93 protein-coding genes, 7 tRNA genes and 1 pseudogene (2 of these 101 running past the window's edge) are annotated in these 115,343 nt (G+C 59.5%); 25 read left to right on the top strand and 76 right to left on the bottom strand.

Annotated elements, in window-relative coordinates; genetic code table 11:
• The 6 genes from EL191_RS10225 to EL191_RS10200 form a co-directional block, all read right to left on the bottom strand.
• A protein-coding gene (locus EL191_RS10225; RefSeq protein WP_013715145.1) for an RNA polymerase sigma factor crosses the window boundary here: on the bottom strand, positions 1–13 show its 5' end (the start). 560 nt of this gene lie to the left of the window's left edge; the window shows 13 of its 573 coding nt (coding positions 1–13); its start codon is at positions 11–13; its stop codon lies beyond the left edge, outside the window.
• Positions 10–1,710 carry a vWA domain-containing protein gene (locus tag EL191_RS10220; RefSeq protein ID WP_041978595.1) on the bottom strand — a complete coding sequence of 567 codons (1,701 nt, stop codon included), beginning with the start codon at positions 1,708–1,710 and terminating at the stop codon, positions 10–12. The genes EL191_RS10225 and EL191_RS10220 overlap by 4 nt, the downstream gene beginning before the upstream one ends.
• An 85-nt stretch (positions 1,711–1,795) precedes the next feature.
• On the bottom strand, positions 1,796–3,241 hold the full coding sequence (locus EL191_RS10215; RefSeq protein WP_013715143.1) for an aminotransferase-like domain-containing protein: 1,446 nt from the start codon (positions 3,239–3,241) through the stop codon (positions 1,796–1,798).
• Positions 3,242–3,422: 181 nt separating this feature from the next.
• Positions 3,423–4,235, bottom strand: a complete 813-nt coding sequence (locus tag EL191_RS10210; protein ID WP_026042260.1) for an OmpA family protein — start codon at positions 4,233–4,235, stop codon at positions 3,423–3,425.
• Positions 4,235–4,585, bottom strand: coding sequence for a DUF4398 domain-containing protein (locus tag EL191_RS10205; RefSeq protein WP_013715141.1), 351 nt, complete (start codon positions 4,583–4,585; stop codon positions 4,235–4,237). Before EL191_RS10205 ends, EL191_RS10210 begins: the two co-directional genes overlap by 1 nt.
• 9 nt (positions 4,586–4,594) lie before the next feature.
• On the bottom strand, positions 4,595–5,428 hold the full coding sequence (locus tag EL191_RS10200; protein WP_041978593.1) for a substrate-binding periplasmic protein: 834 nt from the start codon (positions 5,426–5,428) through the stop codon (positions 4,595–4,597).
• 111 nt (positions 5,429–5,539) lie between these two features.
• Between EL191_RS10200 and EL191_RS10195 the strand changes: the two genes are divergently transcribed.
• Entirely contained in the window at positions 5,540–6,481 is a 942-nt protein-coding gene (locus EL191_RS10195) for an alpha/beta fold hydrolase (RefSeq protein WP_041978590.1), read from the top strand.
• Positions 6,482–6,548: 67 nt separating this feature from the next.
• Here EL191_RS10195 and EL191_RS10190 read toward each other — a convergent pair whose 3' ends face one another.
• Together EL191_RS10190 and EL191_RS10185 are read right to left on the bottom strand one after the other, a co-directional pair.
• Positions 6,549–7,478: an electron transfer flavoprotein subunit alpha/FixB family protein gene (locus EL191_RS10190; protein WP_013715138.1), complete on the bottom strand. Its 930-nt coding sequence runs from the start codon at positions 7,476–7,478 to the stop codon at positions 6,549–6,551.
• The gene (locus tag EL191_RS10185) at positions 7,479–8,228 is read right to left on the bottom strand and encodes an electron transfer flavoprotein subunit beta/FixA family protein (protein ID WP_013715137.1); all 750 of its coding nucleotides are present in this window, start codon (positions 8,226–8,228) and stop codon (positions 7,479–7,481) included. It lies immediately after the preceding gene.
• A gap of 325 nt (positions 8,229–8,553) precedes the next feature.
• Here EL191_RS10185 and EL191_RS10180 point away from each other — a divergent pair, with 325 nt between their 5' ends.
• On the top strand, positions 8,554–10,218 hold the full coding sequence (locus EL191_RS10180) for an electron transfer flavoprotein-ubiquinone oxidoreductase (RefSeq protein WP_013715136.1): 1,665 nt from the start codon (positions 8,554–8,556) through the stop codon (positions 10,216–10,218).
• A 123-nt stretch (positions 10,219–10,341) separates the two neighbouring features.
• On the opposite strand, the gene EL191_RS10175 is transcribed toward EL191_RS10180, so the two are convergent.
• The 15 genes and pseudogenes from EL191_RS10175 to leuC all read right to left on the bottom strand — a co-directional run bounded on the left by EL191_RS10175 (position 10,342) and on the right by leuC (position 27,641).
• Positions 10,342–11,118 carry an SDR family oxidoreductase gene (locus tag EL191_RS10175; RefSeq protein WP_017363957.1) on the bottom strand — a complete coding sequence of 259 codons (777 nt, stop codon included), beginning with the start codon at positions 11,116–11,118 and terminating at the stop codon, positions 10,342–10,344.
• Positions 11,118–12,329, bottom strand: coding sequence for an O-succinylhomoserine sulfhydrylase (locus EL191_RS10170; RefSeq protein WP_013715134.1), 1,212 nt, complete (start codon positions 12,327–12,329; stop codon positions 11,118–11,120). The genes EL191_RS10175 and EL191_RS10170 overlap by 1 nt, the downstream gene beginning before the upstream one ends.
• A 73-nt stretch (positions 12,330–12,402) precedes the next feature.
• Entirely contained in the window at positions 12,403–13,911 is a 1,509-nt protein-coding gene (gene purF, locus EL191_RS10165) for an amidophosphoribosyltransferase (RefSeq protein ID WP_013715133.1), read from the bottom strand.
• A gap of 75 nt (positions 13,912–13,986) precedes the next feature.
• Positions 13,987–14,508 (bottom strand): CvpA family protein, encoded by a 522-nt coding sequence (locus tag EL191_RS10160; protein WP_013715132.1) that lies wholly within the window; start codon positions 14,506–14,508, stop codon positions 13,987–13,989.
• Between the two features lie 85 nt (positions 14,509–14,593).
• Positions 14,594–15,211: an SPOR domain-containing protein gene (locus tag EL191_RS10155; RefSeq protein WP_041978588.1), complete on the bottom strand. Its 618-nt coding sequence runs from the start codon at positions 15,209–15,211 to the stop codon at positions 14,594–14,596.
• Between the two features lie 15 nt (positions 15,212–15,226).
• A complete protein-coding gene (gene folC / locus EL191_RS10150) occupies positions 15,227–16,504 on the bottom strand; it encodes a bifunctional tetrahydrofolate synthase/dihydrofolate synthase (RefSeq protein WP_041978586.1) in 1,278 nt (425 codons plus the stop codon).
• Positions 16,501–17,385, bottom strand: a complete 885-nt coding sequence (gene accD / locus EL191_RS10145; protein ID WP_013715129.1) for an acetyl-CoA carboxylase, carboxyltransferase subunit beta — start codon at positions 17,383–17,385, stop codon at positions 16,501–16,503. Before accD ends, folC begins: the two co-directional genes overlap by 4 nt.
• A gap of 122 nt (positions 17,386–17,507) precedes the next feature.
• A complete protein-coding gene (locus tag EL191_RS10140) occupies positions 17,508–18,158 on the bottom strand; it encodes a phosphoribosylanthranilate isomerase (protein ID WP_041978584.1) in 651 nt (216 codons plus the stop codon).
• A gap of 46 nt (positions 18,159–18,204) precedes the next feature.
• A complete protein-coding gene (truA, locus tag EL191_RS10135) occupies positions 18,205–19,068 on the bottom strand; it encodes a tRNA pseudouridine(38-40) synthase TruA (RefSeq protein WP_013715127.1) in 864 nt (287 codons plus the stop codon).
• Positions 19,069–19,076: 8 nt separating this feature from the next.
• Positions 19,077–21,912 (bottom strand): annotated as a pseudogene (locus tag EL191_RS10130) (FimV/HubP family polar landmark protein).
• 155 nt (positions 21,913–22,067) lie between these two features.
• Positions 22,068–23,078: an aspartate-semialdehyde dehydrogenase gene (locus tag EL191_RS10125; RefSeq protein ID WP_041978580.1), complete on the bottom strand. Its 1,011-nt coding sequence runs from the start codon at positions 23,076–23,078 to the stop codon at positions 22,068–22,070.
• Positions 23,079–23,220: 142 nt separating this feature from the next.
• A complete protein-coding gene (gene asd, locus EL191_RS10120) occupies positions 23,221–24,333 on the bottom strand; it encodes an aspartate-semialdehyde dehydrogenase (RefSeq protein ID WP_041978577.1) in 1,113 nt (370 codons plus the stop codon).
• A 56-nt stretch (positions 24,334–24,389) separates the two neighbouring features.
• Positions 24,390–25,472: a 3-isopropylmalate dehydrogenase gene (leuB, locus tag EL191_RS10115; RefSeq protein WP_041978574.1), complete on the bottom strand. Its 1,083-nt coding sequence runs from the start codon at positions 25,470–25,472 to the stop codon at positions 24,390–24,392.
• Positions 25,473–25,554: 82 nt separating this feature from the next.
• A complete protein-coding gene (gene leuD, locus EL191_RS10110; RefSeq protein WP_013715122.1) occupies positions 25,555–26,202 on the bottom strand; it encodes a 3-isopropylmalate dehydratase small subunit in 648 nt (215 codons plus the stop codon).
• Between the two features lie 11 nt (positions 26,203–26,213).
• On the bottom strand, positions 26,214–27,641 hold the full coding sequence (gene leuC, locus EL191_RS10105) for a 3-isopropylmalate dehydratase large subunit (protein ID WP_041978572.1): 1,428 nt from the start codon (positions 27,639–27,641) through the stop codon (positions 26,214–26,216).
• A gap of 222 nt (positions 27,642–27,863) precedes the next feature.
• Here leuC and EL191_RS10100 point away from each other — a divergent pair, with 222 nt between their 5' ends.
• On the top strand, positions 27,864–28,745 hold the full coding sequence (locus EL191_RS10100; protein ID WP_013715120.1) for a LysR family transcriptional regulator: 882 nt from the start codon (positions 27,864–27,866) through the stop codon (positions 28,743–28,745).
• Positions 28,746–28,848: 103 nt separating this feature from the next.
• On the top strand, positions 28,849–32,136 hold the full coding sequence (locus EL191_RS10095) for a sensor domain-containing protein (RefSeq protein WP_041978570.1): 3,288 nt from the start codon (positions 28,849–28,851) through the stop codon (positions 32,134–32,136).
• A 53-nt stretch (positions 32,137–32,189) separates the two neighbouring features.
• Here the strand turns inward: EL191_RS10095 and EL191_RS10090 are convergent, their stop codons facing one another.
• On the bottom strand, positions 32,190–32,639 hold the full coding sequence (locus tag EL191_RS10090) for an Hsp20 family protein (protein WP_013715118.1): 450 nt from the start codon (positions 32,637–32,639) through the stop codon (positions 32,190–32,192).
• Positions 32,640–32,858: 219 nt separating this feature from the next.
• Positions 32,859–33,827 (bottom strand): tRNA dihydrouridine synthase, encoded by a 969-nt coding sequence (locus EL191_RS10085; RefSeq protein ID WP_041978567.1) that lies wholly within the window; start codon positions 33,825–33,827, stop codon positions 32,859–32,861.
• A 208-nt stretch (positions 33,828–34,035) separates the two neighbouring features.
• Here EL191_RS10085 and EL191_RS10080 point away from each other — a divergent pair, with 208 nt between their 5' ends.
• A complete protein-coding gene (locus tag EL191_RS10080; protein ID WP_041978565.1) occupies positions 34,036–34,431 on the top strand; it encodes a hypothetical protein in 396 nt (131 codons plus the stop codon).
• 6 nt (positions 34,432–34,437) lie between these two features.
• Here EL191_RS10080 and EL191_RS10075 read toward each other — a convergent pair whose 3' ends face one another.
• On the bottom strand, positions 34,438–34,887 hold the full coding sequence (locus EL191_RS10075) for an acyl-CoA thioesterase (protein WP_041978563.1): 450 nt from the start codon (positions 34,885–34,887) through the stop codon (positions 34,438–34,440).
• 152 nt (positions 34,888–35,039) lie between these two features.
• Here EL191_RS10075 and EL191_RS10070 point away from each other — a divergent pair, with 152 nt between their 5' ends.
• A complete protein-coding gene (locus tag EL191_RS10070) occupies positions 35,040–36,953 on the top strand; it encodes a sensor domain-containing diguanylate cyclase (RefSeq protein ID WP_331852429.1) in 1,914 nt (637 codons plus the stop codon).
• Here the strand turns inward: EL191_RS10070 and EL191_RS10065 are convergent.
• The 10 genes from EL191_RS10065 to EL191_RS10020 form a co-directional block, all read right to left on the bottom strand.
• Entirely contained in the window at positions 36,923–37,762 is an 840-nt protein-coding gene (locus EL191_RS10065) for an alpha/beta hydrolase family protein (RefSeq protein WP_041978558.1), read from the bottom strand. The two genes, EL191_RS10070 and EL191_RS10065, sit on opposite strands and share 31 nt — an antisense overlap.
• 22 nt (positions 37,763–37,784) lie before the next feature.
• Complete coding sequence (locus tag EL191_RS10060) at positions 37,785–38,324, bottom strand: TetR/AcrR family transcriptional regulator (protein WP_041769417.1); 540 nt, start codon at positions 38,322–38,324, stop codon at positions 37,785–37,787.
• Between the two features lie 182 nt (positions 38,325–38,506).
• Positions 38,507–38,582, bottom strand: a tRNA-Glu gene (locus tag EL191_RS10055).
• A 48-nt stretch (positions 38,583–38,630) separates the two neighbouring features.
• Positions 38,631–38,706: transfer RNA gene (locus EL191_RS10050), tRNA-Ala, on the bottom strand.
• 47 nt (positions 38,707–38,753) lie between these two features.
• A tRNA-Glu gene (locus tag EL191_RS10045) sits at positions 38,754–38,829 on the bottom strand.
• A 48-nt stretch (positions 38,830–38,877) separates the two neighbouring features.
• Positions 38,878–38,953, bottom strand: a tRNA-Ala gene (locus tag EL191_RS10040).
• 49 nt (positions 38,954–39,002) lie between these two features.
• Positions 39,003–39,078: transfer RNA gene (locus EL191_RS10035), tRNA-Glu, on the bottom strand.
• Between the two features lie 60 nt (positions 39,079–39,138).
• Positions 39,139–39,214 (bottom strand) — tRNA-Ala (locus EL191_RS10030).
• Between the two features lie 244 nt (positions 39,215–39,458).
• The gene (gene gltX / locus EL191_RS10025; RefSeq protein ID WP_041978515.1) at positions 39,459–40,940 is read right to left on the bottom strand and encodes a glutamate--tRNA ligase; all 1,482 of its coding nucleotides are present in this window, start codon (positions 40,938–40,940) and stop codon (positions 39,459–39,461) included.
• A 34-nt stretch (positions 40,941–40,974) separates the two neighbouring features.
• On the bottom strand, positions 40,975–41,895 hold the full coding sequence (locus EL191_RS10020; RefSeq protein WP_013715110.1) for a LysR family transcriptional regulator: 921 nt from the start codon (positions 41,893–41,895) through the stop codon (positions 40,975–40,977).
• Positions 41,896–42,002: 107 nt separating this feature from the next.
• On the opposite strand from EL191_RS10020, the gene EL191_RS10015 reads away from it, so the two are divergent.
• Positions 42,003–43,052 carry an HlyD family secretion protein gene (locus EL191_RS10015; protein WP_017363973.1) on the top strand — a complete coding sequence of 350 codons (1,050 nt, stop codon included), beginning with the start codon at positions 42,003–42,005 and terminating at the stop codon, positions 43,050–43,052.
• Entirely contained in the window at positions 43,042–44,595 is a 1,554-nt protein-coding gene (locus EL191_RS10010) for an MDR family MFS transporter (RefSeq protein ID WP_013715108.1), read from the top strand. Before EL191_RS10015 ends, EL191_RS10010 begins: the two co-directional genes overlap by 11 nt.
• A 220-nt stretch (positions 44,596–44,815) precedes the next feature.
• On the opposite strand, the gene uvrB is transcribed toward EL191_RS10010, so the two are convergent.
• The gene (gene uvrB / locus EL191_RS10005; protein ID WP_017363974.1) at positions 44,816–46,831 is read right to left on the bottom strand and encodes an excinuclease ABC subunit UvrB; all 2,016 of its coding nucleotides are present in this window, start codon (positions 46,829–46,831) and stop codon (positions 44,816–44,818) included.
• Between the two features lie 245 nt (positions 46,832–47,076).
• Here uvrB and EL191_RS10000 point away from each other — a divergent pair, with 245 nt between their 5' ends.
• Positions 47,077–48,273 carry an amino acid aminotransferase gene (locus tag EL191_RS10000; RefSeq protein WP_041978511.1) on the top strand — a complete coding sequence of 399 codons (1,197 nt, stop codon included), beginning with the start codon at positions 47,077–47,079 and terminating at the stop codon, positions 48,271–48,273.
• A gap of 509 nt (positions 48,274–48,782) precedes the next feature.
• Positions 48,783–48,858, top strand: a tRNA-Asn gene (locus EL191_RS09995).
• A 513-nt stretch (positions 48,859–49,371) separates the two neighbouring features.
• Here EL191_RS09995 and EL191_RS09990 read toward each other — a convergent pair.
• The 28 genes from EL191_RS09990 to mtnA all read right to left on the bottom strand — a co-directional run bounded on the left by EL191_RS09990 (position 49,372) and on the right by mtnA (position 89,354).
• Positions 49,372–51,372: a polysaccharide biosynthesis protein gene (locus tag EL191_RS09990; RefSeq protein WP_041978508.1), complete on the bottom strand. Its 2,001-nt coding sequence runs from the start codon at positions 51,370–51,372 to the stop codon at positions 49,372–49,374.
• Between the two features lie 105 nt (positions 51,373–51,477).
• Positions 51,478–52,485 (bottom strand): MraY family glycosyltransferase, encoded by a 1,008-nt coding sequence (locus EL191_RS09985; RefSeq protein WP_041978505.1) that lies wholly within the window; start codon positions 52,483–52,485, stop codon positions 51,478–51,480.
• Entirely contained in the window at positions 52,482–53,441 is a 960-nt protein-coding gene (locus EL191_RS09980) for an NAD-dependent epimerase/dehydratase family protein (RefSeq protein ID WP_041978502.1), read from the bottom strand. The genes EL191_RS09985 and EL191_RS09980 overlap by 4 nt, the downstream gene beginning before the upstream one ends.
• Entirely contained in the window at positions 53,441–54,610 is a 1,170-nt protein-coding gene (locus tag EL191_RS09975) for a glycosyltransferase family 4 protein (RefSeq protein ID WP_232005524.1), read from the bottom strand. Before EL191_RS09975 ends, EL191_RS09980 begins: the two co-directional genes overlap by 1 nt.
• Positions 54,611–54,826: 216 nt before the next feature.
• Entirely contained in the window at positions 54,827–55,252 is a 426-nt protein-coding gene (locus tag EL191_RS09970; RefSeq protein WP_126403477.1) for a hypothetical protein, read from the bottom strand.
• A gap of 112 nt (positions 55,253–55,364) precedes the next feature.
• Positions 55,365–57,131, bottom strand: coding sequence for an SLC13 family permease (locus EL191_RS09965; RefSeq protein WP_041978499.1), 1,767 nt, complete (start codon positions 57,129–57,131; stop codon positions 55,365–55,367).
• Between the two features lie 133 nt (positions 57,132–57,264).
• The gene (locus EL191_RS09960) at positions 57,265–58,224 is read right to left on the bottom strand and encodes a DHH family phosphoesterase (RefSeq protein ID WP_041978496.1); all 960 of its coding nucleotides are present in this window, start codon (positions 58,222–58,224) and stop codon (positions 57,265–57,267) included.
• Position 58,225: 1 nt separating this feature from the next.
• Positions 58,226–58,834, bottom strand: a complete 609-nt coding sequence (gene cysC, locus EL191_RS09955; protein ID WP_145972599.1) for an adenylyl-sulfate kinase — start codon at positions 58,832–58,834, stop codon at positions 58,226–58,228.
• 276 nt (positions 58,835–59,110) lie between these two features.
• A complete protein-coding gene (locus EL191_RS09950) occupies positions 59,111–60,823 on the bottom strand; it encodes a hypothetical protein (RefSeq protein ID WP_041978493.1) in 1,713 nt (570 codons plus the stop codon).
• An 88-nt stretch (positions 60,824–60,911) separates the two neighbouring features.
• Positions 60,912–62,123 carry a glycosyltransferase family 4 protein gene (locus EL191_RS09945; protein WP_041978539.1) on the bottom strand — a complete coding sequence of 404 codons (1,212 nt, stop codon included), beginning with the start codon at positions 62,121–62,123 and terminating at the stop codon, positions 60,912–60,914.
• A 101-nt stretch (positions 62,124–62,224) separates the two neighbouring features.
• Complete coding sequence (locus EL191_RS09940; RefSeq protein WP_080764269.1) at positions 62,225–62,878, bottom strand: sulfotransferase family 2 domain-containing protein; 654 nt, start codon at positions 62,876–62,878, stop codon at positions 62,225–62,227.
• Between the two features lie 110 nt (positions 62,879–62,988).
• Positions 62,989–63,708, bottom strand: a complete 720-nt coding sequence (locus EL191_RS09935) for a hypothetical protein (RefSeq protein ID WP_126403476.1) — start codon at positions 63,706–63,708, stop codon at positions 62,989–62,991.
• A 10-nt stretch (positions 63,709–63,718) separates the two neighbouring features.
• Positions 63,719–64,732, bottom strand: coding sequence for a hypothetical protein (locus tag EL191_RS09930; protein ID WP_126403475.1), 1,014 nt, complete (start codon positions 64,730–64,732; stop codon positions 63,719–63,721).
• Between the two features lie 10 nt (positions 64,733–64,742).
• Positions 64,743–66,335, bottom strand: a complete 1,593-nt coding sequence (locus tag EL191_RS09925) for a heparinase II/III family protein (protein ID WP_080764268.1) — start codon at positions 66,333–66,335, stop codon at positions 64,743–64,745.
• Positions 66,336–68,471 carry a glycosyltransferase family protein gene (locus EL191_RS09920; RefSeq protein ID WP_041978486.1) on the bottom strand — a complete coding sequence of 712 codons (2,136 nt, stop codon included), beginning with the start codon at positions 68,469–68,471 and terminating at the stop codon, positions 66,336–66,338.
• Complete coding sequence (locus EL191_RS09915) at positions 68,468–72,196, bottom strand: glycosyltransferase family protein (protein ID WP_162184350.1); 3,729 nt, start codon at positions 72,194–72,196, stop codon at positions 68,468–68,470. Before EL191_RS09915 ends, EL191_RS09920 begins: the two co-directional genes overlap by 4 nt.
• A gap of 86 nt (positions 72,197–72,282) precedes the next feature.
• Complete coding sequence (gene wecC, locus EL191_RS09910; RefSeq protein ID WP_041978483.1) at positions 72,283–73,551, bottom strand: UDP-N-acetyl-D-mannosamine dehydrogenase; 1,269 nt, start codon at positions 73,549–73,551, stop codon at positions 72,283–72,285.
• 2 nt (positions 73,552–73,553) lie between these two features.
• Positions 73,554–74,687, bottom strand: a complete 1,134-nt coding sequence (wecB, locus tag EL191_RS09905; RefSeq protein ID WP_080764266.1) for a non-hydrolyzing UDP-N-acetylglucosamine 2-epimerase — start codon at positions 74,685–74,687, stop codon at positions 73,554–73,556.
• Positions 74,688–74,744: 57 nt separating this feature from the next.
• Positions 74,745–76,223 carry an MBL fold metallo-hydrolase RNA specificity domain-containing protein gene (locus tag EL191_RS09900; RefSeq protein ID WP_080764265.1) on the bottom strand — a complete coding sequence of 493 codons (1,479 nt, stop codon included), beginning with the start codon at positions 76,221–76,223 and terminating at the stop codon, positions 74,745–74,747.
• A 218-nt stretch (positions 76,224–76,441) separates the two neighbouring features.
• The gene (gene ihfB, locus EL191_RS09895; protein ID WP_003243558.1) at positions 76,442–76,726 is read right to left on the bottom strand and encodes an integration host factor subunit beta; all 285 of its coding nucleotides are present in this window, start codon (positions 76,724–76,726) and stop codon (positions 76,442–76,444) included.
• A 297-nt stretch (positions 76,727–77,023) separates the two neighbouring features.
• Positions 77,024–78,706, bottom strand: a complete 1,683-nt coding sequence (rpsA, locus tag EL191_RS09890; RefSeq protein WP_012018329.1) for a 30S ribosomal protein S1 — start codon at positions 78,704–78,706, stop codon at positions 77,024–77,026.
• 151 nt (positions 78,707–78,857) lie between these two features.
• Complete coding sequence (cmk, locus tag EL191_RS09885) at positions 78,858–79,523, bottom strand: (d)CMP kinase (protein ID WP_013715087.1); 666 nt, start codon at positions 79,521–79,523, stop codon at positions 78,858–78,860.
• Positions 79,520–81,760: a bifunctional prephenate dehydrogenase/3-phosphoshikimate 1-carboxyvinyltransferase gene (locus EL191_RS09880; protein WP_041978470.1), complete on the bottom strand. Its 2,241-nt coding sequence runs from the start codon at positions 81,758–81,760 to the stop codon at positions 79,520–79,522. Before EL191_RS09880 ends, cmk begins: the two co-directional genes overlap by 4 nt.
• A complete protein-coding gene (gene hisC, locus EL191_RS09875; protein ID WP_041978468.1) occupies positions 81,757–82,866 on the bottom strand; it encodes a histidinol-phosphate transaminase in 1,110 nt (369 codons plus the stop codon). Before hisC ends, EL191_RS09880 begins: the two co-directional genes overlap by 4 nt.
• A 97-nt stretch (positions 82,867–82,963) precedes the next feature.
• Positions 82,964–84,058: a prephenate dehydratase gene (gene pheA, locus EL191_RS09870; protein WP_017362834.1), complete on the bottom strand. Its 1,095-nt coding sequence runs from the start codon at positions 84,056–84,058 to the stop codon at positions 82,964–82,966.
• Position 84,059: 1 nt separating this feature from the next.
• The gene (gene serC / locus EL191_RS09865; RefSeq protein ID WP_041978465.1) at positions 84,060–85,145 is read right to left on the bottom strand and encodes a 3-phosphoserine/phosphohydroxythreonine transaminase; all 1,086 of its coding nucleotides are present in this window, start codon (positions 85,143–85,145) and stop codon (positions 84,060–84,062) included.
• A 139-nt stretch (positions 85,146–85,284) separates the two neighbouring features.
• Positions 85,285–88,053 (bottom strand): DNA gyrase subunit A, encoded by a 2,769-nt coding sequence (gene gyrA, locus EL191_RS09860; RefSeq protein WP_041978463.1) that lies wholly within the window; start codon positions 88,051–88,053, stop codon positions 85,285–85,287.
• A gap of 224 nt (positions 88,054–88,277) precedes the next feature.
• Positions 88,278–89,354, bottom strand: a complete 1,077-nt coding sequence (gene mtnA / locus EL191_RS09855; protein ID WP_013715081.1) for an S-methyl-5-thioribose-1-phosphate isomerase — start codon at positions 89,352–89,354, stop codon at positions 88,278–88,280.
• A gap of 161 nt (positions 89,355–89,515) precedes the next feature.
• Between mtnA and EL191_RS09850 the strand changes: the two genes are divergently transcribed.
• From EL191_RS09850 to EL191_RS09830, 5 genes are all read left to right on the top strand, one after another.
• Positions 89,516–90,835: a TRZ/ATZ family hydrolase gene (locus tag EL191_RS09850; protein ID WP_041978460.1), complete on the top strand. Its 1,320-nt coding sequence runs from the start codon at positions 89,516–89,518 to the stop codon at positions 90,833–90,835.
• A gap of 126 nt (positions 90,836–90,961) precedes the next feature.
• Positions 90,962–91,660, top strand: coding sequence for a bifunctional 2-polyprenyl-6-hydroxyphenol methylase/3-demethylubiquinol 3-O-methyltransferase UbiG (gene ubiG / locus EL191_RS09845; RefSeq protein WP_041978457.1), 699 nt, complete (start codon positions 90,962–90,964; stop codon positions 91,658–91,660).
• Positions 91,660–92,331: an N-acetylmuramic acid 6-phosphate phosphatase MupP gene (mupP, locus tag EL191_RS09840; RefSeq protein ID WP_041978454.1), complete on the top strand. Its 672-nt coding sequence runs from the start codon at positions 91,660–91,662 to the stop codon at positions 92,329–92,331. Before ubiG ends, mupP begins: the two co-directional genes overlap by 1 nt.
• Positions 92,332–92,394: 63 nt before the next feature.
• Positions 92,395–93,135, top strand: coding sequence for a YciK family oxidoreductase (locus EL191_RS09835; protein WP_041978452.1), 741 nt, complete (start codon positions 92,395–92,397; stop codon positions 93,133–93,135).
• 241 nt (positions 93,136–93,376) lie between these two features.
• A complete protein-coding gene (locus EL191_RS09830) occupies positions 93,377–94,303 on the top strand; it encodes a GGDEF domain-containing protein (RefSeq protein WP_013715076.1) in 927 nt (308 codons plus the stop codon).
• Between the two features lie 73 nt (positions 94,304–94,376).
• On the opposite strand, the gene rluB is transcribed toward EL191_RS09830, so the two are convergent.
• Entirely contained in the window at positions 94,377–95,534 is a 1,158-nt protein-coding gene (rluB, locus tag EL191_RS09825; protein ID WP_041978450.1) for a 23S rRNA pseudouridine(2605) synthase RluB, read from the bottom strand.
• Between the two features lie 192 nt (positions 95,535–95,726).
• Here rluB and EL191_RS09820 point away from each other — a divergent pair, with 192 nt between their 5' ends.
• Both EL191_RS09820 and EL191_RS09815 read left to right on the top strand, forming a co-directional pair.
• Positions 95,727–96,605 carry a DNA-3-methyladenine glycosylase family protein gene (locus tag EL191_RS09820; RefSeq protein WP_041978448.1) on the top strand — a complete coding sequence of 293 codons (879 nt, stop codon included), beginning with the start codon at positions 95,727–95,729 and terminating at the stop codon, positions 96,603–96,605.
• 2 nt (positions 96,606–96,607) lie between these two features.
• A complete protein-coding gene (locus EL191_RS09815) occupies positions 96,608–97,105 on the top strand; it encodes a methylated-DNA--[protein]-cysteine S-methyltransferase (RefSeq protein ID WP_041978446.1) in 498 nt (165 codons plus the stop codon).
• Positions 97,106–97,153: 48 nt separating this feature from the next.
• On the opposite strand, the gene EL191_RS09810 is transcribed toward EL191_RS09815, so the two are convergent.
• From EL191_RS09810 to aroC, 4 genes are all read right to left on the bottom strand, one after another.
• Positions 97,154–97,345 carry a PLDc N-terminal domain-containing protein gene (locus EL191_RS09810; RefSeq protein WP_017363204.1) on the bottom strand — a complete coding sequence of 64 codons (192 nt, stop codon included), beginning with the start codon at positions 97,343–97,345 and terminating at the stop codon, positions 97,154–97,156.
• 109 nt (positions 97,346–97,454) lie between these two features.
• Positions 97,455–97,994 carry an acireductone dioxygenase gene (locus EL191_RS09805; protein ID WP_041978444.1) on the bottom strand — a complete coding sequence of 180 codons (540 nt, stop codon included), beginning with the start codon at positions 97,992–97,994 and terminating at the stop codon, positions 97,455–97,457.
• A 16-nt stretch (positions 97,995–98,010) separates the two neighbouring features.
• Positions 98,011–99,162, bottom strand: coding sequence for an MFS transporter (locus EL191_RS09800; protein WP_041978441.1), 1,152 nt, complete (start codon positions 99,160–99,162; stop codon positions 98,011–98,013).
• Between the two features lie 13 nt (positions 99,163–99,175).
• Positions 99,176–100,267, bottom strand: a complete 1,092-nt coding sequence (gene aroC, locus EL191_RS09795) for a chorismate synthase (protein WP_017363201.1) — start codon at positions 100,265–100,267, stop codon at positions 99,176–99,178.
• A gap of 124 nt (positions 100,268–100,391) precedes the next feature.
• On the opposite strand from aroC, the gene EL191_RS09790 reads away from it, so the two are divergent.
• Both EL191_RS09790 and EL191_RS09785 read left to right on the top strand, forming a co-directional pair.
• Positions 100,392–101,384, top strand: coding sequence for an alpha/beta hydrolase (locus EL191_RS09790; protein ID WP_041978438.1), 993 nt, complete (start codon positions 100,392–100,394; stop codon positions 101,382–101,384).
• A gap of 36 nt (positions 101,385–101,420) precedes the next feature.
• Positions 101,421–102,221, top strand: coding sequence for a hypothetical protein (locus EL191_RS09785; protein ID WP_017363199.1), 801 nt, complete (start codon positions 101,421–101,423; stop codon positions 102,219–102,221).
• Positions 102,222–102,410: 189 nt separating this feature from the next.
• Here EL191_RS09785 and prmB read toward each other — a convergent pair whose 3' ends face one another.
• Together prmB and EL191_RS24655 are read right to left on the bottom strand one after the other, a co-directional pair.
• Positions 102,411–103,331, bottom strand: a complete 921-nt coding sequence (gene prmB / locus EL191_RS09780) for a 50S ribosomal protein L3 N(5)-glutamine methyltransferase (RefSeq protein WP_041978436.1) — start codon at positions 103,329–103,331, stop codon at positions 102,411–102,413.
• A gap of 78 nt (positions 103,332–103,409) precedes the next feature.
• Positions 103,410–103,538 carry a hypothetical protein gene (locus EL191_RS24655; protein ID WP_255212338.1) on the bottom strand — a complete coding sequence of 43 codons (129 nt, stop codon included), beginning with the start codon at positions 103,536–103,538 and terminating at the stop codon, positions 103,410–103,412.
• 155 nt (positions 103,539–103,693) lie between these two features.
• Here EL191_RS24655 and EL191_RS09775 point away from each other — a divergent pair, with 155 nt between their 5' ends.
• From EL191_RS09775 to EL191_RS09755, 5 genes are all read left to right on the top strand, one after another.
• Complete coding sequence (locus EL191_RS09775) at positions 103,694–104,290, top strand: cysteine hydrolase family protein (RefSeq protein ID WP_013715065.1); 597 nt, start codon at positions 103,694–103,696, stop codon at positions 104,288–104,290.
• 81 nt (positions 104,291–104,371) lie between these two features.
• Positions 104,372–104,692: a hypothetical protein gene (locus tag EL191_RS09770; protein ID WP_013715064.1), complete on the top strand. Its 321-nt coding sequence runs from the start codon at positions 104,372–104,374 to the stop codon at positions 104,690–104,692.
• Positions 104,693–104,799: 107 nt separating this feature from the next.
• Positions 104,800–105,357 carry a Smr/MutS family protein gene (locus tag EL191_RS09765; protein WP_017363196.1) on the top strand — a complete coding sequence of 186 codons (558 nt, stop codon included), beginning with the start codon at positions 104,800–104,802 and terminating at the stop codon, positions 105,355–105,357.
• Positions 105,358–105,442: 85 nt separating this feature from the next.
• On the top strand, positions 105,443–105,988 hold the full coding sequence (gene folE, locus EL191_RS09760) for a GTP cyclohydrolase I FolE (protein WP_013715062.1): 546 nt from the start codon (positions 105,443–105,445) through the stop codon (positions 105,986–105,988).
• Between the two features lie 64 nt (positions 105,989–106,052).
• Positions 106,053–106,421 (top strand): glutathione S-transferase N-terminal domain-containing protein, encoded by a 369-nt coding sequence (locus EL191_RS09755; protein WP_041978432.1) that lies wholly within the window; start codon positions 106,053–106,055, stop codon positions 106,419–106,421.
• A 170-nt stretch (positions 106,422–106,591) separates the two neighbouring features.
• On the opposite strand, the gene ligA is transcribed toward EL191_RS09755, so the two are convergent.
• The 4 genes from ligA to EL191_RS09735 all read right to left on the bottom strand — a co-directional run bounded on the left by ligA (position 106,592) and on the right by EL191_RS09735 (position 114,204).
• Positions 106,592–108,952: an NAD-dependent DNA ligase LigA gene (gene ligA, locus EL191_RS09750; protein ID WP_041978430.1), complete on the bottom strand. Its 2,361-nt coding sequence runs from the start codon at positions 108,950–108,952 to the stop codon at positions 106,592–106,594.
• 60 nt (positions 108,953–109,012) lie between these two features.
• The gene (zipA, locus tag EL191_RS09745) at positions 109,013–109,837 is read right to left on the bottom strand and encodes a cell division protein ZipA (RefSeq protein WP_013715059.1); all 825 of its coding nucleotides are present in this window, start codon (positions 109,835–109,837) and stop codon (positions 109,013–109,015) included.
• Positions 109,838–110,049: 212 nt separating this feature from the next.
• Positions 110,050–113,538 carry a chromosome segregation protein SMC gene (gene smc, locus EL191_RS09740; protein ID WP_041978428.1) on the bottom strand — a complete coding sequence of 1,163 codons (3,489 nt, stop codon included), beginning with the start codon at positions 113,536–113,538 and terminating at the stop codon, positions 110,050–110,052.
• A gap of 6 nt (positions 113,539–113,544) precedes the next feature.
• Positions 113,545–114,204, bottom strand: coding sequence for a GntR family transcriptional regulator (locus EL191_RS09735; protein ID WP_013715057.1), 660 nt, complete (start codon positions 114,202–114,204; stop codon positions 113,545–113,547).
• A 233-nt stretch (positions 114,205–114,437) separates the two neighbouring features.
• Here EL191_RS09735 and EL191_RS09730 point away from each other — a divergent pair, with 233 nt between their 5' ends.
• Positions 114,438–115,343 carry the 5' portion of an alkane 1-monooxygenase gene (locus tag EL191_RS09730; RefSeq protein WP_013715056.1) on the top strand. The gene runs 228 nt beyond the window's last position, so the window shows 906 of its 1,134 coding nt (coding positions 1–906); the start codon lies at positions 114,438–114,440; its stop codon lies off the right edge, out of view.

Here is a 115,343-nt window from a genome sequence, read left to right as displayed (position 1 = left end):
GAGGTACGTTCACTGCTGAACTCGTGCAGGGGTGGAGCCGGAAGTGTGCAGGCTCTGGGCAATTTCGGCCAGTTGGATGAACTCGCCACGCAGGCCGAAGCGATCCTCACCCTTGGCCGAGCGCGCCAGCTCGATGCTCTGCGCCAGACCGAAGTCACCGGTGTAACGACCGTCCTTGAGCTGCTGGGCGAAGGCCGCGACCGCAGCGGCGAAGCGCAGATCCTCGCTGGCGGAGTTCATCGGCTTGGCCTCGGCACGCGCGATGGGGCGTTCCAGCAGTCGACTGCTCACCTCCCCCGGCGCCTTGTAGCGAATCCGCAGCCAGGCCAGTTCGCCCGTCTTGCCCGCTGGCGAGGTCGCGGCCTGATAGCGCAGCGGCTCCAGCCAGCCCTTGCCGCCGGCGGGGACAATCTCGTATAGCGCAGTGACGGTGTGACCAGCGCCGATATCACCGGCATCGACCTTGTCATTGCTGAAATCCTCGCGCTTGAGTGCGCGGTTCTCGTAGCCCAGCAAGCGGTACTCGCTAATCTCGCTCGGGTTGAATTCCAGTTGCAGCTTCACGTCGCTGGCCACGGTGGCGAGGGTCGAGCTGAGCTGATCCACCAACACCTTACGCGCCTCGCGCAGGTTGTCGATGTAGGCGTAGTTGCCGTTGCCGGCGTCGGCCAGTTGCTCCATCAGGCGCTCGTTGTAGTTGTCCACGCCAAAACCCAGGGTAGTCAGCGAAACACCACTCTTGCGCTTGTCAGCAGCCAACTGCTTGAGGCTGTCGAAGCCGCTGATGCCGACGTTGAAGTCCCCATCGGTGGCCAGCAGGATGCGGTTGATGCCGCCATCGATCAGGTGCTTGCTCGCCTGCTGGTAAGCCAGCTGAATGCCCGACTCGCCCGCCGTCGAGCCACCGGCTGTCAGTTGATCGATGGCCGCACGAATCTTCGCCTTATCGCTGCCTGGCGCGGAGTCCAGCAGCACCTGGCTGTCACCAGCGTAGGTAACCAGTGACACCCGATCCTGCGGGCGCAACTGATCGACCAGCAACTTCAGCGTGCCCTGCACCATGGGCAGGCCTTCGCGGCGGTGCATCGACCCGGACACATCGACCAGAAACACCAGGTTGGCCGGCGGTAGCTCCTCGACGCTGCGATCCGATGCCTTGATGGCGATGCGCAGCAGACGCGTCTGCGGGTTCCACGGCGTCACCGCCAGTTCGGTGCTGACGCCGAAAGGCACATCCCCCTGCGGCAACGGATAGGCATAGGGGAAGTAGTTGACCAGCTCTTCGAGTCGCACGGCATCCTTCGGTGGCAGTTGCCCGTCATTGAGGAAGCGCCGCACGTTGGCATAGCTACCGGTGTCGACGTCAATGCTGAAGGTGGACACCGGCGTTTCGGCAACGGCGAATACCGGATTGTCGGCATAGGCTTGGTACTGCTCGCGCGACTCATCACGGTAGCTCGGCGGCAGGATATCGGCGATGGGGGCCGGCGCGTAGGCCATCGGCGCCATGCGCTTCTGACTGGCCTCGACATGCATCTCGGCCGCCGCAGGCGCAGCCAGGCGTTCACGTACGAGTGACGGCGCCGGCTCCGAATTGGCCTGGGCTTCCGGCTCCGGGCCAGAGGCGCTGCAGGCGACGAGTAGGAGCAATGTACCCGCCGAAAAACCGACGGCGAATGGACGAACGAGCAGCGAAGAATAAACGGGCATGGTGCACCTCCTGAGCAATGGCACGAGACCTTCGCTCAGGTAGACGCAGACCTTCGATGAAGCGGGTTAAGCCTGGAGGGTTATTTCAATCTTCCCAGGAACCGCCCGCCTCCTGGCATAGCTGCGTAGCCAGCATGCCCAAGGTCATCAGCGCTCTTTCGGCCTCGCGGTTCCACGGGATGCCGCAGTTGAGGCGCACGCAGTGGTTGAACTGCTCGGTGTTGCTGAAGATCAGCCCCGGCGCGATGGAGATGCCCTGTTGCAGCGCACGCACGTGCAGATCCTTGGTGTTGACCCGTGCCGGCAGGCTGACCCAGAGAATGAAGCCGCCTTTGGGCCGGGTCATTTGCGTACCGACCGGGAAATACTGCTGCACCGCCAGTTGGAAGGCACTGAGGTTCTTGCGGTACTCCTGGCGGATATGCCGCAGGTGACGGTCGTACCCGCCATTCTCCAGGTAGGCCGCCACCGCCATCTGGGTAACGCTGCACGCCGAATGGGTGGAGAAGGTCTGCAGCCGCTGGATCTCGTCCTGATACTTGCCGGCGACGATCCAGCCGATGCGCACCCCGGGCGAAAGCGTCTTGGAGAAGCTCGAGCAATAGATCACCCGGCTGTCGCGATCATGCGATTTCAGCGCCTTGGTCGGCCCCTGTTCGAACATCAGCTCACCGTAGATATCGTCCTCGACGATCTGGAAATCGTAATCACCTGCCAGGCGCAGCAACTGGCGCTGACGCTCCTCGGGGATGGTGCCACCCAGTGGATTGGATAGGCGTGCAGTGAGCACCAGCGCCTTGATCGGCCACTGGTTGGCCGCCAACTGCAGCGCTTCGAGGCTGATGCCTGTGGTCGGGTCGCAAGGGATCTCGATGACCTTGAGCCCCAGCAGATCTGCCAGTTGCAGCAAGCCGTAGTAGGTCGGCGACTCCACCGCGATCAGATCGCCCGGCTTGGTCAGCACGCGCAGGCTCATCTGCAGCGCATCGACGCAGCCGTGGGTAATCACCACCTCGGACGGGTCGACCACCACGCCGGCATCGCGCATGCGGATCGCCACCTGGCGGCGCAACGGCTCGAAACCGGGGCTGAACATGTAGCTGAAGGCGCGCGGGCTGTGAAAACGGGTAACCTTGGCCAGTTGCTGGTGCAGTGCGCGCACCGGCAGGTAATCGACATGCGGCACCGCTGCGCCTAGCGGGAACACACCTTCGCGGCGCGACTCGGTGAGGACCTGGTTGATGATGCTGGCACGAGTGACCAGGCCTGGCCGCTCGACCTTGGCGATATCCGGCGTCGGCGCGGTCAGTGCCGGTGTCTGATGTACGTAGAAGCCCGACTGTGGCCGCGCTCGGATCAGGCCCTGATCCTCGAGATTGGCGTACGCCTGCAACACCGTGGCATGGCTGACATTGAGCTGGGCGCTCATCTTGCGCACCGAAGGCACGCGCTCACCGGGCTGATAGACACCACGACGAATATCCTCGGCCAACTGCTGGGCGATACGTTGATAGAGCAGCAGATTGGTCATGGCGATATCCTCCTGGGTACTTGAGCATAACAGTAACCTATTGCTACACAATTGTACCGGCACAGATGCAATCTGTTTTTCTGATACGGCCAGGTCTGCGGGAGACGCGACGAGTCGTCGCTATCTTCAAAGCATAAAAAACCCCGGACGCGCCGGGGTTTTCAGATTCTGTGTCAGCGACTCAACGCTCTGCGCCCAGCTGACCTCGCTCGTCGGAAAAGACGATCTCCACCCGCCGATTCTGCGCCCGGCCGCGTGCCGAGGCGTTTTCTGCGACGGGAAAGTCCACGCCGTAGCCAACCACCTGAATACGCTTGGCATCCACGCCCAGGTCGACCAGCAAGTCGGCCACAGCCTGCGCGCGCGCCCGCGAGAGCTCGAGATTCTCGGCGGCATCACCGGTATTGTCGGTATAACCCTCGATACGTACGCGTCGTTGTGGGTTGATCTGCAGGAACTGGACGAGCTTGAGCACGGTGCGATTGGCCGCCGGCTGCAGATCGGCACGACCGGCGTCGAACAACATGTCGCCCAGGGTCATGACCAGTCCACGCTCGGTCTCGCTGGTAGCCAGACTGACCATCTGCTCTTCCAGCCAGCCGTTGTGCTGCTGCACGCTGAGCAGCTTGGCCTCACGCAAGGTCAATTGCAGGCGCTGACGCTCCAACTCGAGCTTGGCGGCACGCTCGTGATTGAGACTGATATCGCTGTGCTGCCGAGCGATCTCGGCATAGCGCTGGCTGAGGTAAGCGTAATGACGCACATCATCGCCGCTGCCCCAGTAGCTGGAAAGCCGTTCGGCACGAGCCAGCGACTCCCCCGCCCGGATCACGTCCTTGGGCGCGGCACGTAGGACGTTGGGGTCCTCCTTGACCGACTGGAAGCTCAGGCGCGCCTCTTCCAGCGCTTGCTCGCCCGCCGGCTGATTGCTCGCACAACCATTAAGGAATACACCGACTAGAGCCAGGCCACCGAGATAAACCAAAGCCCTCATTACATCGCCCCCAGTTGCTGGCGCAGACGGCCGATACGTTGGTTGAGCTCGGTCAGTTGCTCGCGGCCTTTGCCATTAAGATGCTCGGCCTCGGCCAGGCGCGCATCCAGCTCCGCCTGCTCGGCGAGTTGGCGTGCCTGTTTGTTTTCACCGTCCTGCATGGCCGCCTGGGCCTGAGCGAACTTCTCTTCAGCCCGGCGCAACGACTCGGACTGCTCGCTGACTACACCCAGGGACTTGGTCTGCGCCAATGCCTGCTCGGTCAGGCGCAGTTGCTCGGTGGGCGCGGGATCGCTCGCGCAAGCCGTCAGGCCCAGCGCCAGCAGCAAGGGAAGGGGTCGATTAATCACGAAAATTTCCTACTGAGTAACGTCGCCGACCGGATCGGGCTGCATTTGCTGCGCCTTCCACAGTTCCAGATTGCTTTTCAGGAACTGCTCAGGCAGCCCGGCGGCGACCATTTCTGTCATCTTCCGCGCCAGCTGACCACGCAGCCAGGGCTCGTTACACGCCGAATTATGCGAAAGGGTGAGGTAAAGGCCCTCGCTGGAGATTGGCGGGTCCAGCACCTCAAGATCATCGTCCATACCCAGTGTCTCGGCCAGCGCCAAGCCGGGGTAACGCTCATAGAGCACGTAGTCAGTGCGACCGAGCAACAACTTCTGGAACGCCTGGGTCAGACTGGACACACCCTCGAGCGTCAGGTTCTGCTTGGCAAAGGTATCGAACTGCTGACCGAAGCTGTTGCCCACCAGCGTGTCGCCAGTGTGCCCCTGCAGGTCGATCCAGCTGCCGTAGGGGAAAGCTTCGCCCTTGCGCACCCAGACCACGCTCGGAGTGAAGAAGAATGCCGGGTGTACGTAGTCCATGCTCTCCAGGCGCGGCAGCGTCAAGAACGCGCCTGCAAGCAGGTCGACACGGCCCGTGCGCACTTCGTCCTGCGCGCGCGACCAAGGCCCGGTATAGATCACGTCGATCACCACTCCCAGCTCTTTGGCCAGATGCTTGAGCATATCGACATTGGCACCGACCAGTTGCTGCGGATTCTGCGGATCGCGCCAGAGATACGGCGGATACTCGGGGTTGCCGGTCGCCACCAGCCGTTCGCACTTACCCGCGGCCAAGGCAATGCTGGGCATCACGGCCAGTGCACACCACAGCAACAGCGACTTAAACAGACAACGCTCAGGCATTGGCTACTCTCGGTTATGCGTTGATCGGCGGGTAGGCTTGGCCCCCCGGAAACCTCTGTGTTCATGCTAGCTTAATGGCGTCGCCATAATAATTCGCGATAAGGACGCGCCATGAAAAAACTGCTGCTCTTATTGCTGCTCTTATTGCTGCTCCTGCTGTCAGGCATGGCGGCCACCCTGTACTTCTTTCCTGCGACTCAACTGGCCAGTCTTCGTCTGATAGAACAGTACCGCGCCGGACTGAGTCATGAGCAGCTAGCTGTCCACAATCTTAACATCCATTATTACCAGGGAGGACCGGCGAGCGGCGAAACCCTGGTGCTGCTCCACGGGTTTGCCGCAGACAAGGATAACTGGCTGCGCTTTTCTCGCTACCTGACCAAGGACTATCGCGTCATCGCGCTGGACCTGCCCGGGTTCGGCGACAGCGACTTGCCGCCTGGCAGCTATGACGTCGGCACCCAGGCTGAGCGCCTGGCGAACATCCTCGATGCCATGGGCATTCAACAGGCACACGTGCTGGGTAACTCGATGGGCGGACAGATCGCCGCACTCTATGCAGCGCGCTACCCGGATCGAGTGCGCTCGCTGGCACTGTTCGCCAATGCCGGCATCGACAGCCCGAACAAGAGTGAGCTGTACCAACTATTGATTCGTGGCGAACCCAATCCACTGGTGGTCAAGCAGCCGCAAGACTTCGAAAAATTGCTGCGGTTCGTTTTCGTCGAACCGCCCTATCTGCCGGAATCGCTCAAGCACTATCTAGGCGAGCGCTCCATGGCTAAAGCCGAGCATTACGATCTGGTGTTCAAACAACTGGTGGAACGCAGCATTCCCCTGGAACCCGAGCTGACAAAAATCCAGGCCCCCACGCTGCTACTCTGGGGCAAACAGGATCGCGTGCTCGATGTATCCAGCATCGAGATCATGAAGCCCCTGCTGCGCAATTCCAGCGTGGTAATCATGGATAACGTCGGCCACGCGCCCATGCTCGAGCGCCCCGAAGCAAGCGCCCTGCTCTATCGTGAATTTCTGCAGAGTCTGAACCCATGATGGAGTGCTGACGCTGAGCCATAAAAAAACCCGCTCGAGAGCGGGTTTTTTCGTAGCGGAAAATGGCTTAGACCAACTTTTCCAGCTCCGGTACAGCTTCGAACAGGTCGGCAACCAGACCGTAGTCGGCAACCTGGAAGATCGGCGCTTCTTCGTCCTTGTTGATCGCCACGATCACCTTGGAGTCCTTCATGCCGGCCAGGTGCTGGATCGCACCGGAGATACCGACGGCGATGTACAGCTGCGGCGCGACGATCTTGCCGGTCTGACCGACCTGCATGTCGTTCGGTACGAAGCCGGCATCGACCGCAGCGCGGGAGGCGCCGACGGCAGCGCCGAGCTTGTCGGCCAGGGCGTAGAGGTGCTTGAAGTTGTCACCATTGCCCATGCCACGGCCGCCGGATACGACGATCTTGGCAGCGGTCAGTTCCGGACGATCGGACTTGGCCAGTTCTTCGCCGACGAAGGCGGACTTGCCGGCATCAGCCGGACCGGAAACGGCTTCAACGGTAGCGGAGCCACCTTCGGCAGCAGCGGCGTCGAAACCGGTGCTACGCACGGTGATCACCTTGATGGCAGCCGAGGACTGTACGGTCGCGATGGCGTTACCGGCATAGATCGGGCGCTTGAAGGTGTCGGCGCTTTCAACGGCGATGATCTCGGAGATCTGATCGACGTCCAGTGCAGCAGCGACGCGCGGCAGGATGTTCTTGCCGTTGCTGGTGGCGGCAGCCAGGATGTGGCTGTAGCCCTTGCCCAGCTCAGCTACCAGCGGAGCGACGTTCTCCGGCAACTGGTTGGCATAGGCGGCGTTGTCGGCAACCAGTACCTTGGCCACACCAGCGATCTTGGCAGCGGCTTCGGCAGCAGCGCCAGCGTTGGCACCAGCGACCAGAACGTGAATATCGCCACCGATCTTCTGCGCAGCAGCAACGGTGTTCAGGGTAGCGGCAGCCAGAGCGGCATTGGTGTGTTCAGCGATAACCAGGATAGTCATTTAGATTACCTTCGCCTCGTTCTTCAGTTTCTCGACCAGTTCAGCCACGGACTTGACCTTGATGCCAGCGCTGCGAGCGGCCGGCGCTTCGACTTTCAGGGTCTTGACGGTGGAGGCGGTGGAAACGCCCAGAGCGTCCGGGGTAACGGTTTCCAGCGGCTTCTTCTTGGCCTTCATGATGTTCGGCAGCGATGCGTAGCGCGGCTCGTTCAGGCGCAGATCGGTGGTGACGATCGCCGGCAGGTTAAGTGCAACGGTCTGCAGACCGCCATCGATTTCACGGGTGACGTTGACCTTGTCGCCAACCACTTCGACCTTGGAGGCGAAGGTGCCTTGGCCGAAGCCGGTCAGGGCGCCCAGCATCTGGCCGGTCTGGTTGTTGTCGCTGTCGATGGCCTGCTTGCCCATGATCACCAGTTGCGGCTGCTCCTTGTCGACCACTGCCTTGAGCAGCTTGGCGACGGCCAGGGAGTTCAGCTCATCATTGGATTCGACCAGGATGGCACGGTCGGCGCCGAGGGCCAGCGCGGTGCGCAGTTGCTCCTGGGCAGTAGCCGGGCCAATGGAGACGACGACGATTTCGCTCGCCACGCCTTTCTCCTTCAGGCGTACGGCTTCTTCCACGGCGATTTCGCAGAAGGGGTTCATGGACATCTTGACGTTGGCGAGGTCGACGCCGCTGTTGTCCGCCTTTACGCGGACCTTGACGTTGTAGTCGACCACTCGTTTGACAGCTACAAGAACCTTCATGGATTCCTCGTTACTCTCCGGTGAATAAGAATGTCGCCCAAGCGAGCCTGGCCAGTGATGCAAAATGGGCCGCAAACCAACCTTTCAGCTCAGACGGCGAGCGCAAAACCGCCCGTATCTTGACCCCGCGGCCTGGCCCGGTCAATACAGCGAACTGGCCGGTCATCCGCGATGTAGTACGATTCTAACAGGCCTACAGAAAATTCAAACAAACGTTTGTATTGGCCCGTCGAGAGGGTGTAGATATAATGCCCACGCCGTGCTTAGGGAGCGAGCCGCGCCCTCCCCTATAAAACATCGAAGAGCCTTGAGTAGGAGATAGCCTGTGGAACGCGAATTTATGGAGTTCGACGTCGTCATCGTCGGCGCCGGCCCGTCCGGACTGTCCGCCGCCTGCCGACTGAAGCAGAAAGCCGCAGAAGCGGGCCAGGAGATCAGCGTCTGCGTGGTCGAGAAAGGCTCCGAAGTTGGCGCTCACATTCTCTCCGGTGCGGTCTTCGAGCCGCGCGCCCTGAACGAACTCTTCCCGGACTGGAAAGAGCTTGGCGCCCCGCTGAACACCCCGGTCAAGCGCGATGACATCTACCTGCTGCGCGACGCTGACAAGGCTACCCGAATTCCTGACTTCTTTGTGCCGAAAACCATGCACAACGAAGGCAATTACATCATTTCCCTGGGCAACCTGTGCCGCTGGCTGGCTCAGCAGGCCGAGAACCTGGGCGTCGAGATCTATCCGGGCTTCGCTGCTCAGGAAGCGCTGATCGATGAGAATGGCGTGGTACGCGGCATCGTCACCGGCGACCTGGGCGTCGACCGTGAAGGCAACCCCAAGGAAGGTTACTACACTCCCGGCATGGAACTGCGCGCCAAGTACACTCTGTTCGCCGAAGGCTGCCGCGGCCATATCGGCAAACAGCTGATCAAGAAGTACAACCTCGACAGCGAAGCCGACGCTCAGCATTACGGCATCGGCATCAAGGAAATCTGGGACATCGATCCGGCCAAACATGACCAGGGCCTGGTGGTACACACTGCCGGCTGGCCGATGGACATCATGGGCACCGAGAACACAGGCGGCTCCTTCCTCTATCACCTGGAAAACAACCAGGTCGTAGTGGGCCTGATCATCGACCTGTCCTACGCCAACCCGCACCTGTCGCCGTTCGACGAGTTCCAGCGCTACAAGCACCACCCGGTGATTGCCCAGTACCTGGAAGGCGGCAAGCGCGTTGCCTATGGTGCCCGCGCCATCTGCAAAGGCGGCCTGAATTCGCTGCCGAAAATGGTCTTCCCGGGCGGCGCGCTGATCGGCTGCGATCTCGGCACCCTGAACTTCGCCAAAATCAAGGGCAGCCACACCGCCATGAAGTCCGGCATGCTGGCTGCTGACGCCATCGCAGAAGCCCTGACTGCCGGCCGTGAAGGCGGCGACGAGCTGACCAACTACGTCGACGGTTTCAAAGCCAGCTGGCTGTACGACGAACTGTTCCGCAGCCGCAACTTCGGTGCAGCCATCCACAAGTACGGCGCCATCATCGGCGGCGGCATCAACTGGCTGGATCAGAACATCTTCGGCGGCAAGGCGCCCTTCACCCTGCACGACAACAAGCCGGATTACGCCTGCCTGAAGCCGGCGGCCGAGTGCGCGAAGATCGCCTACCCGAAACCGGACGGCAAACTGAGCTTCGACAAACTGAGTTCGGTGTTCCTCTCCAACACCAACCACGAAGAAGAACAGCCCTGCCACCTGAAGCTCACCGACCCGAGCATCCCGCTGGCCAAGAACCTGCCGCTGTACGACGAACCGGCGCAGCGCTACTGCCCCGCCGGCGTATACGAAGTGGTGACGCAGGAAGACGGCGAGAAGAAGTTCCAGATCAACGCGCAGAACTGCGTGCACTGCAAGACCTGCGACATCAAGGACCCGGCCCAGAACATCACCTGGGTGGCGCCGGAAGGCACCGGCGGCCCGAATTACCCCAACATGTAATTCAGGCCCGCATGAAAAAGGCTCCCTCGGGAGCCTTTTTCGTTTCTGTTGAATCCGCAGGAGCGAGCTGTGCTCGAAGGCTTCAGGGCCGCGCTCGGCGAGCAGAGCTCGCTGCCCAAGCATTCAATCCTGAAAGATCATCTTGCGGCTCATGCCACCGTCGATGACGAACTCCTGCCCCGTGATGAAACCTGCCGCATCGGACAGCAGCCAGGCGACCTGAGCCGCCACATCCTCCACCGTGCCCACTCGGCCGACCGGATGCTGAGCATGGTCGAATACCGATAGCGGCTCCAGCCGTTGCTGCGACGGGTCCCGGGCATCGATCCACCCCGGACTGACACAATTGACGCGAACCTCGGGACCGAGACTGACGGATAACGCATGGGTCAGTGCGACCAGCCCACCCTTGCTCGCGGCGTATGCCTCGCAGTCGGCCTCGGACTGGCTGGCGCGAGTAGAAGCGATGTTGACAATGGCGCCTCGGTGCCCTCGCAAATAAGGCGCACAGTGCTTGGCCAGCAGCATGGCGCCGGTCAGATTCACCGCGAGCATGCGATTCCAGCGCTTGAGATCAAGCGACTCCAGCGGCGGCGTGTAGGGATCGGAAATCGCCGCATTGCACACCAGCGCGTCGAGACGACCGAACTGGCCAAGAATCTCGGCAACGCCGACACTGACCTGATCTTCCTTCGCCACATCCATAGCGACGAACCAGGCATTGTCACCCAGCACGCGCGCCACCTTTGAGCCACGCTCACGATCGACGTCGGCCAACACGACCTGCCAGCCCTCGGTGATCAACCAGGCACTGATCCCAAGACCTATACCGCGCGCTGCACCGGTGACCAGCGCGACACGCCCGTTATTGGACGTGTCATCACTTCCCCACTCCAACATCAGAGCGTAGCCAGGCCGCGCGCCAGGTCTGCTTTCAGGTCTTCCAGCTCTTCCAGGCCCACCGCAACGCGAATCAGGCTGTCGCTGATACCGGCATTGGCGCGCTCCTGCGGCGTCAGGCGGCCATGCGAGGTAGTAGCCGGGTGAGCGATGGTGGTTTTGGTGTCGCCCAGGTTGGTGGTGATGGAGATGACACGCGTGCCATCGATCACCCTCCACGCAGCCTCGCGGCCACCCTTGACCTCGAAACTGACCACGGCACCGAAGGCGCTCTGCTGCTTTTTCGCCAGCTCGTGCTGCGGGTGGCTGGGTAGACCGGCGTAATGCACACGCTCGACCTGTGGCTGCTGCTCCAACCACAGCGCCAGCTGCAGCGCGCTCTCGCTCTGCGCACGCATCCGAATGCGCAGGGTTTCCAGGCCCTTGACGAACATCCAGGCGTTGAACGGGCTGAGGGTCGGCCCGGCGGTACGGAGGAAGCCCACCACCTCCTTCATCTGCTCGCTGCGCCCCGCGACCACACCACCCAGGCCACGGCCCTGGCCGTCGATGTACTTGGTCGCCGAGTGCATAACGATATCGGCACCGAGCTTCAGCGGTTGTTGCAGCGCCGGTGTGCAAAAGCAGTTGTCCACCGCCAGCAGTGCACCACGGGCATGGGCGATCTCGGCCAGCGCGGCAATATCCACCAGTTCGGCCAGCGGATTGGAGGGCGACTCGACGAACAGCAGTTTGGTATTGGGCTTGAACGCGCCCTGCCAGGCATTCAGATCAGCCAGCGGCACGTAATCCACCTCGATGCCGAAGCGTTTGAGGTACTTCTCGAACAAGCTGATGGTGGAGCCGAACACGCTGCGCGACACCAGCACGTGGTCGCCGCCATTGCACAGGCTCATGACGATGGCGAGGATCGCCGACATGCCGGACGCGGTCGCCACCGCCTGCTCGGCGCCTTCCAGCGCCGCGATGCGTTCCTCGAAAGTGCGTACGGTGGGGTTGGTGTAACGCGAATAGACGTTGCCCGGCACTTCACCGGCAAAACGTGCAGCCGCGTCAGCTGCGGTACGGAACACATAGCTGGAGGTCAGAAACAGCGCCTCGCCGTGCTCCCCTTCCGGCGAGCGATGCTGACCGGCACGCACCGCCAAGGTGTCGAAGCCAACGCCGTCCAGATCGCTGTCTAGCCGACCCGCTTCCCATTCCAGTGTCATAGCAATTCCTCATCCAGAAAACAGGCCGGGCCACTAGGGCCCGGACTTCAAACGATTATGCAGAGTGTGCCGCTCAGTTATTGTGCAAATCAATAATCGCACTGACCGCCTGCGACTTGGCCTTGCTGGCATCGTTGCGCGCCTGCTCGATGCGGTTCAGGTAGGCATCGTCGACGTCGCCGGTCACGTACTTGCCATCGAATACCGCACAGTCGAAGTTGTCGATCTTGATCTTCTTGCTGCCGCTGACCGCTTCGATCAGGTCCGGCAGGTCCTGATAAACCAGCCAGTCGGCGCCGATCAGCTCGCACACCTGCTCGGTGGTGCGGCCATGGGCGATCAGCTCGTGGGCGCTGGGCATGTCGATACCATAGACGTTCGGGTAGCGCACCGCTGGCGCAGCCGAGCAGAAATAGACATTCTTCGCGCCGGCCTCGCGGGCCATCTGGATGATCTGCTTGCAGGTGGTGCCACGCACGATGGAGTCATCGACCAGCATCACGTTCTTACCGCGGAACTCCAGCTCGATGGCATTGAGTTTCTGCCGCACGGATTTCTTGCGCGCCGCCTGGCCGGGCATGATGAAGGTACGGCCGATGTAGCGGTTCTTGACGAAGCCCTCGCGGAATTTCACGCCCAGGTGATTGGCCAACTCCAACGCTGCAGTGCGGCTGGTGTCGGGAATCGGGATGACAACGTCGATGTCGTGGTCAGGACGCTCGCGGAGAATCTTGTCGGCCAGCTTCTCGCCCATGCGCAGGCGCGCCTTGTACACCGAGATGCCGTCCATGATCGAATCAGGACGAGCCAGGTAGACGTGCTCGAAAATGCATGGCGCGTATTTTGGATTGGCAGCGCACTGACGAGTGAACAATTGGCCTTCTTCGGTGATGTACACCGCTTCGCCCGGGGCGAGGTCGCGGATCAGGGTGAAGCCGAGCACATCCAGCGACACACTTTCCGAGGCGATCATGTACTCCACGCCTTCGTCGGTGTGACGCTGACCGAAGACGATCGGGCGAATGCCATTGGGGTCGCGGAAGCCGACGATGCCATAGCCGGTGATCATCGCCACTACGGCGTAGCCACCCAGGCAGCGCTCATGCACGTGAGTGACGGCGGCGAACACGTCTTCCTCGGTCGGCTGCAGCTTGCCGCGCTGGGCCAGCTCATGGGCGAATACGTTGAGCAGCACTTCCGAATCGGAATTGGTGTTCACATGACGCAGGTCGGACTCGTAGATTTCCTTGGCCAACTGCTCGACGTTGGTCAGGTTGCCGTTGTGCGCCAGGGTGATGCCATACGGAGAGTTGACATAGAACGGCTGCGCTTCGGCCGAGCTGGAGCTGCCCGCAGTTGGGTAACGCACGTGGCCGATGCCCATATGGCCGACCAGGCGCTGCATGTGGCGCTGCTGGAAGACATCGCGCACCAGACCATTGTCCTTGCGCAGGAACAGGCGGCCATCATGGCTGGTGACAATACCGGCAGCATCCTGGCCGCGGTGCTGGAGGACGGTCAGCCCGTCATACAGCGCCTGATTGACGTTCGATTTACCGACGATACCGACGATGCCACACATGTGCCACGACCCCTGCTAGATAATTCAGGCTAATTCAGCGTCCGGCGCAGCGGTTGGTCCGCACCGGCCACTCTTTTAAAGCAGATCGGCTGGGTTAGCCGAACCACCGGTAAACCACTGCTCGGACCACCCCAGAATGAGGTTCTTCGACCAGTCGGCGACCATCAGAAAATGCGGCACCAGTTGCGACTGCTGCCACCACGTATCCTGCTCCACCGGTGCCAGGCTGATCAGCCCGACCAGCAGCACGACCAGCAAGCCACCCCGCGCAGCGCCGAATACCATGCCGAGAAAACGGTCGGTACCGGACAGGCCTGTCACACGGATCAGCTCACCGATCAGGAAATTGACCAGCGCGCCCACCAGCAAGGTGGCGATGAAGAGAATGGCACAGGCGGCGATCACCCGTGCCGAAGGTGTTTCGATGAATTCGACGAGATGCTGGGCCAGTGCGCCACCAAACATCCAGGCGACCACACCTGCGATGATCCAGGTCAGCAGCGACAAGGCTTCCTTGACGAAGCCGCGCTTGAGGCTGATCAGACTAGAAATGGCGATGACGGCGATGATCGCCCAATCGACCCAGGTGAATACCACGGTGCGGCCTACCAGCGGAAAAGGCGGAGCATTTTAGCAGAGCCCGGCGAATCGGGTAACCGGGCGTTGCACATCAACGATGGGCTCAACCGGCCTCTGGCTGGAAGCGCACGACAAACCCGCTGAGTTTGTGCTGACGGTTGAGCTGGTCGCGCAGACGCTCGGCTTCGGCACGCTCGATCAACGGACCGACGAACACACGGTTCATGCCGTCGAAGGTACGGATATAGGCGTTGTAACCCTGACTACGCAGGGTCTTCTGCAGGTTCTCCGCACCGCCGCGACTGGACAGACTGGCCAACTGTACCGACCAACTGATCGGCAGGTTGTTGGCATCCAGACGCCCCTCGGGCTTGGCGGAAGCTGTCGCGACGCTCTGCTCGGTCTTGGCCTGCTCCGGCGCGCTTGGCTGAACGGCAGGTACCGGCGCTTGCTTGGGCTGCTCCGGCACCTCGACGATCTGCGGCTCCACCTCTTCGACCGGCACATGCTCCTGCGGCAGTTGCTCGGGCTCGACGACCTCGGCAGGCTCGACCACGATCTCGGTAGCGGCCGGAGCCTGAGGCATTGCCGGGGCCTCCACCACCACACGACGCATCTCGTCTTCACGTGACAGCAGCATCGGCAGGAAGATCACCGCCAGCGCTACCAGCACCAGCGCACCGACCATGCGCTGCTTGAGCCCCTTGTCCAGCATTGCCATCCCCCAATCCCCTTATCAAGCCGGGCGGGCCAGCCAATCCAGGGCCTCGGCCACGCAGAAAAACGATCCGAACAACAGTATCTCGTCACCCTCTGCCGCCTGCTCACACTGCGCCTCGAGCGCAGTATGCACATCAGGGTATTGCGCCACTGCGGCCCCCTGCGCCCGCAGGTGCCCTGCCAGCTCGCAGGCAGAACGCGAACGCGGCGTATTGAGCGGCGCCACCGCCCAGCCAGAAATGAGACCCAGAAGCGGTGCGACGACACCGGGCAAATCCTTGTCGGCCAACAACGCGAACACAGCCCAGCGCTTGCCACTTGGCGGGCGACTTTCCAGACGCCGCGCCAGATAATCGGACGCATGAGGATTATGCCCAACATCGAGCAACAGCGTGAGTGACTTGCCTCGCCAATCCAGCACACGCCGGTCCAGACGGCCAGCCACGCGTGTGGCGAGTAACGCCTGCTCGATCTTTTGCATGTCCCAGGGGAGCGGCAAAAGCGCATAGGCCTGCAGTGCCAGCGCAGCGTTTTCCATTGGCAGATCGAGAATTGGCAGCTGCTCCAGGCGCAACACCTGGCCCTGGGCGTCAAGGCCATACCATGACCAGTCCTGCGCCTTGATGCTCAGGTCATAGTCACGGCCACGCAGGAACAACGGCGCGTCCAGGGTCGCGACCTGATGCAGCAAAGGCAGCGGCGGATCCAGATCACCGCACAAGGCAGGTTTGCCGGCGCGCATGATCCCAGCCTTCTCGAACGCCACCGACTCACGGGTATCACCGAGCCAGTCGGCATGATCCAGACCAATGCTGGTGATCAGAGCCAGGTCGGCATCCACCAGATTGACTGCATCCAGACGCCCGCCCAGGCCGACTTCGAGCACCACGGCATCCAGGCCGGCACGCTCGAACAGCCAGAAGGCTGCCAGCGTGCCCATCTCGAAGTAGGTCAGCGATATCTCGCCACGCGCAGAATCGACCGCTGCGAAAGCTTGGCACAGCGCCTCGTCGCTCGCCTCGCAACCATCCATCAGCACACGCTCGTTGTAACGCAGCAGATGGGGCGAGCTGTAGACACCTACACGCTGCCCCTGAGCACTGATCAGGCTGGCGAGAAAGGCGCATGTGGAGCCCTTGCCGTTGGTACCGGTGACCGTGATCACCAGGGGCGCGGGCCTGCCCAGACCGAGCCTGCGCGCCACCTCGCGCGAGCGCTCCAGCCCCATGTCGATGGCAGAGGGGTGCAGCTGTTCGAGGTAGGCGAGCCACTCGCCCAGGCTACGTTCGGTCATGCAGTGGCCGGCAGGGAAACCGGGGACGGACGATTCATCAGCTGCGCCAACAGACGCGCCAGACGCGGACGCAGCTCGCTGCGCGGAATGATCATATCGATGGCGCCATGCTCCAGCAGGAACTCACTGCGCTGGAAGCCTTCCGGCAGCTTCTCGCGCACGGTCTGCTCGATCACACGCGGGCCGGCGAAGCCGATCAGCGCCTTCGGCTCGGCCACGATCACGTCGCCGAGCATGGCCAGGCTGGCAGAAACGCCACCATAGACCGGGTCGGTCAGCACGGAGATGAACGGTAGACCTTCTTCACGCAGACGCGCCAGCGCAGCGGAAGTCTTGGCCATCTGCATCAGCGAGATCAGTGCCTCCTGCATGCGCGCACCACCAGAGGCGGAGAAGCACACCAGCGGGCAGCGCTTTTCCAGCGCGACATTGGCCGCCTGAACGAAACGCTCACCGACGATGGCCCCCATGGAACCGCCCATGAAGGAGAACTCGAACGCGCAAACGGCGATCGGCATGCCTTCGAGGGTGCCGCTCATGGAGATAAGCGCGTCCTTCTCGCCGGTCTGCTTCTGGGCAGCGGCCAGGCGATCCTTGTACTTCTTGCTGTCGCGGAATTTCAGGCGGTCCACCGGCTCCAGGTCAGCGCCAATCTCCTCGCGGCCTTCGGCATCGAGGAAAATATCGATACGCGCGCGCGCGCCGATACGCATGTGGTGGTTGCACTTGGGGCAGACGTCGAGGGTCTTTTCCAGTTCGGGGCGGTAAAGCACGGCATCACAGGACGGACATTTGTGCCACAGGCCCTCGGGCACAGAGCTCTTCTTCACCTCGGAACGCATGATCGAGGGAATGAGTTTGTCTACCAACCAGTTGCTCATGCTGTCATTTCTCCATAACCGTTGGTTCGGATGGGCGCGTCATCGTGAGCGCCCATCTCCAGCAATTCTCTTTTTGCCGCACTCATGCCCGTCGAAACGGACCATCATGGCGGCGTGACAGGCTAGTTGACGGCCCCGCCTTGATCGCCGTCACATTGCGTGTCGCGTACGGACTTCACGAATGCACGAATCTTGCCTGCATCCTTTATGCCTTTACTGGCCTCGACTCCACCGCTGACATCGACTGCATAAGGCCGAACCTGGCGAATCGCCGCAGCGACGTTGTGCGCCTCCAGGCCGCCGGCAAGAATGATCGGTTTAGCCACACCCTGTGGTACAAGCGACCAGTCGAAGGCCGCCCCGGTTCCCCCGGGCACCCCCTCGACGAAGGTGTCGAGAAGAATGCCGCGCGCACCAGCATAAGGCGCCATCGCGGCAGCCAGATCCTCACCAGGACGGACACGCAGCGCCTTTATGTAGGGCCGGCCATAGCCTTCGCACTCAGCGGGCGACTCGTCACCATGAAACTGCAGAAGGTCCAGCGGTACCTGCTGCAGTACGGCCAGCAACTGTTCACGCGGCATGTTCACGAACAGACCGACGCTAGTCACGAACGGCGGCAAGGCCTGCACGATCTCCGCAGCCTGCTCGACACTCACCGCACGCGGGCTCTTGGCGTAGAACACCAGACCTATGGCATCCGCCCCGGCCTCTACGGTGGCCAGCGCATCCTCCACACGGGTAATGCCGCAAATCTTGCTGCGCACACGCATTCGCATCATGCCTTTTGTCTGTCGGACGCCGGATGGTAGCAAAGGCTCAGCCGCGGCGCACATCTACCAGGCCGGATAGAAAATGCGGCCCCAGATAGCGCGACGGCAACTCGAACTCTTCCGGATAATCGACCTGCACCAAATACAGGCCGTAGGGGTGTGCTGTCACCCCTCCACTATGGCGATCCCCGCGCTCAAGAACCTCGCGCGCCCACTCGGGCGGCCGCTCGCCGGCACCAATGGTCATCAATACACCGGCGATGTTACGCACCATATGGTGTAGAAACGCATTGGCGCGGATATCCAGAACGATAAAGCGGCCATGTTCGATCAGTTGCAGATGGTGAACGGTCTTTATCGGGGATTTGGCCTGGCACCGCGTAGCGCGGAAGGCACTGAAATCATGCGTGCCTACCAAGGCCAGAGCCGCTTCACGCATGCGCGCCACATCAAGCGGGCGATGATTCCAGGTGACCTCTTCGGCCATGTGCGCCGGACGAATCGGATCGTTATAGATAACGTAGCGATAGCGTCGCGCCATAGCCGAAAAACGCGCGTGAAAGTGCGCCGGCATCACCTTCGCCCAGGTGACGCTGATGTCGCTGGGCAGGTTCATGTTGGCCCCCATGACCCAGGCATGCAGCGAGCGCTCAACGGTGGTATCGAAATGCACCACCTGACCACTGGAATGCACGGAAGCATCGGTGCGCCCTGCACAGTGAATAGTGACAGGCGCACCGCCTGCCACCTTCGACAGCGCATCCTCCAGGCAACCCTGGATGGAGGCGACCTTGCCACCCTGGCGTTGGAAACCACGATAACGTGCGCCCTTGTATTCGAGGCCCAGGGCGACTCTGGAAAAGCCAGCGGCCGCCATTTCGGCGGCCGCTACAGGTACTGCTTCAGACATGGAATCGATCAAACCAACTTGGAAATCATCTCGCGAGCTTCCTGCTGCTGTGCGTCGTTACCTTCGGCGACCACTTCGTCGAGAATGTCGCGAGCCCCTTCGGCGTCCCCCATGTCGATGTAGGCGCGCGCCAGGTCGAGCTTGGTCGCCGTCTCATCGGTTCCGGAGAGGAAATCGAAGTCGTCGTCACCATCCAGATCGCTGGAAAGGCTGTCCACCGAGGCCAATGGGGGGGCTTGCGGCTCATCGAAGCCATTCGACAGCTGATCCAGCTCGGCAGTCACTTCGTCGAGTTGCGCGGCGAAGCTGTCCGGCTCTACAGCAGGCTGAACCGGCGCCTCGTCTTCGAGCGATAGGTCGAAATCGGCAGGTAGATCAAGGTCGGCAGCCGGCGTTTCTTCTGGCAGGTCGAGGCTCAAGCCGGACAGGTCATCGGCCGGCTGACTCAGCGGCATATCATCGTCGAGGCTGAGCAGGAACTCATCCGTTTCGTCGCTGGAGGCGGCAGCAGGCTCGTCCAGATCGAGGCTGAACGCAGAGAGATCGTCAGCCGGCTGGGACAGCTCGACCTTGTCGTCGCCCAGGGCCAGATCGAAGTCCAGGTCGTCATCAGCGGCAGCGGTCGGAGCGGCTGGCTCGTCGATCAGGCCGAAATCCAGCTCGTCATCCAGCGACAGCGGCGCTTCGTCAGCCTTGGCGGACTGCAGGTCATTCTCCAGATCAGCCTCAAGATCGTCGAGGCTCAGATCGAAGGCATCATCCAGATCACCCGATGCGGCAACAGGGGCCTCAGCGACCGGTTCATCCAGACTGAGATCATCCAGGCTGAACGCGTCCACGTCGTCCTCAGCGGACGCCGCAGCAGCCACCACGCCAGCACCTGCAAAGGCAGCAATGGCCGGGTACTTGGACTTCAGTTGCTCAGCTTCGGCGGTCGCCCCACCGATCTCGCGCAACTCGTTGTCCTGACGGGCAAAGCCTTCGCGGTCACCCAGCTCGGCGTAAACCTCCATCAGCTTCAGGCGCAAGTCGCTACGATGCGGCTCGTCGTTGATCGCATTCTGCAGCAGTTCAGCTGCCTGATTGAAACGACCATAGGCGATGTAGATATCCGCCTCACCCAGCGCATCACCAGTCTGCGCGGTAACTCGCTCCTCACCTGCGACCGGAGTGGCAACCGGCTCGTCATCGAGCCCAGCGAGACTGTCTGCCGGCATATCCAGATCGGATGCAAAGGCCTGATCCTGAGAAAGGTCGTCGGCCAGCTCGTCCTGCAGCTCGGCCTCCTTCATCGCATTACGACGCGACAGCGCCATCAGAGCGACCAGCAGAAGCAGCAGCGCACCGCCGCCAGCCAGCCCCAGAGTCATCGGGTTGGCCATCAGGTCATCGATAAAGCTCTGTGGGGCCGGAGCGGGTGCAGGAGACGGCGCCGCGGGCTTGGCATCCTCAGCCGGCTTGGCCGGAGCAGCAGGCTCAACGGCAGCAGCCGGCTCCTCGGCCGGCTGTTCATTGGCGGCGGCGCTGTCTTCAACGGACGCCGCGGGCTCCTCGGAATAGTTGTAATCAGGCGCCGCCTCTTCGGGCGGCGAAGCCGGCGGCGTTGCAGCCTCCGCAGCGGGCGGCGCTGCCTCAGGCTGTGCAGCAGGAGCTTGCGAGGCAGGCTCGGTGACCGGGGCTTGTGCAGTTGCGCCTTCCTCAGCAGCTGGAGCAGCCGACAGATCGGCCTGCAACTTGGCCAACTGGCTATCTTTCAGTTCGACCAGCCGCTGCAGCTTATCCAGCTGACTTTGCAGGTCACCGACGCGACTCTGCAGCTCGGCGTTCTCGCGACGGGTCGAGTCCAGGCTTTCCTGGGTCACGGCCAGCTTGTCAGCCAGCGCCTTGCTGTTGGCAGACCCGGTATCGCTACCGCGAGTGGACTGACCTGCCTCAGCCGCAACCAGTTTCAGGCTATCGGCCGACTCGGCAGTGGCCGGCGCAGAACCTGCGGTGGTACGGCGGGTGGCATCCAGCTGGCGCGAGGCAACGGCGCGACCTTCGCGCCAGGCGGCATTCTGCTCAGCCACCTGAGCAACCGCCTCTGCATTACTGCGACTGCGAATCTGTTGCTCGTCCGGCAGGCGCAGCACCTGGCCGCTCTTCATGCGGTTGATATTGCCGCCAATGAAAGCGTCAGGATTCAGGTCCTGGATGGCCAGCATGGTCTGATTGACCGAAGAACCACCACCGACACGCTGAGCGATTTCCCAGAGCGTATCGTTGGCAGTGGTTCTGTATTCGTTACCGGAAATGGCGCGTGAAGCCGGGGCCGGCGCTGCAGGACGTGGAGCCGGAGCAGGAGCGGCACTGCGCGGCACTGGTGCCGGAGCCACAGACGGACGCGGCGCTGGCGCGGCGATCGGCAGTTGTGGAGCAGCAGCCACTGTCGTTTGCGGAGAGTAAAGTGGCGGATCGAGCAGCAGGGTGTATTCGCGCAGCAAGCGACCGTTTGGCCAGAGCACTTCCACCAGGAAGTTGAGATAAGGCTCGCGGACGGCCTTACTTGAAGTGACACGAATAACGCTCTTGCCATTAGGCTTCAATACGGGAGTGAACTTGAGATCGGTCAGAAAGTACTGACGATCAACCCCCGCCTTGACGAACTCTTCAGGGGACGCAAGGCTCGGAATCACCTCATTGGAGGCTAGGTCGCGCACCTCCAGCAATTCGATTTCCCGCTACCAACGGCTGATTCAACGAAGATTGCAGGGTAACTTCACCCAAACCCAGCGCATGCGCCATACCGGAAGACAGCGCGGAAGCGGCTGCGATTGCCAGCACCAGTTTGCGAACCCGAACCATAGCGTTATCCCTTGTTTTAGCTTTTTTCTCGGCATGCGAGAGGGTCTTGAGAACTGCTGCCTGCCTCCGCTCCAAGAGCGGCTCCCCATTCAGCAATCAACTCAGCCAGTATTGCCAAGCTAGAAAGATTCTTCAAATTTCTAGGTAAGTATCTTTTACAGATAGTGTTTTATCAATAACTCGGCTATCTGCACAGCATTCAGGGCGGCGCCTTTTCTTACATTATCAGACGCAATCCACAAATTGAGTTGACGTGGATCGCTGACGCCAAGACGCACACGCCCGACATAGACCTGATCCTGCCCTACTGCGTCACCCACTGCGGTCGGGTAATCGCCCGCCTCAACCAGCTCGATACCCTGAGCAGCCTCGAGGGCCTGCCGCACCGCAACAAGGTCGATATCCCCATCAGCCTGCACACCCAGCGCCAGGCTATCGCCAAAAAAAACGGGCGCCAGTGCGCACGTCGCAGCCACCGGAAGCTGAGGCGCGCCCAGAAGTTGCTGGACTTCCAGGGCAAGGCGTTTTTCCAGCTGCGCATGCCCTTGCCCATCGACCTCGCCAATCTGCGCCAACAAGTTGAAGGCAACTTGGCGATCCACCGTCTTGGGCTCCAGTGGACGCGCGTTGAGCAACTCCGCGGTCTGCCGCGCCAACTCCTGTACACCACTACGCCCCAGGGTCGAGATGGCCAACATGGCTGTCAGCTGCAACCGCTGCGGTTGCAGCACGGATTTCAATGCAGCCAGCACCAATGCGCAGGCGACCGCCGAGGGCGTCGGCGCACTCACACAGCATGGCTTGCTCAAAGCCGGCAGCCCCTCGACTCCCAGCTCGGGCAGCACGCATGGCGCCTGCTCCAGCGGCAACGCAGCGCTCAGATCGATGAGCGAGCAACCGGCCGCCAGCACACGCTCACGACAGGCACGCGTCACGTCTGCACCGGCCGCGAAGAATGCCAATTGCACCTGAGAGAAATCGAAAGTCTCGAGCGAACGGACCCGCACCTGGCGGCCACGGAAGGACAAGCTCTGCCCAGCCGACTCGCTACTGGCCAGCAGATGTAGGTCCTTGACCGGAAACTCACGCTCTTCGAGCAACTCGACCAGCGTTTCACCGACGTTACCGGTGGCGCCGATCAGGGCGACATTGATGGGCTGACTCATGGACTGACCTACAACACGGAAGGAGCGGCACTGTAACTGCACGCCCCTCGTCCGAGCAATCGGCGCGCGCGCCCATAAAAAGACAAAGCCCTTCTGCCGAAACAGAAGGGCATTGTTTGACTACGGGCGTTCGGCCTGAAGCTTAGCGCTCCAGCAGAATCCGCAACATACGGCGCAGCGGTTCGGCAGCGCCCCACAGCAGTTGGTCGCCGACGGTGAAGGCGCCCAGGTACTGCGAGCCCATGTTCAGCTTGCGTAGACGACCTACCGGAACGCTCAGGGTGCCAGTCACAGCAGTCGGGCCGAGGTCGCGGATGGAGTCTTCGCGATGGTTCGGCACCAGCTTGACCCAAGGGTTGTGCTGACTGATCAAGCCCTCGATGTCAGCCATCGGCACGTCCTTGTTCAGCTTGATGGTCAGCGCCTGGCTGTGGCAACGCATGGCGCCGATGCGCACACAGATGCCGTCGACCGGAATCGGGTTCTTGAAGCGACCGAGGATCTTGTTGGTCTCAGCCTGGGCCTTCCATTCTTCACGGCTCTGCCCGTTCGGCAGCTCCTTGTCGATGTAGGGGATCAGGCTGCCGGCCAGCGGCACGCCGAAGTTATCGACCGGGAAACCTTCGCCACGCATGGTTTCGGCGACCTTGCGGTCGATGTCGAGGATGGCACTGGCCGGATCGGCCAACTCATCGGCGACACTGGCATTGATCGCGCCCATCTGCTTGATCAACTCGCGCATGTTTTGCGCGCCGGCACCGGAAGCTGCCTGGTAGGTCATGGCGCTCATCCACTCGACCAGACCGGCTTCGTACAGACCACCGAGGGCCATCAGCATCAGGCTGACGGTACAGTTGCCGCCGATGTAGTTCTTGCTGCCGGCATCCAGCGCCTGGTCGATGACCTTGCGGTTGACCGGGTCGAGCACGATCACCGCACTGTCATCCATACGCAGGCTGGAAGCCGCGTCGATCCAGTAGCCCTGCCAGCCGGCTTCACGCAGCTTGGGGAAGACTTCATTGGTGTAGTCGCCACCCTGGCAGGTCAGGATCACGTCCAGGCCCTTCAGGTCGTCGATGCTGTAGGCGTCCTTCAGCGGAGCAATGTCCTTGCCAATGGCAGGGCCCTGGCCGCCGACATTGGAGGTGGTGAAGAACACCGGCTCGATCAGGTCGAAGTCCCGCTCTTCCAGCATGCGCTGCATGAGCACGGAACCGACCATGCCACGCCAACCGATCAGACCTACACGTTTCATAACGACTACACCTATATAAACAGCCCGCCGGAACCACCCCGGCGGGGCTGGGAAGATTACAGACTACGCAGCGCGGAGGCTACCGCATCACCCATCGCAGCAGTACCGACCTTGGTCTTGCCTTCGGACCAGATGTCACCGGTACGCAGGCCCTGATCCAGCACCAGGCTCACCGCTTTCTCGATGGCATCGGCGGCAGCGACCTGGCCGAAGCTGTAACGCAGCATCATGGACACCGAGAGAATAGTGGCCAGCGGGTTGGCGATGCCCTTGCCGGCGATGTCCGGCGCAGAGCCGTGGCACGGCTCGTACATGCCCTTGTTGTTGGCGTCCAAGGATGCCGACGGCAGCATGCCAATGGAACCGGTGAGCATCGAAGCCTCGTCGGACAAAATGTCACCAAACATGTTGTCGGTGACCATCACGTCGAACTGCTTGGGCGCACGCACCAGTTGCATGGCGGCGTTGTCGACGTACATGTGGCTCAACTCGACGTCCGGGTAGTCCTTGGCCACTTCCTCGACCACGGCGCGCCACAGTTGGCTGGACGCCAGCACGTTGGCCTTGTCCACCGAGCACAGCTTCTTGCCGCGCACGCGGGCCATGTCGAAACCGACCTTGGCGATACGACGGATTTCGCTCTCGCTGTACGGCAGCGTGTCGTAAGCCATGCGCTCGCCGTTTTCCAACACCTTGCTCTCGCGCGGCTGGCCGAAATAGATGCCGCCGGTCAGTTCACGGACGATAAGGATATCCAGCCCGGCGACCACTTCCGGCTTGAGACTGGAGGCTTCGGCCAGTTGCGGGTAGAGGATGGCCGGGCGCAGGTTGCCGAACAGGCCCAGTTGCGAACGGATCTTCAGCAGACCACGCTCCGGGCGAATGGCCGGATCGATGGCGTCCCACTTCGGGCCACCAACGGCGCCGAGCAGCACGGCATCGGCGGCCTTGGCACGCGCCAGGGTTTCGTCAGCCAGCGGCACGCCGTAACGGTCGATGGCTGCGCCACCCAGGTCATCGAAGCTCAGCTCGAACCCCAAGGCGTACTTGTCGTTGGCCAGGTTCAGTACCTTGACCGCCTCGGCCATGATTTCCGGGCCGATACCATCGCCGGGGAGAACCAGAATCTGTTTGCTCATCTTTTTTCCTTCGGAAAAGGCTGCGGGCCACAGGCTTCAGGCCGCAAGCAAAAAGCCTGCAGCCTGTCGCTTGCAGCCGCTGTTATTTGATTGCGCCGAACAGCCAGGGGCTGCTCTGCTGGTACTTGGCTTCGAAGGCCTTGATCGCGTCCTGATCCTGCAGGGTCAGGCCGATGTCGTCCAGACCGTTGAGCAGGCAGTGCTTGCGGAAGGCATCGACTTCGAAGCTGTACTGCACACCATCGGGGCGGGTCACAGTCTGCGCCTCGAGGTCGACGGTCAGCTGATAACCCTCGGTAGCCTCGGCCTGCTCGAACAGCGCATCGACCTCTTCATCCTTGAGGATGATCGGCAGCAGGCCGTTCTTGAAGCTGTTGTTGAAGAAGATGTCGGCGAAGCTCGGCGCGATCACGGTGCGGAAACCGTACTCATCCAGCGCCCAGGGCGCGTGCTCACGCGAGGAGCCGCAGCCAAAGTTCTCGCGAGCCAGCAGCACACTGGCGCCCTGGTAACGCGGGAAGTTCAGCACGAAATCCTTATTGATCGGACGCTTGGAGTTGTCCTGGTTCGGCTGGCCGATATCCAGGTAGCGCCACTCGTCGAACAGGTTCGGGCCAAAGCCGGTGCGCTTGATCGACTTCAGGAACTGCTTGGGAATGATCTGGTCGGTGTCGACGTTGGCACGATCAAGTGGGCAAACCAGGCCAGTGTGTTGGGTGAAAGCTTTCATGTGCGGTCTCCTCAGGCCTGGATCAATTCACGAACGTCGATGAAGCGGCCTGTCACCGCAGCAGCGGCAGCCATGGCCGGGCTGACCAGGTGGGTACGACCACCCGCGCCCTGACGGCCTTCGAAGTTACGATTGGAGGTCGAGGCACAATGCTCGCCGCTGCCCAGTTTGTCCGGGTTCATCGCCAGGCACATGGAGCAACCCGGCTCACGCCATTCGAAACCGGCTTCGATGAAGATCTTGTCCAGCCCTTCCGCCTCGGCTTGCGCCTTGACCAGGCCGGAGCCCGGCACCACCAGCGCCTGCTTGACGGTCGCGGCGACCTTGCGGCCCTTGGCCACCTCGGCGGCGGCGCGCAGATCCTCGATACGCGAGTTGGTGCAGGAACCGATGAACACGCGATCCAGCTGGATATCGGTGATCGGCTGGTTCGCGGAGAGGCCCATGTATTTCAGCGCACGAGTGATCGAGTCTTTCTTCACCGGGTCGGCTTCGACGGCCGGGTCCGGCACGTTCTGGTCGACGGCCAGGACCATTTCCGGCGAGGTGCCCCAGCTGACCTGCGGCTTGATGTCTTCGGCTTTCAGCTCGACCACGGTGTCGAACACCGCATCGGCGTCGGAGACCAGGTTCTGCCACTGCGCCACGGCCTTGTCCCAGTCGCCGCCCTTGGGCGCGAACGGACGATCCTTGACGTAGGCGATGGTTTTCTCGTCCACCGCTACCAGCCCCACACGAGCGCCAGCTTCGATGGACATGTTGCAGATGGTCATGCGCCCTTCCAGCGAAAGGTCGCGGATCGCGCTGCCGGCGAACTCCAGCGCATGACCGTTGCCGCCGGCTGTGCCGATCTTGCCAATCACGGCCAGGACGATGTCCTTGGCGGTGACGCCGAACGGCAATTTGCCTTCGACGCGCACCTGCATGTTCTTCATCTTCTTGGCCACCAGACACTGGGTCGCGAGCACGTGCTCGACCTCGGAGGTACCGATGCCGTGGGCCAGCGCACCGAAGGCGCCATGAGTGGAGGTGTGCGAGTCGCCGCAAACTACGGTCATGCCCGGCAAGGTAGCGCCCTGCTCCGGCCCGACCACGTGAACGATGCCCTGACGCACATCGTTCATCTTGAATTCGAGGATGCCGAAGTCATCGCAGTTCTCGTCGAGGGTCTGCACCTGGATGCGCGAAACTTCGTCAGCGATGGCTTCGAGGCCACCCTGACGCTCGGCCTTGGTGGTCGGCACGTTGTGATCCGGGGTGGCGATGTTGGCGTCGATGCGCCACGGCTTACGCCCGGCCAGACGCAGACCTTCGAATGCCTGCGGCGAGGTCACCTCATGGAGGATGTGGCGATCGATGTAGATCAACGAGGAACCGTCGTCGCGACGTTTCACTTCGTGCATTTCCCAGAGCTTGTCGTAGAGCGTCTTGCCAGTCATCAGCCTTACCTCATCAGCGCCTTTTGAGCACATCCATGAACTGCCTGCGTGATCACCGCCCGGCGTCAGAAGTGCACCTTTCTATGCCCGGGCGAAAAGGCCCTTTGGCTTATAGGGAGAATGCTATTGCCGGGCACGAAATAACTCAAATTCATATTTTTTATTCAAAGGATTCCGCATTGGAATGTATGCTCAATGTATCTTCCATACCCGGAGCGCTCCATGGATCTGGCCAACCTCAATGCCTTTATCGCCATCGCCGAAACCGGCAGCTTTTCCGAAGCTGGCGAACGCCTGCACCTGACCCAGCCAGCCGTGAGCAAGCGCATTGCCGGCCTGGAACAGCAACTGGGCGTGCGCCTGTTCGACCGCCTCGGTCGCGAGATCGGCCTCACCCAGGCCGGCCGCGCCCTGCTGCCACGCGCCTACCAGATTCTCAACGTGCTGGACGACACGCGCCGCGCGCTGACCAACCTGTCCGGTGAAGTCAGCGGCCGTCTGACCCTGGCCACCAGCCACCACATCGGCCTGCATCGCCTCCCTGCCCTGTTGCGCGCATTCACCCGCGCCCACCCACAGGTGGCACTGGATATCCAGTTTCTCGACTCGGAAGTGGCCTATGAAGAAGTCCTGCATGGCCGTGCCGAGCTGGCGGTGATTACCCTCGCCCCGGAGACACGCGAGCCGATTCGTGCCGTGGCGGTCTGGGATGACCCGCTGGACTTCGTCGCCGCGCCGGAACATCCGTTGGCGCGCAGCCAGGTGATCAGCCTGGCCGACGTGGCGCAACACCCCGCGGTGTTCCCCGGAGGCAACACCTTTACCCATCACATCGTGCAGCGCCTGTTCGAGGCTCAGGGCCTGACACCGAACATCGCCATGAGCACCAACTACCTGGAAACCATCAAGATGATGGTTTCCATCGGTCTGGCCTGGAGCGTGCTGCCACGCACCATGCTCGACGAGCAGGTCGCACGCCTGCCGATACCCGGCATTCAGCTGACCCGCCAGCTGGGCTACATCCTGCATACCGAACGCACGCTGTCCAATGCGGCACGGGCATTCATGGATCTGCTCGATAGCCAGCGGGACGACCTTGCATAGGCCACCGGCATCAGACTAACGTGGCGACATAACGATAAAAAAAGTGTCTAGATGCCATTAATGCCCGCCCCGCGCATCGCGCATTCCGGAGAACGGTTCGGCCATGGCCAGATCGACTGACCAGACCCCGCCACTGCCACATATCCCGGCGATGGATCCCGCCGAATTCGAGCAAACCTGGCAAGACGCACCGCGCTTGCTGGCTGCCCTGAATGGTGCGCACCTCGGCACCTGGTACTGGGACATTCGCAGCGGCCAGGTCAACTGGTCGCGCGGCGCACAGGCGTTGTTCGGCCTCGACCCCAATCGCCCGGTGACGCGAGAACTGCATTACATCGAACTGATCCCCGAGGAGGAGCGCGCCGAAGTCCTGGCGACATTCGAGGCCATCCTCAAGGGCGAACAGATTTCCAACGCCCTGCGCCACCGCATTCGCTGGCCGGACGGCAGCCTGCACTGGCTGGAGATCACCGGCAGTCTGCAACGCGAGGCCGACGGCCGGCCACGGATGTTTGGCGTGATCCGCGATATCAGCGCCCAGCAGGAGCGTGCCGAGGCCCTGCGCGCCTCGGAAGAACGCTTCGCCAGCCTGTTCCGCCTGAGCCCCGACATCATGATGCTGGTGCGCTACGACAACAGCGAGATCGTCGAGGTCAACCAGCACTTCACCCACGCCTTCGGCTGGAACGCCAGTGATATTCTTGGTCGCCCGACCCATGAGCTGAATCTCTGGGTACACGCCAGCCAGCGTGATCAGTTGCGCCAGCAGGCACCACTGAGCCGTGAGCCGGTGATTCAGGAAGTGCAGCTGCGCACCCGCGCCGGCGACATTCTCGACGGCGTGTTGTCGAGCCAGTACATCGAACTGCAGGGCGACCGCCTGATGCTCTGCACCTTTCTCGACACCAGCGAGCGCAAGCGTGCAGAAAACGCGCTGCGCGCCAGCGAGGAAAAGTTCGCCAAGGCCTTCATGCATACTCCTGACGCGGTGGCCATCACCGACCGGGAAACGGGTCGCTTCATCGAGGTCAACCCGAGCTTCGAGCGGCAGTTCGGCTGGAGCAGCATGGAAGCAGTGGGCCACACCTCCCTTGAGCTGGGAATATGGGCTGACCCAAGGGATCGTCAGCGCATGCTCGAAGCTGCACGGGCCGGGCGCCTGGATAACCTCGAGGTACGCCTGTTCAGTCGCGATGGCAGTGTCACCAGCAACCTGCTGTTCGGCGGAGAAATCGAACTCAATGGCACCACCTGCCTGGTCCTCACCGTGCGCAACATCACCGAACAGCGCGCCCAGGAACAGGCCCTCAACGAAAGCAAGCAACGCCTGCGCCTGGCCCTGGAATCCGCCGATCTCGGCACCTGGGACTGGCATATACCCAGCAGCCGGCTGATCGCCAGTGCGCGGGCATCACAACTCCAGGGGCTGGAGGCAGCAACCTTCGAAGGCGCCTTCCTCGATTTCTTCCGCAAAGTACCGATGGAGGATCGACACAACCTGCGCCAGAGCTATCAACGCCTGGTGCAGGAGCGCCGCAGTCACTATCAGGTCACCTACCGCGTACACCTGGAGAATGGCGGCCTGCGCTATCTCGAAAGCACCGCCAAGCTGCAACTCGATGAGGCCGGCCAGCCGCTGCGCATGGTCGGCACGCTGGTCGACATCAGCGAGCGGCTAATGCGCGAGCAGCGCGTCAGGGCCTCGGAGGAGAAGTTCGCCAAGGCGTTTCATTCCAGCCCCGACGCCATCACCATCACCGAGCGCGACAGTGCCCGCTACATCGAGGTCAACGAGGGTTTCACCCGCCTCACCGGCTATTCGCCGGACGAGGTGGTCGGACGTACGGCATTCGAGATGGACATCTGGGCCTTCCCCGATGAGCGCCAGCAGTTGCTCGAGCAACTGGCTCGCAATGGCCAAGTGCTGCATCTGGAAATGCACGGCAAGCATCGCAGCGGCGAGGTACGCCTGGTGGACGTCTCCGTGCAGCCCATCGAGCTCGATGGCGTACCCTGCCTACTGCTGACCGCGCGCGACATCAGCGAACTCAAGCAGGCCCAGGCGCAGGTTCAGCACCTGGCCTACCACGATGCACTGACCAACCTGCCCAATCGCGCCCTGCTGATGGATCGCCTGACTCAGCAGATTTCACTGCTCAAGCGGCATGACCTGCGCGGCGCCCTGCTGTTCCTCGACCTCGACCACTTCAAGCACATCAACGACTCGCTCGGCCACCCCGTCGGTGACTCCGTGCTGCGTCTGGTCACCGCCCGTCTGGAGGCCAGCGTGCGTCTGGAGGATACCGTGGCACGCCTGGGCGGCGACGAATTCGTGGTCCTGCTTTCGGGTTTGGAGGGCAAACGCTCGGAGGTCACCCGCCACGTCCGCCAGGTCGCCGACAAGCTACGCCAGTTGCTCGCCGAGCCGATGCTGCTGGACGGCCACCGCCTGCAGGTCACGCCGAGCATTGGCGTCGCGCTGATTCCCGACCACGGCAATACCCCGGCGGACTTGCTCAAACGCGCCGATATCGCCCTGTACCGCGCCAAGGACTCTGGCCGCAATGCCATCCAGCTGTTTCGTACCACCATGCAGGATGCTGCCAGTGCTCGCCTGCGCCTGGAGAATGATCTGCGCCTGGCGCTGGCTCGCGGCGAATTCGAACTGCACTTCCAACCCCAGGTCGACGCCCGTGACGGTAAGGTAGTCGGCGCCGAAGCCCTGCTGCGCTGGCAGCATCCGCAACTGGGGCCGCAATCGCCGGCGCACTTCATCCAGGTACTGGAAGAAAGCGGATTGATCGTCGAAGTCGGTGGCTGGGTGCTGGCCGAAGCCTGCCACTTCTGCTCGCAGTTACTGACTGGCGGCCTGGTCGATAGCGAGCGCTTCAGCCTCTGCGTCAACATCAGCCCCCGCCAGTTCCGCCAGCACGACTTCGTCGAGCGCGTAGCCAGTTGCCTGCGCGACAGCCAGTTGCCCAACGCCATGCTCAAGCTGGAAATCACCGAGGGCATCGTCATTCAGAACATCGACGACACCGTGGGCAAGATGCTGCGCCTGAAGAAGCATGGCGTCAGTTTTGCCATGGATGACTTCGGCACAGGCTACAGCTCACTGACTTATCTCAAGCGCCTGCCGGTGGACATGCTGAAGATCGACCAGTCGTTCGTGCGTGACGCGACCAACGACCCCAACGACGCCGAGATCATCCGCGCCATCGTTGCCATGGCGCGTAGCCTGGGCCTGGCGCTGATCGCCGAGGGCGTCGAGCAGCAGGACCAGCTGGAGTTCCTGCAGTCGCAGGGCTGTCATCTCTACCAGGGTTATCTGTTCAGCAAACCGCTGCCGCAGGAAGCCTTCCGCGACCTACTGAGCATGCAGAACGGCTGAAACCCAGCCCAACGAAAAAGGCGCCCCGCGGCGCCTTTTTCATCTGCATCGACTCAGTTTTCCAGCGCAGGACGCTGGCTGCCGATGGGGATGCGCTTGGCCTTGGCCTCTTCCGGCACGATGCGCTCCAGATCGACATGGAGCAGACCATTTACCAGGTTGGCACCCTTGACCTCGATATGGTCGGCCAGGCGGAAGGACAGCTTGAACGCGCGCTGGGCAATGCCCTGATGCAGGTAGCTGATGCTCTCGGCGCTACGATCGCGCTTGTTGCCGACCACGGTCAGCACGCCCCGCTCGACCTGCAACTCCAGGTCGTCTTCCTCGAAGCCCGCAGCCGCGACCACGATGCGGTAGTGGTCTTCGCCATGCTTCTCGACGTTATAGGGCGGGTAGGAACTGCCGGCGTCATTGCTGCGCAGAGCAGATTCGAAAAGATCGTTGAAACGGTCGAAACCGACGGACTGGCGAAACAGAGGGGCCAGAGACAGTACGTTACTCATGAGTATTCTCCTGAAAATTTCAGCAAGGTTCATATCGCGGAACCCGACTTCGGCATCCCGCAGTCACGTATCTAGGGTCGCCAGAATATTTTTCAAGAGTCTGAAAAATTCGTTTACAGCCGGCATAGAAGCATGTGGTCACCAGCCACGCCCGTCCCTACCGCAGCGTGCGCCATGCGCGGCAAAGCTCAGCAAGGAAATGTGCCCGCCGCCTGGATTTCATCCAGGCCACGAGGTTTTAACTGGGGGCATCATCAGCAACTGGTCGATACGCTCGCAATCCTGCTCGCGACGCACCTCGGCAAACAGCGCGACGGCCTCCGGATAGGTACGAGTGAGCATCGCCAGCCACTGCTTAAGGCGGCCGGGCGCGTAGCGCGGCGCCAGCTTGCGGCGCGCCTGCTGCCAGAAGTCGAGCAGCAGCGGCTGCAGTTCGGCCCAGCTCATTTCCGCGGGCGCCTCTCCAGCTCTGACCGCCGCGATCTGCCGCGCCAGGCCAGGGCGCGATACCAGACCGCGGCCCAGCATGATGTCATCCACGCCACTGATCTCGCGGCAGCGGCGCCAATCGTCCAGCGTCCACACCTCACCATTGGCGAACACCGGCACGCCGACGACCTCTTGCACCCGTGCGACCCACTCCCAGTGCGCCGGCGGCTTGTACCCCTCGACCTTGGTGCGCGCATGCACGACGATCTGGCTCGCACCACCTTCGGCCAGCGCCCGCGCGCAGTCCAGCGCGCCCTCCTTGCCCTCGAACCCCAGGCGCATCTTCGCCGTCACCGGGATATCGGCTGGCACAGTGCGCCGCACTTCACGGACGATGGCATGCAGCAACTCCGGCTCCTTGAGCAGCACCGCACCACCACGCGACTTGTTCACCGTCTTGGCCGGGCAACCGAAGTTGAGATCGATCACGGGCGCACCAAGGGTGCAGGCAAAGGCAGCATTGTCGGCCAGGCACTGTGGATCGGAGCCGAGAAACTGCACACGCATCGGCGTACCAGCCTGGGTCCGTGAGCCATTGAACAGCTCGGGGGCCAGCTTGTGATAGGTGGCAGCCGGCAACAGTCGCTCACTGACGCGAATGAACTCGGTCACGCACCAGTCGATGCCACCGATACGGGTCAGGACGTCGCGCAGGATCTCGTCGACCAGCCCCTCCATGGGCGCCAGGGCGATTTGCATGGGGTATTCCGGAAAAAAGGGGCACACAGTTTAGGTTCTGCACGGAGTGCCGTCGAGCGAAGGTCAGGCGAAGCAGAAGACAGTACACGGAGGTATCCGCATCGGCATTCAAACAGGCGCCGGCGACACACGGACACGTGTCGCGGCAGGGTCGCGCGCGACGCGCAAGATAGGCCACACTGGCCGACCACCAAACAGGAGGCTCGCCATGCGTTATCTCGCGCTGATCGTTCTGGGTATCTACTGCCTGGGCGTACAGGCCAATGACACGCGCCCGACAGCCATCGAGCAGATGCCGCCAGATCCGGTAGCCGAGGCCCCGGCTCGCTTGATCTTCAGCCGCGACAACAACGCGCCGAACGCCTGTGACGTTGAGCTTTACGTCAACCAGCAGGTAGTAGCAAGACTTGGCCCGAGCGAGCAAACCAGCCTGGACCTGCCCAGCGGCGAGCTGAGCATCGCCGTGGCCCTTTCGCCGGACGGCTATTGCGGCGGCCGCGGGCCGGAGGTCGCGCAATCGGTACTGTTACGGCCCGGCGAAACCCGCCAATTCGCCGTGGTGGTCGAGCCCGAGCAGGTATTTCTCGCCCCGGTAATCGACTAAACGGCGTTACAGCTCCAGCGGATAAGGCGGCGTCAACGCCTTGCCGTAACCTTCGACGAACTCCGCCGGCATGCGCCTGGGGCGCCCACTGGACAGCTCGATGCAAACGAAGGTGGTCTTAGCCCTGAGCAGCGTCACCCCATCCTCGGGACGTATCAGCTGGAAGCGGCGATCCATCTTCAGGCGCTGATCGGACTCGACGATCCAGGTGCCCATCTGCAAATGCTGCCCTTCATAGGCGCTGGCCAGATAATCGATCTCGTGACGCACCACGGCCATGGCGCGGTCCAGACGGCGGTACTCGACCAGATCCAGCCCCAAGAACTGCGAATGCCGCCAGGCGCAACGCTCCAGCCAACTCACGTATACGGCGTTGTTGGCATGGCCGAGACCGTCGATGTCCTCCGCCGTCACTTCGATATCGATGACGAAGGGGCTGGGCAGCTCCCAGTTCATTGCGGTACCTCCAGGTTGCAGCCGGCACGCAGAGTCGCGGCTGGCGGGTGATCCAGCTAAACAGTGGCCGCCAGTATCCCAGCGACCGCCAATCAGGTGCTGCATGATACGCCGCAGCGCCAGCACATGCAGTGCCGAGCTTTCATCACCTGATGGTGGCGCGCCATAATGCGGCACTCGCCAGAGCGCCCGAGACCGAGCAATTGACAGCCATTCTGCGCCTATTGATGCTTCTGCTGCTGCCTGCACTGTCTTGGGCTGACAGCCTACCGTTGCCTATCGGCCAGACGCAGATACTGCCCGGCCCCTACCTGTCTTTCTGGGGAGACCCGAGCGGCGAGGCCAGCTTCTCGGATATCCGCGCCCTACCCGACTCGGCCTGGCAAGCAGTCGATAGACGAGACGCCAGCTTCGGTTACAGCGGCAGCGCCTACTGGCTGCGCCTGGACGTGCACAACCCGCACAGTCGCTCGCTTGGCTGGGTGCTGCTGGTCGGCAATCCATTGCTGGATTACCTCGACGCTTACGGTCTGGACGGAGAGCGAGTCTACCGCGCCGGCGACCAGCGCCCCTTCAGTTGGCGCTGGGTCGAGCATCGCCAACTTGCGCTCCCCTTGCACGTAGAGGCGGGCGAGCAGCGGCGCATCTGGCTGCGCATGCAGACTGCAGGCTCGGCCAACCTCAGCGCCAGCCTGATGACACACGAGGCCTTCGACCATCAGGAGCAGAGCGGCCTGTTGCTCCAGGGGCTGTTCTTCGGCGCTCTGATCGCGATGCTGATCTACAACCTGACCATTTTCTGCATCACGCGCGACCGCAATTACCTCTGGTACAGCCTGTTCGTCGGCAGTTTCAGCCTGTACCAATTCATCCAGCTCGGCTTCGCCCTGCAATGGCTGTGGCCCAACGCCCTGACCTGGCATCAGCTCAGCTTCCCGCTCAGTTCGGCACTGGCCACGCTCTTCGGCATTCACTTCACCTATAGCGTGCTGGAGCTGGACAAAGCTGCGAAGCCTTACCGCTGGACCACCCAGACACTCAAGGTGTGTGCCTGGCTGGTGCTCGGCATGGCGTTGTTCGGGCCTTATACTCCCGCGCTGATTGGCAGCTTCGTGCTGGTGATCGCCTGCGCCGTGGCGGCCTTCATCATCACCCTGCTGCGCTGGCGCAGTGGCTACGCGGCCGCACGCCTGTTCGCCCTCGGCTGGTTCGTACTGATCGCCGCCAGCCTCGCCAGCATCCTTACCGGCACCGGACTGCTGCCTTATTCTCTGCTGACCCTGCATGCCCAGCAGGTTGGCGGCCTGATCGAGATGACAGTGTTTTCCATCGCCCTTGCCGCTCGTATACGCCAGGCACAACAAGCCGAACGCCAGGCGCAAGCCAAGCTGATCGATCAGGAGCGCCGCCTGCGCAACGAACAAGCCAAGCACCTGGAGCTGCAGACACAGATAAGTGAAAGTCTGGAACAACGCGTACAAGAGCGCACCGCGACCCTGCGCGATACCTTGCAACAACTGTCCAACGCCAACCTGCGCCTGGCCGAGCTGAATCGCCGCGACGGCCTCACCGGCCTGTTCAATCGCCAGACGTTGAGCGAGGAATTGGCGCGCGCCTGCGCCCGGGCCGAGCGTAGCCGACAATCGCTGGCAATTCTGATGATGGACCTGGATCACTTCAAGCAGGTCAATGATCACCATGGCCACCTGGCCGGCGACGCCTGCCTGCGCCATGCAGCCCAGCGCATTCAGCAGCGCCTGCGTAGCAGCGATCTGCTGGCGCGTTTCGGCGGTGAGGAATTCGTCGCCCTGCTCGACAGTACCGACCTTACTGGCGCACTCGACCTGGCCGAACAGCTACGCGAAGACATCGCCAGAACTCCTTGCAGCTATCAGCAACAATCGATCCCACTGAGTCTGAGCATCGGCCTACACGCCGGCGTACCGAGCGACCCCTGCTGCGGCGAGCACTGGCTCGAACTGGCGGACCGAGCCCTGTATCGCGCCAAGTCAGACGGGCGCAACCGTGTGGTCAGCTACGAGGCCAGGGCCTTCAACGACCTCTGAGGCACCTGTTTCAACAGATCGAGCACCGCCTTTACCATCAGCGGATCACCCAACAGGCGCTGGTGCCCGCCGGCCGGCAGGCGCAGCAACTGGCTGTCGAACCAGGCAGCGTGAATCAGTTCGGCCTCATCCACCGGCACCACCCGATCATCCTCCGCATGGACGATCAAGCCAGGCAACTCCAGCTGATAACGCCGTACGTCGAGATGCGCAGCGGGAATGCCTGCAGTTCTCTCCACCTGACGAACGAAATGCGCACGTGCCTCGGCCGGCAAACCCATGAAATGGGCAAAACCACGCAGCATCGTGAGAATCCGGCTCGGCGCCGATATGGAAACCAGCGCCTCGGTACGCAACCCCATCTGCGTAGCCAGCAACGCACTGGCGCCGCCCATCGAGTGACCGACTACCGCCTGCAATGGCGGCAGCTCGCTGGCAGCCTCAAGCAGTGCTCGCGCAAACAGCACGACATTCGCCTCGCGACCAGGCGAGCGCCCGTGCGCCGGAGCATCCAGCGCAACCACGCCGTAGCCCGCCTTTACCAACCCGTGAATCAACGCCGAGAACTGCGTCGGCCGGCCCTCCCAGCCGTGCATCAGCAGGACCGTAGGCCCACTGCCCCAGCGCAAGGCAGACAGCCCGAAGCGCAAGGTGATGCGCTCGGCACTGGTCAACAGGGGCAGCTCCCACTCACGTGGCGGCAGGTTACGCGGCGTCATGAAGCGCTCGCGCAAACGGCTGGCGACCAATTGCGGAGCGACCCTGCCCAGCGTTGCATTGACACCGCGTACCCACGTCATCTGGTTCATCACCCTCTCCTCACGCTCTTGATCAGATCACTGCCGACTTGGCAGCACGCAACAGCCGGTCGGACAAAATCCCCGGACCCAATGCCCTCGCCAACGCCAGACCGCCTACCATCAACGCCAGGTCGGCCAACGCCGCCTCCGCCTCTTCTGGTGCTTGACTCATCTGCGCCACCATCAACTCAACGTGTTCGGCCAGAGCCTGCCGGAACCCCTCTGGCAAGCGTGCGATTTCCGCCAGCGAGCTCGGCAAGGGACAACGCCCCTCCACATCGTCACGATGCTTGCGCGAGAGATAGAAAGCCGCCAGCAACACCCTGCGCTCTCTGCCGCTCAAGCTCGAGTCGACCATGGCGACACGCTCCCGGCGGATCCGGAGTACCTGCTCGAACGCCTCCAGCATCAATGCGTCCTTGCTGACGAAGTGCGCATAGAAGCCGCCCACCGTCAGCCCGGCTGCCGCCATCACTTCGGCCACGGCCGGGTCGCCCGGCCCTCGCTCGGCGAGTACACGACCAGCCGCGGCGATAATGCGTTCACGGGTTTCACGCTTGCGCCCACTCATGACCTTGTCCTTTATATGATGCAAACAATATTACGATCATCATATTAATTTGCAAGCGGCCTGTACGACCATTGGTCCGCACTGCGGAAACGCAGGCCGAGCGCCAGACAAAGAAGACGAAAACAAAAAGGGGCCACCTCTGAAGAGGTGGCCCCTGAGTCCCGCAAATGCGGCAAGAAAAATGGCGTCCCCTAGGGGACTCGAACCCCTGTTACCGCCGTGAAAGGGCGGTGTCCTAGGCCACTAGACGAAGGGGACGAAACCTTCGAACGACAAGGCCAGCGCTAGGCTGGCCTTGTGTGTGATTGGTGGAGCTAAACGGGATCGAACCGTTGACCTCTTGCATGCCATGCAAGCGCTCTCCCAGCTGAGCTATAGCCCCGAAACCTTGCGGTCGGCTCGCAACGCTTGCGCGTCACGACTGGAAAATGGCGTCCCCTAGGGGACTCGAACCCCTGTTACCGCCGTGAAAGGGCGGTGTCCTAGGCCACTAGACGAAGGGGACAAAACCTTCGAAGAACAAGGCCAGCACTACGCTGGCCTTGTCAGTGTTTGGTGGAGCTAAACGGGATCGAACCGTTGACCTCTTGCATGCCATGCAAGCGCTCTCCCAGCTGAGCTATAGCCCCGAAACCTTGCGGTCTGGCTGCAACGCCTGAGCGCTGCGGCTGGAATAAGTGGCGTCCCCTAGGGGACTCGAACCCCTGTTACCGCCGTGAAAGGGCGGTGTCCTAGGCCACTAGACGAAGGGGACGCAAGACCCTTATCGCGAACCGACTCACATCGATTCTGGCACTCCCTAAGGAGTCGAGATTGGTGGAGCTAAACGGGATCGAACCGTTGACCTCTTGCATGCCATGCAAGCGCTCTCCCAGCTGAGCTATAGCCCCATCTCGAGGACGGGGCGCATGTTAAGAGCGCCCCGATTGGCTGTCAACAACATTTTTCCTGCCAGCCAAAAGTTTTTGCCACTAGAACAATTACTTAGAGCCTACAGAGAGTAAACATCGACCGTAGGAGGGGCTTTCGACTCTGGCATCCTGCTTCGTTCTGCCCCCTGCACCCATGCAGTCGTGGCTGCGACAAAATCAAATCATCGCGACTAAAGCCCCTCCCACACGCTCGCGCCTCAACTCAGTTGATGGCCGCCAGCAGCTTCTCCCACTCCTTGGCCTCTTTCTTCGAGGTGCCACCGAGCAGCTCCAGAGCCTGGCGCAGGCGGAAGCGGGTCAGATCCGGGCCGAGGATTTCCATGGCATCGAGCACCGACACCGAGCTGGCCTGGCCGGTGATGGCGGCGAACATCAGCGGCATGGCGTCACGCAGCTTCAGCTCCAGATGTTCGACCACAGCCTGGATGCAGCCGGTAATACGGTCTTTTTCCCACTGGCGCAGCGCTTCGAGCTTCCACAGGACCAGTTGCATCAACTGGCGCACCTGGTCGGGCGAGAGCTTCTTGTGCTCGAACAGCTTGGCGTCCAGGTTCAGCGCCCCGGAGAAGAAGAAACCGGCCAGCGGTGCGATCTGGCTGAAGGTCTCCACCCTGCCCTGCACGTGCGGCGCGATCTTCATCAGGTACTCGGGGTTGAGCGCCCATTTCTGCACTTCGGCGGCGAAGGCTTCCACCGGCAGCTCCCGCAGCCACTGACCGTTGAGCCAGGACAGCTTTTCCAGGTCGAAGATCGGCCCGCCGAGCGACACGCGGTTGATGTCGAAATGCTCGATCATCTCGGCTAGGGAGAACTTCTCGCGCTCGTCCAGCATCGACCAGCCCATGCGGCCGAGGTAGTTGAGCATGGCCTGCGGCAGATACCCCATGCGCTCGTAGAAGGTGATGCTGGTGGGGTTCTTGCGCTTGGACAGCTTGCTCTTGTCCGGATTACGCAGCAGCGGCATGTAGCACAGCGCCGGCTGTTCCCAGCCGAAGTATTCGTAGAGTTTGATCAGCTTGGGCGCGGACGGCAGCCATTCTTCGCCACGCAGCACGTGGGTGATGCCCATCAGGTGGTCATCGACCACGTTGGCCAGGAAGTAGGTCGGTAGACCATCGGCCTTCATCAGCACCTGCATGTCCATGCGATCCCACGGAATCTCGACATCGCCACGCAGCATGTCCGGCACCACGCAAACGCCCTCGCTCGGCACCTTCATGCGCACTACGTGCGACTCGCCTGCGGCGATGCGGCGCTGCGCCTCGGCCGGCTCGAGGTGCATGCAGTGACCGTCGTAACGCGGAGTTTCTTTGTTGGCCATCTGCTGCGCGCGCACTTCATCGAGGCGCTCGGCGGAGCAGAAGCACGGGAAGGCATGACCCTTGGCGACCAGTTCGTCCGAATACTTCTTGTAGATCTCGCCGCGCTCGCTCTGCCGGTACGGGCCATGCGGGCCGCCGACATCCGGGCCTTCGTCCCATTCGATACCCAGCCAGCGCAGGGCGTCGAAGATCTGCCGCTCGGACTCGCGGGTCGAACGCAGCTGGTCGGTGTCTTCGATGCGCAGGATGAACTGACCACCGTGCTGACGAGCGAAACACAGGTTGAACAGTGCGATGTAAGCGGTGCCGACATGGGGGTCGCCGGTCGGTGATGGCGCGATACGGGTACGAACGGTGGTCATGAATGCTCTCGGATGGAAGACACGAGGTTTTGAATCAAGCGGGCGATGTTAGCAGGCCGACGGCCCCCGGCTCCAGCAGGCCGCCCCGTGTGATGGGCAAGCTGGCGATGAGAAAGTCGAGGAAGGTCTTGACCTTCATCGCCTGGAAGCGCCGCGACGGATAGATGGCATAGACCTCGCCCACCGGCAAGCGCGCCTCAGGCAGTAGCTCGACCAAACGCCCGCTACGCACAGCCTCTTCGCTGATCATCACCGGCAGCCCGGAGATGCCCGCGCCGGCCAGGGTCGCCTCACGAGCAAAGGTGATGTTGTTGCAGGTCATCACGCGCTGGCAGGGCAAATGCTCGCCCAGCAGCGGCCAGTAGCGCGGCGCATCGTGCTGCAGGAGGATAGCCCGATGTCCCTCCAGTTCGGCGACGCTGCGCGGTGTACCGTGCGCAGCCAGATAGGCAGGGCTCGCACACAGACGCCGGCCGCTTTCGAACAGTTTGCGCGCAATCAAGGTGGAATCCTGCGGCTGACCGACCTGAATGGCGATGTCCACGCCCTCCTCCAATGGGTCGACGGAGCGCGACGTCAGCTCCACCTCTGCATCGATCTGTGGGTATTGGCGCATGAACTCGCCCAGTACTCGCCCGAGAAAGAGCTGGCCGAATTCAATCGGGGACGTGATGCGCAATAGCCCGGAGGGCTCGCGCTGCAGTTGCATCACCGCCTGCTCGGCTTCGGCGAAATCGAGCATGATCTGCCGGCAACGCTCGTAATAGGCCTGTCCCACCTCGGTCAAACGCAACTTGCGCGTGGTGCGATTGAGCAGGCGGACACCGAGACGCTCTTCGAGCAGCGCGATGCGCCGACTAACCGTCGACTTCTGCATGCCCATGCTGGTCGCGGCCTGGGTGAAGCTGTGGCATTCCACCACTCGGGTAAAGATCAGTGCGTCATCAAGCCCCATGATTGTTCCTCATAAGCAACAAAGCATGCCAAGTCTAGAGTCTACTAGCTCAAAGGGAACACTGTTAAATTTACTTACATTTCTTTGCCGCATCCCGAGCCTCAAGCATGCCTGCCAAACTGCAACGTCGCCTTCTCGTCTTCGCAATCGTCCTGGCCCTCATCGTCGGCGCCCTGCTCGCCCAGTGGCTACTGGTCGGCCGCTACCACGAGAGCACGGACAACGCCTACGTACAGGGCGAGATCACCCGCGTCTCGAGCCAGCTGAATGCACGCATCGAAAAGGTGTTGGTACGCGACAACCAGCACGTGGAAGCCGGTCAGTTGCTGGCCGTGCTGGAAGACGCCGATTTCCGCCTGACTCGCCAGCGCGCCCTCGCAGCCCTGGAAACCCACCAGGCCGAGCGCGCCCAGGCGCAGAGCAAACTCGACCAGCAGGCCAGCTTGATCGCCGCCAGCCAGGCCGATGTCGCCGCCAGCCAGGCCACGCTGGATCGCTCCAGGCTCGACCTCGGCCGCGCCCAGACCCTGCGCAAGCCGGGCTATGTCTCCGAAGAGCGGGTCACCACCCTGGCCGCCGACAACCGTGTGGCCCGTTCGCAAGTGGCCAAGGCTCAGGCCGATCTGCAGGCGCAGCGTCAGCAGGTTTCCAGCCTGGAAGCCGAGCTCAAGCGCCTGGATGCACTGATTCTTTCCGCACAGGCCGACCTGGAACAGGCCGACCTCAATCTCTCGCGCACACAGATTCACGCGCCAATCAGCGGCATGGTCGGCCAGCGCTCGGCGCGTGAAGGCCAGGTGGTGCAAAGCGGCGCCTACCTGCTGTCGCTGGTACCGGATCAGGACATCTGGATTCAGGCCAACTTCAAGGAAACCCAGATAGGCCGCATGCGCCCGGGACAAAAGGCCGAGCTGCTGTTCGACAGCTACCCGGACACGCCGATCGAAGGCCGCATCGACAGCCTGTTTGCCGCCTCTGGCGCGCAGTTCAGCCTGCTACCGCCGGACAACGCCACCGGCAACTTCACCAAGGTGGTGCAGCGCATCCCGGTCAAGCTGACCTTCGCTGCCGACAATCCGCTGCGTGGCCTGATCCGCCCCGGCATGTCGGTGGAGGTCACCGTGGACCTGCGCAGCGACGACAGTCATGACGGGTGATGCGCTGATCCGCCCCACGGCGGAGCCCAGCCGCCGCGACTGGATCGCCGTGATGAGCGCCATGCTCGGCGCCTTCATGGCGGTGCTGGATATCCAGATCACCAACTCCTCGCTGAAAGACATCCAGGGCGCGCTCTCCGCGACCCTGGAAGAAGGTTCATGGATCTCCACCTCCTACCTGGTGGCCGAGATCATCATGATCCCGCTGACCGCCTGGCTGGTTCAGCTACTCTCGGCGCGGCGCCTGGCCGTGTGGGTGTCGGTGGGTTTCCTGATCGCCTCGCTGCTCTGCTCCATGGCCTGGAGCCTGGAGAGCATGATCGTGTTCCGCGCCCTGCAGGGTTTCACCGGCGGCGCGCTGATCCCGCTGGCGTTCACCATGACGCTGATCAAACTGCCCGAGCATCACCGCGCCAAGGGCATGGCCCTGTTCGCCATCACCGCCACCTTCGCGCCCTCCATCGGGCCGACGCTGGGTGGCTGGCTGACCGAGAACTGGGGCTGGGAGTACATCTTCTACATCAATGTGCCGCCCGGCCTGATCATGATCGCCGGCCTGCTCTATGGCCTGGAGAAAAAGGCGCCACACTGGGAGCTGCTGAAGACCACCGACTACGCCGGCATCGTCACCCTGGGCATAGGCCTAGGCTGCCTGCAGGTATTTCTCGAAGAAGGCCACCGCAAGGACTGGCTGGAATCTCAGCTGATCGTCGGCCTGGGCAGCGTGGCCCTGGTGAGCCTGATCCTGTTCGTCATCCTGCAGATATCCCGCCCCAATCCACTGATCAACCTAGGCGTGCTGCGCGAACGCAACTTCGGCCTGGCCAGCATTTCCAGCCTGGGCCTCGGCGTCGGACTGTACGGTTCGATCTATGTGTTGCCGCTGTATCTGGCACAGATTCAGGGCTACAACGCCATGCAGATCGGCGAAGTGATCATGTGGATGGGCGTGCCGCAGCTGTTCCTGATCCCGCTGGTACCCAAGCTGATGAAGATCATCTCGCCGAAATGGCTGTGCGCCCTGGGCTTTGCCCTGTTCGGCGCGGCGAGCTTCTTCTCCGGCGTGCTCAACCCGGACTTCGCCGGCGAGCAGTTCCAGCACATCCAGATCATCCGCGCTCTGGGCCAACCGCTGGTGATGGTCACAGTGTCGCTGATCGCCACCGCCTACATCCTGCCGCAGGATGCCGGCTCGGCCTCCAGCCTGTTCAACATCCTGCGCAACCTCGGCGGTGCCATCGGCATCGCCCTGCTCGCCACCCTGCTGGATGCGCGCGCCAAGGTCTATTTCGACTACCTGCGCGAATCCATCGTGCCGACCAATCCACAGGTGGAGGAGCGCCTGCACCTGCTGACGCAAACCCTGGGTAGCGAACAGGCTGCACTGGCCAAGCTAAGCCAGATCGTCCACGAGCAAGCGATCATCATGGCCTACAACGACGCATTCCATTTCATCGGCATCGCCCTGGGTGTGAGCATGCTGGCGATCCTGCTGACACGAAAGCTGCCGCAGAACATGGCGGGTGGCGGCGCGGCGCACTGACCCTGCTCCGTAGGAGCCTCGCCCCGCGGCGAATCGCAAGAACACCGCGAAGCCAACCGCTTCGCCCCGGGGCGAGGCTCCAACACAGACTCCATAGATACCGCCAGACCTGTGGGAGGGGCTTCAGCCGCGACCGTCGCCGCTACAACTGCATGGATGCAGGAGGTAGAACGAAGCGGGATGCCAGAGTCGAAAGCGCCTCACCACACTCACTGATGCATCAAACCTGCAGCAACCGATCCCGCAGCTTCTGAATCTCGTCACGCAACTGCGCCGCAGCCTCGAACTCCAGGTCGCGCGCCAGGGCATACATCTTCTCTTCCAACTGGCGAATGCGCTTGGTGATCTCGCTTGGCGAGCGCAGCTCGTTCTCGTAGCGAGCACTCTCCTCCGCGGCCTTGGCCATACCTTTGCGCTTGTTGCTGCGCGCCCCCGGCACCACCGCACCTTCGAGGATGTCCTTGACGTCCTTCTGCACCCCCTTGGGCACGATGCCGTTGGCTTCGTTGAAGGCGATCTGCTTCTCGCGGCGCCGCTCGGTCTCACCAATGGCGCGCTGCATCGAGCCGGTCATGTTGTCGGCGTAGAGAATCGCCTTGCCATTGAGATTGCGCGCCGCACGGCCAATGGTCTGGATCAGCGAGCGCTCGCTGCGCAGGAAACCCTCCTTGTCCGCATCGAGGATCGCCACCAGCGACACCTCGGGCATATCCAGGCCCTCGCGCAGCAGGTTGATGCCCACCAGTACATCGAAAGCGCCAAGGCGCAGATCGCGGATGATCTCTACCCGCTCCACGGTATCGATGTCCGAGTGCAGGTAACGCACCTTGACATCATGATCACCCAGATAGTCGGTCAAGTCCTCGGCCATGCGCTTGGTCAGCGTGGTAACCAGCACACGATCCCCTGCCGCCACCCGTAGACGAATTTCCGAGAGCAGATCGTCGACCTGGGTGCGCGCCGGGCGCACCTCCACTTCAGGATCGACCAGGCCGGTAGGTCTTACCACCTGCTCGATCACCCGACCGGCGTGCTCGGCCTCGTAAGGGCCGGGCGTGGCGGAAACGAAGATTGTCTGCGGGCTCGCCGCCTCCCACTCCTCGAAACGCATTGGCCGGTTATCCAGCGCCGACGGCAGACGGAAGCCGTACTCCACCAGGGTTTCCTTGCGCGAGCGGTCGCCCTTGTACATCGCACCGACCTGCGGCACCGAAACGTGGGACTCATCGATCACCAGCAGCGCTTCGTCAGGCAGATAGTCGTAGAGGGTGGGCGGCGGCGCGCCGGCCGGACGACCGGACAGGTAGCGCGAGTAGTTTTCGATGCCGTTGCAGTAGCCCAGCTCGAGGATCATCTCCAGGTCGAAACGCGTGCGCTGCTCCAGACGCTGCGCCTCCACCAGCTTGTTGGCGCCACGCAGGTATTCCAGACGCTGCTGCAGTTCGACCTTGATGTGCTCCACCGCCTCCAGCAAGGTTTCGCGCGGCGTGACGTAGTGGCTCTTGGGGTAGAAGGTGAAGCGCGGCAGCTTCTGGATCACCTCGCCAGTCAGTGGATCGAAGGCGCTGATGCTCTCCACCTCGTCATCGAACAGCTCGACACGAATCGCTTCAAGATCCGACTCCGCCGGGAAAATGTCGATCACATCGCCGCGCACGCGGAAAGTCGCACGGGCGAAATCCATGTCGTTGCGCGTGTACTGCAGCTCGGCCAAGCGCCGCAGCAGCGCGCGCTGGTCCATCTTGTCGCCCCGATCGAGGTGCAGCACCATTTTCAGGTACTCCTCAGGGCTGCCCAGGCCGTAGATCGAGGACACGGTGCAGACCACGATCACGTCCTTGCGCTCGATCAGCGCCTTGGTCGCCGACAGACGCATCTGCTCGATATGGTCGTTGATCGAGGCATCCTTCTCGATGAAGGTGTCCGACGACGGCACATAGGCTTCCGGCTGGTAGTAATCGTAGTAGGAGACGAAATACTCCACCGCGTTGTTCGGGAAGAACGCCTTGAACTCGCCATAGAGCTGCGCGGCCAGGGTCTTGTTCGGCGCCAGCACCAGGGTCGGGCGCTGCACCTGGGCGATCACGTTGGCGATGGAAAAGGTCTTGCCCGAGCCGGTCACCCCCAGCAAGGTCTGGTGGGAAAGACCGGCCTCCAGCCCCTCGACCATCTGCCGGATTGCCTCGGGCTGATCGCCGGCAGGCTTGAAGCGGGTCACCAACTGAAACTCGGACATGCAGCACCTCGACAAATGACTGTGACGCATCCTTTCGGACTGCGTCAAAAGCCATGAATTGCGGGGCGATCTGGCGATAGGTCCAAGTAGAGTCGAATTACCTGGCAAAAGGCCTTAATTCAGGGCTTTGCGCTGTCGCCCCCTGGATTCAGGGTCGTTATACTAACGCCCCGTTTACGCGCTCCCTAGCGCTTTCGTTGGGGACGCCTGGCCACCCACCCCTCACTCGAGTTGCCGCACCCATCATGAGTCTCTTCTCTGCCGTCGAAATGGCTCCGCGCGATCCCATCCTGGGCCTCAACGAAGCATTCAACGCCGACCCCCGCACCACCAAGGTCAACCTTGGCGTGGGCGTCTACTACAACGAGGAGGGGCGAATTCCGCTGCTGCGCGCCGTCGCAGAAGCCGAAAAAGCGCGTATCGAGGCTCACGCCCCGCGTGGCTATCTGCCGATCGAAGGCATCGCCGCCTATGACAAGGCCGTGCAGGAGCTGCTGTTCGGCAAGGGCGCAGCCCTGATCGAAGCCGGCCGCGTGATCACCACCCAGGCCCTGGGCGGCACCGGCGCACTGAAGATCGGTGCCGACTTCCTCAAGCGCCTGCTGCCGGACGCCACCGTGGCCATCAGCGACCCGAGCTGGGAAAACCACCGCGCACTGTTCGAATCCGCCGGCTTCCCGGTGCACAACTACCGCTACTACGATCCGTTCAGCAATGGCGTGAACCGTGGAGGCATGCTCGAAGACCTGCGCAACCTGCCGGCCCGCTCCATCGTCGTGCTGCACGCCTGCTGCCATAACCCGACTGGCGTCGACCTGCAGCTGGAAGACTGGAAAGCCGTGCTGGAAGTCCTGCGCGAGCGTGAGCACGTGCCCTTCCTCGACATCGCTTACCAGGGCTTCGGTGACGGCATCGACCAGGACGCCGAAGCCGTGCGTCTGTTCGCCGAGTCAGGCCTGGAGTTCTTCGTCTCCAGCTCCTTCTCAAAATCGTTCTCCCTATATGGCGAGCGTGTCGGCGCCCTGTCGCTGGTCACCAGCAGCCGTGAAGAGTCGGGCCGCGTACTGTCGCAACTCAAGCGCGTGATCCGCACCAACTACTCCAACCCGCCAACCCATGGCGCCACCGTGGTCGCCAGCGTACTCAACAGCCCGGAACTGCGCGCCATGTGGGAAGCCGAGCTGGGCGAAATGCGCGATCGCATTCGTAGCATGCGCCTGGCCATGGTCGAGCAACTGGCGGCATTGGGCGCCAAACGCGACTTCAGCTTCGTAGCCGAGCAGCGCGGCATGTTCTCTTACTCCGGCCTCACCGTGGAGCAAGTGGAGCGCCTCAAGGAAGAGTTCGGCATCTACGCCGTAGGCACCGGCCGCATCTGCGTCGCCGCGCTGAACCACGGCAACCTGGACAGCGTCACTCGCGCCATCCACGCAGTGCTTTAAGCCGCTGCGATAAACAAAAAACGCCGGCTTCGAGCCGGCGTTTTTTTGTTTACGCCTGAGAGGGACGAAATGCCGCCACTATAGCAACAAGCCCACGCTACAGGGCGCCTCTAAAAACGTAGGCGAGGTAGTCAGCGCAAGGCAAAAACAGGCGAAGAAGCGCAGTTTACGTGTTGTAAATGAGCATTCTGAGGCTGTTTTTTAACGCAACGATGGCAACGCAGGTAGTTTCTAGAGGTGCCCTACAACGGCGATGCAATACCCATCCCTGCTACCGACAGCATTGCATAGGAAAGAATCAACACGCACATGCAACACACGTAAAAACGCTTACGACTTCCTGCCATTCGCCACGCTCCATTTTTTGTGAAACCTATCACAGAATGCAGCGCGAAAGGCAAAATGCCATCAAAGGAATGGTGATGGCGCACCAGTGAGACCTCTGCAGAACAGCAGGCCATCCAAAAGGTTGACTTCTCTTTTTTAATCAGTAACATACGCGTCGTTGTTCCGCGATAGCTCAGTCGGTAGAGCAAATGACTGTTAATCATTGGGTCCCTGGTTCGAGTCCAGGTCGCGGAGCCAAATTCAAAGCCTCGGTTCATACCGGGGCTTTTTCATTTCCTCTGAACTCTCTCCAGGGACTGCTCCTAGGTTATTCGCTTCGCTCACCCCTTCGGGGCCGCGCTGAAGCGCGTTCAGCTTCGCTGTCGAGTCCAGGTCGCGGAGCCAAATTCAAGAACCCAGCCTAGTGCTGGGTTTTTTATTACCTGCAGACTCCCAACAAGGTACTGCGTCCCAGGTTATTCGCTTCGCCCCCCCCTTCCAGCGCTGCGCTAGAGCGCGTTCAGCTTCGCTGGCGAGCCCAGGTTTTGGAACCAATCGAAGCCATTCGCAGGTAGATGGCATAAATTCGTGAAAGCCTAAGAGCGGCCAGGTGTTGACCTCCGACTCGTCGTGGCAGTAGTAGCCAGAGAGACGAAGGAGAGAATGGGCACAACGGGGAAGATAGATGAAGTCGCAACGCGCATTGACGCCCAATGCAAGAAGACTCCAAGCCCTCCACCTACCGCCCAAAGCCGCTTTCCCAGTATCAAGTCAGTTATCTGAACGTTGCCGCATATGAATCCAGTCGACAATATCCCCCTCCGGGCGATAGCCACTGACCGTCTCCCGAAGCAACTGTCGCACTCGGTCATAATCGTCACTTTCCAATGCTCCCAGTAGCTCCCTCAATACACGCTTGTACACATCCCAGGAGAGCATCTCCTCGTTCGCTCGCATGATCATGGGATGCTGTGTCTCACTGACGTCATTACCAATCAACAGCTCTTCGTACAGCTTTTCACCTGGCCGCAAACCGGTAAATTCTATCGAGATATCGCCTTGCGGATTGCGCTCAGAACGCACACTCAGGCCACTCAAATGGATCATCTTCTCGGCCAAATCGAGGATCTTAACCGGCGGCCCCATGTCTAGAACAAACACATCTCCGCCCTGACCCAGCGAGCCAGCCTGTATCACCAATTGTGCTGCTTCCGGGATCGTCATGAAGTAGCGAGTGATATTGGGGTGAGTAACGGTAAGTGGCCCACCGCGCCGAATCTGCTCATGAAACCTCGGAATCACTGAGCCAGACGAACCCAATACATTGCCGAAACGAACCATATTGAAGCGCGTTTTATTAACGCGATGAACACCATCCTCACCAAATAGAACGGGGGCCGACTCATCACTCAACGCCTGTAGAATCATCTCGGCAAGACGCTTGCTACTACCCATCACATTGGTAGGTCGGACCGCCTTGTCAGTTGAAATAAGCACGAAATGCTCCACACCCGCCTGAATCGCAGACTGGGCGACATTTAACGTCCCTACCACATTGTTAAGTACGCCCTCGGCAATGTTGTGCTCAACTATGGGCACATGCTTATAGGCCGCAGCGTGGTACACAGTATTAACATGCCAAGTCTGCATAACATCCAGCAGCCAAGCTGCGTGACGTACAGACCCCAAAATGGGAACTAGCTGCAAGGGCAGGTATTCGCGCTGAATACGTTCCTCCAACTCGGCGTGAATGCTGTAAAGGTTGTATTCCGAGTGATCGAACAGCACCAGCACCCTTGGAGCACTTGCAACGATCTGCCTACACAACTCGGACCCGATAGAACCGCCCGCACCGGTGACCATTACCACCTGGCCTTTGATGCAGCGGTCCAGCAATGCCTGGTTTGGCGGTACTGGGTCTCGCCCCAGCAAGTCGGCAATATCGACCTCCTGCAGGTCGTCGACCTTCACCCGCCCACTAGCTAGATCCATGAAACCAGGCACAGAACGAACATGCAGCGGAAAACCCTCCAAGTCTTCAAGTATTTCACGCCGCCGCGCCCGCGAGAGAGAGGGCACCGCTAGTAGAATTTCCTGCGCCCCGGTCTCTTCGATCATCTGCTGGATGTGTTTGGGCTTGTAGACCTGGAGACCGGCGATGATTCGCGTGGCAATATTGTCGTCATCATCGACGAACGCCACCGGCTGCATAGATCGCCCCATCCGAAGCGCAGCGACAAGCTGATTACCCGCAGCCCCAGCTCCGTAAACAGCCACCTTGGGCAAAGCACCCGCACGACTGGCATTAACGAACGGCATCTTCCGCGCCGCCACATACCAGTCGCCCATAAAGTACTGACGCATCAGCAAGCGCAGCCCGCCGATCATGAACAGACTCAACCACCAGTAGTTGAACACAAGCGAACGAGGCACCAGCGCTGGCGGATCGCGATACCAGTAAACAGCCAGCGCCAGCGTCAAGGCGGAGAACGTGACCGCCTTGAAAATCGCCAACAGCGCATCATTGCCGAAATAGCGCATTACCGCGCGGTACATACCCAGCCGGACAAAGCAGGGAATGGCGATAAATGGAGCCACGACGAATAACCAGAGGTGGTCACCCCATGGCTCGATGCGCTGGTCGAATCCCAGGCGCACCACAAATGCCAGCCACAGCGCTAGCCAGACCAAGCCGATATCCACCGTAACCTGCAGCAGACGCTTGTAGCGCCGTGGCAACTTGACCAGCCTCTTGCGCAGCTTATCCGTCATCCGTTCCTCTTGATCGTCCAGTGGTAGGCCGTCGATCTCATATCGACTCGCGCTAACTTAAATAACACCGAATACCCGCATACGCTCCCCCAAACTGCGCCAGAGCTACTCCACCGCTCCCGCCTCGAAACGCCATGCCAACCACGCCAAGGGACTATATGCCAAAAGCAATCCCACAACGCCATCCAAATAGCCCAGCGCCACACCAACGGCCAGGGGCAATAGCCATATCAAATTCAACAACGCGACCGCCAGCGTTACCGGTAAATGTCGTCGAAACCGGCGCGAAGCAAACTGGTAGGCATGACTACGGTGCGCCTCGTAGACCCGCTCGCGCCTTATCAGGCGATGCAACAGAGTCCAGGTCGCATCCACTACGAAAACGCCGAGCAGGATCAGCCAAGACCACAGCAGCTCGCTCGCTACCCACGCCGCCTGCAACGCCAGAGCACCCAGCATCAAACCGAGAAAGCCACTGCCGGCATCTCCCATGAAGATTCGAGCCGGCGGGAAATTCCAGTACAGAAAGCCCAATGCCGCCAGCCCCAGCGCCAAAGGCGTCCATGCCAGAGAATGATGGCCAAGTAGCCCATAGAGCAAAGCACCACTGAGGCATACACAAATGGCCTCAACTGCCGCAATACCGTCAATTCCATCCATGAAGTTATAGAGGTTAAGCAGCCACACCAGGCCTACCAGCGCCAATCCATGACCCAGCCAGCCCAACTCTAAAGATACATCGACCACTCGCAATGGCGGTAAGCCACCCAGCCAGACCAAGACCCAGGCTGCCGCAGCAAAATGCCCGAGCAAACGCCAGCGCGCAGCGATATGGCCGTGATCGTCGAGAAAACCTAGCGCCGCCACCCAGGCGCCGCCACCGAACAGCGCCCACATCACCGGCCATTGCAACACCGCCTCCGCGGCCAATATGGGCAGCACCGCGAGAAACGCCAAGACAATCGCCAGCCCGCCGCCACGGGGAGTTGGCACCACATGCGAGCTGCGTGCATTAGGCACATCCAGTAGGCTACGCGCCAATGCGTAACGACGCACACCGCCTGTCAGCCCCCAAGACACCAGCAACACTCCCACTAGCCATATCGGAATCATTGCTCGCGCCCTCGCAGGAAATCCTGCGCAGTCGCGGCCAATGCCTCATCGACACCCTGCGGCGCCTGCCAATGCAGCAAGCTGCGTGCCTTACCGCTGTCGACCCGTAACTCGCCGCACAGGCGTTGCGATGCCGCCGCCCGTCCCAGCAGATAAAAGCCTGCATGCAGCCAGGCGCCAGGCAATGGCACCAACCAAGAGCGCGAACCGAGCGCGGTGGCGAGAGCGCGGCTCAACTCGGTCACGGACAGATCCCTGCCATCGCTCACCAGAAAACGCTGATTGGCGGCCGCCGGATGAGTCATGCAACAGACAAGAAAATCGACCAGGTTCTCCAGCGCCACCAGGCTGCGTAGATTGTGCAAACTCCCCAGCGGTAGCGGCAGGCCACGCGCAAGCGCCTGCATCATGCGCCGAAAGTTGGCCCGCACCCCAGGTCCGTAGACCAGTGGCGGCCGAACCACCACCCATTCCATACCGTGCTGCTCACAAAATGCTTGTACAAGCTGCTCTGCTTCCCACTTGGACTGGGCATAGGCATCCTGAGGGTTCGCCGCGTCCCGTTCGGAAAAAGGCCTGCCCGGAAGACTAACCTCGCCATTCACCTTGATCGAACTGACCAGAACGAAGCGCCGCACACCGGCCCCAGCGGCAGCCTCGAGCAGAGCTCGTGTCCCCTCCACATTGACCGCCCTGAATGCCGCTAGCGGATTCTGTTGGCTCTCTTCCATCACATGCACCCGAGCGGCCGTGTGCACCACCACCTCAATCCCACACAGCGCCTTAGCAGCGACCCGCCCCTCGGCCAGATCGCCCAGCGCCCGCTGCTCGCAATGAAGATCGCCCGACGCCAGCAGGCGCACACCGGCAACCGGCTGCACGGCGGGCTCACGCGTCAGACGGCGCAGAAGTGCCGCGCCAACCAGGCCATTGGCTCCACTAACCAATACCTGCATCAGGCCGGCTCCAGCAATTGCAGTATGTCCTGCGCCATCTCGTCCATGATGCGCTGACGCGCATAGCGCTGGACAAACGCAGCGCGATCAGTCAGCCCAAGCTCCAGTCGCTCGAAACTTTCAAGCGCGGCCTCTGCGTCGCAAGGCGCAAACACTGCGGTATTGGTCAGCTCGGCGGCGATAAACTCTGCTGCATAGCCCGCGACTCCGGCCCAGATGGGTTTACCGGTCGCGGCATACTCGAACAGTTTAGAAGGCAGCACTCGCTTGAATGCGGGATAATCATTGAGGTGCAAGAAGAGAACGTCGCACCCCCGATACAATTCTAATAGATCCTCTCTTGCGACAGGCGGCAACAACTCCACATTGTCCAGATCACTGGTTTGAAGATAATCACGCAACACATCAAGACGCCCACCCGCCCCCACGATACGGAACCGAACCCTTGGCCCCAGGCGCCGCGCGAGTTCAGGCAGGATCAGGTGCATGCCCTGCCCGTCCCCCAGATTACCGGCATACAGCACCTGTATCGGCTCGACAGCTTCACGTGCACTTCCCCTGGCAGTAGCCGCGAGATTCACAAACGCGTCATCTACTCCATTGGAAAAAAGGGAGAAAGCCCGCCCAGGGTAACGTCGCTGGAAATATTCAAGAAACCCCCTTGAAACCAGGTTGACGCGATCCGCCCGGCCTACGGTCCAGCGCTCGACAGCACCAAACACAAGCCCCAGAAAGCTTCCGAGCGGGTAACGAAAAAGTAGCGGCAGGCTTTCGACGAAAATATCGCGAATGTCCAGGTACAGATATGATCGCCGGCGATAGGCGACCCAGGCACCGAGTGCAGCAGTCATAAGGCGAGACGATGTCGCCACCACTATGTCGTATTCCTGGCTTGAAGTAAGACGATGAACCTTCCGGGCGTAACGTACGAATGACAGCGCCTGACCAACAAAACCTTGGCGTATCATCGGCAAACGTACACGCTTTATTCGCAGCCCGGGCAACTCCTCCATCGATACAGCCTCGACACTATGGTCGGTGTAACGATTGGGCTGAGTCGTCAGCACATCAAGCTGGACACCAGCATCTTCGTAGCGCTGGAGCCGCTCAACAAGCGCGCTAGCCCGAAAAGACCCAGCCGAAAGATCTGGCGGGTAGAAGAACGTCAACAACAGAATTCGGCAGGTCATATGACTCTGACAGCAGTGATACTTGGTAGATATTGAGCAACATATACCAAGTCCGGATATCCAGCCTCAACGCCGCACGTAACAACGGCCATATAAAGCCCACTATAAAAACCAAAACAAGCACTAAAAAAAAACGAAACCATAATTAGCGCAATACATCTAATGTAAAAATTTTCATATAGCATGCACCTCGAATCAGTCATCAGCTCGCACAGTAATAACGAGGCGCTGCAGTGTGTTGGAACCATCTTTTGCACGATAATCTGCAATAACCGTTTTCATGCCCTTTTGTAGATAGTGTACCAAAAATCGCTTAGGTGTTTCTTGCCTAACACGGCGGGTATATCCCTTGCGAGCTAGATCATGAAAAACTGCAGCTTCCAGCCCCATCAAAGATTTTGGCGACTCGACCACATAACGATCAAATGTACCTCGCTCATTACGGATCAGATCGTATCGCACAATACGACCTTCAAAGACAAGTGCCCCATCGCGATCCAAGTTAATAGCATTTTTAACAAACTCACGGACAGGCACAGGCCTGTTATTATCGGCTGACCGATCTTGCGGCCTCTCAATATCCTCGCCACAACCAGCAAGCAGCGCCGAAAAAAAACACACAATTACTCCACTATTCCTCATACTTACCCCTATAAATAACCAGAAATCGACAGAAGGGCTTACATTAGCCAACTATTTTTAGAGCGCATCATAAATCCAAACAAAGCCTCCCCTAAAAAATCCATATCATAGGCACTAGAAGCACGACAATTATCGCAACCAAAAAGCTTACAGGAAGCCCAAGCCTGAAATAGTCCGAAAATTTATAACGCCCCGGACCATAAACCATAAGATTCGTTTGATAGCCGATAGGAGTCAAAAAGCTTGCCGATGCCGCAAACATAATTGCAATCACAAACGGTAAAAACGACACGCCCAACTGCTCCGACACAGCCATCCCCACAGGAAACATCAAAACAGCTGCAGCATTATTTGTAATCAGCTCGGTAAAAAAAACAGTCAGTAGATAAACACCTAGCAATGCAATCCATGGTGACACCTGGTCACCCGAAAATACAAAGCGCGCAATATCTGCTGCCGCCCCCGTTACAGTCATAGCATTACCCAAAGCGAATGACGCCGCGATCACCACAATAACGGGTAGATCAATATGCTGCCTCGCTTTGCTCGCCGTAATACAGCGGCAGGTTACCATGGCTCCTGCTGCGATAAGCGCAGCCTCCAGTAATGGCAAAACGCCCAGCGCTGATAGTAACACCATGCTCAATAGAATCCCCAAGGCCAAAGGAGCCTTGGAGAAATCAGGCGGAGTCGAATCGTTCAACGCACTGAGCAAAAGGAAATCTCGGCGAAAACGATATTGCTCGACAAACTCATGGCTGGCTTCCAACAGAAGCGTGTCACCTGCCTGCAATTCGATGCTACCCAGTTTTCCTGGGAGCCGATTACCCTCACGAGATACGGACAGGACAACAGCATTGAAACAAGTGCGAAAACGTGATTCACGTATAGTTTTACCAAGAGCCGGAAATTCAGCACTCAACACAACCTCGACCAGGCAACGCTGATGATTGGCTACATCCAGCTTATGAATACTACCACTGGCCGGCTTCAGGCCCTGTATTCGGCGCAGTTCACTTGCACACTCCGGAGCACCAATGAAGTAAAGTTTATCGCCCCCCTGCAGGGTACGATTAGGCTCCACAGCAGTAATCAAGTCGCCATTGCGCTCAATCTCGGCCAAGTAGCCATACATCAGGTTACGCAAACCAGCCTGAGCGATGGTCTTGCCTGGCAAAGGACCCGAGCCCTCAACCTCAACCTCCACCCCATACTCTCGAGCCTGATCGAGTTGCTCCTGCACACCATCACGACTGGGCAAAATCTTGCCGGCGAATAGCATCATAAATACGGTACCGGCAAGCAGGATCGGCACCCCAACCAAGGCCACATCAAATAGCCCCAGGTGGGTTCCTGTTTGGCTTTGCAATAGACCGTTTACTACAAGATTGGTACTAGTACCAATCAGTGTGCAAGTGCCTCCCAAGATAGTGGCATAACTAAGTGGTAATAGTAATTTGGACGCGGGAATTGCCAGGCGCTGAGACCAATCTTGAATAGCAGGTATAAACATAGCTACAACGGTGGTATTGTTCATAAACGCACTCAAAATGCCGACCGGCAACAGCATACGCCCCAGCGCACCCTGCACTGAATGCGGCTGCCCCAGTAACCGTGCAGATATCCACTGCACGGCACCAGTCTCCTTAAGACCCGCGGCAACCACATACAAAGTAGCAATAGTGATCACGCCGGTATTGGAAAATCCTGCCAACGCTTGTGCCGGCGTCAAGATGCCAGTGGCAAGTAAGCACGTCATGGCACTCAGCAGGACGAGATCTGCCGACAGCTTTGTAATAGCTAGAGCCAGCAAAACACTGGCAACTACAAACAATGTAAAAAACGCATCCAAGCTCACAAACCACCCACTTGAGTATCTACAAGCAAAAAAGCAGAACCCCACCTCGAGGAGGTGGGGCGCTGTCTTGAAATAAAAGCTGAATACGCAGCGAAATCACCACGTACTTACTTAGCACGTCACCTGCAAGCTATCACCACTGCTGCGCCATTGCTGCCACGAAATCCTCTAGCTGAGCATACGGAAGCTCATTAATACCGGCAGCAGCTTGCCGCCCACCGCCAGTGGGGAAGCGGCGAGCCAAATCATCGGCACCTTTTCGATTATTCAACGGAGCACGTATGCTGACCTGAACATGCTCACCGCCTGCCTCAGTCACCACCGCACAAGCCTGATCGGGATTGCGATTTGCCAGCTCATTACCCAGCACACCACTCACCCTACGAGCCCACGCCTCGTCAGGCAGTACAACGACCAATGCCGAATTACAATGATGCAACGCCGGACATGCTAACCCCTTACTCATATCCTCAGCGTATCCTGCACTTAAGTTGCGCCACACTTCTGGCTGCTCTGCCATCAACATTAGAGGATCGGAGAAAGGCAAAAGGGCTTGGAACAGATCGGCTGGATGGTAGTGAAGATCAGGTAGAGCGGCACCGTAACCGTTATAGTTCACACAGATGCCCAGATGCTGTAGCGACTGCGCCTGCGCTGAACTCAAGCCAGCCTCAGCTGATAATTTCTCGGCCACCGCGTTAAGATTGTCACCAAATGCAGCAACAATGGCCCAATGGTGAAAGCGCCCTTTCAAATGTTGGTCTACCAGCAAGCTAGTGCAAGTAGAGGATCCCGTATCAATCAATGCAGTAAAAGCGGGGTGAGAGGGTATTTCCTCACCTGGATAATGATGATCGCAATAAAAAATACGGCTACCGGCCAGCAACAACGCTTCGAGTGCTTCGCGATTCTTGTCCAGACTTATATCTAGCGCTGTCACATCCAGCGCATGACCCAACGGTAACTGGCGCAAGAGGCTTATATCGCGCTTAACCCCCGTAACGAGAACCGACTCTCGCGGCTCGGCCAAACGCAACTGTATTAGCGCGCAAATACCGTCAGCGTCTCCATTGAATACATCATAACTTTGCATCTCAAACTTCCTTCAAGATGCTGCGACTCTTGAGAAACTCGACGATTTTCATCACCGCCTCATCAAGGTCAAGCACAGAAGTATCAATCGACAGCTCAGGGTTTTCAGGCACCTCGTAATCCGAGTCGATGCCAGTAAAATTACGGATCTCCCCCGCGCGAGCTTTCTTGTATAGCCCTTTGGGGTCGCGCAATTCACAAGTGCTCAACGGCGTAGCCACGTAGACTTCCACGAACTCGCCAGGGCCAACGAGCTCTCGAACCATTTCTCGCTCAGCGCGAAACGGCGAGATGAAGGCGGCCAACACCAGCATTCCGGCATCGACAAACAGGGCTGAAAGCTCTCCTATACGGCGAATGTTCTCCTGCCGGTCCTGATCGGAGAACCCCAAGTCTTTGTTCAACCCATGTCGAACGTTATCGCCATCCAGTAGATAGGTGTGATGGTTAAGCTCGAACAACCTCTGCTCCAATGCGTTGGCCAGGGTCGATTTGCCAGACCCACTAAGCCCCGTAAACCAGAGAACACATGGCTGCTGACGTTTCTGTTCGGAGCGATGCGCCTTGTTGACCTTGTAGGTCTGCCAGACGATGTTGGAGTTTATGCTCATGTAGTGAAGTCGTTTCCAATCGTTAAAAATAAAATCGTTCCAGATTTTTTGGGCTTACTGAAAGCGCTCTTGCTAGATATGCTCCTACCTCGCATAAGGCTTTCTTCGAATGGATTAAAGCCTGCCGGCTCCGATCCAGTTGCTGGTAATCAAACTCAGAGCCACAGCAAGCCAAAACGCTAGAGGGATTTTAACCTAAGCAGTAACCAAGCGCAGACCTACAAACCGGTCAACCAGACGCTGCAAGCACAAAATCCGTGCCGCCCCAGCAAAACCTCAAGCCTGGGCAATCTCCGAGTATCCATCGAGACGTTCAAGCACAGCAGGCAGCAAGGCTATCGCATCTGAATAGCGCTGCGCATTGCAGCTTGCCTCGATCGCGGCGCACAGTGCGGCGAGTTCCAATTGCCACGCCTCTAGGCCCTGCAACTCCTTCCGTAGCAACTGTGCCTGGCCCAGCAGCTCGGCCAAATCCCCCAAACGCAGCACTGGCCATCCCGCTCCAATCGGCTCCATGCTCCAGCGCCCCCAATTCAGCAGAACCGGCCCAGAGTTTGCACACTGGTAAATATTAGCGAAGCCGGTATCGGGGGTGAATATCCATACAGGTAGACGCTGTAACAGCTCAATCAGTTTTGGCAGAGCCTCTACAAAGCGATCCAACTGCTGTCGCTGGGAGGTGTCGATGGTTGCGATCCGCATCTTCTGCAGATTGTCAGCATGCAGCCTCTGCCATAGACAAGGCCGTGAACGTTTATAGCGCTGCATCAGAGCACTGCTCGGCTGAACATGCATCAAGCTTGCAAGTAACTGCCTACGAAGCCTTCTGCCCGCCAACATGCTTACGAGAGCGCCGTCGGGCTGCTCATACAACAAACAATGCAGCCCTGCCACTTTCGTTACACCACATAGGCGTAATGCCGGCAAATCGGTTAGAGCTTCAGAAGCCAGCACGGACTCATGCAGCGCCAGCGTGCGTCGGTTGGCGTCATAAAGCTTTATCAGGTATCCCTCGGCGCCGAACTTGATCGCCAAGGCAGCGACATTCGCGATACCCGTCTGTTGCCAGCTAATATCCACGTCGTCGCCTTGCCAGGCAGTGTGTTCACGCAGCAAAGACTGAACCCAGTCTTTGCGACACTCAGGGTCTAACAGACGCAAAAACTCGCCCTTCTCGTGCGAGGACGAAGGTAAAAGAACCTTACCGTGGAAAAATAACGCATCCAGCTTGCTTTGCTGCCGCCTCAGGTTGGCAAGATCACCTATCATGCCAGCCATACGCTGCATCAACTGCCTGCTCAACAGGAGCGCGACGATACCAACAATAACTCCAGGCGGAGTCCATAGAATGAAATCGCAGACCAGGTAACCGAAAGCGAAGAAAAAGCCGAACCCGGAAGCTATCGCCAGAACGCTCGCCAGATTCCGCTCAAGCTTCTGTCGAAAGCCTTGACTCCACGTGTGCAGGCTGTAAATCACTACCCAAGCCAGCAGCATATACCCGAACAACACTGCCGACATCGTCGGGTAGAAATAACCCAAGCCTCCCAAGGCAAAAGCGATGAACACACCGCTTGCCAAGGCCCGAGAGAAGCGCGAATAAGCATCTCGGGCTAATTCATCTTGATTATCGAATAGCGCCATCTTATGGCTACGCAAGAGCAGACGCTGCGCGCCTTGAGTGGTGATACTGCGAATCAGCTTTTCTGCCAATAGGTGCAGCAAGTAAAAACCTATAGTTCCCAAACATAAAGAACCAATCAGTATCTCCCAATCCAACGCAGCCAGACGCTCGGGAAAATACCGCGGCACGCGCTCTGAACCCAGCAAGATAATGACTTTCAACGGTAGGAAAAAAGCCAACAGAGAGGATATTTGCGAAACCAGGGTCAAGCCTACAATCGTTAATGTGTTCGCTGGCACAACGCGCGCAAATTTTGCGCCGAGAGACAGTGCCCAACGCAACGTCTGCGTCACGGAAGCCATCATGAGCTCAGCCCTCGGTTCCACGCATAGAGTTGTTCAAAATTACTCTCTTTTTTCGAAGTCGAAGTAGAATGAGAAGCACGCCAATTACTCATTGAGTGCCGAGAACTTTTTTATAAAGATCCACCAACTCATGCTCCTGGGCCTCCCAAGAGAGTTGACTGGATGCCTGACGCGCACGCTCGGCATAGTGAAGGCGAAGCGCTCTGTCGCCAACAAGCCTGCCAATGGCCTCAACAAGCGCTGCGGAGTCACCCGGCTTGACCAATACACCAAGATCGTATTGCCGCACAATGAGGCGGATTTCGGGAAGGTCTGAGGCAATGACAGGCAGCCCTGCCTGTACGTACTCGAAAAGCTTGTTGGAATCGGTCGTGAAGTGGTTGAAGCAGGTATTCTCGATGGGCTGAACACCAATGTCTGCAGAAGCGGTATAGCTAGGTAACTCAGCTAAAGCGACTGTCGAAATAAAGCGAACACGATCGGCCACCCCCGCCTCCTGCGCAATCGTTTGCAACACCCCATCAAGACGACCACCGCCAATAAAGACGAAATAGGTATCAGGAACATCTTTCGCTAAACGGGCCAGTCGCTCCAGCCCCCTGCCCTGCTGAATCCCTCCCTGATACAGAATGATTGGCCAAGGCCGCTCCAATCCCAACTCTTCTCGAATTCTATTCGACTGAATTTTCTGCTGTTGACGGGGCCTGTTTTGCAAAACTATCGGCCGAGGAATATGGTAAGCGCGCGCAAAAAACTTCGCCCTCGCATCAGTAGTAGTGATCGCACCATCAACCCGCGGCATTAAAACTCGCTCAATCATACCGACAAGTTTTCGAAGCCCCGCATACCCCTCTCGGCTGGTGCTAATTTCATGAGCGTCGTACACCAAGCATGCTTTCGCAAGCTTTGCCGCTACCCAGCCAGTCACCAAGGTATTGACATCATGGGAATGGATAACGTCAGGTTTGGCCCTCAGCATGCCAAGCAGCAAGTAGAAATGCGTCCAAAGACGCGCCACGATTCTTAAGCAAAATCTGAATAAGCCTAATCTAGCGAATGATTTGGCTCCCGCATTAGTTTTACCGGGCGCAGTAGATTTTCTATATTTCCAGAATGGGCTTCGTGGAACCCTAAGAACATGGATCCCGTCTTGCAGGGTTTCTCGCAACGAAGTCACACCCGGCGTATGCAGGGCGTGCACACTTACGTGATGACCGGCCAAGGATAGCGTCTGAGCCTCCTTAAGAACGCGTGCGTCGTTGGTAAATTCATTCCAAACGATCATTGAGATGCGTGCCACATTTACTCCGAGAAAGGCTGGCGCCATATTCATTTAATCTATAGTAAACTTAGCAGAAAATAGCAAAAGCCACTAAGTCACTAAACACTAAACACTAAACACTATCTAGCATAGCCAAAGTGAAAGAAATCTGGCTCGTAAACTGAAAACACCCGCGTCCTCAAGTCGGCGGTCCAACCATCACCCTCAGCGAAATCAACTGCGTCCTTCGCTGCTGTCTTGCGCTCTCTTGTTTTATTGGCATGAGGAATTTGCGAAACAGAAATCCCCACCTTCTGCAATAGCGATGGCAGCGTCTCGCCAATATCCTCAAGCCTTAACCATTGATCTACACCTATAAGACCTTTAGCATCGCACACATACTCAAATTGCGGCGACATAAACCAATACATATCTCCTCTATTTCGAATCTGCCAACAAAGAACGTCAACCACAAACTCCGAAAAAGACATCATCAAATCGTACTTAAGATACCGATAAAGGGACAATGCACGAGCATACGGATCTCTGACAACAGAAAACACGAAATACTCCTGCATCAATGCTTCATCGGCGTACCCAAACCGCAAATAGTCCCTATAAGTAAGGTGAGCCAACCTAGGAGGTCCTGCATCAGGATTATCATTCGGCCTGAGCAACAATGGTGCCCGCCCTTCCCACGTCAACCCGCAATTATCAAGAAATATCCGCTCAACGCTTTGCCCCCCACATTTCGGGATATGGACAAAAACGCAACGATGCGAATGCGAGATCATGCGAAACCTCTAAAACCATACTTCAAAAAAAGACAGCATATAACTGGCCATATCGAGACAAGCAACAGGCCAAGTCATTATAGAAAAAAGACCAAAACCAACTGGGGCATTTAAGAAAAATAATCAGAAATCAAAGAAAAAGCGTCTCCCTTATCGAGAGCGACATGACCTTTCTTGTACCGTTCTCGCGAATAAATCAGCACATCCAATTCAATATCACATCTTTCTTTTTCAAGCACATCAAGAAAAGGCAATAAATGGATTCGATAATGACTATCATGCAAGCTGCAAACTATTTTCACATTTGCACGATGCGTGCAATTTTTAAGATAATGAAGAGGCTCATATAAACTCACATCTTCACCAACGAAATCTTCTACTACCACTCTACTAGCAGGATGTTTTTGCAAAAATATTTGAGGACACTCTGAGATTGCACTTGAGTTTTCAGTTAGCAGCGCAAGCAAAAGAGCAGCAAAGCCCCCCATAGAAGACCCATAGAATAAAACCTTCTTGAATCCACGTACCGCACAAAGCTCCCGGACACAAGATGAAACTTCCGCTAAACAACTCCTCCCACTTCGGTCTATATACCAACTCCCTCCAGCCTTTGAATACGCAGGATCATTTTGATAAGGATCAGCCAGATACAAAACATTCCAAAACTTAGAAAACTCTCGCCCCCAAGAGATCCGCGGATAATAAGGATATATATCCTTATTTCGAACAGACGGCAAAAAAACGACTAAAACATCGCTACCATCACAACCGAAAAACTCAAAAGGAATTTTTCTTCCCAGCGCATCTTCAAAACTTACACCACCAATCATATTTCAAGACTCATATTAACACGTGCTTAACCCGGCACAAAAAATGCTCTAGTAACTCCGAATCGTTTTTTTGCAATTCATCCAACTCTATATATTCACCTCCATAGCTCTCTAGTACATCATAATTACCTATAACAGTTACGGCTGAAGATTTTAACTTCTGAACCTCTTCGATATTCCAAGCATCAACAATAGCTCTATAGGCTGCAAGAGGCTTAATCTTTGTACCAGCGACTAGCCCAGCTGTTGAAAAAAAGAATCTCTTGATAAATCCATCAAGTAATTTTTTCTTCTCTCTAAGATCAACATCAGGAGCATCAACTTCAACTTTATTGACAAATTTTTTTAATATCTCAACATCCTCCATGCAAAGAGATTGATTTGACTCCCGTCCCTGAACTTTAGACACCACAGCTTCCGAACTTAATCCTATAGAGGAACAAAAATCAAACCAAAGTTGCTCCGGAGAACTATCATCAACCACAATGACATCTACACTACAGAACTTCGACCACCGCCCAGCTATTTCTCCAAAGGCATAGGTGCGCCATGGACCTGAAATAGCACCTCTATTCCTAACAAATGACTCATAAAACTCTACATATCCTTTTAAATTCCCCCCCTTAATATATTGCTGCCATGCAGAAGGGATAATTTTTTGTAGATTTCTCGCAGTTAAAATAACCTTATGCGGCGTTCCAATCTTTTTGAGCAAGCGCTCGACGCCTTTATCATCCAAAGTGGAAATTGCTTCAGAGGAAAGAACAACCCTCTGCTCATCTCGAACTCCAGCAAGTGAGTCAAGCAGTAATTTAGAAGATTTTACATCAAGATCATTTTCTTTCTTGTTCCAGTAAATATCAGATCCGCACAACCCATAAAAAGCGGACTGATGATTGAACGAACCAGTCTTCGGATATACAAACCCCTTAGACTCTAACAACTCTCGATTGGCATCAAAAACCTTCTGAAGATAGGTAGTACCGGTTTTCATCATACCAATATGAAGCACTATCTCTGCCACTCAAACACCTTTAAATGCTAAGAGCCTGAACAATTGATTTACAGCTTCCCTTACCTCTAAAAACTAAGCGACTGGCACTTTTAAAGACGCCATAATCCGCAGAGGCGATTGCGTGCTCTCCAACCTCATCGTTCCAGCCGTTATAAATACTGACATCCTGCCCCTCGCTCTTAATAGCACATAAGAAACTGGAGAAATCAATGATAACGCCTTCTTCAGAGGGGCGAATATCCCGCTCAGAATCAATTAAAAAATTGCTATATACCAAATCATCAAGCCCCCCACCCTTAGAATCAAAAACTACAATCTTGACCCCACAGTTAAAATCAAATTCGACATCTCTCACTAACTCTTCGTCAAACATAAAACTTTTCATCCGAATAGATCTAACCCCATTAACCTCAATGCTTGGGAGAAATTTTAATTTAGATCTATCGCGAACTGCCTTCATCTCATCAAGATAAGGAACACTATGTGCCTTATGAGATCTCAAAAAAACTCGCTTTTCATCTTTTTCATTATAGTTATATAGACCACCATCACCCAAAACTACGCACCCATCATAAAACAAATAAATCATCATATCGTCATCATGGCGATGATAATTTGACTCATGAGAATTTTTTAAAATTATTAAAAATTCTTTATCCAGACCATCCTTACCGCGAAAAATCACATAACCAGATTTAGAATAATCTAGAAGATCAACCTTATTATTTTGTATATATGCCAAGCCTTCATCTTTATCTCGAGTATCGCCTATCAGAGGCAAATAGCCATTGGGCAGCGTAATGGCCCGTAGAAAGGCTTCTGCCTTTCCTATATAACTCTCGCCCAACTCCGAAATCTCTCGCTCCCCAAGCAAAGCGAGTGCTCTTAGTTGCTTTAGCCTACCCAGCATCATCTTTTGATATCCTGGGCTGTTTTCTTTATGGACACCTTCGTCTGTGAAAGCGAAAGAGAGTTCCGCCCTTAATCGTTGGCGATTGAGTATGCAGTAAGACTCAAACCCCTCACGAACAAACATTAACCCTACGGTCAAAGCGATCAAAGCCTGATCGAAACCATGATTTGTTAATCTTGAGTAGTTCTTCTCCACTTGCAACCAGTCGAGATGTTCTAGTATTAACTTTACAAGGAACTGCGCCTGAGGATCATCACCAATTGGTATGCCTGCCACATGGCAAAACAACAGCCAATTCGTCAAGTTCCGCAAACGAAATGCAGTGGCATGATCATGCCATACCAAGGGAGAATCTTTGTTATTCTTAGCGTTCTTAGCCCAACACTCGATGCTTTTGAGACACATCGAATAATACTTCTTATTTTCAAAGTCACTTTGACACTTGTAGCTATTAACAAACCAATTAAGAAAAGGAAGCGCCTGCAACTGCCACCACCAATTTCTATCTCGGCTAACACCTTGCCAATCAAAAACCGTTAAATCCAAAGATGTATCATCAAAGCTTCTGGCCTCGAAAAACTTGGCTTCAAAAACCTTTTTTAATTTTTGGTACTCTTGCTTATTATTAGGCTTAACAATAGTATTAATATAATTAAACGCTGGAGACGTGGCATTACTCAAAAAATTCTTCAATACCATTTATCTTTCAACTCCGCATAGCTTTTCTTGCCAACGCACTACGATATCCTGCGAAGAAAGTGTACTTTTTAAAAATTTAACGCCGACCTCTTCATCCTCGCCAAGCACCATTTCCTTAGCGTGCTCAAGCGATTGAACTACACTCGCCTCTCCCCAAATGTCAGCGGCACCCTCCCAACTCCAAATAACCGGGACAGCTCCCGTCAGCATTCCTTCGCCAATGGCCATATGGAACGATTCGAAGTCCGACGGGGAAAGAATAAAGCCCACCATGGTGAACCAGTCATTTACATCATCGCCAGGCGGATCGAATATGACCTTATTGCGCAACACCGGGTTGCCATTGATCCGTTCGAAGACTTGGCGATAGTACAGAAGTTCTTCTTCTCGCTTAAGCAGCCAATCATAGTCCAGTGGATGCTTGCCCTTTATTCGCAGGCAATAACGCTTGTCTTCTGCCAGCAAGGCTTCAAGCAGATCAATGGCGCGATCCAGTCGCTTGCTCTTTGGCGCCACGCCCACCATGCCGAGTGTATAGCGCGCATCCCCTGTTTTCTTCTTGGGAGTAAACTTGCTGTCATCCAGATAGTTCGGGATAACAGATGTTTTTTCCAACGGAAATCCTTTAAACACCTCAAGCGCATAGCGCCGCGTGTGCTCGCTGACGAAGCTGACATGATCGATTGCATTCCAGTTCGCTTCGGCCATATAGGGAACACGAGCTTCCTGAGCATGAAAACGTGCAACCAGGCGCTGATTCGGCTTCTTGTTATGGGAGTACCACTGCAGATTGCCCAGACACCACTCGCAAAAGATTAAATCGGCCTTTTCCAGAAGCTTTCGACTTCTCGTCTCGTCGTGCCTATTGTGCCCTTGCCATTCGTCTACCAAGAATTCGAACTGGCCCGTGCCTTCCAGTTTTCGCTGAAGCAGAGTGAAGAACTTTAGATCATGCCCTGCCACTAGAACCCGGACTCGACGCTCCACCTTTGGCGTTTCTGCGAGCCATTGGCGTATATCCTCGGCACGTGCAGAGAAAGTGTGCCGCTTTGCCAATGCGTATAATGCGTCGGCGGCCTGCTGGGCGATTAAGGGCTCACTCAAGGCACGAACGAGCTGCCGGGCGAACTCATCGGCACTATTGGCAAAGAGTGGGTAGTCTTTTCCCAGTAGTTCCTCGTGTAGGGAATTACGATTGAGAATTGCCGCGCACCCTGCACCGCCGTATTCCAGCATTTTTGTGGAATATTCAACGGTGTCGTTCATGTTTTCAGCGCGCCAGGAAAGGCCGACCCTGGCATGAAGCAACTCTTTCTGCACCGCTTCGCGCGACTGGGGGCCCAGCCAGCGAAGCCCTTGCGTATCGCTAAGGGCCTGGGTCATTCGCGACTGATAGTCATGGCGCCCTGGTTGACTATGAATTTTGTTGCCGATCATCAACAGTTCGCTGCCTGGCACCTGACGATGTACGCCCGGCCATTCCTCGGCCATTTCAAGAGTCATCCAGTCGTCTTTGAATTTGCCCGCGTAGGCCGCACGTAACGGTCTTTCAGACAAGACAGGCAGATGCTCGGGTAGATCTGGTATCACTGGGGTATAGAGACTGAGTTTACTTTCGTCCAAACCTGGAACCAACGCCGACCAAAGGGCCTTGAACCCTTCTGTCTGGCAAAGAACCCGGCCGCACCCAGTAGCGATGCGGCACATGAGATGACGCGACTCGTCGCTGTACTCCGATGCGAGCTGCGGAATATCAGTTAGATAAATCCAGCTCTTGCTCAGTAGGCTCGGGGCATCCAGCAGCCTGGAGGCGATCTCCATTCCGCGCACGATTACGACGTCGTAAGGGGTAATGCTATCCAGCTTTATCGCAAGTTCCGCCATCATCGGCAGGGACAAACGCTGATAGAATTTGCCCCCCCAGTACTCGCTACTGGCTCCATCAATGATGTTGATCACCGGAGAGGCATGTAATGGCTGAAATAGCTCATCACGGGCAGGTGGGCTTTTGGCAATGAAATCGACCTCCGCCACACCTGTGGCAGCCGTGACCAATGCAATCGTCTGCGCCCAGATGGAAGAACCGTCTATATGGTTGAGATCAGGTGCCGCACAGATCAGAACACGCTTGGTCATTTACTACCCCTAGTCCCTTGCTGTCCCACTGAACTGCTCCCTTGAAAGTGCTCGCTGTCAACCAAATAAAGATCTGAACGCGACAGCACAGTTTCAATATCGGTATTAATTTGGTGCTTGTAGAATTCAGCGGTTTTCCAGAGGGCGCCGCACATTAGCGCCTGCCCACCATAAGCAAATTCGTCGTGTTTGAGGGCTTTGGCCCAGCCTGCGGCCTCCGGCTCATAAAAGCTGGCATTGACCAAATCTCGCAGGTAGTGCTCGCCGTATTGGCACTTCACACTCAGACAACCAGCAATTGGATAGTTGCCTTGCTGTTCCGCAATCCAAGCCTGCCTTTGGCCCGGTTGCAGCAATGCGATTTTTTCAGACAATTGCCCCGCTGGCGCAACACTACCTTGTATGCACTCAATGCCGAGGTAAAAGCGACGATAACTCTGCTCTTGAGCAAAACGATTAAGAACATCAAGTTCTACTTGGCTATTAATACTAGCCAACAGAAGAATGCCAGGCTCAACGGACATACGATGGGCTATGCCCAGGCTTTCAAAAATATCATTGAGACGATGAGCATAAGTATGCCTAGAAAAAACCTCACGTATGCCAGCCAGACTACGCCTACGCCATTCTGCATCGTCAGTCATAAGAACATGTATGGCCTCATTAGCCTCTTCTTGACTGCGAACTAACCATACAGCATCCGAATCAAACAAATTCTCAATACCTCGCGCATAGGTACTGACGATAGGCGTGCCACACGCCATCAATTCGAACACTCGCCGTGAGAACATCGTGGGAGACTCTATAACCGAGTTAACATTCAAAAACACACGATATCGGCTGTACTCGTCACACAACTCCTTGTAAGGCAGACTTCCTTTGATTCCAGCTTGATATTCTTCAGGAAAGGGAAAAATCCCCGTCCCAAAATTGCGATCATAGATATCGAGCCCATGCTTATTGGCCGCGTCCAACAGCCAGCGCATGGCCTGCCCGCGTTCCGCATGGCGATTCCCGTACCAGCTACCGGCAAAGCAGGAAAGCGGTTTACGGCCTGCCAACGGAGCTGGCTTGTGCAGTGCAGGCTGAGCAGCAAACGGTAGCGCGTGAACACTCTGATTACCTGTCTTGGCGCTGTAGGAGTCCTTCATGCTGGCGTCGGTGGTAAAAATGTGGTCGACCAGCTTCGCGGTGCACATGAATTTATCGTGATGAACGGGATCTTCTTTGTTCCAAAAGAGTGTGGGAATACCTTTTTCACGCGCATACTGGCAAATTTGCGCAATTTCTTGGCCTGGTTTATTGGCATACTCGGCCACACGATATTGCCAGCTGCCCTGGTTGCCCTTCCAAGCGCTTTCGATAAATATAAGCTCAGGCTTGTATTTTTCAGCCAAACCATACCAATTATCAGGCCTTGGCTGAATAAGGTTTACATCATTTTCAAAACAACCGCTGGTGAATTCATCCATCACCCCTAATACATAGGGTTTATCATTAGATGGATAGTCGGGCCAGCCAAGAATACTAATCGCAGCAGCCTGAGCACTCGGCGGTATGAACGGTTCAACGCCATCTAGCTTCCTGGGTTTTGAGCTCACCATCAACTCAGAGACAAACACCTGTTCTTGTGCACTGCGATTGAAACCACATAGCCCAATATGTATTTCAATAACGCCTGCCGGCACAGTGAACTCGTGCAATTCTCGCACTTGACCTTGAGTACAAGGTAGGTATTTGAAGAACGCTTTCAAGTGGCCTGACCTCACCACTTTTCCACATTCTTTCTCGACTTCAGCACCTTCCTTATCGAAGCTTTTGAACAGAATTACAGCTTTACGCTTCGTATCGTCTTTTACATTGCGGTACTCAACCGCAGCAGAGACGGATAAAATTTGCCCCGGACGGACGTTTATCTTATGCCAGGCTGGTTCTGTACCAGCGAGCTCAGCAACGGCTTTATGCTGAAAAATCGCGAGGTCTGGTTTAACCTCTACGCCGAAGCTTTTAGTAGCGCTTACTTTTTGAGGTAAGCTCAGCCGGGCCTTACTCTGCTTTCTTTTATTTTTGGCCAAGCGCCACAGTGCCAGCGGAAGGCGAACAAAACCGCCAACCGACTTCCCCGCCATAACCAAGTGATAACCCGCTTGGTAACGAGCAGATCCCTTTAATTTTTCCTGTGCTGCTACACTTGTGGCCAGGAGTTTTTCCAACTGAACAACACGACTTTCGAGAGCATTCTTTTCAGAGGAAAGCTGCGTTTCTTTTGCTGCAAAGGCTTCATGACTAGCTCGATGAGCTCTTTTTTCAACCTCAAGAAACTCCAGCAATTCTTTAACTTCAGAAGCTTTCACATTTGCCGTAGATTTGCTTTCCTCCAGCTGACGAAGGAGCTCCTCACCATGCTCACGCAAGTAGGCATGGGCCTCCGAATCGGTAGCTATTTGCTCTTCAAGACGCCCTATAGTAAGTTGCGATTTTTGAAGCGCCTGCTCAGTCGCATCGAGCTGTTCTGCCAAAAGTGCTAGCTTATTTCGCGTTCCATCATGAGCTTCGGACTCAGCAGAGTTTTTCGCTTCTAGGCCCAATATTGTTAACTGTGCTTGCTGGAGCTCCTGCTCGGCCTTCACACACTGCTCAGCTAACTCAGCCAGTTTATTACGAGTGAGCTCGTGTGACTCGATTTCAAGGGCTAGCTGCTCTCCATGCTCATTAGAGGCTAGCTGCGCCTGCAAATTGTCGTGTGACTCTTTTTCACTCTGCAGAGCTTTTTTAAGATTTTCCACTTCATCTTGAGCAAGCTTAAGTGACTTATTTTTTCCGTCTATTTGCTCAGTAAGCTCTGAAATTTTCTCACAGGCTAATTTGTATTCGTGCTTTTTTGTTTCCAGACGAACCAGCAGCCTACGGGCGTTATCCAACTGTTGCGGTGTTTTTGTTTCACTCTCACCGATAACGCTATTCCACTCAAGAATGCGATAGTCGTCAGCATAGATTTCTTTGAGGCGCGCTTCCGCCGCTGGAGTCAACACCTGTTTAAGAGAGGGCAATGACTTGGATTCTGTATACTTGCGTTGAAAATACACAGCAGGACAATCCGCATCGCATATTGCCAACGGCACTGTACCTTTGGTTGTACTGTTAGTTGGCTCTAGAAAAACCTCATCACATAGTTCCTTCGGTAGCAGTTCTTGCATCTCAGCATACAACGAGTCCATGGTGATGACTTTGTTATACGTGATCGGCAACAGATGCCAAGATTGCGGATACAGATGGCCGTCCACTTCCTCCCAGCGATCCGTTTCCAACAGACTGACGTACTCATTGACAAAATCATCGAACGTCAAAAGTCCCGCATCACGCTGCACAGACTTACTCAATCGCGCCAAGAGATCTTCGGCACCATCTTGCTGTATAAGCTTGTTCTTATAGACGGAAAAAGCACGATCAATAGGGTCTCTATAAATAAAGACTTTATTAGCAAAAGATTGATCAATCTCTTCGGGTGTCAAATCCCTGACCTGGGCATATTTCGCCATGCAAGCCAACGAGGGTGTATCTCCAGGACACAACCCTGGATGCATAACTTTGAACAGTTTCTTGAATGATGTAGAAGCGTTTTTTCGAATATAGGTATAGAAAAATGAGACCCCATCCCCCTGAAAAACAAAATCCGGAGAAAATCGTTTTTTGGCTGGAAATAATGACCGGGGCTTGTAATTCACTGGAATCTCACTTTTCTGACACGCAAACATTCTGGTTAATTTGAGTTATCCGCTACATTTGGCGTGACCAAAAGCGGACGCCGAACTCAACAAACAGGCCAAAGCCCTCGAGTATCAACAACGCCCATGTGCTCAGGGAGCTGAAGGCTCTTGAATTGCTGATGATCCACCAGCAATACGCCAATATCAGCCTGCAGAAGCGCTTCTTCGGTACTGACCAAGGTGGCGCCGGCTAACGTGCTAGGCAGGGCATGATCGATATTTGGCTCTACCATAATTACCTTACCGGGATGGCGTTGCCGTAATTGTGCAGCAATAGCTAAAGCCGGACTCTCGCGCAAATCATCAATATCCGCCTTGAATGCCAAGCCAAAACAGGCAATGGTCACGTCGCTGGCAGTTTTACCTGGATTGGCGGCCATGTAAGCCCCCAGCATCTGGTCAACCTTGCCCAGCACCCATTCCGGCTTACTGTCGTTGACCTCACGAGCGGTGCGGATCAGGCGAGCCTGTTCAGGGGTCTTGCTCACGATGAACCAAGGATCAACTGCAATACAATGACCACCAACTCCCGGCCCCGGTTGAAGAATATTGACGCGAGGGTGTCGATTAGCCAGTGCAATCAACTCCCAAACATTGATGTCCAGTTTGTCGCAGATGATGGAAAGCTCATTGGCAAAGGCGATGTTAACGTCACGGAAGCTGTTCTCTGTCAACTTGGCCATTTCGGCAGTACGCGCATTGGTGACGACACACTCCCCTTCAACGAAGGTTTTGTAGAGCGCACAGGCTGCTGCGGAACACTTCGCTGTCATGCCGCCAACAACACGGTCGTTTTGTACCAACTCACGCAGTACGTGACCCGGTAGCACACGCTCTGGACAGTGGGCAATACGGATATCGGACTCTTCACCATGAGTCTGGGGGAAACTTAGATCCGGACGAGCTTCGGCCAGCCATGCTGCCATCTGCTCAGTGGCGCCAACAGGAGAGGTAGACTCAAGAATGACAAGGTCCCCCTGCTTCAACACTGGCGCGATAGCGTTGCTGGCAGCTTCGATATAGCTGAGGTCAGGATCGTGATTATCGCCCTTGAAAGGAGTGGGTACAGCAATCAGAAAGGCATCGGCGCCCTCAGGTTTGGTGCTGGCCTTCAGATAGCCCTCGGTTACAGCAGCATGTACCACCATATCCAGATCAGGCTCGACGATATGAATCTCACCACGATTGATGGTGTCAACAGCATGCTGGTTAACATCTACGCCAACGACCTTGATTTTACGTGAGGCAAATACGGCAGCGGTCGGCAAGCCGATATAACCCAGCCCGATAACGGAAATAGTCTTGAACTGCATGGTCACTTCTTCTTGAGTTGGGAAAGGGATTCGAGAATGCGCTGGCAGGCTTTGCCGTCACCGTAGGGGTTGTGAGCGAAGCTCATCTGACGGTAGGCGGCCTCGTCGGTAAGTAGAGTAGCGAGGGCAGAGGTGATAGCTGATACATCAGTTCCAACCAACTTGACGGTGCCGGCATCTACTGCCTCCGGGCGCTCGGTGGTATCACGCATCACGAGAACCGGTTTGCCCAGTGACGGTGCCTCTTCTTGAATGCCCCCAGAGTCGGTCAGGATCAGGTAGGACTGATTCATCAGGTAGACAAATGGCAGATAGTCCAGCGGCTCGATCAGATGCACATTCTCGATACCGGCCAGTAAACGATTGACCGGCTCACGAACGTTCGGATTCAAATGCACCGGATAAACGATCTCAACATCGGAGAATCGCTGTGCAGTCTCTACCAAGGCCTGACAAATACGCTCGAAGCCTCCACCAAAGCTCTCCCGACGATGTCCGGTAACGAGGATCAGCTTACGCTCCGGGTTCAGGAAGGGAAAACGAGAGGCGAATTGCGCTTGCAAGCTGCTGTCGGAGTCCAGCTTGGCAACCACCTGAAGAAGAGCATCGATTACCGTGTTGCCAGTGACGACGATGCTGTCAGAAGCAACCCCTTCTCTGAGCAAATTCGAGCTAGAGGTTTCTGTAGGTGCAAAATGGAGCGTTGCAATTGCGCCGGTGAGTTTTCGATTCCCCTCTTCTGGCCAAGGCGAATAGATATTGCCCGTACGCAGGCCAGCCTCTACATGAGCTACCGGGATCTGCTGATAATAAGCAGCAATGCTGGCCGCGAATGTTGTCGCTGTGTCACCGTGAACCAAAACGACGTCTGGCTTGAAAGTCGCTAAGACTTCACGCATACCCAGCAGAATAGAACTGGTTACGTCAGTGAGGTCCTGCCCTGGCTTCATGATATTGAGATCGAAATCAGGCACCAAATCAAATAGGTCAAGCACCTGGTCAAGCATCTGTCGATGTTGGCCAGTTACGCAGACTTTTGCTTCGAAGCGAGGATCATCCTGTAACGCCAGCGCTAGAGGCGCCATTTTGATTGCTTCAGGACGAGTACCAAAGACACAGAGCGTTTTTATCGTCATCTAAACCACACAATTCAAGATCAACATTTTAAGAGCAAAGCTCACCATACCCTGAATTCACTCAGAGCCCGCGATGATAAATTCCCCCTGCATATCAGCCTGTTCATAACGCTCGCACAAACGCTGAACAAGCGCCTGTTTAGCGACTGCGTCCCCATGCACAATCCGAACCTCTGACGGCCAATGGCGCATCCGAGTAACAAATCCTACCAAGCCCTCCTGATCAGCATGAGCGGAGTAACCACCAATGGTATGGACTTGCGCACGAATGTCATAGCGCTGTCCGTCCATTACCAAATAGCCACCACGCGGACCGAATTGCTGGATCTGCCTGCCGGCTGTGCCCTCGGCCTGATAGCCGACGAACAGAACATCGTGCCGCTCGTCTCCAAGCATGGCCCTGAGATAGTTGACGATGCGCCCGCTCGAGCACATTCCATTGCCGGCAATGACGATGGCAGGCTGGGCTGTCTGACTCAAGCGATTGACCATGGCTAGGTGAGCCTGATGGCTATCGACCGTAAGCAGGTTACAGAAAGCCAGTGGGTTACGACCTTTGGCCAAACGCGCCCTCGCCTCTGCATCCCAAAACTGGTCTAGCTCGCGATAAACCGCGGTGAAGCGGCTGGCCAGTGGAGAGTCGAGAATAATCGGCAAATTTGCCCAGTCGAGCACTGGAGCTTTGCTTGTTTCCGAAGCGCGTGCCCCTGGCCGAGTCTCTGTCGAAGCCCTCAGCGCCCTGCGATGAATGATGTCTTCGAGCTCGTAGAGTAGCTCCTGAGTGCGACCGATACTGAAAGCCGGGATCATGACCGTACCGTCATTGCTAAGCGCATGCTCGAGGACTTCTTTTTCCAGTCGCGCGCGACGGTTGCGGCGATCTTCGTGCAGGCGATCGCCGTAGGTACTTTCGATGACCAGAGTATCGGCTTTGTATGGAGCTTTAGGCGCTGGAAGGATTGGTGCATGAGCCGCACCCAGATCACCGGAGAACACGATGCGCTTCTTCTCACCCGTCTCAGGGTATCGCAGGTCCACTTCAACATAGGCCGAGCCGAGGATATGGCCGGCACGCTGTAGACGAATTCGGGCTCTGAGCGCCTGCGTGTCAACAAGGGTGAACCATTGCTTGTAGGGTAATGCGATGATGCGCTGCTCGATCAGCTTCAAGTAACGCTCGACTTGTTTCTGGTCGCGACTGAAACCGAGCTTGAAAGCATCCTCGAGAACAATGGGCAGAAGTTTGGCCGACGGCTCGCTGCAGAGAACCGGCCCATTGAAGCCCGCCGCTAGCAAGTATGGGATGCGGCCAACGTGGTCGATATGGACATGGGTGGCGACCAGAGCCTTGATAGTGTCTAAAGGGAAATCTATTGCGAGGTTGCCAGTGCCTGCTCGACCTTCGGGAGAAGTTTCGTCACCTTGAAAAAGGCCGCAGTCAACCAGCAGCGCATGCTCCTGACTCATCTGCAACTGATGACATGAGCCCGTTACACCAGTTACGGCGCCGTGATGAACAATGGAGGGGTACCGCACGAGTCAATCCTTTAACACTGGCAAATCTAAAGGGACTCAGCCCAGTAGTGCGGGTAACGGCTCAGGAAATCGCAATCAACTGAATCAGCTAGCTTAGAAAGCTGGCAAGGAAGGAACCTGTGAAAACCCGCACATTTTGCCGGTTTTCTACAATTTCGCAAGCGCGACAAAAGTGTGACGCCGGCCGACCGCCTGATCTGCAATTAAGTCACGCACCATTACTCGTCCTCATTGACCCGATCGCGCAGCTCCTTGCCGGGCTTGAAGTGCGGCACAAACTTGCCATCCAGGCGCACCGACTGGCCGGTCTTGGGGTTGCGCCCTACTCGCGGAGCACGATAGTGAAGCGAGAAGCTGCCAAAACCGCGGATCTCGATTCGGTCCCCCGTAGCCAACGCCTGGGACATTTGTTCCAACATGGTCTTGATGGCCAGCTCGACATCCTTGGAGGACAGCTGACCTTGGTGAGTGACAATTCTTTCGATCAACTCCGACTTGGTCATGGTTTTCCCTTCTTTTTCAAGCGGCTAGAAGACTCGACGGTTTGGTTTTAGCACGCTGATCAGCTTTTGAACAGCCTAAAAAACAAGGCGTTAGCGCAACGCTGGGAACAATCGACCATATAGCGATTTCATTAGCACCGCCACAAGGCAAATACCGAGTCGATATTTAGCGACGAGAGAAGAGGAAAGTACATTTAGCGACGCACAGACCGAGAGGCATCAAGCGTCCAACAGCGGAGCCAAGAAACAAAAAAGGCGACCCGAAGGCCGCCTTTTCGTGCGATGAATTACCCGAACTTAGTTCTGGTTTTCCATCTGAGCACGGATCAGATCACCAATAGTGGTCGGACCGGTGCTTTCAACGTCTTGCTTGTTACGCAGTTCCTTCATCGCGTCCTTCTCGTCCTCGACGTCTTTCGACTTGATGGACAGGCTGATAACGCGGGACTTGCGGTCGACGCTGATGATCTTGGCTTCTACTTCGTCGCCTTCTTTCAGGACGTTGCGCGCGTCTTCAACGCGGTCACGGCTGATTTCGGAGGCTTTCAGAGTGGCTTCGATCTCGTTGCCCAGGTCGATGATGGCGCCCTTGGCATCTACTTCCTTCACAACGCCACGGACGATGGTGCCCTTGTCGTTGAGGGAAACGTAGTTGCTGAACGGATCGTCTTCCAGTTGCTTGATGCCCAGGGAGATGCGCTCGCGCTCCGGGTCAACCGACAGGATGACGGTTTCCAGCTCGTCGCCCTTCTTGAAGCGACGCACGGCTTCTTCGCCAGCTTCGTTCCAGGAGATGTCGGACAGGTGAACCAGGCCGTCGATGCCGCCGTCCAGACCAATGAAGATACCGAAATCGGTGATCGACTTGATGGTGCCGGAGATCTTGTCACCCTTGTTGAACTGACCGGAGAAGTCTTCCCACGGGTTGGTCTTGCACTGCTTGATACCCAGGGAGATACGACGACGCTCCTCGTCGATGTCCAGAACCATGACTTCCACTTCGTCGCCGACGTTGACGACCTTCGACGGGTGGATGTTCTTGTTGGTCCAGTCCATCTCGGAAACGTGCACCAGACCTTCAACGCCCTCTTCCAGCTCAGCGAAGCAGCCGTAGTCGGTCAGATTGGTGACGCGCGCCATGACGCGGGTGTTTTCCGGGTAACGAGCCTTGATGGCAACCCACGGATCTTCGCCCAGCTGCTTCAGGCCCAGGGATACGCGGTTACGCTCGCGATCGTACTTCAGAACCTTGACGTCGATCTCGTCGCCAACGTTGACGATCTCGGACGGGTGCTTGATGCGCTTCCAAGCCATGTCGGTGATGTGCAGCAGGCCATCTACGCCGCCCAGGTCAACGAACGCACCGTAGTCGGTGAGGTTCTTGACGATACCTTTGACTTGCTGGCCTTCCTGCAGCGATTCCAGCAGAGCTTCGCGCTCGGCGCTGTTCTCGGCTTCCAGGACGCTACGACGGGAAACGACAACGTTGTTGCGCTTCTGGTCCAGCTTGATGACCTTGAATTCCAGCTCTTTGCCTTCCAGGTGAGTGGTATCACGCACCGGACGGACATCAACCAGGGAACCCGGCAGGAACGCGCGGATGCCGTTGACGTCAACGGTGAAGCCGCCTTTGACCTTACCGTTGATAACGCCCTTGACCACTTCTTCAGCGTTGAACGCAGCTTCCAGAACCAGCCAGGATTCAGCGCGCTTGGCTTTCTCGCGGGACAGCTTGGTTTCACCGAAGCCATCTTCAACCGCGTCCAGCGCAACGTGGACTTCGTCACCGACCTTGATGGTCAGCTCGCCTTGTTCGTTGAAGAACTGGTCGAGCGGGATGACGCCCTCGGACTTCAGACCGGCGTGAACGGTAACCCAGTCACCGTCGATGTCGACCACGATGCCGGTGATGATGGCGCCCGGCTGCATGTCGAGGGATTTCAGGCTTTCTTCAAATAGTTCTGCAAAGCTTTCGCTCATGTTGATTCCTGTTGATCAAGGGCGGGGATTCGCCCAAACCACATTCCAGACCATGTGGGTTCGTTCATGTAAAAAGAGGCCTGCGGGACAAGGACTGGTCTCCCGCATGCCTCCTTGCGGACTCTTCGATTTAAAGCAACCGAGAGCCCCTTTACCCGGCGAGATCGCGATCGGCGACCTCGCTCAGAATTCGTTCTAGCACTTGCTCGATGGAAAGTTCGGTGGAATCCAGCAGGATTGCGTCGGCTGCCGGCTTCAGCGGAGCCACCGCACGCTGAGTATCACGCTCGTCGCGCGCCCGTATCTCGTCGAGAAGACTCGCGAGATTAACATCATCGCCCTTGGCCTTCAACTGCAGGTAACGGCGGCGGGCACGCTCCTCGGCACTGGCGGTCAGAAAAATCTTCAGTGGTGCGTCGGTGAACACCACGGTTCCCATGTCGCGGCCATCGGCCACTAGGCCCGGCATCTCCTGGAATGCACGCTGACGCTGCAGCAGCGCCTCGCGCACCGCTGGCAGCGAAGCCACCATCGAAGCGCCTGCGCCCACCTGTTCATTGCGAATGGCGTCGGTCACCTCTTCGCCTTCGAGGATGATGCGCTTGTCGATGAACTGAACATCCAGATGCGCGGCCAGCTGCTTGAGCGCCTCCTCGTTGGTCAGATCGATACCGTGATTGCCGGCGGCAAAGGCCAGCAGACGATAGAGCGCGCCGGAGTCGAGCAGATTCCAGCCCAGCTGCTTGGCCAGCAGCGCGCAAAGCGTGCCCTTGCCCGACCCGCTCGGCCCATCGACAGTGATTACCGGGGCACTCATACAGCACCCTCTTCAGCCACATTGATGCCGACCTCAGCCGCCAGAGCGAGGAAGTTGGGGAAGGACGTAGCGACGTTGGCACAATCGTGGATACGAATCGGCGCACTGGCACGCAGCGAAGCAACGCTGAAGGACATGGCGATGCGGTGGTCGCCGTGCGCCCAGACTTCCCCACCACCCATGGCACCGCCTTCGATGACGATACCATCGGGGGTCGGCTCGGCCTTGACCCCCAGCGAGATAAGGCCATCGGCCATGACCTGAATACGGTCCGACTCCTTGACTCGCAGCTCTTCGGCGCCGCGCAGCACGGTACGACCTTCGGCGCAGGCCGCAGCGACGAAGAGCACAGGGAATTCATCGATGGCCAGCGGCACCAGGTCTTCCGGAATATCGATACCCTTGAGCCTGGCTGCACGCACACGAATGTCGGCAACCGGTTCGCCACCCACTTCGCGTTGGTTTTCCAGGGTAATATCGCCGCCCATCAGCTTGAGGATATCGATCACGCCAGTACGGGTCGGATTGATGCCAACGTGCTCCAGCACCAGTTCGGAGCCTTCGGCGATGCTCGCCGCGACCAGGAAGAACGCCGCCGAGGAAATATCGGCCGGCACCTCAATGCGCGTAGCACTGAGTTTGTGCCCGGACTCGACGCTGGCAGTGCTGCCCTCCACGCTCAACGGGTAGCCAAAGCCACGCAGCATGCGCTCAGTGTGATCACGGGTTGGCGCCGGCTCGGTAACCGAGGTGCGGCCCGCCGCGTACAAGCCCGCCAGCAGCAGGCAGGATTTGACCTGGGCGCTGGCCATGGGCATTTCGTAATCCATACCGGTCAGGCGCTGGCCGCCCTTGATATTCAGCGGCGGACGCCCTTCAGGCCCGGTCTCGATCACCGCGCCCATTTCCCGCAACGGCTTGGCCACGCGATTCATTGGACGCTTGGACAGCGAAGCATCGCCAGTCAGGATGGTATCGAACGATTGCGCCGCCAACAGGCCGGAGAGCAGACGCATGGAAGTGCCGGAGTTGCCCATATACAGCGGGCCGGCCGGCGCCTTCAGGCCGTTAAGGCCGACACCATGAATGGTCACACGACCGTGATGCGGTCCCTCGATAACCACGCCCATATCACGGAAAGCCTGCAGCGTGGCCAGGGCATCTTCACCTTCAAGGAAGCCTTCGACCTCGGTGGTGCCCTCAGCCAACGAACCCAGCATGATCGAACGGTGCGAAATGGATTTGTCACCGGGTACACGGATACGTCCGGACAGGCTGCTACCGGGTTTTGCCAGGAAAATCAGATCGGTCGAGTGCATAGCGTCCACATAGGCCCTGCGGGCCAGAATTTTGCTGAAATGTTCGCGGGCAACACGAGCGCGAGTAAACACGCCCAGCAGTTGATGCCCATCCCCGGCGTCGACCGCGTCGCGCAAGGCGTCGAGGTCGTCGCGAAACGTATCCAGTGTGCGCAACACGGCCTCGCGGTTGGCGAGGAAGATATCGTGCCACATCACCGGATCACTGCCGGCGATCCGCGTGAAATCGCGGAAACCACCGGCCGCATAGCGGAAAATCTCCAGGTTCTCGCTGCGCTTGGCCAGCGAGTCAACCAGGGTAAAAGCCAGCAGGTGCGGCAAATGACTGGTAGCAGCCAGCACCTGGTCGTGGTGCTCTACATCCATGGACTCGACATCCGCACCGAGCTCGCGCCACAGGCTTTCAACCAGGGCCACCGCCGCTTCATCGCTGTGCTCACAGGGTGTAAGGATGACCTTGTGACGGCGGAACAGCTCGGCATTGGCAGCTTCCACACCACTCTGCTCGGAGCCAGCGATAGGATGCCCAGGCACCAGGCGCACAGCCTTGCCGGAAAACACCTGACGCGCAGCGCGTACGACATTGCCCTTGGCGCTGCCCACATCGGTCAGCACGGCACCACCAAGATCAAGCTTCGCCAGCTCGGCGAGCACCCTCTCCATGGCCAGGATAGGCACGGCCAGCTGGATGACCTCAGCTCCCTGACAGGCACTGGCCAGGTCGCTCTCGCAGCGGTCGACGACACCTAACTGCACAGCCAGACGGCGCGATTCAACGTCCAGGTCGACACCTACCACCTCCCGGCACAGACCACGCTCGCGCAGCCCCTTGGCAAAGGACCCACCGATCAGGCCAAGACCGACCACCACCAGGCGGCCGATCTTAGGGGCGTTCGATTGCACTGCAGTGACAGTCACGCCGACAGCACCTTGGCCAACGCCTCGAGGAAGCGCGAGTTCTCCCTCGGCAGGCCGATGGAGACACGCAGGAAGTTGGGCATGCGGTAACCGGCCATCGGTCGCACGATGACCCCCTCACGCAACAGCGCCTGGTTGATCGCCGCCGTATCGCGACCAAAATCGACGGCGATGAAGTTGCCCTTGGACGGAATCCAGCTCAGGCCCAGGGCACGTAAGCCCTCTTCCAGTTGCTGCATGCCCACGTCATTGAGCCGCCGACTTTCGGCCAGATAGTCGACATCAGCTAGCGCTGCACAAGCGGCGGCCAGGGCCAGACTGTTGACGTTGAACGGCTGACGCACGCGATTGAGTACATCGGCGATAGCCGGCGAGCTGATCGCGTAACCGACCCGCAACGACGCCAGGCCGTATGCTTTGGAGAAAGTGCGTGACACCAGCAGGTTGGGATAGCGCACCAGGTAGTCCAGACCATCCGGCAGTTCGTCGCCTTCGGCGTATTCGATATAGGCTTCGTCCAGCACCACCAGCACAGACTCCGGCACCTTCGCCAGGAAAGCCTCCAACGCGTCCGGGCCGAACCAGGTACCGGTCGGATTATTGGGGTTGGCGATGAAAACGACGCGCGTGTTGTCATCGATGGCGGCAAGCATCGCCTGCAGGTCGTGACCGTAGTCCCTAGCCGGCACGATTTTGCCCTGCGCGCCCACAGCCTGAGTGGCGATAGGGTAAACAGCAAAGGCGTAGTCACTGAACACGGCATTGAGGCCGGGTGCCAGATAGGCTCGGGCAACCAGCTCGAGGATATCGTTGGAGCCGTTGCCCAGGGTGACCTGCGCCGCATCCACGCCATAGCGTGAGGCCAGCGCAGCCTTGAGGGTGAAGCCGTTGCCGTCCGGGTAGCGGGTCAGCTCGTCCAGCTCGGCACGAATCGCCGCCAGCACCTTGTCGCTGGGGCCGAGCGGGTTCTCATTGCTGGCCAGCTTGACGATACCCGCCGGGTCGAGACTCAGCTCACGGGCCAGCTCGTCGACCGGCTTGCCAGGTACGTAGGGGGACAGCTTTTGCACCCCTGGCTGGGCCAGGGTCAGGAAATCGCAACTCATCACAAAACCTCATTGTCTCGACCGAGCGCCACAGGCTTCATAGGAGCGAATTCAGTTACGAATATCGCGGCTAAAGCCGCTCCTACAAGGACGCGGTTTACAATACCGCCTTGGGATAGGAACCCAACACCTTGAGCGCCACGGCCTCTTGCGCGAGCTTCTCCAGCACATCCTTGATCAGCGGATCACGGTGATGACCGATGAAGTCGATGAAGAACACGTAGGTCCATTTGCCGCTGCGCGACGGGCGGGTTTCGATACGGGTCAGGTCGATGCCGTTGTTGTGGAACGGCACCAGAAGCTCGTGCAGCGCACCCGGCTTGTTGCGCATGGAGACGATGATCGAGGTCTTGTCGTCGCCGGTCGGCGGCACTTCCTGATTACCGATGATGAGAAAGCGCGTGGAATTGTCCGGGCGATCCTCGATCTTCTCGGCCAGTTTGGTCAGGCCATACAAATTGGCTGCCATGTCACCGGCGATGGCCGCACTGTTCCACTCGCTCTTCACCCGCTTGGCCGCATCGGCGTTGCTGGAGACTGCCACGCGCTCGACATTCGGGTAGTGCGCATCCAGCCACTTGCGGCACTGGGCCAGCGACTGGGCGTGGGAGTAGATGCGGGTGATCTTGTCGGTCTGAGTGGTCTCGCCGACCAGCAGATGGTGGTGAATACGCAGCTCCACCTCACCACAGATGACCATGTCGTGCTCGAGGAAGCTGTCCAGCGTGTGGTTGATCGCACCTTCGGTGGAGTTCTCCACCGGCACCACGCCGAAATTCACCGCACCAGCTGCCACTTCGCGGAACACTTCATCGATGGCGGCCATTGGCACGCTGATTACGGCATGACCAAAGTGCTTCATCGCCGCCGCCTGACTGAAGGTGCCTTCCGGGCCGAGATAGGCGACTTTAAGCGGATTTTCCAGGGCCAGGCAGGAGGACATGATTTCGCGGAACAGCCGCGCCATTTCCTCGTTACCGAGCGGGCCCTGATTGCGCTCCATCACGCGCTTGAGCACCTGCGCCTCGCGTTCGGGGCGGTAGAAGACCGGCGATTCGCCTTCCTTCAGCTCCTTCATCTTCACACGGGCGACTTCTTCGGCGCAGCGCGCGCGATCGCTGATCAGCTCGAGAATGCGCTCGTCGAGGTTGTCGATGCGTACGCGCAGCGCTTGCAGTTCCTGCTCGGACATATCAGCCGTGCTCCTTCTCGAACTCGGCCATGTAGGCCACCAGCGCCTCGACAGCATCCAGACCGACGGCGTTGTAGATGGAGGCACGCATGCCACCTACCGAGCGATGGCCCTTGAGGTTGAGCAGGCCGCGCTCATCGGCACCGGCCAGGAAAGCCTTGTCCAATTTCTCATCGGCCAGGCGGAACGGCACGTTCATCCAGGAGCGCGCGTTGTGGGCGATGGGGTTGCTGTAGAAGTCGCTGCCGTCGATGGCCTTGTACAGCAAGTCCTTCTTGGCGCGGTTGATACGCTCCATCGCTTCGACGCCACCCTGCTCCTTCAGCCACTGGAAGACCAGGCCGGAGAGGTACCAGGAATAGGTCGCCGGGGTGTTGTACATCGAACCGTTATCGGCGGAGATCTTGTAATCGAGCATGGTCGGGCAAGCGCTGCGAGCGCGGCCGAGCAGGTCTTCACGCACGATCACCACCACCAGGCCGCTCGGGCCGATGTTCTTCTGCGCACCCGCGTAGATCAGGCCGAACTGGGAAACATCGAGTGGACGCGAGAGGATGTCCGAGGACATATCCACCACCAGCGGGATATCGCCGGTCTGCGGCACCCAGTCGAACTGCAGACCGCCGATGGTCTCGTTGCTGCAGTAGTGCACGTAAGCGGCATTCTTCGACAGTTGCCAGTCGTTCTGCCCGGGAATGGCGAAGTAGTCGTGCGCCTTGGCACTGGCAGCCACATTGATGGCGCCATAGCGACGCGCTTCTTCGATGGCTTTCTTCGACCAGATGCCGGTCTCGACATAGTCGGCGACGCCGTCTTCCGGCAGCAGGTTCAGCGGAATCTCGGCGAACTGCTGGCTGGCACCGCCCTGCAGGAACAGCACCTTGTAGTCGTTGGGCACAGCGAGCAGATCGCGCAGATCCTGCTCGGCCTGGCTGGCGATGGCCACGTACTCGTCACTGCGATGGCTCATCTCCATCACCGAGAGCCCCTTGCCTTGCCAGTCGAGCATCTCGGCCTGGGCACGTTGCAGTACAGCGGTCGGCAGCGCGGCCGGGCCGGCGCAGAAGTTAAAAGCTCGCTTGCTCACGTCTGTCTCTCTCAGATTCACAGAACGCCACCACCAGGCGATGGCATGTCCAAACTGCCTGCCGTGCCGTGGGAGGGGCTTTAGCCGCGACTGTCGCCGCTAATCGGAACGCCACCCGCCCCTCCCACAAAGCCCGACTTTATTCCTCGCTGCCTTCCTCGGCATCGGCGACTGGTGCATCGGCGTTTTCGGCGACTTCAGCGCCCTCTTCGCCTTCGACCAGCTCATCCTCTTCCACCGGGGTTGGCTCCTGCACACGCTCCAGGCCGACCAGGGTCTCGTCCTTGGCCAGCTTGATCAGGGTGACGCCCTGGGTGTTACGACCGGAACTGGAGACTTCGTCGACACGGGTGCGCACCAAGGTGCCCTGGTCGGAAATCAGCATGATTTCCTCGCCGTCCTGGACCTGGATAGCGCCAACCAGCTTGCCGTTACGCTCGCTGGTGACCATGGCGATAACGCCCTGACCGCCACGACCACGACGCGGGAATTTGCCCAGGCCGGTGCGTTTGCCGAAGCCACGCTCGGAAGCCGTGAGAATCTGCGCACCGGACTCCGGAATCAGCATGGAAATCAGTTGCTGATCCTTGCCCAGGCGCATGCCGCGCACACCGCGTGCGGTACGACCCATGGTACGCACCTTGCTCTCGGCGAAGCGCAGCACCTTGCCGGCGTCGGAGAACAGCATGACTTCCTTGGCGCCGTCGGTGATGGCGGCAGCGATCAGGGTGTCGCCCTCTTCCAGCTTCAGGGCGATCAGACCGGCGCTACGCGGACGGCTGAACTGCACCAGCGGGGTCTTCTTCACAGTACCGAAGGCGGTAGCCATGAAGATGAAGGCACCGGTCGGCTCGGCGACCAGCTCGGGAGTTTCGCCCTCGACTTCTTCGACTTCCTCGGCCTCGACCACCTCGGTGGCTTCGCCCTCGATCACCACGCCTTCGTCGTCCAGATCTTCGTCGGCACCGGCGCTCTGCTGCAGGGCTTCGAGGTCGATCTGCAGCATGGCGGTGATGCGCTCACCTTCGTCCAGCGGCAACAGGTTGACCAGCGGACGACCACGGGCAGCACGCGAGGCCTCGGGAATCTCGAACGTACGCAGCCAGTACACCTTGCCCTTGCTGGAGAACAGCAACAGGGTCGCGTGACTGTTGGCAACCAGCAGGTGCTCGACGTAGTCCTCGTCCTTCACCCCGGTGGCAGACTTGCCCTTGCCTCCGCGACGCTGCGCCTCGTAGGCAGCCAGCGGCTGGCTCTTGGCATAGCCACCATGGGAGATGGTGACGACACGCTCTTCCTCGGTGATCAGGTCAGCAATGGTCAGGTCCTGACGCGAGGCGATGATCTCGGTCCGACGGGCATCGCCAAACTCGGCCTTGACCTTCTCCAGTTCCTCGCGAATGACTTCCATCAGGCGCTCGGGGTTGGTCAGGATGCGGATCAGCTCGCCGATCAGTGCCAGGATTTCCTGGTACTCGCCCAGCAGCTTCTCGTGCTCCAGGCCGGTCAGGCGGTGCAAGCGCAACTCTAGGATGGCCTGAGCCTGCTCCGGCGACAGGTAGTACTTGCCATCGCGCAGACCGTATTGCGCATCCAGCCCTTCCGGACGGCAGGAGTCGGCACCGGCGCGCTCGACCATGGCTTCCACGGCACTGGAGGCCCAAGCGGTCGCGATCAGGCGCTCCTTGGCCTCGGCCGGGGTCGGCGAGCTCTTGATCAGCTCGATCACCGGGTCGATGTTCGACAGTGCAACCGCCTGGCCTTCGAGGATATGGCCGCGCTCGCGCGCCTTGCGCAGCTCGTAGACGGTACGACGGGTCACCACTTCGCGGCGGTGACGGATGAACACCTCGAGCATGTCCTTGAGGTTCATGGTCTTCGGCTGACCGTCGACCAGCGCCACGACGTTGATGCCGAAAACGCTCTGCATCTGGGTCTGCGCATAGAGGTTGTTGAGCACGACCTCTGGCACCTCGCCACGGCGCAGCTCGATCACCACACGCATGCCGTCCTTGTCGGATTCGTCACGCAGCTCGGTGATACCTTCGATCTTCTTCTCTTTGACCAGCTCGGCGATCTTCTCGATCAGACGCGCCTTGTTCAGCTGGTACGGCAGCTCGGTCACCACCAGTTGCTGACGACCGCCGACCTTGTCGATGTCCTCGACCTCGACCCGAGCACGCACATAGATACGCCCACGCCCCGTGCGATAGGCCTCGATGATGCCGGCACGGCCATTGATGATGCCCGCGGTGGGGAAATCCGGACCCGGGATGTATTGCATCAGCTCATCGACGGTCAGCTCGGCGTTGTCCATCAGCGCCAGGCAGCCATCGATCACCTCGGTGAGGTTGTGCGGCGGGATATTGGTGGCCATGCCCACGGCGATACCCGAGGAGCCGTTGACCAGCAGGTTCGGCACCTTGGTCGGCATCACTGCAGGGATCTGCTCGGTGCCGTCGTAGTTGGGCACCCAATCGACGGTTTCCTTTTCCAGGTCGGCCAGCAGCTCGTGGGCCAATTTGGTCATGCGCACTTCGGTGTATCGCATGGCCGCGGCGTTGTCGCCGTCCACCGAACCGAAGTTGCCCTGACCGTCGACCAGCAGGTAGCGCAGGGAGAAGTCCTGCGCCATGCGCACGATGGTGTCGTACACCGCAGTGTCGCCGTGCGGGTGGTATTTACCGATCACGTCACCGACCACACGGGCGGATTTCTTGTAGGGCTTGTTCCAGTCGTTGCCCAGCTCGCTCATGGCGTAGAGCACACGACGGTGGACCGGCTTCAAGCCATCGCGCGCATCCGGCAGCGCACGCCCGACGATCACGCTCATTGCGTAGTCGAGGTAGGACTGTTTCAGCTCGTCTTCGATATTGACCGGGAGGATTTCTTTGGCCAGTTCGCCCATGAGAAGCCTGGTTCCTTTTTCTGGTGAAACTCCGTGCCATTCTTCCTGAACGCCATGGAGCACGTCGCGATAGCCTCAGGCCATCAGCGACTCACGACAAATCAACGAGTTATGTCACGATTCGATGCTGTGAAGGTGGCTGCAGTCAGCCCCCTTGAAAACTGCCGGAGGTTACCACAAAGCGTGCCGCACACCTACCCCGCGAAGGCGCGCGCGCGGCCGGCTCAATGCAGGCGCTTGCGGCACATCAGTTGCGCCATCTTGGCGCTATCGGGACGCTCGACCACACCTTTCTCGGTCACGATATAGTCAACCAGATCAGCCGGCGTCACATCGAGCACCGGATTGACCGCAGGCACATCCGCCGCCACGCACTGGCCCGCCACTTCCAGTAATTCGCGACCATCTCGTTCTTCGAGCAGAATGTCTTCGCCACTTTCCAGGCTCATGTCGATGACCGAGCTGGGTGCCACCACCATCAAGCGCACGCCGTGATGCATGGCGTTGACCGCCAGCTGATAGGTGCCGATCTTGCTGGCGACATCACCATTGGCAGCGATGCAGCCGGCCCCGACGATGACCCAAGTGATGCCCTTGGTTTTCATCAGATGTGCTGCAGCGGCATCTGCATTGAGACTGACCGGCACACCATCGCCCGCCAGCTCCCAGGCGGTCAGCCGCGCGCCCAGCAGCCAGGGACGGGTCTCGTCGACATGCACATGCTCGATCAACCCTTCCAGATGCGCCGCACGGATCACCCCGAGCGCAGTGCCGAAGCCTCCCGTGGCCAACGCACCGGCATTGCCGTGGGTCAGCAACACCTGAGGATTGCCCTGATGCCTGCGGATCAGCTCCATACCCAGCTGCGCCGTAGTCAGATTCGCCTCACGATCGCTGACGTGAATTCCGACCGCCTCGACCTCCAACAGCGCCAGGACATCGTCATCCTCCTTGAGTCGCACCAGGCGCTCATGCATGCGCTGCAGCGCCCAGGACAGGTTTACCGCCGCGGGTCGTGCGCGCTCCAGACAGGCAAAATCCTCCTCCAACGCCTCACGCCAGTCTCCGCCGGCCTGCAGTCGCGCACGCGCACCCAGCACCAACGCATAGGCGCCGGCGATACCCACAGCCGACGCACCGCGCACCACCCTGTCGCGCATCGCATCGACCACCTCGGCGACGGTATCGCAGCGCAACCAGGTCTGCCGATGCGGCAACAGGCGCTGATCGAGCAAATACAGCGCGCCATCGCGCCACTCGATTGCCTGAACCTTCTCCACCGCCAGCAATTGCTCGCGCATCGTGCTCTCCACCTGATAACCGTCAAAAAAGCCGCGAATTATACTCAGACAGGCAGATACCAGCCGAACAATCCGGCACATCCCTACGACTTCAAGCTACGCGCGTTCATCTATACACTGGCGGCCTTCCTTGCACCGATCAAGCCAGACGGACACACCCAATGCCCGAAGCCCCTCTCGACCTGTTGCTGCTGCCCTCCTGGCTGGTGCCCGTAGAACCGGCCGGGGTAGTGCTGCGCGACCATGGCCTGGGCATCCGCGACGGACAGATCGCACTGATCGCACCACGTGCCGAGGCACTGCGCCATCCTGCAGCGGAGGTGCGAGAACTCCCCCAATGCCTGCTTGCACCTGGCCTGATCAACGCGCACGGCCATGCGGCGATGACGCTCTTGCGCGGCATTGCCGACGACCTGCCGCTGATGACCTGGCTGCACGAGCACATCTGGCCCGCCGAAGGTCAGTGGGTCGACGAGGATTTCGTCCGCGACGGCACCGATCTGGCGATTGCCGAACAGATCAGGAGCGGCATCAGTTGCTTCTCCGACATGTACTTCTACCCGCAGGTGGCCTGCGAATGCGTACATAACGCAGGCGTCCGGGCGCAGATCACCGTACCGGTACTGGACTTCCCGGTGCCCGGCGCGCTCAACGCCGCCGAGGCGCTACGCAAGGGCCTGCAACTGTTCGATGATCTCAAGCAACATCCACGCATCCGCATCGCCTTCGGCCCTCACGCGCCGTACACGGTGAGCGACGACAAGCTCGAGCAGATTCGCGTGCTGGCTGATGAACTGGATGCCGGTATTCATATGCACGTCCACGAAACCGCCCAGGAAGTGGCTGAAGCCGTCGCCAAGCACGGCGAACGCCCACTGGCGCGCCTGGCTCGCCTTGGCCTGCTCGGCCCGCGCTTCCAGGCAGTGCACATGACCCAGATCGATGACGAGGATCTGGCTCTGCTGGTGGAGCACAACTGCAGCATCGTCCACTGCCCTGAATCCAACCTCAAACTGGCCAGCGGCTTCTGCCCTGTCGAGCGGCTGTGGCAGGCCGGCGTCAACGTCGCCATCGGCACCGACGGCGCCGCCAGCAACAACGACCTCGACCTGCTCGGTGAAACCCGCACCGCTGCCCTGCTGGCCAAGGCCGTCGCCGGTTCTGCCACCGCATTGAATGCCCACAGCGCCCTGCGCATGGCCACCCTCAATGGAGCCCGCGCACTGGGCCTGGAAACACAGACCGGCTCGCTGGAACTGGGCAAACTGGCCGACATGGTCGCCTTCGACCTTTCCGGCCTGGCCCAGCAACCGATCTACGACCCGGTTTCGCAGCTCATCTATGCCAGCGGCCGCGACTGCGTTAAGCACCTCTGGGTCGGCGGCAAACAGCTGCTGAAGGATGGCCGCCTGACGCGCATGGACGAAGGCGAGCTGATCACCAAGGCACGGGCCTGGGGCGATAAAATTGCCAGGAAGTGATCGCCACGCAGCGCCCTCGACACTGCGACAAACTGACATACATTGAACGAATCCGCGCCGCCCCATGCTCAGTCTTAAACTGGCAACATAGCGGCAATACGCTTTCCAGCTTTGAAAGAGATGCTTATGAGCAACGTCGACCGCGCCGAAATCGCCAAATTCGAGGCCCTGGCACACCGCTGGTGGGATCGCGAAAGCGAGTTCAAACCTCTGCACGACATCAACCCGCTGCGGGTCAACTGGATCGACGAGCGCGTCGGCCTGGCCGGCAAACGCGTGCTCGACGTCGGCTGCGGCGGCGGTATCCTCAGCGAGGCCATGGCCCAGCGCGGCGCCACCGTCACCGGCATCGACATGGGTGAGGCGCCGCTTTCGGTCGCCCAGCTGCACCAGTTGGAGTCGGGCATCGAAGTCGACTACCGACAGATCACCGCCGAAGCCCTGGCTGAGGAAATGCCAGGCCAGTTCGACGTGGTGACCTGCCTGGAGATGCTCGAGCACGTGCCCGACCCGTCCTCGGTGATCCGCGCCTGCCAGAAGTTGGTCAAACCGGGCGGCCAGGTGTTTTTCTCCACCATCAACCGCAATCCCAAGGCGTATCTGTTCGCGGTAATCGGCGCCGAATATATCCTGCGCCTGTTGCCACGCGGCACCCACGACTTCAAGAAGTTCATCCGCCCCTCCGAACTGGGCGCCTGGAGCCGTGCAGCGGGCCTCGAGGTCAAGGACATCATCGGCCTGACCTACAACCCGCTGACCAAGCACTACAAGTTGGAAGTTGACGTCGATGTCAACTACATGATCCAGACGCTGAGGAAAGACTGATGCGTTTGCGCGCTGTACTGTTCGACATGGACGGCACCCTGCTCGACTCGGCGCCGGACTTCATCGCCATCACCCAGGCCATGCGCGCGGCTCGCGGCCTGCCGCCGCTGGCGGACAAGGTCATTCGTGACCAGGTATCCGGCGGCGCGCGCGCCATGGTCGCCTGCGCGTTTGATGAGGCCCCGGACTCGCCTGCCTTCGAAACGCTACGCCAGGAATTCCTCGATCGCTATCAAGAACACTGCGCGGTACTTACCCGTCCGTTCGAGGGCATCGAAGCCCTGCTAGGCGACATCGAGCTGGCGCACCTGCAGTGGGGCGTAGCCACCAACAAGCCGGTACGCTACGCCGAGCCGATCATGCAGCGCCTGAATCTAGCCGAGCGCTCGGCCGTGCTGGTCTGCCCGGATCATGTCGAGCAGAGCAAACCCGCACCGGACATGCTGCTGCTCGCCTGCCAGCAGATGGGGGTTAAACCCGGAGAGGTGCTGTTCATCGGTGACGATGCACGTGACATCGAATCCGGCCGCGCCGCCGGCTGCCGCACTGCCGCGGTCACCTACGGCTATATCCACCCCGAAGACAACCCGCGCAACTGGGGCGCCGACGTCGTCGTCGATCACCCATCGGAACTGCGTACCGTACTCGATCGCGCAATCTGCAGCTGCTAAGCCGCCACCCCGAATTTCGGCGGGCCCGCCCGCCTCACTTCAGCATCGCGAAGGACCCTGAACATGTTCGACTACACCGCCCGCCCAGACCTGCTCAAGGATCGCGTCATCCTGATCACCGGCGCCGGGCGCGGCATCGGCGCAGCCGCCGCCAAAAGCTTCGCCGCACACGGTGCGACCGTACTGCTGCTGGGCAAGACCGAAGCCAACCTGAGCCAGGTGTATGACGAAATCGAGGCAGCCGGCCACCCGCAACCAGTAGTGATCCCCTTCAACCTGGAGACCGCCCTGCCGCACCAGTACGACGAACTGGCAGTGATGATCGAGAACGAGTTCGGCCGACTCGACGGCCTGCTGCACAACGCCTCGATCCTCGGCCCGCGCACGCCACTGGAGCAGCTCTCCGGCGACAATTTCATGCGTGTGATGCATGTGAACGTCAATGCCATGTTCATGCTCAGCAGCACCCTGCTGCCGCTGCTCAAACTGTCGCAGGATGCCTCTGTCGCCTTCACCTCCAGCAGCGTCGGCCGCAAGGGCCGCGCCTACTGGGGCGCATATGCGGTATCCAAGTTCGCGACCGAAGGCCTGATGCAGGTGATGGCCGATGAGCTGGACGGCATCGCCAACGTGCGTGCCAACAGCATCAACCCAGGCGCGACCCGCACGGCCATGCGCGCCCAGGCCTACCCAGGAGAGAACCCGGCCAGCCGCCCTCTGCCCGAAGAGATCATGCCGCTCTACCTCTACCTGATGGGCCCGGACAGCAAAGGCGTCAGTGGCCAGGCGTTCGACGCCCAGTAAGAGATACGCCATGGCCTGCTGCAGACAGTGGGCCATGCTGCGACAGAAATCCGCCATGCCCCTTGCCGCACGGCAGCACATTGCCACCAGCACCGCCAGACAACCGGCAATTGCTTGCCGGACAGCCCCGGCGATCCCACCTAAAACCTTTATTTATCAGGGCGTTATGCCAGCATGAACCAGTTGGCATGGAATTCGCTCTAACCCTCTCGTCGCACCATCGCGCCAGAGGTTCAGCTCCATGGTTCCCCCCAGCCACTCCAACACCATCGACTTCGACGCCGCCAAACTGCAGCGCCTCGGCTTTACCGGCAACCGCAATCTGCCGCTCAAGCCCACCAGCCTGGTAGGGCTGCGCCACCAGTTGAGCCTGCAACTGCAGACCAGCCTGGACGCGGAGCGCATCCTGAACCTGTTCTATCGCGAAGTGCAGCGTCTGGTGCCACTCGATGCACTGGCTTTCCAGCATCCCTCCTACGATCTGCGCATGGAACTGGGTGAGCGCGCACCGCACTCGGCCGGCTATCGCCTGAGCCACGAGGGAGAGTACCTGGGGGAACTGATCTTCCGTCGCAAGCAACGCTTCGCCGAGGACGAGCTCATCCAGCTGGAGTCCCTGCTGGCCAGCCTGCTGTTCCCGCTGCGTAACGCCCTGCTCTACCGAACCGCACTGCAAAGCGCCCTGCGCGATCCGCTGACCGATACCGGCAACCGCATCGCCATGGACCAGGTCCTGCAGCGCGAGGTGGACCTGGCCCGCCGCAACCTGCAGCCGCTATCGCTGCTGATGCTCGATATCGACCACTTCAAAACCATCAACGACAACCACGGCCATGCGCTTGGTGACGAGGTGCTGAAAGCCGTCGCGCAGACCCTGAAGAACCAGTTGCGCAACGTCGACATGGTGTTCCGCTACGGCGGCGAGGAGTTTCTGGTGATTCTTTCAGGCACCAGCCGCGACGGAGCCGCACTGGTGGGCGAGCGCCTGCGCTTTGCGGTACTGGAACTGCAATGCCTGGATGCCGGACGCCCGATTGACGTCTCCATCAGTCTCGGCTGCGCCAGCCTGTTGCCGGGCGAGTCAGCCGAAAGCCTGCTGCGCCGAGCTGATAACGCCCTTTATGTGGCCAAGCGCGAAGGCCGCAATCGCCTGTCCATGGCCGGCTGAAAGACTGCAAGGCGCGAATGAACTCCGCGCCAGAATGAAAAAAGGGACTCTGTGGAGTCCCTTTTTTCGTTTATCAGCGTTTACGACCAAAGCCGGGGCGTTGACCATCGCCAGATGGCGGACGCTTGCCGGGTGCTGCTGGACGCGGCTTGCGCGCCGGGCGCTCGGACAACTCGACGGCCGGGCGCGGCTGACGCTTCTTCACATCGCCCGGACGCTCCGCCACCGGTGTGCCACGGCCATTCTCGCGGCGCTCACCACCCTCTTTGCGCGGACCACGCGGCGTTCGCTGCTCAGCTTCCTCGCGGCGCGGGGCACGGCTCGGGCGAGCATTTTCGGCACCTGCCTCATCTTTCGCCGGACGCAGTACACGCTTGCCACGCACTTCCACCGGTTTGGCCGACTTGCGCTGCAGGCGGTCGAGCTTCTCGCGGGTCTTTTCCTTCATCGCCGGCAGCGCCTGCGGAGTCAGGCCGACTTCGGCGCTGAGGATGTCGACTTCGCGCTGATCCATCTCGCGCCAACGGCCCATGGTCAGTTCGGAGGTAAGGAATACCGGTCCGAAACGCACACGCTTCAGGCGGCTGACCACCAGCCCCTGGGATTCCCACAAACGACGAACCTCACGGTTGCGCCCTTCCATCACCACACAGTGATACCAGTGGTTGAAGCCTTCACCGCCTGGCGCTTCCTTGATGTCGGTGAACTTGGCCGGACCGTCCTCGAGCATCACGCCGGTCTTGAGGTTCTCCAGCATTTCCTCGGTCACTTCACCACGCACACGCACTGCGTATTCGCGGTCCATTTGATAGGACGGGTGCATCAGGCGGTTGGCCAATTCACCGTCGGTGGTGAACAGCAGCAAACCGGTAGTGTTGATATCGAGGCGCCCGATGTTGATCCAGCGCCCTTCTTTCGGACGCGGCAAACGGTCGAATACAGTGGGGCGCCCTTCCGGGTCGTCACGGGTGCAGATCTCGCCGTCAGGCTTGTTGTAGATCAGCACACGGCGAACCGAGCCGGTGATCTCTTCACGCTTGAGCAGGCGACCATCGAGGGCGATGGCATCATTGGCATCGACGCGCTGGCCCAGGGTCGCAGCGGCGCCATTGACCTTGACCCGCCCTTCGGCGATCCAGGTTTCTATCTCGCGACGCGAGGCCAGCCCGAGGCGGGCCAGGACTTTGTGCAGCTTCTCGCCTGCAGGACGCGGTTGTTCGTGCTCAGTCATCTTGGGCACCTCCCGGTGTAGTAAAGGATGATCGAAGGGCGCGCATCATACGCACTAGAAAGCCCTTAGGGTAGGTGATGCTGTACTTCTGTCCACTTTGCCCCCCCACAAAGCCGCCTCCAGTATCGTTAGGCCAGTTTGAAAGTCATCTTCACGCTGACAAGCCGCCAAGGCCGAGCTAGGGTGCCAGCCATGAACATCATCACGCTGCTTCTACCCTATCAACCACCGTGGGACTGGCAACAGTTCCATGGCCACTTCGCCCTACGTGCGGTCCCGGGACTCGAGTCACTGAGCGCAGACAGCTACAGCCGCGGCTTCAGCATCGACGGTGCGCCAGGCTGGCTACGCGTGGCACCGTTGCCCGGGCAGAACGCCCTGGAACTGCGCTGCCGCATCGCGTCGCCAGCGCATCTCGATCAACTGGAGCAGCGCGTGCGGCGCATGTTCGATCTCGATAGCGAGCCAGACGCGATTGCCCGCCACCTAAGCACCGACGAGCTGCTCGCACCGCTGCTGCAGCGCAACCCAGGCCTGCGATTGCCAGTAGCGTTCGATCCGTTCGAGCAGGCGGTACGTGCCATCGTCGGCCAACAGGTCACAGTCAAGGCGGCGGTCACCATAGTCGGGCGCCTGGTACAACGCGTCGGCACGCCGATCGAGACGCCGGAAGCGCTGGGCATCAGCCGTCTGTTTCCGACGCCGCAGGTGCTTGCCGACGCAGATCTGACTGGCATCGGCATGCCCGGCAAGCGCGTGCAGTGCCTGCAGCATTTCGCTGCAAGTATTGCTGACGGCAGCCTGCAACTGAGCCTGCGCGACGGCAGCGCGGCGTTGATCGAGCAACTTTGCTCCCTGCCCGGCATCGGCCCGTGGACAGCGGAGTACATCGCCCTGCGTGCATTCGGTGAAGCCGATGCCTTTCCCGCCAGCGATCTTGGCCTGCTCAAGGCGCCAGTATGGGGAGTTGGCGGCATCGACGCCCGTCGTCTGAAAATCCGCGCCGAAGCCTGGCGTCCCTGGCGAGCTTACGCCGCCGCGCATCTCTGGCATTGCTATTCGGGAGGCTGACCATGCATTACCGCTACCAAGACAGCCCCATCGGGCCACTGTTTATCGCAGGCGACGAAAGCGGCCTGCAATTGCTGCTGATGGAACTGGACAGCCGCCCCTGGCGCATCGAGGAAACCTGGCAACCCGCTGGCCACGAGTTGGACGCCGTGTGCAGCCAACTGGACGAATACTTCGCAGGCAAGCGCCGTCAGTTCGAACTGCGCCTGGCGCCCAAGGGCACGGCATTCCAGCAGGCCGTCTGGCAGGCGCTGCTGGCCATTCCCTATGGCCGAACCTGCAGCTATTCCGAGCTGGCCCACGTCATCGGCAGGCCGCAGGCCGTACGCGCGGTGGGAGCGGCCAATGGCGCCAACCCCATATCCATCATCGTGCCCTGTCATCGGGTGATCGGTCGCAATGGCAGCCTCACCGGTTATGCGGGCGGACTGCCGCGCAAGCAGCAACTGCTGGAACTTGAGGGCGTGTTGCAACCAACGCAAACGCAGTTGGCTTTGTGAGCGAAGTGCACCCTGGATGCCAGGGTGCGCCGGGTAGAGCAGCTTTGATCAGATTCTGACGTTACCGCGCGGCCCCATTAGCGCCCAGATGATCAGACCGATAACCGGCAACAGCACGATCAGCAGAATCCAAAGAATCTTGATGCCGGTCTCGGCGTTGCTCTTGATCACATTGATGATGGCCCAGATATCCAGGGCCAGAATGACCAGGCCAATCAGCCCATTGAAAGTAGAACCCATGACGACACTCCTGTCTTAAAGGTTGCCTTCATAAGATAGTCGGCAGCCAGCCTGGGTTCCCGTAGGGTTTGTTCCCATTGCGCGCGTGACATGAAATGGAGCCGGCGTCTCAGTCACCCAGGCGCGGAAAACGCCTGGCGATATCGTCGCCGGTGCGCTCCGGCGCCTCGTCACTGCCACTTAGGCGCACGACCAGCGCATGCGGCTCCTCACCCAGGTCGAACCAGTGGCGGGTGCCGACCGGCAAGGTCAGCAGATCACCACGCTCGCCTTGCAGCAGGTAGACGTAACCATCGAGATGCACGCTGAGCTGAGCGAAACCGCCGATGAACAACCAGGCGCTGACCGAGGCCTGTACCTGCTCATCCAGGTAGCGAGCACGCAGCTCCAGCTTCTGCGGATGGTTGCGCTGCAGGTTGAACAGCTCCTGCTGCACGTGACCTTCCCTGCTCATCAACGCCTGCAGCCAGAGGCCATAAGCCGCATCGAACTCCGCCTGCTCGCAGCCGGGTCGCAACGCAGCCGGCAGCTCCACCTGGCGATAGTCAATACCCACCGCCGCCAGCGTGCTGGCGATGTCATCGGCGTGGTTCAGTACCTTGTTCGGCAACTCCGGTGAGGTGTGCAGGTGGACGGCGAGACTGCTCATGAAGGATTCACTCGATTCAGGGCCGCTCGGGCGGCAGACGGGTGGCTATGACGTAGGCTGCAAGCAAGGCTACCAGACTGGCGATGGCGAAGGTCCAGGCCGGGCCTAGGCTCTTCCAGCTGTAACCGGCATACAACGCGCCCAACGCACCGCCGATGCCGGCCAGACTGACATAGAGCGCCTGGGCCTGACCCTGCTGGCGATCGGCGAAACTACGTTGTACGAAGTGGATGCATCCGGCATGGAAGGCGCCGAAGGTAGCGGCGTGCATGCACTGCGCCAGCAGCAGCACCGGCAGGTACTGGGCCAGATTACCCAGCAGCAGCCAGCGCAAGGCGGTGATCAGGAAGCTGGCCAGCAACACGGTGCGCAGCGAGTAACGCTGCAGCAGTCGCGCCATGACCAGGAACAGCAGAATCTCCGCTACTACGCCCAGCGCCCAGAACAGACCGATGGCGCCGCGGCTGTAGCCGACGCCCTCCAGATGCAGGGTGAGGAAGGTGTAGTACGGGCCATTGCTCAACTGCATCAGCCCAACGCAGATGTAGAACGCGAGAATGCCGGGGCGGCGCAACTGGCGCAGAAAACCCTCCGGCTCCAGCGCGCTCGGACGCAGCACAGGCTGTGCATTGGGCACCCAGAAACTGCTGATGACGATACCGCCCATGATCACCAGCAGCGCTGCCGGGTACGCGTCCAGGCTCAGCCATTCGAACAGCAGGCCGAGGCCGACCACGGCGACGATGAAACCGATGCTCCCCCACAGGCGAATCTGGCTGTAGCGCGCCGCCTGCTCGCGCAGATGGGCCAGGGTAATGACCTCGAACTGCGGCAACACCGCATGCCAGAAAAAGGCATGGGTGGCCATGATCAGCGCCAGCCAGGCATAGCTCTGACCGAGAAAGATGCCAGCGAAGCAGATCAGGGTGCACAACGCGCCGAGGCGCACGATCAGCAATCGCTGGCCGGTGTGGTCACCCAACCAGCCCCACAGGTTCGGTGCCAGACAGCGCATCAGCATGGGAATGGCGATCAGCTCGCCGATCCGTGCCGGGGAAAAGCCCAGGTGATCGAAGTACAGCGCCAGAAACGGCGCCGTACCGCCGAGCAAGGCGAAGTAAAAGAAGTAGAAGCCGGACAGCCGCCAGTACGGCAAGGCCGCGCTCATGCCGCCGCCTGGATCACAGTTGTGGCAGCACCGGCGTGGTGACGCGCACGTCGGCGTTCTGCGCGCGGTGACGCAGCAGGTGATCCATCAGCACGATAGCCATCATCGCCTCGGCGATCGGCGTGGCGCGGATGCCAACGCAAGGGTCGTGACGGCCCTTGGTGATGACGTCCACCGGGTTGCCGTCGACGTCGATGGAACGCCCCGGCGTGGTGATACTGGAGGTCGGTTTCAGCGCCAGGTGGGCAACGATCGGCTGGCCACTGGAGATACCGCCGAGGATGCCGCCGGCGTTGTTGGAGAGAAAACCCTCAGGGGTCAGCTCGTCACGGTGCTCGGTGCCACGCTGGGCGACGCAGGCGAAGCCGGCGCCGATCTCTACGCCCTTGACCGCATTGATGCTCATCAGCGCATGAGCCAGTTCGGCATCAAGGCGGTCGAAGATTGGCTCGCCGAGGCCTGGCATGACGCCTTCGGCAACCACAGTGATCTTCGCGCCGACCGAATCCTGGTCGCGGCGCAATTGATCCATGTAGGCCTCCAGCTCCGGCACCTTATCCGGATCGGGGCTGAAGAAGGCATTCTGCTCGACGCTGTCCCAGGTCTTGAACGGAATTTCGATGGGGCCGAGCTGGCTCATGTAGCCACGGATGACGATGCCCTGGCTGGCCAGGAACTTCTTGGCGATAGCACCAGCGGCCACGCGCATGGCAGTTTCGCGCGCCGAGCTACGGCCGCCGCCACGGTAGTCGCGGATGCCGTACTTGTGGTGATAGGTGTAGTCGGCATGGGCCGGGCGGAACAGATCCTTGATCGCCGAGTAGTCCTTGGACTTCTGGTCGGTGTTGCGGATCAGCAGGCCGATGGAGCAACCGGTGGTCTTGCCCTCGAACACCCCGGAGAGGATTTCCACCTCGTCGGCTTCCTGGCGCTGCGTAGTGTGGCGGCTGGTGCCCGGCTTGCGGCGATCCAGGTCGCGCTGCAGGTCTTCCAGAGAAATCTCGACACCCGGCGGGCAACCGTCGACGATGGCGACCAGCGCCGGGCCATGGCTTTCGCCAGCGGTGGTGACGGTGAACAGCTTGCCGTAGGTATTGCCGGACATGGGAAGACGCTCCGCGAGATTCAGCATCGGCCTGACACTGCGCAGGCTCGATTCACAAGGTGGGCGAGTATACCTGCCACCTACTTGCAGTTCACCCCGAACCTTGTTCAACCGAACGCGTCCAATGCCAACCTGCCACTACCCTGCCCCCATCATGCTGCGAGCCCTGCTCTTGTCCCTCACCCTGATCACCGGCCTGGCCCAGGCCAGCACCACCCGCCAACTGCCCATCAGCCTCGATACCGACCAGGGCACCCTGTACGGCAGCCTGCTGCTGCCGCAAAGCGACAAGCCGGTGCCGGTGGCGCTGCTGATCGCCGGCTCCGGCCCCACCGACCGCGATGGCAACAACCCCGAAGGCGGCCATAACGACGCACTGAAGAAGCTGGCTCAGGTGCTGGCACGCAACGGCATCGCCAGCCTGCGCTACGACAAGCGCGGCGTGGCCGCCAGCCGGGCCGCCACGCCGGATGAAAAGGACCTCAGCGTCGAGCACTACGTAGCCGATGCAGAAGGCTGGGCCAGGCTGCTGCGGGACGATCCACGCTTTGATCGGCTGATTCTCATCGGCCACAGCGAGGGCGCGCTGGTTGCCAGCCTGGCCGCGCCCGGTAGCCAGGCCGATGCACTGGTTTCGATAGCCGGCCCCGCCTACCCCATCGGCCAGGTGCTGGATATGCAACTGGCCATGCGCCTACCGCCGCCGTTGCTGGACGAAAGCCGGCACATCCTCGCCAACCTGATTCGCGGCAGGCTGCAGCCGAAGGTGCCGAAAGAGCTACAGGCGATCTATCGCCCCAGCGTGCAGCCCTACCTGATCAGCCTGCTGCGCCAGGACCCGGCAGCGAACTTCGCCGCACTGCAGATTCCCGCCTTGATCGTGCAGGGCACGCACGATGCCCAGGTCAGCCCGGACAACGCCGAGGTGCTCAAGCAGGCCAAACCCGATGCCGAGCTGGCACTGATTCCCGGCATGAACCATGTCATGCGCATCACACCGGCGCCCTGGAACGAACAGCTAGCGTCCTACGACGATCCGCAGCTACCCTTGGCCCGCGCGCTGGGCGAGCGGATCGTCGCCTTTATTCGCTCCAGTGCTGAGGAAAATGGCCGATAACGCATCGAAGGCCGCCGAACAGTACACAGGACGCCCATGAGCGAAAACCCAGCCCCACAGGCGCAAGCCACCGACGCCGAAGCAGTTGCAGGCGAAACGCCCGCTGTAGCGCATCCTTGGTCTGATCTGCCAGCCGAGCAGTTCAACCTGCTGCGTCTGGCGCCGCTGCCCGTCGACCGTGAAACCGGGCCGAGACCGCTGCGCTTCGTCCAGCTTGGCCGGGTAGAACGGCATGCCAAGGACACCAGCCTGTTGCGCCTGACCATCCAGGTGCCCGGCCAGCGCCTGCATCGTCAGACCAACCTGCTGGAAGTCTGGGCCGACCATCAGAGCAAGGAGGTGCGTTTCGGCCCGGACAAGGGCCTGAGCGTCGAGCCGGCCAATCGCGGTCTGGGGCGCTTTCTCATGGCCCAAGGCATCGCCTGGGCACGCAAGCATTACGCGCACTATCAGGTAGAGGGCGGCGCCCTGCCGACGAAGGACAACTTCAACGAGGCCGCTCGCGCCCGCCGTGATCACGCGCTGAAGGCACAGGGTTTCACCATCGAGTACAGCGACCCGTTGCAGCTCAAGCCTTTCTACAGCGCACCGCGGGTCAGCTCGCTACACGGCGACTGGCATACCGAAAAGGTGCAGATCCTCGAGTTGCTCGACGCCGCCGCCATGCTCCAGCAGGCCGACCAGACACTGCAGGAGCAGGACGTCAAATTGCGCAAGCTGGAAGACCGGGTCGAGCGACTCAAGCGCGAAGACAGTGGCCTGCGCTTCACCATTACCTGCCTGGTCGCGTTCAGCCTGTTTCAGGCGGGGCTGCTGATTTGGATCGCCACACGCTGAGAGACTATTTACGATCATCTGCGCGTTGGCGCTACTGCGTTGAAAACAAGCTCGAAATGCTCATGTACAAAAGTACAGTCGAACGCGACCCCGACCGTTTCTCGCTTGCTTTCGCCTTGTATCGCTCTAGCTCGAAAGATCGTAAACAGCCTCTACTGACGGCCTACACGACCTAACGGCACCGGCGAATCAACCGTTGATACGCGAACGAAACAGCTGCTGATACTCGCGGCACTGCTTGGCCGCCAGCAGGAACACGCCGTGCCCGCCGCGCTGGAAGTCCAGCCAGGTAAAGTCGACTTCCGGGTACAGTGCCTCGACATGCACCTGGCTGTTGCCCACTTCGACGATCAGCACGCCACGCTCGGTCAGGTGATCGGCCGCTTCGGCCAGCATGCGCCGCACCAGATCCAGACCGTCAGCGCCGCAGGCGAGGCCCATCTCCGGCTCGTGCTGGTATTCGGCCGGCATGTCGGCAAAGTCCTCGGCGTCGACATAGGGCGGGTTGGACACGATCAGGTCGAAACGCTGTCCAGGCAATTCGGCGAAACCATCACCCTGCACGCAATAGACGCGTTCCTCCAGGCCATGTCGCTCGATGTTGAGATTGGCTACCTCCAGCGCTTCGAACGACAGGTCGCCCAGCACCACTTCCGCCTCGGGAAACTCATAGGCGCAGGCGATGCCGATGCAGCCTGAGCCGGTACACAGGTCGAGGATTCGCGCAGGCTCGACTGGCAGCCAAGGGGAGAAATGACGGTCGATCAGCTCGGCGATTGGCGAGCGTGGCACCAGCACGCGTTCATCGACCACGAAGGGCAAACCGCAGAACCAGGCCTCGCCCAGCAGGTAAGCGGTAGGAACACGCTCTTCGATTCGGCGCTGGAGCAACGCCTGCAAGTGGGCGTGCTCGTCGTCTTCCAGGCGGCAATCGAGGTAGGCGTCGGAGATTTCCCAGGGCAGGTGCAATGCGCCGAGCACCAGTTGGCGCGCCTCGTCCCAGGCGTTGTCGGTGCCGTGGCCGAAGAACAGTTGCTCGGCCTGAAAACGGCTGACGGCCCAGCGGATGTAATCACGCAGGGTACGTAAACGGGTAGTGAGAGCGGTCACGGGCGGCCTCCGGATGAAAAGTGCGGAAGTTTAGCCCAGTGCAGGTAGCTAGCGCATGAACGTCGGATTAACGAGCGCTCACGAGCCGTTATGTTTCTTGCGTTCCGCATCCTCGTCGGGGCGGCGCAACTCGCGCAGCACTGCGACCGATACGGCGATGGAGAACAAAAGCCAGAAATGCGGGGACAACTGCGACAAAAGCGACATGGCAACTCCTTTTGCGTACGACCCTGACTCCTTCGGGGCAGTTCCGATTCTGCTCTCGCACCATGCCCTGAGCAAGTATTGGCGCAGATAGAGGTTCACAGACCGCTCTGGCCAGCGGACAATGGCAAATCATCACCATCAGCCAGGAGCCCGAGATGTCCCATCCGCAAACCATGTTCCAGCTCACCGGTCGTGGCCACGCAGCGGCCAGCCTGAGCAATGCGACCTTGCTGATCATCGATGCCCAGGAAGAATACCGCAGCGGCGTACTGGCACTTCCCGGCCTGGACCCTGCACTGGCGGAGATCGCCAGCCTGCTGGCAGCCGCCCGCGCCGCCGGCACCGACATCGTTCACGTCAAGCACCTTGGCATCCCGGGCGGCCTGCTCGACCCCAGCGGCCCACGCGGTCGTCATCTGCCGGAGGCAGCGCCACTGGCAGGCGAAATCGTGGTGGAAAAACGCCTGCCCAACGCCTTCGCCGGCACCGAACTGCATGATCGCCTCCAGGCACTCGGCCACCTGGACCTGATCGTCTGCGGCTTCATGACCCACTCCAGTGTCAGTACCACGGTACGCGCCGCCAAGGATTACGGTTATCGCTGCACCCTGGTCGATGCGGCCTGCGCCACCCGCGATCTACCCGCACCGGATGGCAGCGTGATCGCAGCCGCCGAGGTCCACCGCATCGAGATGATCGCCCTCGGTGACAACTTCGCCACACTCGTGCCGCAAGCCAAGTCGCTGATCTGACTTTCCGGTCGAAGACCGACAGACTGCGGAACCCCAGCGAAACCGGCCGGTCATACCGCCGATAAGCCAAAGGAAATCGGAATGAAGCTGTCCGACGACTTCGATGCACGCCGCCTGCGTCCGCGCCAGCCGAAACACTGGCGCCTGCGCATCGGTGCCGGCCTGGGTGCCCTGCTCGCCGCCTTCGGCATCCTCCTGTCGATGGCTGGCGTCGCATCGCTGGCAGGCCGTGCTCCGGTACTGGGTACGCTCAACGACTCCACCGGAGAAGCCATCGTCCTGCTGCTGCTCGGCCTTTTCCTGCTGTGGGCCGGCATCGCCTTCTGGCGTCGCTGCCGCCGACGCCTGCGCCGCCCCAGCGACCTGAGCATGTCACCAGCACTGATGAGGAAGCGCGACTGACGGCAACAGGCAGCTAAAAATCACCTGAGGCTGCCTTCAACGTTGCGCAGCGGTGGCCCGCCGAGATGGCAGGCCATAAAATACGCGCCTGTTTCGCGGAGCCACCGATGCAAGACGACGACTTTTCCCTGTTCCAGGCCGAGCTGCGCGGCGTCAAGCCGCTCAAGCACGACCGCGCCGACACCGGCAAACCCAAATCCGATCGCAAGCAGTTCAACACTTTGCGCCAGGCTGCGACCATCAGCCAGGGCGAAATCAAGGTGGATGGCCTGTCCGACCAGTTCGTCATCGACGTCGGTGCCGAGGACGCCCTGTACTGGGCTGCCAACGGCATGCAGGAAGGCCAGATGCGCAAGCTCAAGCTTGGCCAGATTCCGTTCGACGGCAGCCTCGATCTGCACGGCATGAGCGTCGAGAAAGCGCGCGACACGCTCTGGGAGTTTCTCGCCGAAGCCACCAAACTGGAGATTCGCTGCGTGCGCGTCACCCACGGCAAGGCGGTACGCATGGACGGGCGCAAGCCAATGATCAAGAGTCACGTGAACACCTGGTTACGCCAGCACCCGCAAGTACTGGGCTTCAGCTCCTGCCTGGCCAAACACGGCGGCACTGGCGCGGTGTACATCATCCTCAAGCGCACCATGATGGATGGTCGCGACGAGTGACGAAACGCGTATAGACGCCTGACACTCTTGTCAGGCCAATACCGGCGCCCTACCCTGCGCCCTTCGATACCCAACAGGATTTTCCATGTCCCTGGAACAACACTACACCGCCATCCTCGGTCAGCTCGGCGAAGACGTCTCCCGCGAAGGCCTACTGGACACGCCAAAGCGTGCCGCCAAGGCCATGCAGTACCTTTGCCGCGGCTATCAGCAGACATTGGAAGAGGTGACCAATGGTGCGCTGTTCAGCTCAGACAACAGCGAAATGGTGCTGGTCAAGAACATCGAGCTGTACTCGCTGTGCGAGCATCACCTGCTGCCGTTCATCGGCAAGGCTCACGTGGCCTACATTCCCAACGGCAAGGTACTGGGCCTGTCCAAGGTCGCACGCATTGTCGATATGTATGCCCGCCGTCTGCAGATTCAGGAAAACCTCAGCCGGCAGATCGCCGAAGCGGTCGAACAGGTCACCGGCGCCCTCGGTGTGGCGGTGGTAATCGAGGCGCAGCACATGTGCATGATGATGCGTGGTGTGGAGAAGCAGAACTCGTCCATGGTCACCTCGGTGATGCTCGGCGAATTCCGCACCAACCCGGCGACCCGCGGTGAATTCCTCAACCTGGTTCGCTGACACCACTCAAGACGACGGCCGCTCACTTCGGTGAACGGCCGTCGGCATTTCAGGAGTTAGAAAGATGTTGCTCAAAGCTCTTCGTATAGGCCTGGGTCAGCTCGTCGTGTTCGCCGACTGGATCAGCCGCCCGCGCAAGCTCAAGCGCAGCCCCGAGACGCAAGCCGAGGTCGAACGCGCCACGGCCAACCTGTCGCTGTACCAGTTTCACGCCTGCCCGTTCTGCGTCAAGGTCCGTCGCACCCTGCACCGCCTTAACCTGCCGGTGCAGCTGCGCGACGCCAAGCACGACGGCGAGCACCGCCAGGCCCTGGAGCAGCAAGGCGGCCGTATCAAGGTGCCGTGCCTGCGCATCGAGGAAAACGGCCAGAGCACCTGGCTGTACGAGTCCAAGGCGATCATCGCCTATCTGGATCAGCGCTTCGCCGGCTGACACTGGTGGACGCGGATCAGGCGCCATCCACCGTTGCGCTGAACCGTGGCCCGGCTGCAATCCGGGAGCCTTGAAGCTACCCTGCAGCGGTCATTTCGCGGCTGAAGCCGCTCCTACAGGATCGGCGCCTCTTCGCCCGCTGTAGGAGCGAGCGCTGCTCGCGAACCCCATCAGGGTTCGATGCCGTAGGCCTTGAGCTGGTCGAGGAACTGCGCTTCGTCCAGTACCTTCACCCCCAGCTCGCTGGCCTTGGCCAGCTTCGAGCCGGCGCCTGGTCCGGCCACTACGCAGTGGGTCTTGGCCGAGACCGAACCGGCCACCTTGGCGCCCAGGCTTTCCAGCTTGCCCTTGGCCACATCGCGGCTCATCACTTCCAGCGTCCCCGTCAGCACCCAGGTCTGGCCGGCCAGGGGCAGACCTTCGGCGACCTTCTTCTCGCTTTCCCAGTGCATGCCGAAATCGCGCAGTTGCTGTTCGATGGCGCACGCTAACTGGGCGTTTTCAACGCTGTCGAAGAACTCACGCACAGCCTTGGCCTGCTTCTCCGGCAGAGCCTGGCGCATGTCCAGCCAATCGCCGCCGAGCACGCCCTCCAGGCTGCCGAAACGCTCCGCCAGTTTCTGCGCAGCACCAGGGCCAACTGTGGGGATGTTCAGTTTGTCGAGCATGCCGCCAAGCGTGGCGATGGCCGAAAACTCGGCACTCAACTCACCTTCTTCTTGCAGCTCGAGGCCGCATTCGCCCAGCAAGGCGCTGATCACCTGCTGGTTGTGTTCATCCTCGAAGAAGCTGTGGATCTCGTGCGCGACTTCCAGGCCAATGTCCGGCAGATAGGTCAGTACCTGCGGCAGCGCCTGGCGCACGCGCTCCAGAGAAGCCAGCGAACGGGCCAGTACCTTGGCGGTTTCCTCGCCTACATCGGGAATGCCGAGGGCATAGATGAAGCGCGCCAGGGCCGGTCGCTTGCTGTCCTCGATGGCCTTGAGCAACTTGTTGCTGGAGACTTCGGCGAAGCCTTCCAGGCCGATGATCTGCTCGAAGGTCAGTTTGTACAGGTCGGCCGGCGAGCCGATCAGCTTCTCGTCCACCAGTTGCTCGATGGTCTTGTCGCCGAGCCCCTCGATGTCCATGGCGCGGCGCGACACGAAGTGGATGATCGCCTGCTTGAGCTGTGCCTGGCAGCTCAGGCGACCGACGCAGCGGTACACCGAGCCTTCGCTGAGCGACTCCTTGCCCTTGCTGCGCTTGACCAGTTGTGTGCGCTCCACCGCCGAGCCGCACACCGGGCATTGCTCAGGAATCTGCACGGGGCGCGCATTCTCCGGGCGACGCTCGGGCACCACTGCCATCACCTGCGGGATCACGTCGCCGGCACGGCGGATGATCACCGTATCGCCGATCATCACACCGAGGCGCGCCACTTCATCCATGTTGTGCAGGGTTGCGTTGGCCACCATCACACCTGCCACCTTGACCGGATGCAGACGCGCAACCGGCGTCACCGCACCGGTACGCCCGACCTGGAATTCCACGTCGAGCAACTCGGTGAGCTCTTCCTGCGCAGGGAACTTGTGGGCGATGGCCCAGTGCGGCGTACGGGCGCGGAAGCCCAGCTGTTGCTGGTCTTCGATGTTATTGACCTTGAACACCACACCATCGATGTCATAGGCCAGGCTCATGCGTCGCTGACCGATGTCGCGGTAGTAATCCAGGCAGGCCTCGACGCCCTTGGCCAGCTTCAGTTCACGACTGATGGGCACGCCCCAGGCTTTCAGCTGCTGCAGCATGGCCACCTGGGTACCCGGCAGTTCGCCGCTGACCTGGCCGACGCCGTAGCAGCAGAACTCCAGCGGGCGGCTGGCGGTGATTTTCGGGTCGAGCTGACGCAGGCTGCCGGCAGCGGCGTTGCGTGGGTTGGCGAAAGTCTTGCCGCCAATCTCGGCCTGGCGTGCATTGAGCTCCTCGAAGCCGGACTTGGGCATGAACACCTCGCCACGCACCTCCAGCACCTGCGGCCAGCCCTCGCCCTGCAGCTTGAGCGGCACGTTGCGGATGGTCCGCACGTTGCTGGTGATGTCCTCACCGGTGCTGCCATCGCCGCGCGTGGCACCGCGCACCAGCTGGCCGTGCTCATAACGCAGGCTGACGGCCAGGCCATCGAGCTTGGGTTCGCAGCTGTATTCGATTTCGGCACCGTCGCCGAACAGATCACCACCCGACACGCCGAGACCATTCTGCACGCTGCGGTCGAAGGCGCGCAGATCGTCCTCCTCGAAGGCGTTGCCCAGGCTGAGCATCGGCACTTCGTGACGCACCTCACCAAAGGCGCTTAGCGCCTCACCACCGACGCGCTGGGTCGGCGACTCCGGCGTGACCAGTTCGGGATGCTCGGCTTCCAGCGCCTGCAACTCACGAAACAGGCGGTCGTACTCGGCATCGGGCACGCTCGGCTCGTCCAGCACGTAGTAACGGTAGTTATGCGCGTCCAGTTCGTTGCGCAGTTCGGAAATACGTTGGGCGGCGTCGGTCATGCTCGGTCTCTCAAACGAAAAGAGCAGCCTTGGCTGCTCTCTTTTGACTTCGTGTACAGGTCAGCGTTTCTGGGTCAACTGCCGGCGCTCGAACTCGACGATGCGCTGGCGGTAGTGTTCGATGGTCTGCGCGGTCATCACGCTGCGCTGGTCGTCCTTCAGCTCGCCACCCAGTTCGTGCGCCAGCTTGCGTGCAGCCGCAACCATGACGTCAAAGGCCTGCTTCGGATGACGCGGGCCAGGCAGGCTGAGGAAGAAGCTCACCGCACGGGTGCTGAAGCCTTCGATATCGTCCAGATCGAACGTGCCGGGCTTGAGCGCATTGGCCATGGAGAACAGCACCTCGCCATTACCAGCCATGCTCTCGTGACGGTGGAAGATGTCCATCTCGCCAAAACGCAGGCCGCTTTCGAGGATGTTCTGCAACAGAGCCGGCCCCTTGAAGCCGAAGTCGTCGCGGGCGACCACGTTGATCACCAGCACTTCTTCCACCGGCGCAGCATCAGCGGCAGGCTTGGCGGGCTTCTTCGGCTCTCTCGGCTCGACCTCATCGACCGGGTTGAGCAAGGTTGGTACCGGCTCGTCGACCGCCAGGTTGAGGTCACCCTGCTGCGGCTCGTTACGCGAGCGGCGCGGCAGGTCCTTGGCGCTCATCGACGGCAGGTCTTCTTCATCGAGCTGTGGCTCGTGGTCGCGATTGACCACACGAGGCGGGCTTAACAGGTCCGGATCACCTTCGTCATCCGGCATATTGGCGAAGCTGCGGTCGAGCTTGAATCTAAGTTTACCCTTGCCGCCGCGCATACGACGCCAGCCGTCGAAAAGAATGCCAGCGATAACGATGATGCCAATAACGATCAGCCACTCGCGCAGACCGAATTCCATGAAATACCTGACCCTTAACAATTCTGGTGAAAAAAAGATCCAATCAATCGGATCACAACTCGACTATAAACGCGGCGCCAACTTCATGTTCTATCTGACGTTTTCCGCGTGTAACAAAAGTGGGCAATAAGCTAGCACGACGAAAGGCAACTTTACACAGGGAGCAACATAAGGTTGTGCCTATATTCAGTTAATCCCACGGCGCTCTGCCATCACGCCTCCACCATCGCCAACGCCTCCTCGACATCCACTGCCACCAGACGCGAGCAGCCCGGCTCGTGCATGGTGACCCCCATCAGTTGATCGGCCATTTCCATGGCGATCTTGTTGTGGGTGATATAGATGAACTGCACCGTCGCCGACATCTCCTTGACCAGTCGCGCATAGCGCCCGACGTTGGCATCGTCCAGCGGTGCGTCTACTTCGTCCAACATGCAAAACGGCGCCGGATTGAGCTGGAAGATGGAAAACACCAATGCCAAGGCGGTCAACGCCTTCTCTCCACCGGAGAGCAAATGAATGGTGCTGTTCTTCTTGCCCGGGGGCCGCGCCATGATGGTTACACCGGTATCGAGTAAATCTTCGCCGGTGAGTTCCAAATAAGCGTTGCCGCCACCGAAAACTTTTGGAAAGAGTGCCTGCAAACCGCCGTTGATCTGATCGAAGGTGTCCTTGAAACGATTGCGCGTTTCCTTGTCGATCTTGCGGATCACGTTCTCCAGGGTTTCCAGCGCCTCGACCAGGTCGGCGTCCTGAGCATCCAGGTAGCGCTTACGCTCGGACTGCTGTTGATACTCGTCGATGGCCGCCAGGTTGATAGGGCCGAGACGGGCGATACGCGCGGCCATGCGCTCCAGCTCTTCTTCCCAGGCGCTTTCCGTGGCCTCGGCCGGCAGCGTGGCGATCACCCCGTGAAGATCGTAGTTGTCCTCGGCGAGCTGGTCGGCTAGGGCCTTGCGCCGCACGTTGAGCGACTGCCAGTCCATACGTTGTTGCTCCAGCTGGCTGCGCAGCAGTTGTGCCTGCTGCTCGGCCTGGGTGCGGCGCTTCTCGGCATCACGCAGCTCGCGGTCGGCATCTTCCAGCGCCAGGCGTGCCTGACGCAATTCGTCGTCCACCGCCATGCGCCGTTCGAGCAGTTCTTCGAGCTTGATACGCAACTCTTCCAGCGGCGCCTCGCCCTCTTCCAGGTTCAGCGACAGCTGTTCGCGCCGCTCGTGCAGGCGCTCGGCCTGCATTTGCAAGCGCTCCAGCGCCTGACGGGTGGAGTCGTGCTGCGCCTTGAGCGAGCCGACGCGCACCGCCAACTGGTGCGCGTGATCCTTGTGTTGGCGGGCCTCCTGACGCACACGATCGAGGCGCTCGCGCAGGCTGTCACGGCTGGCCAGCAGGCTTTCGCGCTGCTCGTTATCCAGCGCCATGGCGTCCAGCGCATCCTGCAGTTGCAGGCGCGACTCACCCAGTTGTTCCTGCTCGACCTCACGTTGCTCGGCCGCTTCCTGCAGTTCGTCCTGCAGACGGCGACGGCGCAGACCCAGTTGCTCGGCCTTGGCCTGGCTGGCGGACAGCTTTGCCTTCAACTCACTCAGTTGCCGCGCCAGCTCCTGGCCTTGGCGACGCTGCTGCTCACGCTGCTCCTCCTGAAGACGTTGATCATCGCGCAACGCCAGCAGGCGTTCATCCAGTTGCGCCAGGGCCGCTTCACGCTCTTCGCGCTCCAGCTGCAAACGCTCGAGTTCCTGACCGCGCGCCAGCACGCCGCTGTCCGCCTCGGCAGCGCGGCGCACACGCAGGAAGTGCCGGCCAACCCAGTAGCCGTCGCGGCTGATCAGGCTTTCGCCTTCGGCCAGGTGAGCACGGGCGGCCAGCGCCTGCTCCAGCGATTCCACCGGGCGCACACCGGCCAACCAGGGCGACAGGTCATGGCTCGACTCGATCTTGTCCAGCAGACTGCCAGCACGGCGTGCGCCGCCACTGGCGAGGCTGGCCAAGCGCAGCTCGCCCTGCTCCAGCGCAGAGAAATCCAGGCCGGCGAAATCGTCCAGCAGCACGGCCTGCAGGTCGGCACCGAGCACGGTTTCCACCGCCAGCTCCCAGCCGGCTTCCACGCGCAGCCCTTCAGCCAGACGCGGGCGATGTTGCAGGTTCTGCTCGCGCAACCACTCGCCGGCGCCCTGCCCCGGATCGAGCGCCGCCTGTTGCAGCGCCTCCAGCGACGCCAGGCGGCCGTTGAGGCGTTGCAGCTCGCCTTGCGCCTGCTGCTGGGCCTGCCCGGCCTGCTGCAGTTCCTCGCGCAGTTGCTGCAGGCGCTCGGCCTGCTGCTCTTCGGCCAGTTGCAGCGCTTCATGCTCCAACTCGCCGGCAGCAAGCTGTTCGTTCAATTCAAGAATGGTGGCGTCTTCGGGATCAGCCGCCAGTTGCTGCAACTCTTCGTTCAGGCGGCGCTGGCGTTCGGCCAGGCGTTCCAGGCTCTGCTCCAGCTGAGCGATGCGCGACTGTTGCACCTCGGCCTGGCGGCGCGGTTCGGCGCTGCGCTGGTTGAAGCCGTCCCACTGCTCCTGCCAGCCATGCATGGCGGCCTCGGCCTCTTCCAGGCTGGCTGCGGATTCTTCGGCGGCAGCCGCAGTCATCTCCTGCTCGGGCAGGAGCATTTCCAGCTCTTCACCCAGGGTCGCAAGCAAGGTGCGGTCGTGCCCCAGGTGCGATTCGGTTTCCAGGCGCGCCTTCTCCGCCTCGCGCAAATCGTCCTGCAACTGACGCAGGCGCTGTTGGCCATGCTGGATGCTCTGCTCGACGCGGGCGATGTCGCCACCCACGGAATAGAAGCGGCCCTGCACCAGGTTGAAACGCTCGGAGAGTTCGTGATGGCCGTCGCGCAGACGCTCGATGGCGGCATCGGCGCTGCGCTGTTCGGCCACCAGCGCCTCGAAGGCCACTTCCTGGTCGCCGATCACCTGCTCGCGGCTGCCCACCTGCTGGTTCAGCCCCTGCCAGCGCAAGGCCAGCAGTTGCGCCTTGAGTTGACGTTCCTCGGCCTTGTATTCCTGGTACTTCTCCGCCGCCTGGGCCTGACGGTGCAGGCGTTCGAGCTGGCGCTCCAGTTCTTCACGCAGGTCGGTCAGGCGCGCCAGGTTTTCCTGGGTGCGGCGGATACGGTTCTCGGTCTCGCGACGGCGCTCCTTGTACTTGGAGATGCCGGCGGCTTCCTCGATGAAATTGCGCAGCTCCTCGGGCTTGGCCTCGATCAGCTTGCTGATCATGCCCTGCTCGATGATCGAGTAGCTGCGCGGCCCCAGGCCGGTGCCGAGGAAGATATCGGTGATATCGCGGCGACGGCACTTGGTCCCGTTGAGGAAATAGGTGTTCTGCCCGTCGCGAGTCACCCGGCGGCGGATGGAAATCTCGGCGAAGGCGGCGTATTCGCCCACCAGCGAGTTGTCGCTGTTGTCGAAGATCAGCTCGATGGAGGCCTGGGTCACCGGCTTGCGCGTGTTGGAGCCGTTGAAGATGACGTCGGTCATCGACTCACCACGGAGGTTCTTCGCCGAACTCTCGCCCATCACCCAGCGAACGGCGTCGATGATGTTGGACTTGCCGCAACCGTTGGGCCCGACCACCGCCGCCATGTTGCTGGGAAAGCTCACCGTCGTCGGATCGACGAAGGACTTGAAGCCGGCCAGCTTGATGCTTTTCAGGCGCATCTGGGCTTAACGCTCGGCCAAAGTCGCCAGCACCAACTGGCAGTTGTGCTCGCCATACGCCTGCAGCACCTCGCGGGCACGCACGGGGTCGCGGGCGATGATCGCCTGCAGCAGGCTGGCGAAGGTGTTCATGAACTGGCCCATCTCGCCTTTGCGCCGTTCCAACGCCAGGTGGTAGGTGCGGCTGATGGCCGGCAGCAGATTCTCCAGGGTTTCCTGCAGATAGGGGTTGTCGGCGAAGGGAAAGGCGGCGCGCATCACGTCGAAGCTGTTCTCGACGAAGGCACCGATATCGCCACGCTCGAGGCTGTCCTGCAGCCGGTTCTTGATATCGATGAAAGGCGCCAGGTCGGTTTCCACCTGCCAGTGCTCGATCACCGCACGGGCCAGCATGGCGTACAGCTCGATGCTCAGGGCATAGAGGCTGGTGACGTGGTGCGCGGTCAGTTCGCTGACCTGGGCGCCGCGGCGCGGCAGGATCGCGATCAGGTGGCGACGTTCGAGAATCAGTAGCGCTTCGCGTACCGAACCACGGCTGACATTCAGCGCCTGGGTGACTTTCTGCTCCTGGATGCGCTCGCGCTCCTTGAGCTCACCGCGAATGATGCGTTCGGCCAGGTAGCGGGCGATTTGCTCGGCGAGGCTGTCCGGGGCCTTGAACGTCATGACATTCCTTATTTGCGTCGATCCAGGGGCAGGCAGTCGAGTCTGGGAGCCCCGCCACGGCTGGGCGGAGGCTGAAAAAAACAGACGCGAAGTGTAACACAGGGTGTTACCGGGCCAAGCGTCCCGGTGAGGTGGTTTCCGTTCGAAAGGTCGGGCGCGCAGGCATGGTCACGAAAACTGATCGTCCTACAATCCTACGCAAAACCTACAACAAAAATGACCCGGAGAATCCGATGTTCGAACGCCTGCCCTCAAACTGGATGCTGGCCCTGAAAAAGATCGGCTACTGGATCTGGCTGATCCCGGTATTCGGTATACCGCTCAGCTATTACTGGTCGCTGGGTAGCGCCCATGCCGATGCCTGGGCCTGGCTGGTGATCACGGTGGTGTTCGGCGTCATTCCACTGCTGGATTTCGTCGTTGGCCGCGACCCGGCCAACCCGGACGAACGTGACGAAGTGCCAGCGCTTGAGGCTCAGGGCTACTACCGGTTGCTTAGCCTGGCCACCATACCGCTGCTGCTGGCGATGCTGATCTGGAGCGGCTGGATTTTTGTCAGCTATCCGGCCTGGAGTTGGATCGGCCAACTCGGCTGGGTGCTGTCGGTCGGCACGGTGATGGGTGCCATCGGCATTACCGTGTCGCACGAGCTGATCCACAAGGACCCGCGCCTGGAACAGAATGCCGGCGGCCTGCTGCTGGCGGCGGTGTGCTACGCCGGCTTCAAGGTCGAGCATGTACGCGGCCACCACGTGCACGTATCCACGCCCGAGGACGCCTCCTCCTCGCGCTTCGGCCAGAGCCTGTACGCCTTTCTGCCGCATGCCTACAAGCACAACTTCCTCAATGCCTGGAAGCTGGAGGCCGAGCGCCTGGGGCGTCGCGGCCTGCCGGCCCTGCACTGGCGCAACGAACTGATCTGGTGGTATGCGATCAGTGCACTGTTCCTGCTCGGTTTCACCCTGGCCTTCGGCACGCTCGGCGCGCTGTTCTTCCTCGGCCAGGCGGTGATGGCCTTCACCCTGCTGGAGATCGTCAATTACGTCGAGCATTACGGGCTACATCGGCGCAAGCTGGATAATGGCCGATATGAACGCACCAATCCGCATCACTCGTGGAACAGCAACTTCCTGCTGACC

Source organism: Pseudomonas mendocina (assembly GCF_900636545.1).
In the GTDB taxonomy this organism is placed as follows: domain Bacteria; phylum Pseudomonadota; class Gammaproteobacteria; order Pseudomonadales; family Pseudomonadaceae; genus Aquipseudomonas; species Aquipseudomonas mendocina.
The sequence above is the reverse complement of the archived record's forward strand: the minus strand, read 5'-3'. Positions and strand labels throughout refer to the sequence as shown.

What these genes read in the sequence shown, in the direction of transcription:
- EL191_RS10220 (WP_041978595.1), bottom strand. Translation starts at nt 1,710, where the DNA reads ATGCCCGTTTATTCTTCGCTGCTCGTTCGTCCATTCGCCGTCGGTTTT.
- EL191_RS10215 (WP_013715143.1), bottom strand. Translation starts at nt 3,241, where the DNA reads ATGACCAATCTGCTGCTCTATCAACGTATCGCCCAGCAGTTGGCCGAG.
- EL191_RS10210 (WP_026042260.1), bottom strand. Translation starts at nt 4,235, where the DNA reads ATGAGGGCTTTGGTTTATCTCGGTGGCCTGGCTCTAGTCGGTGTATTC.
- EL191_RS10200 (WP_041978593.1), bottom strand. Translation starts at nt 5,428, where the DNA reads ATGCCTGAGCGTTGTCTGTTTAAGTCGCTGTTGCTGTGGTGTGCACTG.
- EL191_RS10195 (WP_041978590.1), top strand. Translation starts at nt 5,540, where the DNA reads ATGAAAAAACTGCTGCTCTTATTGCTGCTCTTATTGCTGCTCCTGCTG.
- EL191_RS10190 (WP_013715138.1), bottom strand. Translation starts at nt 7,478, where the DNA reads ATGACTATCCTGGTTATCGCTGAACACACCAATGCCGCTCTGGCTGCC.
- EL191_RS10185 (WP_013715137.1), bottom strand. Translation starts at nt 8,228, where the DNA reads ATGAAGGTTCTTGTAGCTGTCAAACGAGTGGTCGACTACAACGTCAAG.
- EL191_RS10175 (WP_017363957.1), bottom strand. Translation starts at nt 11,118, where the DNA reads ATGTTGGAGTGGGGAAGTGATGACACGTCCAATAACGGGCGTGTCGCG.
- EL191_RS10170 (WP_013715134.1), bottom strand. Translation starts at nt 12,329, where the DNA reads ATGACACTGGAATGGGAAGCGGGTCGGCTAGACAGCGATCTGGACGGC.
- purF (WP_013715133.1), bottom strand. Translation starts at nt 13,911, where the DNA reads ATGTGTGGCATCGTCGGTATCGTCGGTAAATCGAACGTCAATCAGGCG.
- EL191_RS10155 (WP_041978588.1), bottom strand. Translation starts at nt 15,211, where the DNA reads ATGGCAATGCTGGACAAGGGGCTCAAGCAGCGCATGGTCGGTGCGCTG.
- folC (WP_041978586.1), bottom strand. Translation starts at nt 16,504, where the DNA reads ATGACCGAACGTAGCCTGGGCGAGTGGCTCGCCTACCTCGAACAGCTG.
- accD (WP_013715129.1), bottom strand. Translation starts at nt 17,385, where the DNA reads ATGAGCAACTGGTTGGTAGACAAACTCATTCCCTCGATCATGCGTTCC.
- EL191_RS10140 (WP_041978584.1), bottom strand. Translation starts at nt 18,158, where the DNA reads ATGCGTGTGCGCAGCAAGATTTGCGGCATTACCCGTGTGGAGGATGCG.
- truA (WP_013715127.1), bottom strand. Translation starts at nt 19,068, where the DNA reads ATGTCTGAAGCAGTACCTGTAGCGGCCGCCGAAATGGCGGCCGCTGGC.
- EL191_RS10125 (WP_041978580.1), bottom strand. Translation starts at nt 23,078, where the DNA reads ATGAGTCAGCCCATCAATGTCGCCCTGATCGGCGCCACCGGTAACGTC.
- asd (WP_041978577.1), bottom strand. Translation starts at nt 24,333, where the DNA reads ATGAAACGTGTAGGTCTGATCGGTTGGCGTGGCATGGTCGGTTCCGTG.
- leuB (WP_041978574.1), bottom strand. Translation starts at nt 25,472, where the DNA reads ATGAGCAAACAGATTCTGGTTCTCCCCGGCGATGGTATCGGCCCGGAA.
- leuD (WP_013715122.1), bottom strand. Translation starts at nt 26,202, where the DNA reads ATGAAAGCTTTCACCCAACACACTGGCCTGGTTTGCCCACTTGATCGT.
- leuC (WP_041978572.1), bottom strand. Translation starts at nt 27,641, where the DNA reads ATGACTGGCAAGACGCTCTACGACAAGCTCTGGGAAATGCACGAAGTG.
- EL191_RS10100 (WP_013715120.1), top strand. Translation starts at nt 27,864, where the DNA reads ATGGATCTGGCCAACCTCAATGCCTTTATCGCCATCGCCGAAACCGGC.
- EL191_RS10095 (WP_041978570.1), top strand. Translation starts at nt 28,849, where the DNA reads ATGGCCAGATCGACTGACCAGACCCCGCCACTGCCACATATCCCGGCG.
- EL191_RS10090 (WP_013715118.1), bottom strand. Translation starts at nt 32,639, where the DNA reads ATGAGTAACGTACTGTCTCTGGCCCCTCTGTTTCGCCAGTCCGTCGGT.
- EL191_RS10085 (WP_041978567.1), bottom strand. Translation starts at nt 33,827, where the DNA reads ATGCAAATCGCCCTGGCGCCCATGGAGGGGCTGGTCGACGAGATCCTG.
- EL191_RS10080 (WP_041978565.1), top strand. Translation starts at nt 34,036, where the DNA reads ATGCGTTATCTCGCGCTGATCGTTCTGGGTATCTACTGCCTGGGCGTA.
- EL191_RS10075 (WP_041978563.1), bottom strand. Translation starts at nt 34,887, where the DNA reads ATGAACTGGGAGCTGCCCAGCCCCTTCGTCATCGATATCGAAGTGACG.
- EL191_RS10070 (WP_331852429.1), top strand. Translation starts at nt 35,040, where the DNA reads ATGGTGGCGCGCCATAATGCGGCACTCGCCAGAGCGCCCGAGACCGAG.
- EL191_RS10065 (WP_041978558.1), bottom strand. Translation starts at nt 37,762, where the DNA reads ATGAACCAGATGACGTGGGTACGCGGTGTCAATGCAACGCTGGGCAGG.
- EL191_RS10060 (WP_041769417.1), bottom strand. Translation starts at nt 38,324, where the DNA reads ATGAGTGGGCGCAAGCGTGAAACCCGTGAACGCATTATCGCCGCGGCT.
- gltX (WP_041978515.1), bottom strand. Translation starts at nt 40,940, where the DNA reads ATGACCACCGTTCGTACCCGTATCGCGCCATCACCGACCGGCGACCCC.
- EL191_RS10020 (WP_013715110.1), bottom strand. Translation starts at nt 41,895, where the DNA reads ATGGGGCTTGATGACGCACTGATCTTTACCCGAGTGGTGGAATGCCAC.
- EL191_RS10015 (WP_017363973.1), top strand. Translation starts at nt 42,003, where the DNA reads ATGCCTGCCAAACTGCAACGTCGCCTTCTCGTCTTCGCAATCGTCCTG.
- EL191_RS10010 (WP_013715108.1), top strand. Translation starts at nt 43,042, where the DNA reads ATGACGGGTGATGCGCTGATCCGCCCCACGGCGGAGCCCAGCCGCCGC.
- uvrB (WP_017363974.1), bottom strand. Translation starts at nt 46,831, where the DNA reads ATGTCCGAGTTTCAGTTGGTGACCCGCTTCAAGCCTGCCGGCGATCAG.
- EL191_RS10000 (WP_041978511.1), top strand. Translation starts at nt 47,077, where the DNA reads ATGAGTCTCTTCTCTGCCGTCGAAATGGCTCCGCGCGATCCCATCCTG.
- EL191_RS09990 (WP_041978508.1), bottom strand. Translation starts at nt 51,372, where the DNA reads ATGACGGATAAGCTGCGCAAGAGGCTGGTCAAGTTGCCACGGCGCTAC.
- EL191_RS09985 (WP_041978505.1), bottom strand. Translation starts at nt 52,485, where the DNA reads ATGATTCCGATATGGCTAGTGGGAGTGTTGCTGGTGTCTTGGGGGCTG.
- EL191_RS09980 (WP_041978502.1), bottom strand. Translation starts at nt 53,441, where the DNA reads ATGCAGGTATTGGTTAGTGGAGCCAATGGCCTGGTTGGCGCGGCACTT.
- EL191_RS09960 (WP_041978496.1), bottom strand. Translation starts at nt 58,224, where the DNA reads ATGCAAAGTTATGATGTATTCAATGGAGACGCTGACGGTATTTGCGCG.
- cysC (WP_145972599.1), bottom strand. Translation starts at nt 58,834, where the DNA reads ATGAGCATAAACTCCAACATCGTCTGGCAGACCTACAAGGTCAACAAG.
- EL191_RS09950 (WP_041978493.1), bottom strand. Translation starts at nt 60,823, where the DNA reads ATGATGGCTTCCGTGACGCAGACGTTGCGTTGGGCACTGTCTCTCGGC.
- EL191_RS09940 (WP_080764269.1), bottom strand. Translation starts at nt 62,878, where the DNA reads ATGATCTCGCATTCGCATCGTTGCGTTTTTGTCCATATCCCGAAATGT.
- EL191_RS09935 (WP_126403476.1), bottom strand. Translation starts at nt 63,708, where the DNA reads ATGATTGGTGGTGTAAGTTTTGAAGATGCGCTGGGAAGAAAAATTCCT.
- EL191_RS09925 (WP_080764268.1), bottom strand. Translation starts at nt 66,335, where the DNA reads ATGGTATTGAAGAATTTTTTGAGTAATGCCACGTCTCCAGCGTTTAAT.
- EL191_RS09920 (WP_041978486.1), bottom strand. Translation starts at nt 68,471, where the DNA reads ATGACCAAGCGTGTTCTGATCTGTGCGGCACCTGATCTCAACCATATA.
- wecC (WP_041978483.1), bottom strand. Translation starts at nt 73,551, where the DNA reads ATGCAGTTCAAGACTATTTCCGTTATCGGGCTGGGTTATATCGGCTTG.
- wecB (WP_080764266.1), bottom strand. Translation starts at nt 74,687, where the DNA reads ATGACGATAAAAACGCTCTGTGTCTTTGGTACTCGTCCTGAAGCAATC.
- ihfB (WP_003243558.1), bottom strand. Translation starts at nt 76,726, where the DNA reads ATGACCAAGTCGGAGTTGATCGAAAGAATTGTCACTCACCAAGGTCAG.
- rpsA (WP_012018329.1), bottom strand. Translation starts at nt 78,706, where the DNA reads ATGAGCGAAAGCTTTGCAGAACTATTTGAAGAAAGCCTGAAATCCCTC.
- cmk (WP_013715087.1), bottom strand. Translation starts at nt 79,523, where the DNA reads ATGAGTGCCCCGGTAATCACTGTCGATGGGCCGAGCGGGTCGGGCAAG.
- hisC (WP_041978468.1), bottom strand. Translation starts at nt 82,866, where the DNA reads ATGAGTTGCGATTTCCTGACCCTGGCCCAGCCAGGGGTGCAAAAGCTG.
- pheA (WP_017362834.1), bottom strand. Translation starts at nt 84,058, where the DNA reads ATGTCCGAGCAGGAACTGCAAGCGCTGCGCGTACGCATCGACAACCTC.
- gyrA (WP_041978463.1), bottom strand. Translation starts at nt 88,053, where the DNA reads ATGGGCGAACTGGCCAAAGAAATCCTCCCGGTCAATATCGAAGACGAG.
- mtnA (WP_013715081.1), bottom strand. Translation starts at nt 89,354, where the DNA reads ATGCGCGAGCAATTGCTGGCGGTGGAGAAGGTTCAGGCAATCGAGTGG.
- EL191_RS09850 (WP_041978460.1), top strand. Translation starts at nt 89,516, where the DNA reads ATGCCCGAAGCCCCTCTCGACCTGTTGCTGCTGCCCTCCTGGCTGGTG.
- ubiG (WP_041978457.1), top strand. Translation starts at nt 90,962, where the DNA reads ATGAGCAACGTCGACCGCGCCGAAATCGCCAAATTCGAGGCCCTGGCA.
- mupP (WP_041978454.1), top strand. Translation starts at nt 91,660, where the DNA reads ATGCGTTTGCGCGCTGTACTGTTCGACATGGACGGCACCCTGCTCGAC.
- EL191_RS09835 (WP_041978452.1), top strand. Translation starts at nt 92,395, where the DNA reads ATGTTCGACTACACCGCCCGCCCAGACCTGCTCAAGGATCGCGTCATC.
- EL191_RS09830 (WP_013715076.1), top strand. Translation starts at nt 93,377, where the DNA reads ATGGTTCCCCCCAGCCACTCCAACACCATCGACTTCGACGCCGCCAAA.
- rluB (WP_041978450.1), bottom strand. Translation starts at nt 95,534, where the DNA reads ATGACTGAGCACGAACAACCGCGTCCTGCAGGCGAGAAGCTGCACAAA.
- EL191_RS09820 (WP_041978448.1), top strand. Translation starts at nt 95,727, where the DNA reads ATGAACATCATCACGCTGCTTCTACCCTATCAACCACCGTGGGACTGG.
- EL191_RS09815 (WP_041978446.1), top strand. Translation starts at nt 96,608, where the DNA reads ATGCATTACCGCTACCAAGACAGCCCCATCGGGCCACTGTTTATCGCA.
- EL191_RS09810 (WP_017363204.1), bottom strand. Translation starts at nt 97,345, where the DNA reads ATGGGTTCTACTTTCAATGGGCTGATTGGCCTGGTCATTCTGGCCCTG.
- EL191_RS09805 (WP_041978444.1), bottom strand. Translation starts at nt 97,994, where the DNA reads ATGAGCAGTCTCGCCGTCCACCTGCACACCTCACCGGAGTTGCCGAAC.
- EL191_RS09800 (WP_041978441.1), bottom strand. Translation starts at nt 99,162, where the DNA reads ATGAGCGCGGCCTTGCCGTACTGGCGGCTGTCCGGCTTCTACTTCTTT.
- aroC (WP_017363201.1), bottom strand. Translation starts at nt 100,267, where the DNA reads ATGTCCGGCAATACCTACGGCAAGCTGTTCACCGTCACCACCGCTGGC.
- EL191_RS09790 (WP_041978438.1), top strand. Translation starts at nt 100,392, where the DNA reads ATGCCAACCTGCCACTACCCTGCCCCCATCATGCTGCGAGCCCTGCTC.
- EL191_RS09785 (WP_017363199.1), top strand. Translation starts at nt 101,421, where the DNA reads ATGAGCGAAAACCCAGCCCCACAGGCGCAAGCCACCGACGCCGAAGCA.
- EL191_RS24655 (WP_255212338.1), bottom strand. Translation starts at nt 103,538, where the DNA reads ATGTCGCTTTTGTCGCAGTTGTCCCCGCATTTCTGGCTTTTGTTCTCC.
- EL191_RS09775 (WP_013715065.1), top strand. Translation starts at nt 103,694, where the DNA reads ATGTCCCATCCGCAAACCATGTTCCAGCTCACCGGTCGTGGCCACGCA.
- EL191_RS09770 (WP_013715064.1), top strand. Translation starts at nt 104,372, where the DNA reads ATGAAGCTGTCCGACGACTTCGATGCACGCCGCCTGCGTCCGCGCCAG.
- EL191_RS09765 (WP_017363196.1), top strand. Translation starts at nt 104,800, where the DNA reads ATGCAAGACGACGACTTTTCCCTGTTCCAGGCCGAGCTGCGCGGCGTC.
- folE (WP_013715062.1), top strand. Translation starts at nt 105,443, where the DNA reads ATGTCCCTGGAACAACACTACACCGCCATCCTCGGTCAGCTCGGCGAA.
- EL191_RS09755 (WP_041978432.1), top strand. Translation starts at nt 106,053, where the DNA reads ATGTTGCTCAAAGCTCTTCGTATAGGCCTGGGTCAGCTCGTCGTGTTC.
- ligA (WP_041978430.1), bottom strand. Translation starts at nt 108,952, where the DNA reads ATGACCGACGCCGCCCAACGTATTTCCGAACTGCGCAACGAACTGGAC.
- zipA (WP_013715059.1), bottom strand. Translation starts at nt 109,837, where the DNA reads ATGGAATTCGGTCTGCGCGAGTGGCTGATCGTTATTGGCATCATCGTT.
- smc (WP_041978428.1), bottom strand. Translation starts at nt 113,538, where the DNA reads ATGCGCCTGAAAAGCATCAAGCTGGCCGGCTTCAAGTCCTTCGTCGAT.
- EL191_RS09735 (WP_013715057.1), bottom strand. Translation starts at nt 114,204, where the DNA reads ATGACGTTCAAGGCCCCGGACAGCCTCGCCGAGCAAATCGCCCGCTAC.